This window comes from uncultured Ruegeria sp. (genome assembly GCF_947504215.1).
GTDB lineage: Bacteria > Pseudomonadota > Alphaproteobacteria > Rhodobacterales > Rhodobacteraceae > Ruegeria.
Window position 1 is genome coordinate 222638 of sequence record NZ_CANNGO010000004.1, and the last position, 113626, is coordinate 336263.

Below are 113626 nucleotides of genomic sequence, written 5' to 3' on the forward strand. Positions count from 1 at the left end.
TCAATGGTCACCACACCTTGCCCGCCCGTACCGGTTCGGAACCGCGCCCGTTGCACGCCAATAATGGCCAGCGCTAGTGAAACGGCGACCAATACCCAGCCAATCCAACCCAGCAATCCTCCGGGGCCACTGACCCAGCTGAGGCCGAGGATCAGAACAAAAACCGCAACGAGAACCTCGCGCCACCGCCAAAGGGCAAGCTTGGCTTCGGGTCGAATGAAGCTCATGCTGTGACCTCCTTTTTTGCCTGGAACAGGATCAGGGCGAACTTGCCAGCAGGGGCAAACCCAATAGCCATATAGGCACGCGCCGCTGATTCTGAAGCAGCAAACAGAATGGCATGCGTTACACCAGATTCTCGCGCTTCGTTAAGATGCAACGCGACCGCCATCGCTGCCTTATCTTGCCAACCAGCCAATCGAACGATCGGACGTGCCTGCGCGGCCTCGCCAATCACATCTGCAACAAGACCATCGCCAATCAAAGCCAGCGCAGACAGCAATTCGTGATCCGTGCAATCGGGACATTGCGGCAGGATCATTCCTTCGTTTGTGATGGTAAACACTGCTCGTGGATCGTCGCCAATCACCCACATTCGGACAGCGCGCGGATCGCTTCCGTTCAGGCCAAAATTACGCAGGTTGGCCAGTGGGAACATCGAACTTTGCACATGCCGGTACAAAAAACTTTCAATTTTTCCGAGGTCTTCTTGACGCGCGGCGCGCCACATCAGACCCAGTCCCCCAATGCTTGCTGCCACATGGTCAATGCTGCAACGGCCGCTGTGTCGGCCCTCAGGATACGCGGGCCAAGGCTGACAACATGCGCATATGGCAACGCGGTCAGGCGCGCGCGCTCCTGATCCGAAAACCCGCCTTCAGGCCCGATGAGGATGGCCCAAGGACACCCCTTTTCGCTGGCCGCCAAATGCAGGGCAGAACCTACTTCTGCTTCGTTGCAGAACATCAGTTGGCGTCCATCTGGCCAGCTATCCAGAGCTTTGTCCAGACGCTGCAAGTCCGCAACTTCAGGCACAAATGTCCCGCCGCATTGCTCGGCTGCCTCGACCGCATGCGCCTGCAGGCGATCCTGACGGATGCGCTCGGAATTGGTGAACTGGGTTTGCACGGGCATGATCCGCGCCGCGCCCATTTCGGTCGCTTTTTCGACGATGAAATCGGTGCGCGCCTTTTTGATCGGCGCAAACATGAACCACAGATCAGGCGGCAACTGCAGCGGCTTCGTTTGCTGGGCACATGTCAGGACACCGCCGCGTTTGCCAGCCTCGGACACCTCGGCAAGCCACTCGCCATCCTGACCGTTGAACAGGGCAACTTGGCCGCCCACGCCCAATCGCATCACACCAAACATGTAATGCGCCTGCTCTCGCGTCAATTCTACCGATTGCCCCTGACCCAAGGGCTGCTCTACATACAGTCTGATCTTCGCACTCATGAGACCTACATATGCAAGGCAATGCCCCAACACCAGACGGTCAGGTCGCTGATGCCGTAGCCGGCAATTGGGTAGACACCCGCGCACCCGCCTTCACCCGTCCCTATCTGCGGTTGAGCCGTGCCGACCGGCCAATCGGAACCTGGCTTTTGTTGATTCCGTGCTGGTGGGGCCTGGCACTGGCGATCCTAAGCGATGGCCAACCGCGCTTGGGCGATTTGTGGATCGCCGTTGGTTGCGCGTTGGGCGCGTTTTTGATGCGTGGTGCCGGATGCACCTGGAACGACATCACTGACCGGGAGTTTGACGCTCAGGTCGAGCGCACGCGGTCACGCCCGATTCCTGCTGGTCATGTCACCGTCCGACAAGCTGCGGCTTGGATGGTTTTGCAGTGCTTGTTGGCACTTGCCATTCTGCTCAGCTTCAATCAGGCAGCTATTGCCATGGGGGTTCTGTCTTTGCTTCCGGTGGCGGTCTACCCGTTCGCCAAGCGCTTCACCTGGTGGCCCCAAGTGTTCTTGGGCTTGGCATTCAATTGGGGCGCATTGCTGGCCTGGACTGCCCATAGCGGTACGCTGGGTTGGCCTGCTGTCATCCTCTATCTGTCCGGCATCGCGTGGACGCTGTTCTATGACACGATTTATGCCCACCAGGATGCCGAAGATGATGAGCTTGTGGGTATCAAATCCACGGCGCGCCTGTTTGGAACTGATACTGCGAAATGGCTCAAGTACTTTCTGGCTGTGACAGTTGGATTGATGGGGCTGGCGATCATTGACGCGGGCGTTCCAAACGCGTCGATCTTTGCCCTTGCCGTCGCCCTTGGCGGACCTTGGGCCATGGGGTGGCACATGATGTGGCAACTGCGTGGCCTGGATATCGAGGACAATACCAAGCTGCTGCAACTGTTTCATTCCAACAGAGACACCGGCCTGATTCCGCTGATCTTCCTCTGCGTCGCCCTGTTGCTCTGATTGCACCTCTGCTTCGGGGTCTGTTAAGAGTTCTGCCAATCGCCTGAGGAGTCTAAAACCCGCATATGCGTCTGCCCTATATAATAGTCGTCTCCCTGATCTTCCTGGTGTCGGCCGTTGTGTCGCTGCTGGCGGCCAGCTACGCCGTGACCAAGATCGAAGAGACATCGGAATTCGCAGTTCGGCGTGCATTGGACCTTAAAGGCCATGACTGGGCAGAAGTTGAATCCGATGGGCTGCGTGTTGTTCTGACGGGGATGGCACCGGATGAAGCAATGCGTTTTAACGCGCTGACAGCTGCAGGGGCCGAGGTCGACACCTCGCGGGTCATTGACGAGATGGATGTGACCGCAACCTCTGCACTGGCTGCGCCGCGATTTTCCGTAGAAATCCTGCGCAATGACAGCGGTATCTCGATCATTGGCTTGGTTCCGGCCAGCGAGGATCGCGAAGCGCTGATGGACAGGCTGCGCGGTCTAGACCGCTCGGTTCCGGTATCGGATCTGATGGAGACCGCAGACTACCCCAAACCAAAAGGGTGGGATGATGCGGTTTCTTACGCGATTGACGCCTTGTCTCGACTGCCACGCGCAAAAATCTCTGCCAACTCTGGGCTGGTCAAGATCACCGCCATTTCCGACAGCCAGCAGGAAAAGGAGCAACTCGAACAAGATCTGACTCGCGCCGCGCCAGCCAGCTTGCGAATTGGCTTGTCGATCTCGGCACCGCGACCGGTGATCACGCCGTTCACATTGCGGTATCTGATCGGCGAGGCAGGCGGCCAGTTTGACGCGTGCTCGGCCCAAGACGAAAAAGCCCGGGATCGGATTGTTGCTGCGGCTCAGAACGCGGGCTTATCTGGACCCTATTCTTGCACCATTGGTCTGGGTGTCCCTTCGCCGCGTTGGCCTGAAGCCGCCGAGTTGGGCATCCGCGCATTGGCAGAAATTGGACGAGGGTCGATAACAATCTCGGATGCTGACATCACCCTGATTGCAGCACAGGGTACGCTGCCAGCGCTGTTTGACCGGGTTGTGGGTGAACTAGAAACGGCGCTGCCAGACGTTTTTGCCCTGCACGCCGTATTGCCTGAACCGGAAACAGAAGAACAGTCCGGTCCCATCGAGTTCTCTGCAACCCGCAGCCCGGAAGGCCTGGTTCAACTGCGTGGACGCCTGGGTGACGAAACCCTGCGGGATATGGTCGACAGCTTCGCCCGCGCGGCTTTTGGATCGGAACAGGTTTACACCGCAACACGCATCGTTCCGGATCTGCCTGCGGACTGGCCCGTGCGTGTTCTGGCCGGGCTTGAGGCATTGAACCAGCTCAAAAACGGGGCGCTGACCGTCACCCCGGACTCGGTTGAACTGATCGGTCTCAGCCACGATGAGGGCGCTAAAGCCCGAATAGCCGGGCAACTTTCGGAAAAGTTAGGAGAGGCGCAGGATTTCACCCTGTCGATCACCTATCAACCACCGCCCGCTCCGGCAGACGCCCTGCCCGACCCCGAGCTTTGTGAAACGCAAATTGCCGACATTCAAGCTGTCAGCAAGATTGCGTTTGAACCCGGATCATCAACGATTGCCGCAGATTCGCGCGACACCGTCAACCAGATCGCCGATATCCTGCGTGAATGCGGCCCAATCCGCATGGAGATTCAGGGGCATACCGATAGCCAGGGCCGTGAAGAGATGAACCAGCAGCTCAGCCAATCCCGCGCGCAATCGATCCTGAACGAATTGCGCGGGCGGCGCATCCCGACCGCAAGCTACACAGCGGTGGGCTATGGCGAAACGCAACCCATTGGCGACAATGACAGTGAAGAAGGGCGCGAAGAAAATCGACGGATCGAATTCCGCCTGATCCGGCCCGAACCTGTCACCAATGAAGAAACCGGGCTAGAAGCCTTGGAAGCTGACGTAACAGACTCCGAGCAAACGGAAAGTGACGCATCTGAATCAGATGCAGAGGACCAGTGACTTGAACAGATTTGAATTCATCATCGCCACCGCCATCATCCTGTTCGCCGCCTTTTGCATGGGCTGGTTCGCGAATTGGCTTGCCCACCGACTGTCACGCGTGCGCCAAAGTGATGTTGCCGATCTGGACCGCATGAGCCAGGAACTGCACGAGGCTGAGGAAACCCGCGATCAGGCGATTACTTATCTTCAGCAGCGCGAGGCGGAACTGACCAATCAGCTGACCCAGACCGAGGCCGAGCTTGCGGCTGCAATGGATGGTCTGCGTGCCGCCCGTCAGGAAGCAGAAGAATTGCGCGGACGTATCAACAACGCTGATTGAACCGTTCACCAGCGGGTCAGCGCGTCTTCATCCTCATCCTTGGCGGCGACCCAATCTGCCCCCGCTCCGGTAATTTCTTTTTTCCAGAACGGGGCGCGAGACTTTAGGTAGTCCATCAGAAACTCGGCTGCTTCGAATGCGTCTTTGCGATGTGGTGCAGCAGTGGCAACCATCATGATCCGGTCGCCGGGCACCAGGCGCCCGTGCCGGTGGATGACAAGAACATCGCCCAGAGACCAGCGCACCATGGCCTCTTCGGCGATTTTTGTAAGCGCACGCTCGGTCATGCCTGGATAGTGTTCGATCTCCATCACATCCAGATTGCCCGTGGCCAGGTCGCGTACCACGCCGGTGAATGTCACGATCGCTCCGTTTGTGTCGTCTGCAGCCGCAAAGGCGTTGGCCTCGGCACCCAGATCAAACGCGTCTTCCTGTACGACAACCCGCATTGCTTTAGCCGCCGGTCATTGGGGGAAAGAACGCCACCTCGCGCACACCCGTCAAAGAGGCATCAAAATCCGAAAGCTCCTGATCCAATGCGACACGCAGCGCCGAAACATCTGCAAAAGCCGCGGCATAGCGGTCTTCCCGCGCGCTGAGTTCGGCTACCAAATCCGAGACCGTGGCAGCATTGGTCTCGACCCGCTCTTTGGGAAGACCGATCCGTTCGCGCACCCAGGCGAAATACAGCACGTCCATTGCTCAGCTCTCCTTCAGATGGGGCATGGCTTTACGTAGGTAATCATAGCCTGTGATCAATGTCAGCGCCGCTGCAAGCCACAGCAACCACAACCCGATCCGTCCCGACCAGAACATGGCTTCAAGGTTCCAACGCACACCAGTCAGATCTTCGATCTGTCCGGTCAGAACCTGATCGATCATAGTGGGGTCCATCCCGAAGGTGCCCATCACGAAGTAGTGCTCAAAAATGCCCTGAGAAAACAGCACAGCAATGGCGATCATCTGCGCAGTGGTCTTCCACTTTGCCAGCTTGGTGACCTTCAGCGTTCCGGCCACATCACCAAGATATTCTCGCAGACCCGAGACAAACACCTCGCGAAACAGGATTACGGTGGCTGGCAGCACCAACCAAGGCGTCCAGTGTTCGGTCGAATACCCCACCAATATCATCAAAGCGATCACCACCATGGCCTTATCGGCAATCGGATCCAGCATGGCCCCTATCCTAGTTTCCTGCTTCCAGGCACGGGCCAGATAACCATCAAACCAGTCAGTGATTGCCGCTGACAAAAACAGGATCAGCGCAAACCAATCCGCATAGGGTCGGGTGAAATACAGAAACATAATGGCCAGACCGGGCGCAGCCAGCAGGCGAAGAACGGTCAGGGTGTTCGGCAAGTTCCACTTCATGAAGTGGACAGTACATCGGCGGTTCCGGACAGAAAAGGCGGGACGGCAAAAAACTGCGTCAATCACAGTCGCTTGAAGAGTTTTGGGTCAAACCGTCGCAAGCAGGTCCTCGCTGCAGGATACAACTTGGCGCGGGGCAGGTTTGCGGTCAGATTGCCGGGCGGGCCAACCAAGGGACGCGTGCGGAAAAGATGACGACTCATATTCGAACCGATCCCCGTTCAAACCTGATTGGCAGCGTCTGGATGATCGCTGCGATGGCCGGGTTCGCGTTCGAGGATGCGTTGTTGAAATCCGCATCCATCGCCCTGCCGATCTGGCAGGTTTTGGTTCTATTCGGCGCCGGTGGAACCGCCATATTTGCCTGTGTGGCCGGGCTGCGCAGCACGCGTTTGCTGCAACCCGATGTGCTGTCGGCCCCGATGAAGATACGCGTATTCTTCGAAATCTTCGGGCGCTTGTTCTACGTGCTGGCCATCGCGCTGACACCGCTGTCTTCCGCCACGGTGATCCTGCAAGCCACACCACTGGTTGTGGTTGCCTGTGCCGCGCTGTTCTTCGGTGAAACCGTCGGCTGGCGACGATGGAGCGCGATCTTTGTGGGCATGATCGGCGTCATGATTATCATTCGACCCACCGGAGACAGCTTTTCCATTTTGTCGATTCTGGCGGTACTGGGAATGCTGGGCTTTGCCGGTCGCGACTTGGCCAGTCGCGCTGCGCCCGCAAGTTTGGGAACCGAAGTTCTTGGGTTCTATGGTTTCCTCTGCGTCATCGTCGCCGGGTTTGTCTATCGGTTCTGGGAGGGTGCTCCGATTGCCGCCCTTTCCTTTCATACAAGCCTGCATTTGGCAGGCGCTGCGGTGCTGGGCACAATTGCTTACGCCTCACTGATGAAGGCCATGCGCACAGGGGAAGTTTCAGCCGTAACCCCGTTTCGCTATTCCCGTCTGTTGTTTGGAATCGGCCTGGGTGTCTTCCTGTTCGGAGAGCATCTGGACAGGACTATGTGGATCGGCAGCGCGCTAATTGTCGCCTCGGGCCTTTACATTCTTTGGCGGGGTCGGCGGGCTTAACCCTTGTCGTGGAAAAAGTCATACACTTTCTGCGCCAACCCTGCTGAGATCCCATCGACCGCCTTCAGATCCGCCAGATTGGCCCGACTGACCGCCTTGGCACTGCCAAAATGGGCCAGCAAGGCACGCTTGCGAGCCGCACCTACGCCGGGGACTTCATCCAGTGGTGTTGCCCCCACCGCCTTGGCGCGTTTTGCCCGGTGCGTGCCGATCGCGAACCGGTGGGCTTCGTCCCTTAAGCGCTGAATGAAGTACAGCACCGGGTCGTTGCGTTTCAGGGCAAAGGGGCGTTGGCCGGTCCGGTGGAATTCTTCCTTGCCATGATCACGGTCGACCCCTTTGGCGACACCGACCATAGGGATATCTTCGACCCCGTATTGCGCCATGATCTCTTGCACAGCGCTCACCTGCCCGGCACCGCCATCAATCAGCAGCAGATCGGGCCACAGACCTTTGTCGCGGTCAGGGTCTTCTTTTTGAAGACGCGTGAAACGACGAGTCAGAACCTCTTTCATCATCCCGAAATCGTCACCGGGGGTCAGGTCGTCGCCCCGGATGTTGAACTTGCGATATGCGTTTTTCATGTACCCTTCGGGGCCAGCCACGATCATGCCGCCCACCGCGTTGGTACCTTGAATATGCGAGTTGTCGTAAACTTCGATCCGGTTCGGAGGGCTATCCAATTCAAATGCCTCGGCCACACCGCGCAGCAGCTTGGCCTGCGTCGCGCTTTCGGACATGCGGCGGGCCAGCGACTCACGCGCATTGCGTAGTGCACCGGCCACCAATTCCTGCTTTTCACCGCGCTGGGGCACGAGAATCTCAACCTTGCGCCCGGCTTTCACAGTCAGCGCCTCTTGCATTAGATCGGCGTTTTCAGTTGCGTCTGACAGGATTAACTGCCGGGGCGGTTCCTTGTTGTCGTAGAACTGACCCAGAAAGGCCTCCATCGTCTCAGCAGCTGAGACATCCGGCCCCACGCGCGGATAGAAGTCGCGGTTTCCCCAATTTTGGTTGGCGCGAATGAAGAACACCTGAACACAGGCCTGTCCACTGTCCATATAAAGGCCGATTACATCCGCCTCGGTCACACCACGCGGGTTAATGCCTTGCGAGGTTTGCACCTGTGTCAGTGCCCGGATCCGGTCGCGCAGACCGGCGGCACGTTCGAACTCCATCGCCTCGGACGCGGCCATCATCTGCTCAGCCAGGTCCTCTTGCACCTTGGTTGATCGACCCGACAGGAACCGTTCAGCGTCACTGACACTTTCGCGATACTCGGTTTCAGAGATCAGCCCAACGCATGGCCCGGAACACCGCTTGATCTGGTACAGCAAACAAGGCCGCGACCGACCGTCGAACATGGAATCCGAGCAGTTGCGCAGCAGGAATGCCTTTTGCAGCTGATTGAGCGTCCGATTCACCGCACCAGCACTGGCGAAGGGGCCAAAATACGCCCCTTTCTCTTTCTTCGCCCCGCGATGCTTTTTGATCTGCGGAAAAGCATGGTCCTTAGCGACCAGAATGTTTGGAAAACTTTTGTCGTCACGCAGCAGCACATTGTATTTCGGCTTGAGCTGCTTGATCAGGTTCTGCTCAAGCAGAAGCGCCTCGGTCTCGGTCCTTGTCGTAAGGAACATCATCGAAGCCGTCGCGGCGATCATCCTTTCGATCCGCCCCGAATGGCCGGGTCGCGCATAGTTCGAAACCCGCGCCTTTAGGTTCCGCGCCTTGCCCACGTACAAAACCCGGCTGTCACCATCCAGCATGCGATAGACGCCCGGAGAGCTATCCAGCGTCTTTACGTAGCGCTGAATACAGGCATATCCGGTGGTCTGAGTATCCGCGTTCGTATCGTTGTGAGAGCTCATGGCCTTGAAATATGATTCTTTGTCATTGGCTGCAATCTTGAGCGTCCCAGATCAAGAGAAAACAAATCCACGGTTTCTGTGGATAACTGTGCAGATAAGTTTTGGGCCACAGTGATTTTTCCTTGTTTTCTTGCCATTTCCCTACGCTGCACAAAAAATAGGCGCTTTTTTAAGTTACTGTTTTTAAATGAAACTTTTTTGATAACTTAGCAAGTATATGAAAAAAAAGACATTTTTGTAACGTCGATGTAACAGAACTGCGAGCAGTGCAAAACTTGCAGCATATTTAGCTATTCTACACCCAGAACGTCTGGCGTCCGCCATCCCAGATGCTGACCGCCATCAACGCATAAAAGCTGCCCGGTTACGGCAGGGGCGTCCAGAAAATACCCCAGCGCAGCGGTGATATCTGAAGGGTTCGCACCACGTTCCAGAACCGTATTGGATCGTTGCGCCTGAAAGTGCTCATCGCTTTGACGATGGCCCTTCACTGTTGGACCCGGCCCAATCGCATTCACCCGGATTGCGGGGGTCAACGCCTGCGCTGAAGTGCGTGTCAGTGCCCATAACCCCATCTTGGCGATTGTGTATGACATGAATTCCGGCGTCAGTTTTTGGACACGCATGTCGACCATATTGATGATCGCACCCGTCGCAACGGGTTCGCCACTTGCATCGATCGCGGGTTCCAGCCCTTGTTCGGCCATTGCCTGGGTCAACACAAACGGTGCGCGCAAGTTGCTGGCGAGATGGCGGTCCCAGCTTTGGCGGGTCGCTGTATAGATACTATCATGTTCAAAGATCGAGGCATTGTTTACCAAACAGGTGATCGGTCCGCCCAATGCCTCTGCTGCCCGAGGCAACAAGGACAAAACCTGCGCCTCATCCAGCAGGTCAGCTTGCAGCGCAACGGACTGTTGGCCCAGGGCTTTAACGTCGGCCACAGTTTCCTGTGCAGGTTGCTGTGACGTTGCATAATGCACCGCCACATCATAGCCGCGGCCCGCCAGGTACAGCGCCATCGCCCGACCCAGACGAATTCCGGCGCCGGTTACTAAAGCTCGGGTCATGGATCACCTCTTTCCGTCAGATCACACCAGCAATGTGGTGACATACAGCACATAAAGGAAAGTCAATGCCACACCCCAGTTACGTGAGATGTCCTTTTTGAAGAAAACAAACGGGATCAGCAGCAGGGATGCCGCCAGCATGACCCACAGATCATAACGCAAGAATTCGGGTTCGACAGGAATCTTTCCGAACCAGGTGGCGATACCAACAATGGCCAACAGGTTGAACATGTTGGACCCAATGACATTGCCCAGCGCAACATCTGCCTGACGGCGAAGCGCCGCCATAACGGTGGTCGCCAATTCCGGCAACGAGGTTCCCACGGCGATCAGGGTCAAACCGATCACTGTCTCGCTGACGCCGTATTCCCGCGCAATGATAGTGGCGTTGTCCACCAGCAAATGGGCACCCATCGGCAGGCCGATCAACCCAAGGATCAGGTAAATCGAGACCTTCCAATACGGCATATCCGGATCGGCCTCTTCCAGACCTTCCAACTCTTCCTCTTCTGCGCAGGCGTCACCAATTGCTTTGCGATGGGCGTTCGCCTCGCGAAACGCATTCCCCAACACCAAAGCCAGCGCAGTCAGCAGAATGGCCCCGCTGAACAGGTTGAACACGCCGCAAAATGCCAACCCAATGAACAAAACTGTTGCTAACAGCATAAAGACGTAGTTTTTGCGGCTGTCGCATTCGCTGGTGTGCAAGGTTGCGAGTAAGGCCGGTACACCCAGAACAAGAAGGATGTTGGCCGTGTTCGAACCAACAACGTTACCCAGCGCGATCCCGGGCGCGTTTTCCTTCAAGGCGCTGATTGCAATCAACAGCTCTGGCGCAGATGTGCCAAAAGCCACAATGGTCAGGCTGACGATCAACGCAGGCACGCCCAACCGCAGGCTCAGGTTCACGGCACCGCGCACCAGCGCATCACCGGCCAGCAAAAGGATTACCAATCCAAGGCCAGATAGCAGCCATGCCGTCATGCCCGGCCTCCCTTTTCGCAGGCGCAGGGGCCTTTTCCAATTTTGAAACGTCCGCAGCGCGGACATTTGGCCGATTTCAAACGCTTCTGACCGGGAAAGCGCAGCTTCCCGAACATCGCCAATACGCCCATGGCGATCAGGAACAGAGTGACAATCTTGACGATCACGTCACAAGCCGAAACGTGCGTAGGCTGCTCGCTCCTCTAGTCCGGCCACGGCATCCTGCGCCAGCGCCGCACCGAACCGCGACCAGATCGGCTTCTTTACGCCATAGCGGCGAAACTTCACCTTTTCGCCAAACCGTTCCTGTAGTTTTGGTTTGAGATGGGCAACGCCATCAATCAGACCCAACTCATGCGCACGGCGGGCCAACCAGACCTCTCCCGTGAACAGATCAGCGCTTTGGTCCAGCTTGTCCCCGCGCCTTGCTTTGACATGCACAATGAAGTTTTCGTGGATGTCGTGTAACAAGCGTTCAAGCCGTGCGACATCTTCTTTCTTTTCAGGGGCGAATGGATCCAGCATCGACTTGGACTGACCCGCGGTGTGCACCCGGCGTTCAAAGCCCTGTCGCGCCAGAAAGACGTGGGCTCCGAACCCTGACGAGATCACGCCGATCGAGCCCAGGACCGAACTGTCGTCAGCCCATATCTCATCTGCCGCCGCTGCCAGCCAATAACCGCCCGAGGCTGCTACATCCTCGACAAATGCTATGACCGGTATCTCGAGCTCTTGCGACAGCCGACGAATTCGCGCCCCGATCAATGAGCTTTGGACCGGAGAACCGCCAGGCGAGTTTATCTCAAGCGCGACTGCAACCGGCTTGCCTTTGCGAAACGCTTTTTCAATGACGGGGGCCAAGGTGGTGTCATTCAACGACCCGCGTCCGGCCATACCTATGGCACCAGACAGACGGATGACGGCCACGCTGGGCTGCTTTTTTACAAACGGCAGGCTGAACTTCATGGGTGCCGATGTAGAGTGCAGCCAAGATGTAAACAAGGGACTCGCTGGGCGTAAAACGCGACGTGAACCAATTTCATTAAGGCTGCGGGCAAAAATGCAACGCACCAGGGTGGGTCAACTTCGGATGCGCCAGCCTGTTTTGAAGATCCAGCCGATGATGCCCAGACAAATGCCCGTAAAGGCTAGAATGGCCAAAAGGCTGAATGTGATCGGCACATCCGCCAGCCCATAAAACGACCAGCGGAAGCCCGAGATCAGATAGACCACCGGGTTGAATAAAGTGATTGTCTGCCACAACGGAGGCAGCATCGAGATCGAATAAAACGTCCCGCCCAAAAAGATCAGCGGCGTCACAACAAGCTGCGGGACAAGGGAAATCTGTTCGAAATTGCTGGCCCAGATGCCGATGATAAACCCCAACAAAGAAAAGCTGAGACAGGTCAGGACCAGGAATGCGGCCATGGCCAAGGGGTGCTCGATACGTATGTCCACAAAGAAATTCGCCGTAACCAGGATTACCAGCCCGACAAACAGTGATTTCGTGGCCGCGGCCCCGACATATCCGATCACAATCTCGATGAAATTCACGGGTGCGGAGAGCAATTCATAAATTGTTCCCAGAAACTTGGGAAAATAGATTCCAAATGAGGCGTTTGTGATCGCCAGCATGACAACTGACAGCATGATCAGCCCGGGGACGATGAAGGCCCCGTAAGATACACCTTCGACCTCTTGAATACGGCTGCCAATGGCTGTGCCAAAGACCACAAAGTAAAGTGAGGTCGACAGAACCGGCGACAGAAAACTCTGTGCCAGCGTGCGGAAAAACCGGGCCATTTCGAACCGATATATTGCGGCGATTGCGGACCAGTTCATACGGCCTCTCCCGATACAAGGTTAACGAAGATCTCTTCCAGACTTGACTGACGTGTTTGCACATCGCTCAGCACAAGCCCCGCCTGCGCCACGTCGTTCAGCAACGTTGTGATGCCGGTACGATCTGCATTGGTGTCATAGGTATAAACCAGTGCCCGCCCATTTCCGTTCAAGGTCAGGTTATGCGCTGAAAGGCTGTCGGGGATATCTGTTATCGGATCGGTCAGCATGACCTCGATTTGTTTCTTACCCATCTGCGCCATCAGAGTGTCTTTGTCCTGTACCAGCAGCAATTCACCCTTGTCGATGACTCCGACGCGATCAGCGATGGCTTCGGCCTCTTCGATGTAGTGGGTGGTCAGGATGATTGTGACGCCAGCTTGCTTCAACTCGGCCACGATCTCCCACATGTCCTTGCGCAACTCGACATCTACCCCGGCGGTCGGTTCGTCCAGAAACAGGATACGTGGCTCATGTGCCAGCGCCTTGGCGATCAGCACCCGACGCTTCATACCCCCGGACAATTCCTTGATGGAGTTCTTACGCTTGTCCCACAAAGAAAGCTTGCGCAGGATTTCTTCAATCCGCGCGTTGTCGCTGCCATATCCGAACAAACCGCGCGAAAACCTGACCGTGTTCCAGACCGTTTCAAAAGGCTCCAATGCGATTTCCTGTGGCACAAGACCAATCATTTTTCGGGCAGCGCGAAATTCTGTCTGGATGTCGTGACCGCCCGCTGTGACGGAACCGGAAGTCGGCGTCGTGATTCCGCAAACTGTCGAGATCAGAGTCGTTTTTCCCGCCCCGTTGGGGCCTAGCAGAGCAAGAATCTCGCCTTCTTCTATGTCCAGCGATACGCCTTTGAGCGCCTCAAAACCATCAGCATAGGATTTGCGCAGATCCTTGATGGATAAAATGGTCGTCATGTCTGCTCCCCGTTCTGCCGGACACCCTATCGCGCAGAAAGAACGCGGAACAGGTCAATTCTGCACATAGCCCTGCGCGTCAGTTCACGTCAGATGCCGATAGATCTTAACGGTTGCGCTTGGGCAGCTCTTGATTGGTTGTCCAGTCCCACGTGCCCTGATCCCGTTCAGCAACAGTCTGTTTCCAACCAACTTCCTCGGTTCGGGTTTTAAAGTTGATGCCTTCCGGCGAATGGCGGGTAATCCCGTCAAAAATCGTGGCCAGCCGCTGCGTTTGCATCATACCCATCTGTTCGATGGCCTGATTGATCACCATTTTCTGCATCGCCAGTTGATTGACAGGAACTGATGCCATACGCGAAGCCATGGCTTCGACCGCATCGTCCAGCTGGTCGGAGGGAACTGCGTCCAGGATCAGGCCCATATCAGCCGCCTCGCGCCCGGTGATCTTGTCGCCGGTAAACAGCATGCGCTTGGCCTTTTCTGCTCCCAAACGATAAACCCACATCGCCGTGGTCGGACAGCCCCAGACGCGGGCGGGCATGTACCCGATCTGCGCGTCTTCGGCCATGATCGTCAGATCGGCACACAAGGCGATATCCGAACCGCCCGCCACAGCAAACCCATGGACTTTGCAGATCACCGGCTTCATTGCTCGCCACAGCGACATGAAATGCTGCGTGTTGCGCCACATGAAACTGTAGTCCTTGATCGGATCCCACGGCATGCTTTGCGTCACTTCGCCCGCGCCGTTGCCTTCGGCATAGTAAGCCAGATCGTAGCCAGCGCAGAACCCTGACCCGTTGCCCGCAAGAACCATGACATGAATATCAGGGTCCTCATCAGCTTGAGCCACCGCATCGGACAATTGCACAGGAAGCTCATCATTGATGGCGTTCATCACCTCGGGGCGGTTCAGGGTAATCCGCGCTATCCGTCCGTCTTTCTCGTATAGGACCACCGGCATTTGTTCCTCCTTTTATCGGGTCGAACAAAACACCCGAACTTGCGATCACCTAGCCCTTCCGGTCAAGACGCCACGTCGCAGAACCTCCCTCTTGCATTCCGGTCACAGTACCGAAACCTTTGCGCAGGGAGAGTTACCGCATGCTGGATGGAATACGTGTCATAGAGATCGAAGGCCTGGGACCGGCCCCGTTTGCAGCCATGTTGCTCGCGGATCTTGGGGCCGATGTCATCACCATCCACCGCAAGGGCGGAAGCATAACTCCCGGGATGCCCGAACGTTCGATCCTGGATCGCGGAAAACGATCGATAGCGCTCGACCTCAAAGACGACGCCGACCTGGACACCGCCAAACGCCTGATCGACACAGCCGATGCTTTGATCGAAGGGTTTCGCCCTGGCGTGATGGAGCGTCTGGGCCTTGGACCCGAACACTGCCTGAAACGAAACCCCAAACTGGTCTATGGTCGCATGACCGGCTGGGGGCAGGACAGCCCGCTTTCTCAGAACGCCGGTCATGACCTTAACTATATCGCCCTGTCCGGTGCGCTTTGGTACGCGTCGGCGCCCGAGACCCCTCCGCAGACACCCGCCACACTGGTCGGCGATATCGGCGGCGGTGCCATGTATCTGGTCACAGGTCTTCTGGCTGGTTTGATCAACGCTGAAAAGACCGGGCAAGGCACCATTGTGGATGCAGCCATATACGATGGCTCAGCCCATATGCTGAACCTGCTCATGAGCATGCGCCAAACCGGCAACCTGTCCGAGGCGCGCGGCCAAAGCTTACTGGATGGCCCGCATTGGAGCCGAACGTACATCTGCTTAGATGGCGGCTTCATCACGGTACAATGCCTTGAGCCGAAGTTTTACGCGCAATTTCTGCAGATCATGGGCCTCTCAGACGATGATGCGTTCCAACAGCAATTCGACCGGTCACTCTGGCCAGATCAGTCCCGGCGTCTCGCTGCGCTATTTTTGACGCGAAGCCGTGATCACTGGGCTGAACTGTTTCGCGGCACGGATGCCTGCGTCGCTCCGGTGCTCAGCCCCGAACAGGCGCAGGCGCATGATATGAACGCCGCGCGCCTAACATGGCGCGACATCGACGGGACCTTGCAAGCCGCGCCCGCGCCGAGGTTCGCGAACACAGCTTGGCACCCAAAATCCAGCCCGATTCGAGGCGAACATACGAAGGAAATTCTGGCAAGCTTGGCCAACCTGACCCAGTCTGATCCTTCATCTGGCTAAAAATATCCCGGGGGATGAATTGGCCGCAGGCCAAGAAGGGGGCTGGCCCCCTTCGCTTTCACCGGCTGCGCACGGTATCGATCATCAACTGAACGTTTTCCGGATCCGCATCCGGTGTGATCCCGTGTCCAAGATTGAAAATATGTGGGCCTTTTGAAAACGCCTCAACGATCTGATGCGTCTCATCCACCAGCGCCTGCCCGCCTGTCACCATATGAGACGACGCCAGATTTCCCTGAACGCACCCATCGACCTGCACATGTTCCACCGCCCAATCCAGAGAAACAGAATTGTCCAGCGCAACGCAATCCACACCGGTCGCCCCTGCAAACCCGACATAACCCTCACCTGCTTCCCTTGGGAAACCGATCACGGGGATGCCGGGATGCCGCGTTTTGATGGCTTGCGTGATCACCCGGCAGGGTTCGACGGCATATTTCTGGAATGCCTCGCCTTTCAAAGATCCGGCCCAACTGTCAAAGATCTTGACCACCTCGGCCCCGGCTTCAATCTGGGCTGACAGATACTCAATCGTTGCCGCAGTGATCCGATCCAGCAAAGCCTCGAACAAGGCGGTATCGCCTTCACGCAATGCGTGGGCAGGCCCCTGATCAGGTGTGCCACGTCCGGCGATCATATATGTCGCGACAGTCCAGGGCGCACCAGCAAAGCCGATCAAGGTTGTCTCGGCTGGCAATTCCCGTGACAAGATACGGACGGTTTCATAGACTGGCGACAGCGTTTCATGAATATCGCTGACCGGCTTCAATGCCGCGAACTCCGACGGCTGCGTGATCGTCGACAAACGTGGACCTTCACCCGTGACAAACCACAAATCCGCACCCAACGCTTGCGGCACCAGCAAGATGTCGGCAAACAGGATTGCCGCGTCGAACCCGTAGCGGCGGATCGGCTGCAAAGTGACCTCTGCTGCCAGTTCGGGGTTATAGCACAGCGATAAAAAATCACCCGCCTGCGCACGCGCCGCTCGGTATTCTGGCAGGTACCGTCCGGCCTGACGCATCATCCAGATCGGCGGCACCTCCTGCACCTCACCCGCCAGTGCCCGCAGCAGTTTTTTTGTCTCGGCCATCTTCGCCCCCAGTCGTCAAGATTGCGCAACGGGTCGGCTTTCGGCGGCAATTTGTCAAGCGCGGCCCCATTGTCAGGGCAATGTGACGCGACTAAAGCTGGGCGCATGACATTGACCCTGCCCACCCCCGCATCGCCCCTCCGGATTGGCACCCGTGGTTCTCCGCTGGCTCTGGCTCAGGCCTATGAGACGCGCCAAAGGCTGAGCAAGGCGTTTGATCTTCCCGAAGAAGCGTTCGCGATTAAGGTCATCAAGACCACCGGTGACAACCGCGCCATGATCGACGCGGACAGACCGCTCAAGGAAATCGGCAACAAGGGTCTTTTCACCAAGGAAATCGAAGAGGCGATGCTGCGGGGCGACATTGATATCGCCGTGCATTCGACCAAAGACATGCCCGTCGCCCAACCCGAGGGTCTGGTGCTGGATACCTTCCTGCCCCGAGAAGACGTACGGGACGCTTTCATCTCGGAACACCTGGCATCGATCCATGATCTACCTGAGGGTGCTGTGGTGGGCACTTCGTCCCTTCGGCGCCGGGCACAGTTGCTGCACCGCCGCCCGGATTTGAACGTGGTAGAATTCCGCGGCAATGTCCAAACCCGCCTGAAAAAACTGTCTGAAGGCGTCGCCGATTGTACGTTTCTGGCTATGGCGGGCCTGCGGCGCCTGGCCATGAGCGACGTTCCGGCCATCGCAATCTCACCCGATGAGATGCTGCCTGCAATTGCACAAGGCACGATCTGCATTGAACGGCGCAGCACCGACCATCGCACTGCCCAAATGCTCGAAGCCATCCATCATGGCGAAACCAATCAGCGGCTGCAGGCCGAACGGGCATTGCTTGGCGCGTTGGACGGGTCCTGCGAAACCCCGATCGCTGGTCTGGCTGAAATCCTGAGCGGTCAATTGCGCCTGCGCGGCGAAGTTCTGCGCCCTGACGGATCAGAATCAATCACCGCGGAATTGACCGGACCTGTCGCCGACGGGGCTGAAATGGGTCGCGATATGGCCGCCAATTTGTTGAAACAGGCAGGTCCCGGGTTCTTTGATTGGAAAAATTAATAAAAAATTTAAACAATGTGAACTACTTCACTGTCGCCCGCCCTGCCATCGGGCATTAAGGTGTCATACCGATTGGAAAGTCGGATCAGTCTCGAAAGTATCGAAAAGTTTTAGATTGTTGGTGTTGTAGTAAGTATTCGAGGGGGCGAGACTGAACCCCGAAATCCAATCAGTTAGGGCCGCTGTCAATTTCGACAGCGGCCCAATTGATTCATCGGTGAGATTCTGATCACTGATCGCAGATCGCTTCAACGGCCTTGGCGACTGCCTCTCTCGTTTGCCCCAGATCAACCTCGTTTAGCGCCAGCGAAGGGTAAAGCTTGCCCGGTGACTTGAAAATCCCGTGCTCGCGTAAAACTGCATTGTAAGTGGCATTGCGTTTGGGGTCGTCGTGTTTGGCGCTGCGGTAGTCTCTGCAGGTGCTGTCGGTAAAATAGATATCGAACAACGTTTCATCCCCACAAATCTGATGAGCAATCCCTGCCGCCCTCAACGCGTCAGATTGCATTTTTTGCAATGCACGGCCAATTGTGCGGAGCCGATCATAGGCCCCGTCTCGACGCAAAATCTCCATCGTCTTCAATCCTGCCACCGACGCCACCGGATTGCCGGAGAGAGTTCCCAATTGCATCAGCCAGCCGTCTTCGCCAACGCGCGACTTGTCGAAATGCTGCATGATCTCAGAACTGGCACCAACGGCCGCCAGCGGAAAGCCGCCACCCGTAATCTTGCCCAGCGTACAAATATCCGGCGTTACGCCATATCGCTCCTGGGCCCCACCATAGGCCAGACGGAAGCCGGTCACGATCTCATCAAAGATCAGAAGCACATTGTGTTTGTCACACAAATCACGCAACCCCTGCAGATACCCGGGCATCGCGGGAATAATGCGTTGCAAAGGCTCGACCATGATTGCCGCGATATCGTCATGTTCGTTCAGCAGATTGGAAACCGCCTCCAGGTCATTGAATGGCGCGATCAGCATCTGCTCAACCACGCCCGCGGGGATACCTGCACTGTCCGGCACAGCCTGCGGGAAATTGACCTCGCGGCTGGGGGCAAGGCTCATTTGTGCTTCTGCGCTCATCCCGTGATAGCCGCCTTCGAATTTCAGGATCTTATCGCGTCCGGTAAAGGCGCGCGCCAGGCGGATGGCGTACATGTCTGCCTCGCCACCCGAGGCGACAAACCGCACCTGCTCGCAACAAGGTACTGCATCTACAATGGCCTCGGCCAGTTCGATCCCTTTGCTGTTATTGGCAAAGAAGGTCATGCCCTTGGGCAATTGCTCCAGCACGGCCTCCATCACTTCGGGGTGACCATGGCCCAACAGCATTGGCCCCGAGCCGATTAGGTAGTCGATGTATTCGGTGCCGTCCTCATCCCAGACCCGGCTGCCTTCACCTCGGGCAATAATGATGCCGGGATCAAAATTGCCAAACCCACCCACAGGCAAGACCGTCTGCGCGCGGGCGATCCATTCGGATTGAGTGTTAATCTTAAGCATCTCAAACAACCTCCAAAATCGGGGAACCCAGAACATCCATATCGGGCACAACGCCCAGGCCCGGGCCCTCGGGCGGGGCAATGCGACCATTGGTTCGAACAGGCGCGTCCGGGCAGATCCGCGGCGCCACGTAAGACGACAGATCACAGGTGTTCAGCAATGCCCCGTGCGGCGTGGACGCCGCAAAATGCAGCGAGGCGGCAGTAACGATATCCGAGCCCCATGTGCATTCGGCGCAGGTTTCGGTGCCCAGTTGCAAGCAAAGATCCCGCGCCCGGCGCATAGCTGACAAACCACCGAATTTGGACAGTTTCAGCGCCACCGCATCCATGCAGCCTAACGCATGCGCCCGCAATAGTGAGGCCAGATCATAGGCGTTTTCGTCAATTTTCATCGGCAAACCGGTGGCCTGTCGAACAGCGGCACAGTCTTCGAGCGTTTTGCAGGGCTGTTCCAACATGACATCAAGATGCGCCACCGCGCGGCCTGTGCGTGTCGCATGCAATCGCGAGGCCCCACAGTTCCAATCGCCATAGACAATCGGACCCGGTCCCACCGCTTCGCGCACTTTGAGCAAACGTTCCGCATCGGCCTCCCAGTCCCCATCGGCACCCAGTTTCACCTGAAACTGACGTATACCGCTTTGATACGCGGTGGCTGCGATCCGAGCCATTTCGTCTGGTGCGATGCAAGTGATTGAGTGGTAAAGCGGCATATCCTTGCGCGTCCGCCCGCCCAAAAGTGCATAAAGCGGTAAACCCGTAGCCTGTCCGAACAGGTCCCAAAGCGCAATATCAACAATGGATTTGGCATATGCATGGCCCGGCAGAAACCCATCCAGCTTGCGCATCGGCGCATCAACCCCAAAAGGTGAAATACCCAGAATTTCAGGACCCATCTCAGCCACTGCAGCCGGGACACCATCGGCATAGGCAGGTAGGTAATGTGGGATCGGACAAACCTCGCCCCAACCCTTCAACCCGGTATCCGTTTCGAAGCAAAGGACATGCGTTTTCACTGTCGCGCAGGTCTTACTTTCGGCCATGTGATAGGTCTCATGACTGGTCAGATCGACAGACCAGAGCGTTATCTTGGTGACCTTCATCGGTAGACCGCCACCGGATCGCCCAGCACGTCTTCGTCCGGATACACGCCAAGTCCCGGCGTTTCGGGCAGGTGCAGGTGGCCATTGCGATTGCGCGGGCCACGGCCTCCAGCGATATCAACGGTGATCATGTCCTGACAAGCCCAGACCGCGTGACAATTGTCGTCCGGAACGGTTGCGGCCAGATGCAGCGCCTCGGTATCGGCCAGAACCGAGCCGCCTGTGGCCATCACAAACATGTCGATGCAATGGACCAGCGCGATGTCCCGTATCCGCGCGGCCTTGGTCAGCCCACCTACGCGGTTCAGCTTGATCCCAAACACCTCGGCCAACCCGTCACGGGCAATCCGGGTGGCGTCCTGCAAGGTGACAAGACTTTCGTCCACAGAAACGGGTGAGGCGTGACGACCCGAGATCGCCGCAATATCGTCTAATGTTTCACAGGGCTGTTCGAACATCACATTCATGTCTTCGCAAGCCGTCATGACCTTCAATGCTTGCTGCCGCGTCCAACCCCGGTTCACATCGTAAAGAACGATCTCACCGGGTTTCCGGATGCTTTCTACATCGCGGACACGGGCAATGTCGCGCTCGACAGCGCCACCAATCTTGACCGAGTGTGCTACGTAACCACGGTCGCGATACCGCTCCATCACTTCGCGGGTTTCTTCAGCCGTCTTGGCGCCGACCGAGGACGCAATCGGGCGCGGCGTGCGCGACCCACCGCCCATCAGATCCGCAATCGGTAAACCCGCTGCTTGTCCGGCAATATCCCAGCACGCCATATCAATCGGGCTTTTGGCATAGAGATGTCCGGGCAAGGCCGTGTCCATCGCCCGCTCGACCTCAAGGACGCGACGCGGGTCAAGACCCATGACAAAGGGCGCTATCGTCTCGATTCCCGCCCGGATACCCGGCCCGTGGGCAGGGACGTAGGTGTGACCCCAAGGCGTTCCTTCGCCCCAACCGATCAAGCCACTTTCCGTCTCGATTTTCACCAGAGTTGCGTCCAGAATTTCGAACTTCAGCCGACCACCAGACAACCAATAGGGATGCTCGAGCGGCAGATCGACGTGATAGACCGAGATCCGGGTGATTTTCATTTTAGCTCCACCTCGATAAACGACATCGGGGCATCCCCCGCATTGATCACGTTGTGCTGAACGCCTTTATCCCGACGATACGCTGCACCAGCAGGAACGGTGACTTCATTGATCGTGCCATCCGGCAGCTCCAGACGCATATGGCATTCGGTGACAGCTGTAATGACATAGTCCATTGCGTGGCGATGCCATCCTGTTTGCGCACCGCGTTCGAAATCGAAACGGGTTACCCGGACACGCGCGTCGTCGATCATCTGGGTTGCAACGGCCTGTGGTCTCATTTCAGATATTCCTTTTCTGGTTGTCCTGTTCGCCCAATCTGCACACCAGATCTGGCGCCAGCACTTCAACGGCCCGAACTGTCAGTTGGTCAGGTCACATCATGCGGCATCCATCTGCGGCAAATCCTCAATACCCTCGCCCCGCCATAGGACGAACGTCAGGATCGATTTGTCGTAGGTATCCATCGCATGGCTTTGCCAGCTGCCGTGCAGACGCGTCTGTCCCGGTCCAACCTGGGCTTCATCCCCTGCGACTTTGAACAGGGCATCTCCGGCGAGGTTCAGATACAACTCCTCGGCCTGATGACTGTGCCAGTCGTATTCCAGACCAGTACCCCAAAAGGCGATGTATCCGCGTAGCTGGGTCGAGTAAAAATGACCACTCGGCCCGAACAACTCAAAATACCCGTACCTGTTAAGAAAATCGACACCAACCTCTTCCTCGGAATAGGCAAGCTGCCAGTTGACCAAATGCGCCGTTGCGCGAACCGCGTCGACCATATGCGTGGTCAAATCTGTTCCAGCCTCATCAAAGCTTTTGACCAAATCCAACGCGGGGATGGGCGTCGGCTGCAGGCCCGATGGTGTCAGATCGGTCGGCCAGGCTCCGAACTTCGAAAGATCGGGATGTGATTGGTGCAGCTGCCGGGCCGCTTCAAGGAGGTCGTCGAGTGTCACGGGATCACCACAATGTTGCCGGTATGCGCTTTGTCGATAAAGGCCTTCTGGGCCTCACGCAGATCAGCTAACGGATAGGTTGCGGCCAATGCTGGCTTGATCTTGCCATCCTCTATGTATTTCACGACATCGGTGAAGTTTTCCGGCCGGTTCACGGTCGACCCGGTAAAGGTCAGATCGCGCAGGTAGAATGTGCGCAGGTCAAGTTCGACCAGCGGACCCGCAATCGCACCAGAACACGTATAGCGGCCACCCCGCTCCAGCACATCAATTAGACTGGCCCACATCGGCCCACCAACAACGTCGGCAACAACCGTCACCTTCTCGCCGTTCAGCGCAGCTTTCAGGTTTTCGGGGCTGCGCGGCAGAAGGCGGTCGGGCCCAAGCCTGGCGACATCTTCATGTTTCGCTTCGGACGCCATTGCAATCACCCGCGCACCGCGCAGCTTGGACAGTTGGATCAACGCGCCACCAACCCCGCCAGAAGCGCCAGGGATCAGAACGGTATCGCCTGCTCCAACATTGGCGCGATCCACCATGCCTTCGGCGGTGACATAGCCACAGATGAACGTGGCCAATTCTGCGTCACTCAGGTCACTCTCGATTGGCGCAATGCCGCGTACATCAGCCTTGGTGTATTCTGCAAAGCCGCCGTCGCATTCCGACCCGAAATACCCGGCCTTGTCGCGGTTCATCGGATCGTCCCAGTCGCGCAACCACCCGGCCACCATGACGCGTTTGCCGATCAGCGAGGGGTCTGCACCCTCACCAACGGCCACAACGGTCCCCACTGCATCCGCACCCTGGATGCGCGGGAAGGTTAGTGGCGCGCCGCCCCAAGTGCTGTCCTCGTCATCGACCTGCGAATAGGCACCGCCGGTCGTGGCCTCATCCACGGCCTTGGAATACCAGCCCGTTCGCGTATTCACATCCGTATTGTTCAGACCGCAGGCGCCAACCTTGATCACGACCTCCATCGGCCCTGCTTGCGGCGTTGGCCAGCTGTCGTGCCATTCGTATTTGTCCATATCACCATGACCCGTGAGGACCATGGCCTTCATTGTTTGAGGCAGCGTCATCAGATTGTCTCCAGAATTGCGTCCGTTCGCGGCAGCAAGCTTTGAGGGTCATAGGCGGGTTCACTCAACACGCGAGCTGCGCGGGGGTGGCCATGGATCACCACGGTGAGCTTTGTCCCTGGCTTCGCGGCGTCTGGCTCGATGTATGCAAAGGCCAGAATCTTGCCGATCGTGTGGCCATAGACAACCGATGCCGTGGACCCGACTACGCGGCTGTCCAGTAGAACCGCCTCACCTCCGTGCCCGTCGATTTCACCATCCGGTTCGATTTCCAGATAGGCGCAGATCCAAGGCAGGTCTGTGTTCTGAGTCTTGTCTTTGCCCAGATAGTCTTTGTCCGTACGTGCAAAGCGCAGCACGTCGGCCTCGGCCAAAGTGACTTCGTTGGTCAGTTCGCTCGCGCCTTTGAAGCCCTTCTCCATCCGCATCACGTTCATGGCAAAGCTGCCATAGTCGGTGATGCCGTGCGGCTCACCCGCTGCCCAAAGCGCATTGTAGACATCGAGGCAGGCGGCATTGGGCATGTGCAGCTCCCACCCCAGTTCCCCGGCATAGGACATTCGGAAGGCCCAGACGGGGTGACCGGCGATTATGATCTGTTGCGCTGACAGCCAACGGAATCCTGCATTGCTCAGGTCAGCATCGGTACAGCGGGAGAGCACGTCGCGCGACCGGGGACCGTTCAAGGAGAGAGCGGACCATTTGGCGGACAAGGCAGTGATCTGTACATCTTCATCCCGGCGCTGCTGCGCCAGATGGTCCAGCAGGCGCTGTTCAAAGAAGGCGGCGCAGACCAGATAGAACCGATCCTTGTCCATACGGATTATGGCCGTCTCCAAGTCGATCCGTCCACGCCGGTTCAGCATATGGGTCAGGGTGATCGAGCCGATTTTTTGCGGCATCCGGTTTGCGGTCAGGCGGTCCAGCAAGGCATAGGCGTCCGGCCCCACCACCTCGACCTTGGTGAAGGCGGTGACATCCATGATGCCGACGCGTTCGCGCACCGCTTTGACCTCAGCCGCGACCAAGTCGTCGACAGGTGTACGGCGGAAGGAATAGTGATCGCGTTGCTCGACTCCGTCCCGCGCAAACCAGCGGGGGCGTTCGAAGCCGTAGACCTCTTCATGCACCGCGCCTTTGGATTTTAGCAGCTCATGCAGCGGCGATGGCTTGATCGGACGTCCCGCCAGACGGTTGAAATGCGGAAAGGGAATCTCGTGGCGCAGGCAGTAATCTTCCTCAGCTTTGGTCACCTGCCACGCCTTTGTCGCGTAGCTGCCGAACCGGCGCGGATCGTACTCGCGCATCGAGATGTCGGCCGCGCCATGCACCATCCAGCGCGCCAGTTCACGGGTCAGGCCCGGGCCCCAACCAATGCCGATCTGTGTACCACAGCAGCACCAATAGTTCCGAACACCGGGCGCTGGTCCAATCAACGGGTTGCCGTCCGGTGGGTGCGAAATCGCCCCATGTACGTCGCGCTGAATGCCAAGCTCAGCAAAGATCGGCATCCGGTTCAGGCTTTCTTCAAGCCTCGGCATGACCCGATCGTAGTCTGCATCAAACAGCCAATTCTCGTATTCCCAGGGGCAATGATCATGCCAGACCGAATTCGGATTCTCTTTCTCGTAGATCCCGATCAACCCGCGGTTCTGTTCCATCCGGATGTAACCCGAAACTTTGCGGTCGTCGCGGATCACCGGCAGTTCGTTGTCCAGCCCCTGAAACTCCGGAACCGGCTCGGTCACGAAGTAATGGTGCGTCATCGAGGTCATTGGCAGTTGAAGGCCTGACCACTCGCCCATTTGCCGCGCATAGGTACCGCCAGCGTTCACCACATGCTCACAAGTGATAGCGCCCTGCTCGGTCTCGACCACCCACTCGCCGGTCCGTGTCTGTGTGATGTTAGTCGCACGGCAGTTGCGGAAGATGCGCACACCCTTTTGACGGGCGCCATTGGCCATCGCCATGGTCACGTTGGTTGGATCGACATGGCCATCATCCGGCGTATAGAGCGCACCCAACACGCCCTCGATATTGTAGAACGGGTGCAACTCGGCCACTTTCTCCGGTCCGACCAGCTCGATATTGAAGCCAAGTGCGCGGCCCACGGACAGGGTATGGCGCAGCCAGTCCATCTCATCCTCGGTATAGGCCAGACGGAAGGAGCCGCAGCCGTGCCATGTGACGGATTGGCCGGTTTCAGCCTCCAACACACCGGAATACAGCCTAATATTGTAGTCAACGCACTTGCCCAGTCCAAAGCTTGAGGTCGAATGCGTGATCTGCCCGGCCGCGTGCCAGGTGCTGCCGCTGGTCAGCTCGGCCTTTTCCAGGAGCACGGTATCACTGCCCCATCCTTCATGCGCCAGATGATAGGCCAAACCGACCCCCATGACGCCTCCGCCAACGATTACCACACGGGCATTTGATGGCAGTTCGTTCCCGGACATGATTTTTCCTCTTCCCGAGTCGTGTTTCTACTCGACAGGCTAATTCCACAAATGTACCATCGTCAATCATGAATGACACAAATGTATCATCAGCTGTTCTGGACCGCCTGTCCGAGGAATGGAACGCGCTGACGCCCGAGGCCCAAAAGGCCGCGCGTTACGTGCTGGAAAATCCAACGGATGTAGGGGTTTCGACCGTGCGCGAGATTGCAGAAGCGGCCAAAGTGAAACCCAACACCTTTGTCCGGATGGCACGGCAGGTGGGGTTCGAAGGATATGAAGACTTCCGCGCCCCTTTCCGTGACGCGATTCGTCAGGGCATCGTGTCCTTTCCCGACCGAGCACGTTGGCTGCAGACAATCGGCAAGACAGGCGAACTGGGCGGGCTTTACGCCGATATGATCGGCGCCGCGATCCGCAATATCGAAGACACCTTTGCCGGGATAGATGCCGAGGGCCTGAAAGCCGCGGCCGAAGACATCTGGAATTGCCGTCAGATTTTCACGCTGGGGGTGGGCGTCAACAACTCAAATGCTCGCAATTTTACCTATCTTGCCTCAACCGGTATGAAGCAGTTTCACGCCATACCTCGACCCGGCTCGACCCCAGTCGACGATCTGGCTTGGGCGGATGAGCAAGACGTACTGATCGCGATCACCTGCCATCCCTACCGCACCGAAGTCATCGACGCGATCAAGCTGGCGCGGCAACAGGGAATGACAGTCATCGGCATTTCCGACAGCCCGGCCAGCCCGGTCATCCTGAACGCACAGCACGGTTTTGTCGTTGCTGCCGACACGCCGCAATTCTTCCCGTCCTCCGTTTCGACCATCGCGCTGCTGGAAACGCTTCTGTCCTTTGTGATCGCCGTCTCCAGCGACGAGATTGTCGAACGGGTCGAACGGTTTCATCAACGCCGCCACCAGCTTGGCCTCTATGCAGAGGAGCCGGAATGAATGCCCCCCTGATCCGGTCTTTGGACGCGCGATACTACACTGATCCCGCGATTTTCGCGCAGGAGACGCAGGGCCTTCTGGCAAGGACATGGCAATTCGCAGGCCACGTCGCACAGGTGCGTGAAACTGGGGACTATTTTGCTTTTGAAATCGCCGGGCAAAACCTGTTCTGCATTCGCGGCCGCGACAAGGAAATCCGCACCTTTTACAATGTTTGTCAGCACCGAGCACATGAAATGGTCACAGGCGCGGGCAATACCCGCGTCGTTGTTTGCCCTTATCACGCATGGACATATGAATTGTCCGGCCAGTTGCGTGCAGGACCCAACATCAAATCCGTCCTCGGTTTCGATCGCAGTGCCATCTGCCTGACTTCGGTGCGCACGGAAATCTTCAATGGATTCATCTTCGTAAATCTGGATGATGACGCGGCCCCGATGGACGATTGGTACCCCGGCGTGCGCGAGGAAATCCGTGCCTTTGTCCCGCATATCGACGATCTGGAACCGTTGGAATGGGTAGAAATCCCCGAGAACTGCAATTGGAAGGTTAGTATCGAGAATTACTCGGAATGCTATCACTGCCCCCTCAATCACCAGACCTTTGCCGAGGGCGTCGTCAAGCCCGAGACCTATGACATCCAGCCCGACGCCGGCGGCGGCTACGTCCTTCGCCACACGACCGAATGCCAAAGCCTCGACAAGATGACTTACCCCATAGACCTAGCGGTGCCGCACGCGGGCGATTATCAGTCATGGTTCCTTTGGCCGATGTTCTCGTTCCAGTGCTACCCTGGCAACGTGCTGAACACCTATCACTGGCGCGCGGGTGATACCGATCACTGCACGGTCTGGCGCGGGTGGTATACCGAGGGCGGATCGGAGAGCGCCGTGATCCGCCAATTGGCGGTACAGGACCGCGAAACCACTGTCGAGGAAGATATCCACCTTGTCGAAAGCGTCCATCGCGGGCTTAAATCCCGCGGCTATCGCCCCGGCCCGCTGGTGTTGGACCCTGCGTTCGGGGTGATGTCGGAACACTCGATTGCCCGGTTGCAGCAGTGGATGCGTGAAGCGGTCGACCCTTGATCAAGGCGCCAGAGGCCCTGAGACAGGCATTCGAGAACCACGTCTTACGCTTGATAAACCCCCAAGCGGCGGTATCTATTTGCCTCGCCTGACAGACAAAAACCCGGAGATCTAAAATGCCCGACCTTTTTGACGAAGACCTTTTTCTGAAAGGGTTGGAACAACGTAAATCCACGCTTGGCGCGGAGTATGTGGAAAAGAACCTTATCGCTGCGGACGACTTCACCCGCCCGTTTCAAGAGGCGATGACCGCCTGGTGTTGGGGCTTTGGTTGGGGCGATGACGTGATCGATGCCAAGACGCGGTCGATGATGAACCTGTCCATGATCGGGGCATTGGGCAAGATGCACGAATGGGAAATTCATTGCAAAGGTGCGATCAACAACGGTGTCACCCCGGAAGAAATCCGCGCCATCATTCACGTCGTCGGGATCTATTGCGGCGTCCCGCAGGCTTTGGAGTGTTTCCGCGTCGCCCGCAAAGTGCTTGCAGAAGTCTAACTCCAATCCATTACAATCCGGCTGCGGACAAGAGCTGCACGACATCAGTGTAGTGGTTTTGGTTTTTGAAACAGCCGGGCCAAGCCCAGCGCTTAGCGGTAAAGCCCGGCTGCAATTCAAGAATCCGGCGCGCGTGTCGGCGCGCCAATGACTCGTTTCCCGCCTGGGCGGACAACATACATAGCACTACGCGCGGTCGCACTCGTCCAGGATCGATTCGCAGCACGTTATGTGCGTGCTGCCAGGCCGCCTTGTCGCCCGCAAGTGCCAACGCCATCGCAAGGTTGGCCTCAATCCAGATGGGGGGGTGTGGTGTCAACGCAAGCGCCTGCCTGTAGACAGTAATCCCAGCCTCAAGCTGATCATCATAAAGCAAAAGAACACCGTAGTACCCCAAAAGCTCAGGACTGCTGTGAAATCGGTTCACCACGTTGCGCATGAGATCACACGCCTCATTTGTCTTACCTGCCACATTGCGCGTGAAGGCCTCAAGCGCGGCGCAGTATGGGTCTGTTGGATATTTGGCGCGCAAACCGATGCATTCTACATCCACGAGCGCCAAAGTTTCCTCAGGCGCGCTGTCCATACCCAATCGGATCTGGTCCAATCTGCAAAACCCGATTGCAATACTGGCTGGCAGGTAGTTCGGGTCTTGCTCGAGACACGTTTGATACTGCCGGATTGCTTGAAACAGACCGGCCTCGGTTGCTTGGTTTTCCAAGATGCGCCCCTTCTGGAACGCGGCCCACGCCTGGGTAGAAGTGGCGCGGGCCGACCAAATCTCGGACCAATAGCCATCACGCAAACGCAAGTGCAGCGCTTCGACGACCTTCATCGCAATCTCTTCAACCGCGTCGAATGTGTCTTGCTTGCGAAACCGGAACCGCTCGGTCCACAAGCAGACTTGGTCAGATGTCGAGGTCAACTGCGCGGCAACCCGCAAACCTTCGGCGCCAACAACGCTGCCGCTCAGGACATAGCCATCAATCGGCCCCTCTTGCCTGCGGGCATCCCGCAGTTCGATCACGTCGGATAGCGTGCCCAGCAGAAACAACAGTTCGTCGCGTATAGATACTGCGGCCACCGCAATGTCCGGGGTGTCGCCAACCACCTCCATCGGTTCGACCACGACCGCGGGTCGCTGACGTCCCCAATGCGATGGAGCTCGACCGGTGATCGGGCCGAGACCGTCTTCTCCGGTGTCAATGTCCCAGTAGGCCTGACGTTCGACGGCAAGCCACTCTTCGAATTCTGGGTCCGCAACATCGAGCCCTTCCAGCAACTCCGCCCGATCCGGGTTCAGCTGTGCGTCAAACAGGTCGACTTCGATCGAGTTAAGATCGATCGAGACATTTTCGCGTCCGATATCCAGAAATGTCAGGTCGAACTTGCCGAAGTGCTTTGTCAGAACGCTGAGTTCCTTGCGCAAGGATGCAGCACCCTGTGTAGGAGAGCTTTGGCTCCACAACCGGTCCTGCAACCAAGTCCGACTGCGGATCTTGTTCTTTGACAGCAATACTAAGGCAACAAGCGCCTTGGCCTTGGTGCCACGAGGAGTTGCATCCCGACCATCGTCACAGATGACCTGAAACGGACCAGTCAGGAATATCTTTGTCTGTGCCTCCGTCACAAATGGTCCTCAGGCAAGTCGAAACATCGTGTTCAGGAACTGCAACCGTAAACGACGATGCCCCCCATCGCCTCGTATGCGAGGTCACAGCACCAGGACTCATAGTCCGGCTTATCCTCAGTGACCTTGTCGCTCAGATCAGGAATAATGATGTTGATACGGTCTTTCGAGTCGTAAACAAAAGTGACTTCTTTCTGCTCGCGCTCCACGATCATTTCTCGGATTTTTTCTTCTGATTTTTCTTCATCGCCGCGCTCACCCAGCGCCCGGGCGCGTGCAGCTCGAAGAACCTCGCAACCTATGTCTTTTAATGAAAAATCCGGATTGAGTGTCAATCGAGCCATTTCGAAATCCCTTCCCTTAGAACCACAATCATCTGTATATCTCCTTGTGTTGGTATCTGGAAATGAAAATGACTGACTCGCTGATTGAACGGGCCGAGACGGCAAGGCTCATTTCCAAACCATCCTTTGCCGAATTTCCTGACGGCGCGCCGATCCATACGGCTTTCCGTCTGATTAAGCTGCGACCGGGAACTCTGCCGCCGGAAGGCGCGATGGAGCATCGCGTGTCTTTCGGCACAGCACGCACCGCCAGGGACGCGGCGCGGCTGGCAGGATTTGAGGCCATTGAACGCTATGCGTTGCAATTCAGTTCCGACGCGCCTGACGCTGGCGAAAGCCTGATTGCATCGGACGGGGAAACCTACACCGTGCCAACTCAGTCGTTGGCGCTGGGCGCACCGGGCACCAATGGGACGATCACATCCAAGGGGGCGGCGGCTGGTCCGACGCACGAAGCGGCGGCCCTGCGCGCAGTTCTTGAATGCCTGGAACACGCACTTGATCCGCTGGGCTACACCTTCGCTTTGCCCAGTTTGTCCTTGCCCCAGGACCTGATTGAATGGCTGGGCACCTACCTGCGTGAGCTGCACATCCATCTGGCAGAGGTCCCGGGCATTGGCATGTTGTTTCGCGCGGTCTGCGCTGATCCGGATGGCGGCCGACCCACTTATGGGACCGCATTCGCCGCCGATTTGGAAAGCGGTATTTGGCGTGCCACGTCTGAGGCCGTTGTGTCGTGGCGCAACATGGTCACTCTGGACCACACGGGCGTCACGCAACAGGGGATGGATGCTGAACAAAAACGGCTGTTTCAACTGTACCGCGGCGCGCGCGCAGATCGGCCCATTGCCCCACAAGCGGAATTTGATCCAAACGAGTGGGCGACGCCGGACCCTACTTTGGGCGAAGCTCTGACTGCGGCGGCGAAGGCTTTGGGGCGCCCCGTTGCTGTGTTTGATATGACCGCGCCAGAGGTTCCATTGCCGGTGGTCAAAGCTGTACCGGTCTAGGCACATTCTAGTTGTTTCGCTGCTTTAAGGCTTTCTCGTTTCTACGAGACGCGTTTTCGCACTGATCCGCGAATTCTGAGATTTGCCTGCATCGCTGGGTTCCAGGCAATCCACAAACAATCCCATCCGGTTCAGCGGCAGGTATCTCGGACAGTTCTACTTTGGTGATCGGGCGCGACGTAGCAGCGGTTTTCACCAGCGGCCCGACCTCGATCAAGCTTGCAAGACTGTATCCTGAAACCGGGTGCGTCGTAACGCCAGTACCCAAATAAACCTCGTCCAGGAACCTTGGGTCGTCGTCGGATGGTCCAAATTCCAGACGCATTGGCATCCCCTCGACTCCACGCGAAAACCGAACCCATTCGTTGGGGGCATTTTTTTCATCATGCAAAAGATCGGATGACTGGAAGGATCGGATGTACATTCCCAGTGGATCGGCAAAAGCCATCGCCCGGCCTTTTGGGGGTACTGATCCTTCGACCAAAGCCAAATCATATGCGCCTTTTGCGACGTTTGACAGTGCGCTGCGACAGAACAGATCCTGCCTGTTTGCGTGGGTAAATATCTCGTCAAGTCTTGCCCGACGACTTTGACCCTCTTGCAATACCAGATACGGGAAAGACCCAAAATGCATCACTGAGGTCAGATCGCTCAAACTGTTCGTGCCCGAGGACATAAACAAAACACTTTCAACATTAATTGGATGCTCAGGCGGCTGAGCGCGCCCGGCACCAACCAACCGTCGATGAAAACAGGCCATACGTGCAGATATGTCCAGCGCCTTCCAGTCTTCGCCCGTTACGCCAAACAGCTCTTGCGCGCTATAGGCGCACCGCGTGATCGAAGCGACGACATGCAGGAAATGCTCCAGATCATGCACCGCCATGGTCATCCACCACTCCATCAGCTCGGTGGTGGCAACAAAACGTTTCGGGCGCATTCTGCCGGTGAGATCCGGGCGCATAACCAGTGCATATTCGAGGTATTCATTGTGCAACTCGACCCGACTGGACCAACCCAAATCCGATACGCGTTCTGCCAATTCGGCGCCCAAACAATCCAATGGCTCGCGTGGGCTGCCCGACCACTTGAACTCATCAGAAGTCTGTGTGTCTTCGATATCGCGCGGGTCCAACACCAAAAACGGGCTAACGTCATGATCATTAAACAGGGTCTGGACCCGCGCATTCCAGGCCGCCAGGGCAGCTTCATTTACACCCTGATCAGCTAGGCCTGGAGATTGAAAGACAGGCATCTCGATATTCCGTTTGATTTCAGAAAGGCACGACCGCAGGTTCGCGGACGTGGTCCAAACGCGCCCAGGAGCCCTCGGCGCGGAAATGGCGCGGGGTAAATTCACGACACCCATCCGAACCTACTTGAGAAGGTGATGACCTCTGGCATTGATCACCACCCTGCCTGCTCGGGCAGATGGCGAGTCCACCACAATTCGGGCGTGCTATTCTGGACATGGATTTCGCTGTCGTGTTCGTCACTACCTATGATGCTGAGCCGATCACCATCAAAAGTCTCGATCGAGACTTTTGAATTTTCGCTTTGCATGGCCAAGTGCTCTGCCAGCATACCGACTGCAATCCGTTCACCCATGCGAACGCTTTCGAAATAGTCGCTGTAGTAATGCACACCCGCCATACTGCGCCCGATCGCAATATTGGCGGCCAGCTTGTTCAGCTCACCATTCAGTGTGAGGTTGTCTAAGGCATCTTCAGGTCGCTTTGTCGGCACAAGCGACTTGCCGCCAGATTCGGGCACATAGACAGCATATGCACCTGCATCGGCCAACGTCAGACGGGTTCCATCCGAGCTATGCGTTCGGAAAAAGGCCTTGAGCACCGTTACGCAAGCCCCGGCAACTGTTGCGTGGGCTGCACCATAAGACGGATGCATGGGCGATCCCTCGGGATAAGCAATAGGCAACAGAAGATTGCGATCGTTCGGAGGAAGTCCGTTTTGCGAATTCACGTTGTGTGAAAAACGCGGTTCAGACGGCGCTTTGGCGATGGCGTTCATCAAGTTGAACCCCCGACTAGCTGCACCCTCAAGCTTGCTCAGATGTGCTTTAGCCAGCGGCTGGGATCGTCCAAGGGCCGCACCATGACCATTCGCCACAAGACTTGCGATGCTGCCAAGCTTTTCCGGGCGCGCCCTGTTGTGCACCTGGAATGTCTGGTTTTTGACGGCCCGCAGGGCCCGGGTCGCTGTCTCGGCTAGCAGTGTCAGGGTACGCGGCCCCGCCCAGGTCACGGCATCACGACGACAATCAGTTCCCGAGGTAGACAAACCCTCATCTACGGTTGCACCCCAGCTGAGCAAAAGCAGACATGCGTTCAGGTAGGCCTGGCAGGTGGTCTCGGAATGAACATAGCACGCGAGGTCTCGAGGCGTTTCGATAAGCTTTAGACCCTCGGCATCAATAGCTTGCTCGGCTGTTGTGTCTGCACCGTTCTGCACATCCAACCATTCCGCCCAGTCGCGCATGTAGTCCACGCCGGCCGTTTGTGGATCGATCCGCTGATCGATCCGAAGCGCACCAAACGGAGACAGACCGCTTCGTGGCAGAACTGGCGACATATCGGGCTGATCAGATAGCTGCTGTGCGGATGTCACTTTACAGTCAGCCAACCGCTCCTGACCTTGCAGCAAAAACTGTGAGACGTACGGCCCTTGGGCACAACCCTGGCTTGATCCACGGAACAGACTTTGCGTCGTCAGAGCGCCACCATCCCGAACACGCCGTGCCTCAGACACTTTGCTGAGACGTTCACCGTCGGCATCCTTTGGGCTGGCGTCACTCTGGAACCAAGCCATTTGCCCAAGCGCCGACACCACTTTATCCGCACCCTGAGCGCCTTCGCGGATCGCCTCAAAAGGGACGTCCCGCAAATACGCCATCGCATAAAGCTCGGCCATTTCAGCGGCCAGTTCATCCGAGCCGAGACGAGGCGCTGGCGCGATACCCAATGCACCAGCGTCAGGCCCTGTGAACCCAAACGGATGGCCCGAAATCGGGCTTTCCCACGCGCGCCACCGGAAGTCAGCGCACCCTGTGGTCGGCTTGGTGCGAAAAGGCCCGGAATAAGCTGGCATGTCAAATAGAGCCACCCGGTTTCCAGCGTTGTCCGTATAGGTCGGATCAGCGACTTCCTCGAGAAACTCGGAATAGGCCTGCGCATCAACGACACCGTACGCATCATGGGGCAAGCCCTTCGAGAAACTCGTGGGCCAGGAGCCTGCAAATGTATTAGCCTCGCCGTTATGCGCGGCCACGGCCGCCGAGGCATTGTTCAGCAAAGGCGCCACGCGGCGCTGACTGCTATTTGCCGCGGGATTGAATTCGTCCGGCTTAGGCCATGGCTGAGTAGGGGCGGTGGGTCGCGGCATGATGTCCTCCTGATCGACGTCGAACAGGTGCCATCGTTGCGTTACCAGAACGTGACTGCAGGTTGTGATGGCATCTAACATACTAATTTTGTTAAATTTAATTTAACCTTGAGACCAGCGGCTGAGTTTTAGGTCACAGAATCAGCTAGGCACGTTCAGGCATGGCAGTGGTTCGATCAGTCAGCCGTCAAAAAGTCGCCACAAGTAGTTGAAAAGATGTCCGTGAAAAGAGCTGCACAGTGGGCTTCAGACAATCACTGAGTAACCCAAACTGAGGTTGTTGCGTGCAAAACGAGAGTGGACTATCGATACGACGATGAAGTTTCTTTGGGTCCCGATTGTCTCCTGTTTCGTGTGCGTCTTGTCACCTGCCAACGCACAGGAAGCTGCGCTTTCGGGGGTCGATATCAGTGGATCTGGGCAAGAGTACCTAAAGGCCGTCCGTTACCGCGGAATTGACACGGAGGTCGTCTATTTCGATCCCGCGCGCCCTGCCCCACCACTGGACACACGGTTTACGCCGGAAACCGAACGACGCCAGTCAGTGACATTGGACAACCGTTGGGTGGTGGGTGGTGTTTCGGCAATCGTTCTGATTTTTCTGGTTCTGTTTGTCTATTTCGGCGCCGGTGGAACCACTGTGGCTTTCGGGTCATCCTCGGAAAACGCGCGGCGCAAAGGCGGGCACAAGCCCACCGGCGAACAGCTGGGTAGTGAGGAAACACCTGATTTGGAGGCGATCCTGCGCATAGAAAAACGCGATCACGCAGTTGCCGCGCTGGCGCAGCTTGCGCTTGGTAAATGTCTGACCGCCAATGAGGTGTTGTTCAAACGCAGCTGGACGCATCGTGAGGCGCTGCGCAGCCTGCCACAAAACCTTTGGTACATTGCAGACCTGCGCGCGCTTGTTCTTGAGAGCGAACGGGTGAATTTCGGCCACCGTTCGATCAGCGAAGTCGATTTCCGCAGCCTGCTGGATCGCATTCGACCGATCCTGCGCGAGGTCCGCGCGTGACAGAAGCCACCGGATTTGAACCCACAGGCCGGGTCAGAATGGATTGGATTATCGTCGGCGTGGTGGTCGCGCTCTGCGTTGGAATCTTCCTGTATTTCACGGCGGGACGGCAATACGCCTTGCGCGACTCGGCAAGCGGGTTCGACGGGTTGGAATACTGGCTCAAGGATCAAAACCACGCGGCACAGAGCTTTGCCGGAGGGTGGCCACTGAATCGCAATACGGTCGGGTTGTTGATCCAGCCGGTGTATGATGCCCATCCAGACACGGAACGCAGCGCAGCCAAGACTAAAGATGAGCTGTTGCTGCAATCGGATGAGTTCGACCAACAGGTCGATGTCATCCGTGAAAAGGCACTGTCTGTTCCCAGCCTTGTGATCCTGCCGAAATGGCGCAGCGGAATGCGGCTGACCGGACTTGCGCACCCCTTTCTGGTCGTGCGCGGCGCAAATACCCAAGAAGTGCTCCATCAAATCGTCGGGTCCGAGGTCGGACCGCTGTCCTTTGCCCGAACTCCGTTTTCAGAGTTTTCGCTTGCTTCAGATCGGAGCCTCGTCGCGCGCATCTATGCCGCTCAGACGTTCGAGGGGCGTGGCTGCGAACCTGTGTTAGGCCGTGAGGGAGCTATGCTGCTTGGGGCCTGCCCTCTGTCGGGCACCGGAGAAAAAGTACACGTTCTGTCCGACCCCGATTTACTGAACAATCACGGGCTGGTCCTTGGGGACAACGCCAGGATCGCTGCGCAGCTTTTGCCTGAGATCGCACGTGAACATCGGATCATCATCGACTACAGCGACAAGAACTGGCTGACGGAACCCGAGCAGGTGATCGAGCGTGAGCGCACCTGGGAGGACTTGAAACGCCTGTTTGAGCCCCCTTTTGTGGTTCTGTGGTTTGGCGCAGGTCTCCTTGTGGCGCTGGCAATTTGGCGCGGCGGCATTCGCAGTGGGCCAATTGCCGATCCTCAATCCGGGTTGGGCACGGGAAAGCGAACGGCCAACAGGGTGCGTGCACGGCTGATGCGGTTGACCGATCAGGACGGCGCCTTGTTGTCCGATTTTATTGACACCAGACTACGCGCCCGGGCAGCGAAGGTGTTTGGCACAACGCACAACACAAGGGGTTCACCGGAACAGGCCTATCTGAAATTCGTTCACGCCAGACGGCCTGAACTGGCCTCTCGTCTGGATGACCTGATCCAGGCAATCCGGGCATTGCCGCCACATATCAGTGCCTATGACGCCATAGAATATGTAGACCAATTTGAATTGATACTGGAGCAACTTGCCGATGACGCTTGATGAATTGTTTGCCCATGCCGAGGCCCTGAGGGCGGAGATCGGCAAAGTTGTCCAAGGCCAGCAAGAGGCGGTTGACCTGCTGCTGACGGCACTTTTCGCCCGTGGTCACGTCCTGCTCGAAGGTCCGCCGGGCACCGCCAAAACCCTGCTCGCCCGCAGCTTTGCCGGCGCGCTGAACCTCGAATTCGGGCGCATCCAGTTCACGCCGGATCTGATGCCCGGGGATGTTCTGGGCACATCTATCTACAACTTTCAGACCAGCGAATTTGTACTGACCAAAGGACCTGTCTTCAGCCAGATCCTTCTGGCGGATGAAATCAACCGGGCGCCGCCAAAAACGCAGGCAGCGCTGCTGCAAGCGATGAACGAACGTATGGTGACAATCGACGGAACCGATCACTCGCTGGGTGCAGAATTCATCGTCGTTGCCACCCAGAACCCGATCGAGCAGCAAGGCACTTACCCACTGCCTGAGGCCCAACTTGACCGGTTTCTGTTCAAGGTGAACCTGACCTTCCCACCGGAAGACGTCGAATTTTCGATCCTGCGCCAGCACGCGGCCGAGCCGTTGGATTTCCTAAGCGCGACCCAAACCGTGAACCCCCTGCTGGACGGAGAAATGATGGCAGAGGCACGAAAGCTGATTGATGGTATCGTCTTGGATGACGATATTCTGGCCTATATCCTGCGCTTAGTACGGGCGACCCGGGAAAGCGCGGACATTGCCTTTGGCGCCTCTACACGTGCTGCGGATGCCATTGCGGGTGCAGCGCGCGCCACCGCCGCCCTCAACGGGCGCGATTTCGCAATCCCGGATGACGTCAAGAACCTGATCATCCATGCCCTGCAGCATCGTATTGTACTTAGCCCCTCGGCCGAAATCGAGGGGCGCGGGGCGCGTCAGGTGCTGGAAAACATCCTCAACCAGATCGAGGCGCCCCGCTGATCCGCCCCTCACGCATATTGCTGATTGCGGCCTGTGTGGCGCTTGGCCTTAGCCTGCTTGCGGTCGTAATGGGGGATGCAACGCGCACCATTGCAGGATTGCCGTGGGTCGTTCTTTGCTTGCTGGCGATTTGCGATCTTTTGTTGTCCTGGCCGCGCCGCCGGTCGGTCACCGTTGAGCCTTTGGGGGATGTCTTTGTCGGGGAAGACAGTCAGATCGAGATAAACATAACCCCCATGGCCCCCGGTATGCGCGGGCAACTGGACTGGCCCGAAGGGTTGCAAGGCCCAGAGAATATCGATCTGTCCGTTCAGCGCTCGCAAATCCGCTTTCGCGCGATACGGCGTGGGACATGGAGGCTTTCCAATCTGTGGCTGACATGGGCGTCGCGGCTTAGGTTGTTCGAATTTGTTCCAAAAATCGCCTTTGGTCTTGAAGTCACGGTCGTTCCCAACATTCGCCAAATCCAATCGGGCGGGATTTCCACGACGGTTCAGTCCAGATTGTTCGGCGTAAAGGAAAACCGCGCCATCGGTGAGGGTACAGAGTTTCACCAGTTGCGCGATTTTGTTCCCGGCATGGATGCCGGTTCGATCGATTGGAAGCGGTCCGCCCGGCATCGCTCGCTGGTCGCAAAAGAGGTTCGGGCCGAGCGCAATCACCACGTGATCATCGCGCTGGACAACGGATATCAGATGCGTGAGGAAATCGCGGGGCTGCCCAAGATTGACCATGCCATCACCGCCGCCCTGGCAACCGCATGGGCCGCGACCATCGGCGGAGATCTGGTTGGCCTTTATGCCTACGATGCCAAGCCCCGTCTGTTTCTTCCTCCCGAACCCGGACGCACAGCCTTTACCCGCCTGCGCAGTCGAACCGCCGAACTGAGCTATGAAAGCGTCGAGACCAATCACACCCTGGCCATGACCGAATTGAACGGACGCACCCCCAAACGCAGCCTGATCATCGTATTTTCCGATTTCGTCGACACCACATCGGCCGAGTTGATGGTGGAAAATGTCCGCGTTCTGGCAAAACGGCACCTGATCGTTTTCGTCACACTACGCGACCCCATCCTTGAAACGCAGGTTAACGCAGCACCTCAGGACATGAACGACGTGGCTGAAACCGTGTCCACCGGGCAGCTGCTGCAGGAACGCCGACTTGTGCTGGAACGGCTACACCAGATCGGGGTTACCGTTATTGACGCGGAACCGGATAATGTCTCCGCCCGGCTGATTTCAACCTATCTGGAAATCAAAGCGCGAGAAATGATCTGATGTCCGACACCGATCTGATCCGCTCTGCCCGGTTTCGTCAGGAACGTGAAGACGACTGGCGAAAGCTGTCGGATCTGGTTGACAAGGCCGAAAGTCAGGGCCTGCATCGCATGAGCTTTCAGGAAGCACGCGATCTTGCGGATCTATACCGGCAGGCGACCACTTCTCTCTCGATCGCGCGTGAGATTTCGCTGGACCGGGGATTGCTCGAATATCTCGAGGCGCTGACCAGCCGCGCCTATCTGAGTGTCTATGCCCCGCAGCAGCGACTTGGCGGGATCATCCGAAAGTTTCTGACGGCGGGCGGACCGCAGGCGATGCGCGCATCCTGGCGCGTTGTCGCGTTGGGCTTTCTTTGCATGGCAGCCGGGGCAATCGCCGGGTATTTTTTCTACTTTGACAACCCCGAATGGTTCTACGTTTTCATGCCGACTGAACTGTCCGGCGGGCGCGGTCCGGATGCAAGCACCGAATACTTACGGGCACAAATCTACGGTGAAGACGCAAGCACAGGTCTTGGTGCCTTTGCCACCTATTTGTTTTCGCATAACACGCGCATTGCGATCTTTGTATTTGGCCTGGGCGCATTCTTATGCGCGCCGACGATATTTCTGACCTTTTACAACGGTCTGATCTTGGGGGTGTTTTACGCTCTGCACATTGATCGCGGGTTGGGCTGGGATATGTTTGGCTGGCTCTCCATACACGGCGTAACCGAGCTGTCAGCGATTTGCATCGCCAGTGCCGGAGGTTTGCAGCTTGGACTTGCTGTGCTCTTTCCCGGACAACGGACACGTCGCGCCGCGTTGCGTGCGGCGGGCCACACTGCGGTCAAGCTGGCATTGATCGCCGCCTTGATGCTGGTGGTCGCGGCCCTGCTGGAAGGGTTCGGGCGCCAGTTTGTGCAGGATCGCTCGACGCGCATTGCCATCGGCTGGGGCATCGGTGGGCTGTGGTCGATTTGGTTTGTTCTGGGCGGGAGAAAGCGATCATGAGCCAGGCAGCCCTGGATCGTCTTTTACCACCTGAAGGTGTGCCCCTGTATTTCCGGATCGGCGGCATCGGCGTTCGGCTTGCAGCCCAGTTCACGGATTTGCTGATCACAGGCGCAGGCGCCGTTGCCATCTTTCTTCTCGTTTTGGCATTGAATCTTGCCACGCCAACAACAGCGATCGCCGTCGCAAGCATGTTGTTTTTCTTCATCCGCATCCCCTACTACGCGGCGTCAGAATTGCTTTGGAACGGCCAGACAGTGGGAAAGCGGCTGATGAAGATCAAAGTCGTTTCTGCCGATGGCCAAACCCTGACCACTCAGTCTTTGGTCGTGCGCAATCTGATGAAAGAGGCCGAGATCTTTCTGCCCGGCACCCTGGTGCTGACCCTGAGTACCGAAGCACTTGTGCCTTCGATCCTGTCTCTGATCTGGGTGCTGGGCGTTCTGGCCGTGCCGTTGTTCAACCGGCGTCGGCAGCGTCTGGGCGACATTATTGCGGGAACCTATGTGATTCACCTGCCGAAACCGTTTCTGCTGCCGGACATGTCCAAGACCATGCGCCCGCCATCAGTTGCACAACCTTCGTTTCAATTCCTCACGCATCAGTTGGAGCATTACGGCGCGTTCGAGCTGCAAACTTTGGAAGGAGTCCTGCGCAGTTCAAATCGCGCCAAGGGACCAGACGCCTACAAGCGCCACAAAGAAACGTTGGCCGCAATCGTCGTGCAGGTGCGACGCAAGATCGACTACGCCGAGCCGGTCCGCCCCGAGGATCAACAAGCCTTTCTCGAAGCTTTCTACAAGGCCCAGCGCGCGTTCCTGGAACAACGCCAACTGTTCGGAGACAAACGTCAGGATAAACATCACGCTGCATCGCCTGATCAGGAATAAGACGCCATGTTGCAATTTTACCTAAGGAAGAAGTCGGCCGTACTTTTTCTGCTTGCAGGTGATACCTCCAAGGCGGCTTTATCGGTCTCAGAAAAGCAATTGTTAGTTTAGGGTGTTAAAATGACAGATACTGTTAACCCCGGAACGCATGTTCCATTTGGCGTCGGCACTGTTGTCAGCGATACGTTTTCGATCTTCTTCAAAAAAATCCATATCGTCATTTTGTTGGGATTCATCCCGGCACTTATCGATGTCATACTGAATACCTATTCGCTGGATACGTCATTCGAGACCGTACCAGGCAGCAGTTTTGACTGGGGCGGATTCGCTGTGACAATAATCGCGGTCGGATTGATCTCGTTGGTCGCTGCCGCCGTGACGACGGCAATGGTCATCCAGTTGGCTTACGACACGAAGCTGGCACGATCGGCGCGCATCGGACAGTACTTTTCGGCCGCGCTCAGCAACTTGCCTGCAATCGCCATCCTTTCGATCGTCACGGCTTTCATTATTTTGGGGGGAACGCTCTTTGTTATCATTCCCGGGCTTTGGTTGTACGCTGTTTTTTCGGTTGTCGTCCCCGCTATTGTGATTGAGGGCGCCGGATTTGGCGCATTGCGGCGCAGCGCAAGTCTGACCAAAGACTACAGGTGGCCTATTGCCGGAACACTGGTTCTCGTTTTCCTGTGCGTCATGCTGGTGTCTTTTGTTCTTGGATTTCTGCTTGCATTGGTGGGCGGAAATCCCGTTCAGGGTGCCTTGTCACCAACGCCTGGTCCTTGGTTGTTCTTCGAAGCCGCGCTCAACGCGATTGCTTATGGTTGGACGAGTGTCGCGATTGCGCTGATCTTTGCTCGCCTAAAAGAGATCAAGGAAGGCGTCAGCGTTTCCGATCTTGCGGACGTTTTTAAGTAGCTTCTTTTGAAATACAAACCCACGGCAGGTGATCCTGCCGTGGGTTTTCGTATATTTGCGCTTACCAAATCAAAACCAAACTTGACCTTTTAGCCCTTTGGGTTGGAAGGTGACGTGTTTTCATAATCGTAGCCGGACAGGCTACCTGACATTCAACGGCCATGGGAGAGATGATATGACATTGGAATTGGTTGAGCTGTGTAGCGGTTTAGGATTCCCCGAAGGCCCGGTGGCCATGAACGACGGATCAGTTTTGTTCGTGGACATCAAAGAAGAAACGCTTGCGCGCCTGGGAACAGACGGGAAGGTCAGCGTCATTGCCGAAATTCCGGGTGGCCCAAATGGGGTCGCCATCGGACCGGATGGCGCCGCCTATGTCTGCAACAATGGTGGCGTTTACAGCTTTGTACCTTTTGGCCCTGATCAGATCACCGTCCCAGCGCCGATACGCCCGAACTATAAGGGCGGTTCTGTGCATAGGGTTGATCTTGGCACAGGAGAGGTCAAGCAACTGTTCGACTCGTATGAAGGCAAGCGCCTGATCGCTCCGGATGATATTGTTTTCGACAGCGCCGGTGGGTTCTGGTTCACCGATACAGGGATCGAGGATGAGGAATCGACGCGATATGGCGGGCTGTACTACGCAACAATCGACGGAAAGACCCTGATCAAAGCGGCAACGATACCAATGCCGAACGGTGTCGGGCTGTCACCTGATGGCAAGACTGTCTATGTCTCAGACACTGTCTACGGCAGGCTCTGGGCCATGAAGATCACTGGTCCCGGTCAGGTAGAGCCGGGTCCGATCCACGGCATGCCCGGAAATGTGGTGCAAACACTGCCCGGATATCAATGGCTGGACAGTCTCAAGGTCGAAGAATGCGGTCGCGTCTGCGTCGGAACGATCTTCAACGGCGGCATCACAGTCTTTAGCCCAGATGGCACAACCGAACATGTCGCGATCCCGGATCTGTTCACGACAAACTTGTGTTTTGGCGGCGATGATATGCGCGACCTGTGGATCACCGCCTCGAGCACTGGAAAAATCTATAAAACCAGATGGCAACGCCCCGGTTTGAAACTTGAGTATACAGCCTGACCCGTTTTCGGCCGCGCATTTTGGGTGTGGCACCAAAATGCGTGACAAAATAGATGGCATTTGACTTAACCTTTGCGTCAATATGACAGCTAGCGCTAGCGAGGAACGGCGCAGTGTTGTAAACCATTGGCCGATATGGGGGACATTTCGGGGATATCAGCTAAGGCAACTGCAGACTTGGGGCAAAAGCGCCAGGTCTCTGTGCTGTTTGCCGATATGGTCGGGTACACGGCAATCATAGCTGAACTGGGCGAAGAGCAGTCTCTGGAATTTGTTCGTCTCACCTACGAGAAACTTGTCGGCGCGGTCGAAGAACATGGCGGCACGGTCCGTGACTTTGCCGGAGACAGCATCATGGCGCTGTTCGGTATTCCTGATGCATTGGAAGACCCCGCTTTACGTGCCTGCCGTGCGGCAGTGTCGATCAACGCCTCATTTGCAGCCGCCGCTGATGATATTGAGGCCCGCTTTGGCGTCCGACCCGTAATGCGCGTGGGCATCAGTTCAGGCAATGTGCTTATGGCTGCGGTCCAAGGAGATGGCAGCCCGGCCACGGCCGTCGGTAGCACAGTCAATCTTGCCTCCAGGATCGAAAACCTTGCAACTCCGGGCCATCCCCTGATTTGCGACACAACGCGCAGTTTGGTCGAATGGGTGACAGATCTGAGTTTTTTTGGCGAGCATCAGGTCAAGGGCCTGACCAAGCCCCAAAAGCTCTGGCAGCTGCAATCTATCCATCAGGATGCGACACGGTTTGACGCATCTGTCGCGAAAGGTCTGAGCGGTTATGTGGGGCGAGAGCCCGAGCTAAATGGCATGTCTCATGCGCTGGCCCGGGCACGCCGCGCCCTTTCTGTCATAGATCTGGTCGCGGAACCAGGGTTGGGGAAAACGCGCCTTGTTTTTGAGTTTCTGCAGCAACTACGACGCGAAGACGCGCTGATCTTGACCGGATATTGTTTTGCCGATGGTCAGCAAACTCCGTATCTTCCCATCCTCGAAATCCTTCGAAACACATTTAAGATCCGGGATCGCGACGACCCCATCAGAGTTGCGCAAAAGGTTGAATCCGGCCTGAAAACCTGGGGCGTTTACTCTCACGAGAACCAGGCCTTGGTGCTCAATCTCTTTGGGCTTACTCCGCCGCCAGGGGTGCTGGATGGGCTTGACGGCGTTCTAATCGGCTTGCGCACGCGAGAACTGCTGCCGGTTCTGCTCAAGGCCAGATGTGCCAAGCAAAAAGTCATCCTGCTGTTCGAAGACAGTCACTGGATCGACAGCGCATCAGAAGAGGTGCTGCGCAATCTGATCGAAGTTGAGACGCTGTCAAACCTGCTCATCATTCAGACCCGACGCCCCGAGTACACGCCAGATTGGGTGGGCTGGCCCGGTGTCACAACCGTCGAATTGAAGCCGCTGGGCGTTGAGGACTTTGCCCAGCTAGCGCGGGCGCGGCTGGGTGTCGACACGTTGCCGGACGGTTTGGCCCTGCAGCTGACCGAACGCGCTGGGGGAAACCCCCTGTTTGGCGAAGAAATCCTGAGTTTCTTGCTGGATCAGGGCGCATTGCAGGTTGAAAACAATGAGGCTGTTCTAGACACACAATTGATGGAAACCGGTCTGCCAGACAGTATGCGCAGCCTGCTGACCGCCAGAATGGAACGCCTGCAACCAGAAGACCATGACCTGTTGCAAGCTGCCGCCGTTATCGGGCGCAGATTTGATCCCGGATTGTTGTCTCAACTGGTCGAGAACACCGAGGAAACCGGGACAACCCTGCAGCGGTTACAGTCCGAGGATGTGATTTACCGCGAGGCGAATTCATCAGACTACGTTTTCAAACACGTGTTGTTGCGGGATTCCGTGTATCAAAGCCTTGTGTCTTCACGCCGGTCCGAATTGCATCTGGCGATCGCCGATGCGCTGGCATCGCGCAACGCAAATCGTCTTCACGAAACAGCGGAAACTCTGGCCTATCACTACGGGCAAACAGATCGAACGGATCAGGCGTTTCGATACAGCGCCATGGCCGGTGACAAGAGCTTGGGTGTCTATTCGCTGGACGAAGCGAACAGGTACTTTGTGTCAGCGCTCAACTTGTTCCAAAATGACCCAAGCTGCGCGTCGAAAGAACAGTTTACCGAGTTTCTGGCCAGTTTCGCGCTGTGTGCGAATATTTCCCTGCGCGTGAAATCGATCATCGATCTCGCCGAAACAGTTCGACCGATCCTTGCGCAAGTCGGAGATACACCGCATCACGCATTGTTCCTGCACCACTACGTGTCCTGCCTAGTCTGCAACGGCAAATACCGCGAGGCGCACTTTATCCAGCAGGAACTGACGGGCATGGCCGAACGTCTGGGCGATCCGGCTTCCCGAGCATATGCGATGGTGAACGAGCTGTCGGTTTCGATCTATTTCTCACCCATTGAAAACGAGCTTTTTGATGCCAAAAAACGCATCATTGAACGCGAGCTTCAAAGAATAGACGACGCCTATATTCAGAACTTCTTCCTTGCGACCGTCGGCTGGAACGAGCTGACCCGCGGACGTGTTGCACGTGCGCATGCGACCTCGGACCGGATGATCGAGCTGGGCAAAGCCAAAAACGATCCGCGATCCTTGGGTTACGGGACCGCAATGAAAGCCTTGATTGCCATGGTCACGGATGACTATGAACTGGCACTGGCCATGGCAGAGGAGGCACGCGCGGCGTCGCAGGTCGAATTCGAACTGGCAATTGCCGAAGCTGCCAGAATTGGCGCCATGGTGCCACTTGAGAAACCGGACGCAATTGAAGCTGTGCAACGCCACATTCGCAGTTGCGATGCAAAAGGTTGGAGCCTGTTCACTGTGGGCCCCGCAACGATGTTGGGTGTTGCCTATGCCCTGAATGGTCAAGTCGCTGACGGCCTGCGTCAGATTGAAAACGCCATCCAGAAACGCACTGATGAAGGGACTAAGGTTGCTGCCGATTGGGCTCGCCTTTTCCTGTGTGAGATGTACTTAGCAATTCTTACAGGTGAAGGCGGCGGCTCACCTGGCGTTCTCCTTAGGAACTTCAGATCCATCATGCGTGTCATGTTGTTCGGCAAAAAAGAACTGATCGCGATGATTGATGAGGTACGGCGCAATCCGCAATTTGACGACCAGGGGCATTATGTTGCCCGCTGCGATATGATTATGGGATTGCTCTACAAGGCAAACAAAAAGAGATTGCCGGCCATCGAACACCTGACCAAAGCCCGCGTCGTCGTGGAAACAGCGGGTCAGACACCGATGCTGACCCGGATCGACAAGGCGCTGGCCGAACTAAAGTGACGTTTTGGCTCAGTCCGTCAGTTCCGACAAATATTTGATCGCAGCTATGCTCGGCAGGAAGGTGTAGGCTCCTCCGCGCGCGTAGATTAGACGCGGGAACCCGTAGATGCGGATCGTATCTCCGTCGGGTAAAGTCATATCGAACCAGCTGGTTTCAGGTGTATTTGCCCCCAATAAAGGATCATTCGCGCCGGTGATATTCGGATCCTGAAGGCCCAAATTGATCCAGTCACACATCACTGCTTCGAACTGCGCCGCGATATTGGCCCCGATGAAACTACCCAGCAGACCGCGTTCTGCATTGTCAGGGTTTTTGGGGTCGAAATCGGGCCCGTAAGACATACCACGTCGGATCAACCGACGCGTATAATTTGCAATACGTTGCACGATTGGACCGCCACGTGGATTGGCACGGCGCAGATGTGCCCCGGCCGGACAACGTGACGCGTGCGTATAGTCAAAATTGGTCGGCGAGACTTCGGTTTCGGGGAATTGTGCATCCGGCGACAGCTCGTACGGAACACCGTTGCGCCATCGCCCGCACATCTGTGCGGCGACCACTTCGCGCAAGGCACCAAACATGTCTAGGCCTTCCCCAATGCGGCCCAGATTGTCCGGGTCCGCCAGCAGATGTTTCTTGGGATGGTCCATTAGGGTTGTGGCCCCCTGATCCAGATAGTTTTCGAAGGCCACCACATCCTGTTCCAGCACCCGAAACGCGTTGAATGAGCCGTTAAAGCCCAGCTCGTGCGGTGTAGGCACACGGTACAAAACGCCTTCCTGCCGGGTTGGATACCCCAACAGCGCTGTACCCAGAGGGTCCATGGGCTCATCCACATCAGCCATTTCCGGATCAATGACGCGCTTGAAACGAGGCTGTGAAATTCCGTCGACATACCCAAAGAAAACCCGGCCTTCGGGAAGGTTTCGACCATTACGTACACCAAGGACGGTAAAGGCTTTCGCCACCTCTGCTTCGACTTGATCAAGATGCTCGGAAACGTCCGAGTGAATGGATGCAATCAGATGCACGCGGTCTGGTTGGTCAAAAGGCGCGGGCCAATTCTCGGGGGCGCTGTCGCCGAAATCTCCGATCTTGATCGCACGCTTGGTCATGCCATGCTTGAATTCGGTCGGGAACGTGTTCAGGTGCCGGGAAGATGTTCCCAGAGCGCGCAGGCCTTCATACGTGATGCCAATGTTGAAACAGTAAGGCGGCCTTACCTCCCAAGTTACATCACGTGTGATCTTGGGTGAGTCTGCGGTGCCATCATCAACAGCCGCCGCCAGAAAACGGCGCGCCGCGCCTTTGTCTTTTACTTCAAGGATCAGATGGCGCACCAGATTACGACGATAACCGCGCAGGATGTTGCCCTGAATATCAGAGAGTTTAAAATGCGTATTCACCAGCCCTGTCCAAATTTCTGGCGCACTTGCGCGGCCGAGACCCCGGGATAAGCGCGATAGCCGCCGCCCAACGAAAGGTTACGATTTGCATGCAATTGCAAAACGAACTCGCGCGGCAATGACGCCAACATATGCGGCGGTTCGTTCGGCGTTTGACCTTTGGCCGCATCCTGCAGACCAAACAAATCGGTCGGAAAATCAGGCGCCTGAAAGAGGTCGTGTTCCTGCACCCAGTCAATGAACTCCTCGACATTGTGTTCGGTGGGGATCAGATGCTCAGCACCATCCACCAGTGAAATTACATCGTTGAACACGCTTCCAATCGTGGTGATGAAATCCCGGATGTAATTGCTGAAATCGCCGTCATAAACGGATATCATGCAGATATTGTTGTCGATTAGAAGAAACCGCGCAAAGTGGACGGTGCCAACATTGTCCAGCCCGGCAAAAATCTCATCAACGTTCTCGGCAATGGCCAGAGTCGCATGGGCACGCCCGGCAGGCGACGGATCTTTTAGCGGCATTATCAGGTTCATCATGCGCTGTACGTTCTGGCTTGGCTGCGGAGAGGGTCTTGGACCGCCTGGTAGTTTCGGCTTGGGATCCCGCCAGGCCCAATAGGGCACAACCACATAGCGCGACAGGAACTTGAACCATCCCCTTTCCGGCAAGCTGTTGACGTAGCGATTGAACCAAGTGTTCTGGCGTGTCATCGGTTTACCTCTGCGAGAATGGGCAAGGTGTTCCGCTGCGCCAGGCGCTGGAGACCTTGTAGGCGTCAACGCGCACTTTCAACACTGGATCGTCCGACATCTCGATCCCGTCGGTCAGCAATCCCGGATTAAAACTGAGCTTTTCCGAGTGTTCGATCTGATCCTCTGGCACTGCGTTCAGCGTCAATGTTCCCATCATGATCCGTTTGCGATGTGGTGGCCATGGCCGGGCGGAATTGTTGAAATCGTCACCCACCTCCCCGATGGTCATCATCAGCGAAAAGCGCGCCGTTTCCGCGCTCAGCCGGTCTTTGAGTTCTTGCTGAAGGAAGTCATCCACTGGTGGTAAATTGGGGTTTGTCTCGAGAACACCCGCTATCGGCTGCCAGGCAAACCGCACCCAGCGACGGGTTTTGTTCGGGTCTGTAATAATGAATGTATGTACTGCGTGATACGCTGCACGCACGTAACTGACCGGAGCCCCGATCGCAGCGGCCTGAACCACACCCAACTGCGCATGCGCGTTTTGATCAGCGAACTCAATGGCCCCTTCATCTGGGCTGATCGTTTCACCCGGATAGGGATCACGTTTTGGCAATATCAGGTGCAAGTAGTTGAAGATCTTCTGCCACGGGGTCTCACCTTTGTACGGCTTGGGCTTAGCTCTTTTGGCAAAAGCTAGAAAATCCTCAGGCGTTGGCGAAAAGAACTCGGGCAAAGTCATTGCGATCAGATCTGTATCGCTTTTGTCCGACAGATGAAAACGAACGGCCATGCCACGCACATCGGACCAGCCGTCACGTACCGTCGCCGCGCCTGATCCATTCGAAAAGCGCACAATGACATCTGTTTTCTTTTCGCGAAAATGTTCGGCAATACAAAAGTTTTGCGCGATCGGAGATGGCTTGAAATACCCCGTGGCGCTTATTCCAATCGTGTGAACCGGTCGCAGTGCTGTATCGCCATCAGGACGATGCAGCACTTCCACCAATTTTTCGGCAATGCCGGAATCCCCCATGCCCCAACTCTCAATCTGATAATTCTTTAATATCTATCAACTAATTCTTAACGACTGCTCTCAAAAACGCAACAGAGAGGTTGTTTTGGGGAAACTCGGATAGTTACCATCTGTTCAGCAGCTTGACTGCTTTGTCCCAATGATGGGTCTGCTTGCTGGCCTGAAAAGCTATATCCATCATGTCATACGAGGCAGGTTTGTGTGTGGCCAGGCCGACAACTTTGGGCAATGGTGGGTTCAGACGTACCAGCCGGTCTTTCAGTACAAGATTTGCCATCCAGTACTGGTTCTCTGCGGATGTCGTCAGTAGCAATTCAATCAACGCACCCTTGGTCGCACCCGACGTAATACCGAACCATTTGAGCAACCCCCAATCATTTGGGTCCTTGATCATTTCTTCCGAAATATCTGTCGGTTGCTGACCGGTCCCGATGGACAAAGCCTCAATGTCTTCCAGCCCGTCTGCGTGATTTGCTGCAATCGCCACATTGATGCCATTCATCACCGGATTATTGGCAAATGTGCCCCCGTCCGCGAAGTAACCATAGTCGACACCATCCGCAGTGATCAGATGAGGCGGAAAGTAGGTTGGCGCGGCTGAACTCGCCATCGCCACATCCAACAGTTTGACGGCGCTCATATCGAGCCAGTGCTCGTGACTCAGATCCTGATTGGTCACTGTGAATGGCGACCAGCCAACCTTGTCATCCCGATGCAGGCACACAGTATTGACCGCCAGAACGATCTCGGGATCCAGTGTCTCCAGCGTTCGGTGCCCGACAAGGCTCTCTCCGATTTCTGCAAGACCTGTCGAGTTGTACTGTGCCGCCGTGATCCCTGGGCCTCCGCCCAATTTGAATTTTCTCAGAACGTCGTCGAATGCCTTGTCCAGAAAGGTCCGTTCGTTTTCACGGAAAAGCTTGTCGGCATCATCGCGGTAGTGCGCCGCCAGTTTGCCGACCAGTGCAGACATGTCCTTGCCCTGTGACCGACCATCCGCCAGAGCAACCGCAATCATGCCACCCGTAGACGTCCCGGCGAACCCATCCGCCTTATCCAGAAAACGCGTTTCTTCATGCAGGCTCTGCAGAATCAAACACGTCAAGTACCCTCTAATCCCGCCCCCATCGCAGGAAACCAGCCTGAATGCCATCCGACATGCCCCATATCACGTCCACCAATTTGACCCTGCCCCAACCCACCCTTCAGGTGAAAGCGAGTGATGGACCAAACTGACTGCTACGACTCATTTACTGGCAACTATCATGAAGAAAACGAAACGCCACGCAAGAATACTTGAACTCGACCGTTGCCTGAACGACACCGCTAAAGCATCGCAGAAAAATGCACGCGCCGGAAAAATCGACCTTGTATCTCGGTTACATGCACGGATATACCCTTCGGCGGAGACGTGGCCGAGTGGTCGAAGGCGCTCCCCTGCTAAGGGAGTAGGCCCGGAAGGGTCTCGAGGGTTCGAATCCCTTCGTCTCCGCCACTAAACTAACCCTATTGCGGGCATTCTTCCAGAAAATATGTACATATTTCAGGTGCGTAAGGTTCCTTTACCAGCACGTGCCTGCGTTTCTAATATGGATGCGGAGTTACAAAGAGAGTATTGAAATGTGCCCGATGTCACATCGTAGCCCATTCATTGAGAAAAACGTGCGGATCAGAATTGAAATTCCGTCTTACCGAGTCATGAGCACAGAGAGTGTTCCGTTTGAATCCACGACCATGGGCTGACGCCTGTCTTCTAGTTGTTCGTCTTTCGGATTGACAACCGACCCGTTCATCTTCGGGACCTGTCGCAGCGCTTCGGTTTGATTGGGCACCCTGATGCCAGGAACCCATGATGGGATGGTACCCTCTTGGAGAGCGCCCGCGAGAACAAATCCGATTTCGATTCCCGCACTGAGAATTGGCCAAGGCCCTTTGCATGTGTGATCCAAAGGCGCAGCTCTCCAACCAAAGAGGTCGCTGTAGAATTCTGTGGGAAACTCATCTTTCAGCGCCAAATAGAATTCAGCACCGAACTGCATTGCTGGCGCAGGGTATTGGTGGCTGGACCGGGTAATGCCGATATATGCGCCATTTGGATCGCGTAGCAAACAGTTACGACCGACTCCGTTGACTTCAAACGGTGCCTTGGTGACGGTGCCGTCCAACTCCAGCGCCCTTTCAGCTGTCGCGTCGACGTCATCAACCTCAACATACGGCATCCATCCGAAATGCTCCGAGTCATTCAACTCGACAAATCCAGCACCTGCCTCGCCCTCCGAATGGGCCAGAATGTAATCCCCCTGCCCGCCACCCCACGCGAACTCCATGGCGTGCTCTGTCACGTAGCTCCAGCCCGCAATCCTTTCATAGAAAGATTTTGACTGAGCGGCATTCCTGGTGAACAGGTCATGCCAAACAAATCGGCCTATCTTATCTGAAACCATCTTTTCGACTCCGAGGTGTACGCACTGCCTAGCGTGTAGAGACGGCGCCTGCGTTGACTTGGGTCAATGAGCAAGACGGGCGGGTTGGTCATCAGACAAACATCTCCAGCACGGCCCCGGAGAATGCCGCAATGACAGCTTTCACCCTGCGTTTTGGAAGTGCGCACAAGGCCGTAGATAGGCCATCGGCTAAGGCCGCATTGGTCGCAGAGACGGACACGGTATGCATCGCAACTTCGTCGCCTTTTGGATTGAGGATATGACCTTGCTGATCCGCAAGCATCATGCTGTTGGGATCCGAGGTTGCGACGGCTCTGTCCTGAAGTGAGATGGTCTTTTGAACTTTGCCTTCGGGCCCAGCCAAACCGACGCGCCAGTCTTGCCCGTCTGCGCGCCACCCATGGGCCGCGATCTCTCCCATGTTCACCAGAACATCACGTAAGCCATACGACGCCAGCAGCACGCTGATACGATCGGTTATGGCGCCTTGCGCTATACCGTTCAAAGTCAGTGCCGACTGACCAGGTTGTGGCAGACGGATCTGATCTGTCTGAACAGACACGCGGTTCCAGCCAACTGTATCTCGGGCCGCAGTCACTTGGTCCGAGTGTGCTCTGGTTGCCAATGCGACCCAGAGGGGTTGAATTGTGGGATCAAAAACGCCGCCTGTGGCCTCGAACAAGGCTGTGCACAGACCAAGTACATCTAACAGTTCCGGCGCTGGGGCGATCAAATGCCCATACCGGTTCAAACGGCACAGTTCCGAGTCGGGCCGATACAGGCTGAAGATGTTTTCCAGACGGATCACTTCGGCCTCGACCGCCGCAAAGATTGGCGCGGCTTGGGTCTCCGTCAACCCAACCAACCGTAGACTGGCCGGTGCGCCCAAGGCAGTGCCTCGCCAACGGGCGATTGATGCCGGCATGGCGCTTGTGGGAACGGCAGCGCAAGCCGCAGACATGAACAGGAAACGGCGGCGGGACAAATAGGTCATGCTGGTGTCTCCAACTGCAGATCCAGATCCACCGGTCCCAGAACTTCGGTACTGGGAATGCCAGACAGAGGCAGCGCGGAGCCGCCAAACCGTTCGATGAACGCTGAAGCATCTGCCGGATCGGCAAACGGCACAACCTCACGGGCGCCCATGCCACCCGCAACGTCGGCTCCAACGACAAATGTCGCTCCATCGGCCATGATCCAATTTGAAATCCCCGGTTGCCGCCAGCTGGGCGCGATACCCATGTCACTGACATAAACGGCGGTGATCTCGGCGTCCCGTTCGGGGCTTTTGAGATACGCCACCATGTCACGCACCTGCGCAAAAAACAGCGGGGTCGGGTATCCCTTCAGGTGGATCTGGCCCTTAGGTCCGCCATGTTCGGCGATATTCATCTGGCAGAAATAACTTAGTGCATCCGGGGTCAGGTCGACAGCGTTCGGGGCCTCGGCGACCTCTTCCTTGCAGGCAGCCAATGCGACGAGCGCTATCAGGGCAAGGTATCTCATGGCTCAACCCTCCGAAATGCGAAGCGGGCAAGGGCAAAGCCGATCACTGGCCAGATCAGCAGCGAGGTGGGCGCCGCCCAGACCGGCAGCGCCTGTGCGGCACCGGTCATACCCGAAGCCATCGCGACGCCTTCGGTTGCGGCGATGTTCCATAGTCGGAAAGCGTCGGCCGGGTTGGCCACCATCACCCATGGAAAGACGGATTGGGTGAAGGTGCCGCCCTCATCCATGACGACGGCTCCCAACAGCCCAAGATCATAGAGGACGACAAAAACCAGCCAGAGCCCGGCCGACAAGCCTGCTGCCGCAGTGGCCCCCTTTGCCAGGGCGGACAACAGGTATCCCAACGCCAGGAACACGGCGCCCAACAGGATTGATGTGAGGATCAGGCGGACCAGCGCCATCAGGCTTTCCGGCCCAGCGCCTCCGAACCAAGCCGCGACGGCTCCTGCGGCGCCAAAGCCGATGAACATGGCAAAGGCCAACGCCGCAAGATGCGCGGTGAACTTACCCAGCAGAATCTCTCCGCGCCCTGCCGGATATGACAGCAGCAGCGACAGGCTGCCGCGATCGACATCCCCGGCGATGGCATCAAAGGCGATCATCAGCGCCAGCAACGGTGCAAGATAAACCGACAGCGTGGTCATCGACGCGACCGAAACGGTCAACATGTCGACGCCCAACGTGCCGGTTGGCGCGCTGCCTGCAAAGGTCAGCGCCAGCGCGAACAGCACCATGATAAGCGTAGCGACCAGCAGCCAGCGATTGCGCCGCAGGATCAGCATTTCAGTACGGGTGATGGCAAGGAAACGGGTCATTGCATCTCCTCCTGTGCATAGTGGCGATAAAGGTCCTCCAGCTTGGGCGGAGTCATTTCCACATCCGCAACCGCATCGCCCATCCCAGCGATACGGCGCAGAGCCTCCATCTTGTCATCTGGGGAACACAGCAGCTCGACCGAGACACCGTTGATCCGTTTGCCGCCCAGTTCGGCGGCAAGCGCATCTGGGTTGGTGCTGGCACGCACTTGCAGGCGGATTGGCAATCCGGCCAGTGCTGACAGGTTGCTCAAAGTGTCGTCGGCGACCATCCGGCCCTTGCGCATGATGGCGATGCGATCAGTTCGAGCCTCGACCTCTGTCAGGGCATGAGAGGCGATCAGGACCGCGGTCCCGTGCGCTGCCAACTCGTCGATGATAGCGTAGAGGTCCTGCCGTGAGATCGGGTCCAGCCCGCTCGTCGGCTCATCCAAAAGTGCTACCTTTGGCTTGCCCAAAAGGACCTGCGCCAGACCCAGACGCTGCCGCATTCCTTTGGAATAGGTGCCGATGCGGCGATCCAGCGCGTCGCTAAGACCTACCCGGTCCAGCAGGGCCGGAACATCGGCCTTTTCACCGGACAGCTTCGCAAACAGGGTCAACTGCTCCCGCCCGGTCAGGGCGGGATGGAACGAGACTGCCTCGGGCAGATAGGCCGTTTCCCGGCGCGCTTGCGCGCTGCCGGGGGTGGCGTCCCCGATCCGAATGGCTCCGCCATGGATCGGCGTCAGTCCAAGGATGGATTTGATCAGCGTCGACTTGCCCGCGCCGTTATGGCCCAGCAGCGCAACGCGCTGGCCAGGGGCAAGAGACAGGGTGATATCGTCCAGAACGCGGGTCTTTCCGCGGTCCTTGAAAACCTGGTCGATTGACAGGGCCTTATCCGTCATGAGGCACCTTTTTCATAGCTGGGGGTTCAGGGGCTTGCATCAGTGGGTTGCTGTCCATCACGCCCCCCGGCAACAACGCCGGGAAGGCCGATTGCGACCAGCGCACCAGCTGCACGGCAGGCGAGCCGAGCAACAGTTTGGCTGCGGGTTGGGTCCACAACACATGGTCCATCGAGTCATTGGGGCGATAGGGGGCATCGGCGATGCCGTTGCCATCCACGTCGTATGCGGCGAAATCGGACCAGTAGTTGCCGCGCCCGTCTTCGGACCATTCGACCCATTTGGTCGAGACGTATTTTACCTGTGTCCGGTTGCCGATGAACGCATTGCCGACAATGCGGTTGCGTTCGCTGCCAGCGGTAAAGTGGATGCCGATGCCACATCCCTGGAACCAATTGCCGGTAAATTCGTTCTTGTTGGAGTTATAGAGGAAAGTGCATTTCTCCTTGGCTCCTTTCACCACGTTGCCGGTTATGACGCTCTTGTTGGCGTAGTTCAGCATCACGCCATGTTCGCGGTCACCGATTGAGACATTGTCGACCACTTTCACATTGGTCGAAAACATCACCGCATAGCCCAGATCGTTGCCGATTGAGACATTGTCGCTGACCACAGAATTGTCGGCATACATGTAATGCACGGCAAATCGCAGATCGCGGAACAGATTGCCGGTAAAGGTGTTTTTCTCGGACGAGTTCACAAAGATCCCGTCGCGCCCGTACCGGATGTCATTGCCTTCGACTACTGCGCCCGGTGCATTCCAGACATAAACGCCGTTGCCGCGGTCATTCATCCGCCGGTCTTGGCGACCTTCGATCCGATTGCCACGCACGATGCTGTCCTTGGCCCCGTGAATATCGATGCCATAGAGGTTGCCCAGCAGCACGTTATCCTCGATCACCGGCGCAGTGGCCGTCTTGGTCAATTGGATGCCGCTGTCGATCCCGTCATGGCTTGAGCCTGAGCCGATCACGGTCAGCCCGCGCACGGTCACGCCCGGCCCGGTCACTGTTATGACGCTGCCGTTTCCTTGTCCGTCAATGGTGGCCTGTCCCAGCCCGTCGATGGTGACGGGCCGGTCCAGAACCAGTGTTTCGGTGTAGACACCGGGGCTCAGGCGGAGGGTGTCCCCATCCGCCGCCTGAGCCAGTATTTCATTGATGGCCCCTGCCCGGTTGGGCACATCCCAATCCGCCGCCCAAAGGGGCGAGCCGAGCAGGAGCGGTATAAGCAGGGACCAACGCATGGGTTATGCTCCCTGCGGCTCGACCAGCATCCGGCCGCGCATTTCCATGTGCAGCGCGTGGCAGAACCACTGGCAATAGAACCAGTGCACACCCGGACGGTCAGCGGTGAAGGTGACCGAGGCGGTTGCCAGCGGGGCAACTTCCATCGCAACGCCGTAATTGCCCAGGCAGAAGCCGTGGGTCACGTCATCCACGTCATCCAGGTTGGTGATGTAGACCGTCACCTCGTCACCCTGTTTGACGGTGAACTTCTCAAGGCTGAAGGTCGGGGCCTGCGATGTCATATAGACACGCACCTTATTGCCATCCCGGATCGGCTCTTCAGCGCCGTCTTCCAGATCGACACCATCTGCCTCAGCCTGGATACGAGCGTCCTCCCAGGTGACGTCGTTGCGATCCCAGACGTTGACCGGGTTCACGATATCACTGCGCACAATGATCGAGTCATGCGGCTCGGCAAAGGTCGGGCCGTCGTGAACCACCTTCATCTCATCCGACGAGATGTCGATCAGCTGCTCGTTTTCAGGCTTCAGCGGACCGACGTTCAGGAAGCGGTCTTTTGAGAACTTATTCATCGAAATCAGCCACTTGCCGTCGGCATCCTTGGTTTCGCCCATAGAAGTCGAGTTGTGACCTGGCTGATAATGCACATCGACCTTCGAGATGATCGGATCGACATCGGCGCCGCCGTAAGCCTCGATTGCCTTGTCGATGTTCCACTTCACGATCTGGCTGTCGAGGAACAGCGTGGTGAACGCGTTGCCCTGACCGTCATACGCGGTGTGGAGCGGGCCAAGACCCAGCTGCGGCTCACCGACGATGCAGGACCGCGGATCGGCATCGCTTTCGAACAACGCGTCCAGCTTGGTCACATCCATGATCGATACGGTCGGAGACAGCTTACCGTTGATGCAGACATGCTTGCCATCAGGCGCAGTGTTGATGCCATGTGGCGAGTTCGGGATCGGGATGTAGCGGGTGTACTTCTTGTTCTGACCCTTACGTCCATCCAGAACCTTGACGCCTTTCAGCTCCTGATAGTCGCCAGCCTCAATACCCTTTTCGATTTCCGCAAGGTTGAAAACAACAACGTGGTCCAGCTCGTTCTCGGTCATCTCGGCCAGGTTCATACCCATTTCCGAGTTGTACGAGGTCGAATAGGCGTATTTGCCCTGATAGTCGCAGTCGGTGTTGTCGAGGTTACCCGACACGATCACCTGCCACGCAACTTCCATGGTGTCGCCGTCCAGCGCGGTGAAGATGTTCACGTATTGCGACGGATCGTCCAGCACGCTGCCGTCATTGACCAGCGGGGTCTCATCTTCACCATTGGCAAAGACATATCCGGTGCGCGGGAATTTCTGCGGACGCAGACCGTGGATCGCCTTGGCGTTCGGGATCTCGGTGATCTTGTCGCATTTCATCACATCGCAGCGCACACGGGCGACACGGGTGTTGGCCTTGTCGTTCATGAACAGATAACGGCCGTCATAGGTGCCGTCGGTGAACGACATATGCGGGTGGTGCAGGTCGCCATTGTCATAGGTTTTCAGGCCACGCTTGGCGAGAAACTCTTTGGTTTCCGGCAGCAGGCCATCGCTCATGATCTTCAGCGACTCGTTGGTCTGACCCCAGCCTGTGGCCGAGCAGCGGTTGAACACCGGCACCCGCATCAGCTCGCGCATGGACGGAAAGCCCAGAATGCGCAGCTCACCCGTCTGACCCGAGGACCAGAAGCCGTAATATTCGTCCAGCTCACCGGGTTCGAGATTTGCACCAGCAGCAGCGCTGGCCTGTTTCGCGGTCATCAGGGTCGAGCCCAGTCCGGTCCCTGCCAGCACGGCGCCGGTGGCGGTTGCCCCCAGCATCCCGCGGCGTGTGATGTTCAGTTTATTATCATGTTCCGACATAATTTGCTCCTCCTTTTAGGAAGCGGTTAACGGTTTGGCGTTCGGATGGTTCGCCGGTGGTTGTCCGAGTGGGGTCTTCATCTGGACCGACCCTGTCTTGGCCCGCCGTTTGAGCTGGCGGATAACGACGGGACATTTGTCCTCGGACTGGTAGAGCACCTGACAATGCAGGCAGGTGACGCACTCGTTCGGATTGATCTCACCGGTGGGGTGGATCGCCTGAACGGGGCATTCGTTGGCGCAGGTCTGACAGGGTGTGCCGCAATCCTTGTAGCGGCGCAGCCAGTCGAACATGCGAATACGGGCCGGGATCGCCAGCGCTCCACCCAGCGGGCAGAGATAGCGGCAGTAGAACCGTTCGATGAACAGCCCAATCCCCAGCAGGGTCAGCGCAAAGACCACAAAGGGCCATTCGCGCATGAATTTCAGGATGATCGCGGTCTTGAACGGCTCGACCTCGGCATATTTCTCGGCCAGCGGGATCGAGACAAAGCTGATACCAAAGAGCACGAGGAAGATCATATATTTTGCAGGCCAGAGGCGTTCGTTCAGACCCCAGGGCAGAGTCCATTGCGGCACCTTCAGCGCGCGCGCGATCTTGTTTGTCAGCTCTTGCAACGCGCCAAACGGGCACAGCCAACCGCAATAGGCACCCCGTCCCCAGAACAGCAGGGCAGCAGCCACAGCAAACCACTGGATAAACACCAGCGGATCCAGCAGGAACGCATCCCACGAGAACCCGGTCCGCAAGCTGCCTGCCAGCGCCATCAGGTTCACCACGCTTAGCTGCGCATTGGCGTACCAGCCGATGAAGAACAGGGTCATGGTCAGAAAACCGATGCGGAACCAATAGAAGACACGGGCATTCATCGTGGCGTGGAACTGGAAGAAGAAGGTCGCGGTCAGCACCAGCAGCATGATGCCCAGAACGGCAATCTCGACAGTGCGGTCCTTCCAGATGCGCTGCCACAGGGCGGCCTTGGCGGCGGCCTCGCTGGTGGCGTCATCAACGATCTTGGGGGCCGCTACGGGCAGCAAGTATTGCTCTGGCAGTATGTAGCCCAGATCGAAGGTCAGGAACGTCTTCTCAACCGCACCCACCGCGCGCTGCACCAGCAGTTGTAGCCGGAATGGCTCGGCCGGATCAAACTCGGCCTCAGCCGGGATTTTGAAGATATCCAGCTCAGTGAAACTGGGCGCATCGGGGGCGGCAACTCTGCCAAGACGCTCTTGCTGCTTGTCAAAAAAGCGTACCGAGTTGTCGCCCTGAATGAGCTGAATGCGGTCAAAAATCCCACCGCGCACATAGCCCGAGCCCTTAAAGCTGTATGCTCCGCGTCCCAGCACCAGAATGGCCTGTTCGCCTTCGTCCAGCCATTCAACCAGGTTCTGATATTCGGCTTCGCCCAACAGGGATTTGCCGATAGATGGAACCGAGACCAGCGCGATGTGCATGTCGATGAACGTGTCATCCAGCTCGCCAGGTTCAGGGCGTTTGATGGCGCGCTGATCGCCTGTGGCCTCAAAGGCGGCATTGACTTGTCCAACATCCAGCGTCAGCCGCCGGATCGAGCCATCGCCCGACAGGGTCGACCAGTCATAGATGGCGTTCTTAGCCATGTCGATTTCGCGCTTCGGACCATCGGCCTGCAACGGTGACAGGCCGCCCAGACCCAGTGCCCGCGCCACCTTGATGCCGCCGCGCACGAGGCTGTCATCGATCACCATGATCGTGACGGTTGCGCCGGATATGATGTCGAGATCGTGCCCTTCTCCCCCGGTCTCAGCCTCGCGTTTGAGGTCAAGCCCTGCATAGCCTTCGGTCAGTTCGGCCATGCGCGAATTGGGGATGCCAATCAGAACAATGGGTTCCGAGTGTTTGACCAGTTGCACGCCGGTCAGCACCGCCTGATCATCAATCGCAGCCACTACATGGATTGGTTTGCCGGAATACCCCGTTGTGCCGACAAAGTCAGAGGTCAGGAAAGCCCATGCAACCGTTTCGCCACCCTTCAAAACGGGGGCAACAGGAACATTCGCGCGCACCGGACCAAAGCCATCAGCACCGGGCGCCAGATCAGTGGGTTCAATTTCGGGCAAGAAGCTGGCGAGGCTGTCGGCCTGTGCGCTCAGCGCCATCAGACAGGACAAGATAAAGGCCAGCAGAAAGTGGATTGCGCGACTTACTACCACGGCGCACCTCCGGATATTTGGATTGCCGCCATGGTCACGCGCGGGGCGCGTTCGGTTATGATTTGGGGCCCACGCGGGGGTCCGCGGGTTGCAGGCCACAGCCAGGCCATATTGTTTGAGTTGTACACGTCCTCACGCCGGAATTGCGCGTGTTGTAAAAACTCAATGCGCGTCAAATCAGGAACGTCCAGGACAGGAACGACCCCTGCTATCGCGCATAAAGTACAGTCAGCGCATTTCGGGCAGGGCATGTTCGGGTCTTGGCCTTCTTCATCAAGATCAACCTCAACCCAGACCGCGCCCGCCTCCGAGCAGATCTCTATCCACATGCTTTCCCCGGGACTCGCCAGCGCCGGGCCAAACGTTTGCACAAGCAGAAGGAAGACGCCCGCCAAACCACATGCCGTGCGAAACGCACGGACAGGGAGGTAGTGTGTTGTGGCATTGACAGGCATTGAGAATCCAACTCGGTAACCATTCCCGAGTCCTAAGGGATTCTTGCTTTCGGTAACTTGACTTAGGTCAGGTGTTCTCAAATCGGCGGCTTTTTATGCAACCGCGTTTTGCGGGATGTCGCATCTCAGGAGATCATGAACAAAAGCTTACCTGTCAGCCTCATCCATCAACCCACGCACCCAGCGTCCGGCCAACCAGGATGCGGGCGCACCCAAGGGCAAACACCACCACAGTGCGGTGATCGGAGATATTACGCTGAACCCCAAACCGTGCAGGACTAGCCCCGCCAGAAACAGGTTGATGGCAACCGCCAATGCGGTCGCGGGATAAAGCAATATGGACAGTTTCCACACCGGCCATCTGCCATCAGTGGCTGGTGCCTTCCGAGAAGGTGATCTTGTTCCAGACATTGTATTTTCCCGAAGGTTTGCGCATCGGCAGACGGCGGATTTCCTCAAGCGTCTGCGCGTCGTAGACGATTACCGCGCCGTCATCTTCCCAGATCGAAACCAGCGCGTGGCTGCCATCCTTGGTGAATTCCACATGGGCCACAGTCTTGCCCGGCGCAGGGCGCAGCGTTTTCACGATCTCAAGGCTTTGCTTGTCGATCACATGCATCGCGTCCTTGTTGGCGCCAAAGAACACATCAGCCCAAACGTAGGGCGAATTCTCATGGCTGCGCATGAAAAACCCCGGCCCTTCTGTCTTGATCCGCTTGACGGTCTCCCATGTCTGCATGTCGATCACGGAAACGGTGCTATCGGTCAGATGCGGCGTCGCCATCACCGTTGTATCGCCATACTGCCACGTGGTTCCCGATCCCAGATGCGGCATCCCCGGCAGGTCCAGATCCGCCACTTTCTGGCCGATGACCAGATCGATGACCTGACCGCCCTTGCCATCGCGGGACGCCCCCATGACGTATTCATAGCTCTGATCGAAAAAGAAATCGTCCAGATAGTCGGGCGTGCTGATCTTACGCACCGGGAATGGATCAGGGTTCTTGAATTGCCCTTCGATGCGAAAATCATGGCCCAATCCAGATTGCGGAGGATTGCCGCCATAGAAAACCTCCCAGATCTCCGGCACATCCTTAAGCGCCAACACAAAGCTTTCACGTGGTGGAGCCTGATAGACGGCCGAAACCCGACTTGAGTTACCCTTTTTGCTCTTAACATCGATAACTTTCGCCACCGATAGATCATCGGTCGACAGCAGTGTCAGAGAGTTCGGCAGATAATTCGCCACCGCCACCCATTTGCCATCACCGGACATAGCGATGTTGCGGCTGTTCAACCCCGCACGCACGCGGCCCACCTGTTGCAACGCCCAGATGTCATACTTTTGCACCCAGCCATCGCGAGACATGATGAACACGTAACGCCCATCGGGGCTGAATTTCGGGCCGCCATGGACGGCAAAGGGGGTTTCGAACCGGTCCAGAACATCGAACGTATCGCCATCTAAAACGCTAACGTGATGATCGCCGGTTTCAACGGCCAAGGTGATGTTCATCGGGTCACTGTCCCAGACAGGGGCATCAACTGAGTCATAAGCCTCATCCAGAATGCGGCTTGCGATGATCTCGGCCTCACCCCACTCAGGATTGCTTTCCAACGGTGATTTCAACCATCCGGCCAGTTCTTCAATTTGCAGCGCGTCCAACTCATACGAAAACGCGGGCATCTGGGTGGCCGGCCGCCCTTCGGCAATCACGGCCGCGACGCGGGGGCCGCGCATGCGTTTCAAAGTCTCAGGGATCAATGCAGGACCAATGCCGCCCAGACGGGTTTCGCCATGACATGAGGCGCAATGTTCGGCGTAGTCTGATGGCGCGTCTGCCCAAGCAGCCCCGACGCCGAGGATTGAGCACAACACTCCGATCTTCACCCTTTCAAAAATACTCCCGCCGGAGGCTCCGATACAACTCAACAGCTCTGCGGCTGGGCGCACAGAGCCAACAGCGTCAAAAGAACTGATGTGCCGGATCATAACGTTTCCCTCGGAACGGCGTGACCTGTAGACGCTCACCTGCATCATCCACGCCGATTTCATCATTTGACAGGTAGCAGGCCGGGTCTTCGGCCCAGGGATCACCGGTCAGTTGCAAGGCCCGGATGCGGGTATTCCCGCCACAGACATCCTTGAGCTGGCAGGCTCCACATCGCCCTTTCAGCGGACGCGGGCGGGTGCGCAGCATGGCCAGCATTTGGTCGTCGCCGGCCCAGAGCTCGGAAAACGATGTCGTTTTAACGTTGCCGACCGTGTAATCCGACCAATAAGTGTCCGGGTGAACCCGGCCCAGATTATCGATATTCGCCACACCCAGACCGCTGGAGTTTCCGCCCCAACGGACCAGATGGTCGCGCACATGCACCTCTTTCTCGGCATCGAAATTCGCGCGGACCCAATTCAGGAAATAGCCTGCGTCGGCGTCATTGTTGCCGGTCACGATATCGAGCGGTCGCCCGCCCGAGGCGGCCTCCCACGCGCGTTCCAGCAACAGGTCCAGACCTTTGCGGGTGCGCACGTGTTCGGCATCCTCGCCCCGGTTCTTGTCGCCGCGCCCGGCATAGACCAGATGGGACAAGTAGAACTTATCGACGCCCTCATCATCGCAGAGCTGCAGCAGATCGGGTAAATGATGTTGCGTACCTTCGGTCATGCAGAAGCGCAGGCCAACTTTGATGCCGCGCTTCTTGCATTCGCGCACGCCCCGCAAGGCGTCGACAAAGGCGCCCTCAACGCCCCGGAACCAATCGTTTGTGGCGCCGATCCCATCCAACGAGATGCCGACATAATTAAATCCCACATCAGCGATCCTATCGGCGGTTTCGCCGTGAATGCGGGTGCCATTGGTCGACAGTGCCAGCATTGGCACCAGATCGCGGGCCCGATTGGCGATGTCGGAGAAATCGAACCGGTCCAGAGGTTCCCCACCCGAGAGGATCAAGGCCGGGACGCGAAACTGGCCAAGATCCTCAAGGGTTTCCATGGCTTGCTCATGACTGAGCTCGCCCGGGAACGCCACATCCGCCGAGACGGTGTAACAGTGACGACATTTCAAGTTGCAGCGCCGAGTCAGGTTCCAGATCACCACCGGCTTCACCGGGCCGGGGCGGCGCTTGCGCACCGGGGTCGGGGTGACCAGTTGGTGCATGTATTCGGTCAGGCGGAACATGGTCTCAGCCTTTCACTTGTTCTTTTGTTTTCAGACGCAGGCCGGTCTTTTTCAGGATGCGCGTGGAGTAAAGGATGTCCCTGGCGCGACAGGTGACGCCCAAAATGGCGTTGATCTGGTCACGTTTCTCCTCGACCTCGGCGCGGTCGGTGCCGTGTACCATGGCAAACAGGTTGTAGGGCCAGTCTGGCAACGCGCGCGGGCGTTCGTAGCAATGGGTAACAAAGGGCAACGCACCAATATGCGTGCCCAATTCGTTGATCTGGTCGTCATCCACATCCCAAACGGTCATTCCATTCGAAGTCATGCCCAGCTTGTAGTGATTGGGTGCGGCAGCGATCCGACGGATCACGCCACGCGCCTTAAGTTCTGCCAGACGACTGAGCAGCGCGCTCTCGGCCAACCCAAGTGTTTCGGCCACATGCGCGAAAGGCGCGGGTACAAGGGGCAGCCCACCTTGCAGAGCCTCGATAATCTGTCTGTCTTTCGCGTCGATCATGCTGCTACCCTGAAGCCGATAAAGAATTCCTGAAGTTTGGGGAATTGCAGGACCTCGATCCCTGTTTCCCGTTGGATTGCTTCGGCTGTATCTCCGATCCCGTTGGCGGTTTCGGTAGCCAACACGAACCACATATTCAGCCGATGTGTGCGTTCATAGTTATGCGCCACCTCGGGATGCGCATTGACTTTGGTCAGGACGGTTTCGAAATCTTCTGAAGGAACCGCCATGGCACACAGGCAGAACGCGCCGCCCATCGCAGCGGCGTCAAAGAACGGGCCAAACCGGGTGATCACACGATCTTCACGCAAGCGGGTCAAACGGCTGAGCAGCTCGCTTTCAGAGATACCCAGCTCCTGTGCAATCGCGCCATACAGGTTAGATACCAGCGGCAAGTCATCTTGCATGCGGTTCAGGATCGCGCGGTCGGTTCTGTCTAACGTCATGCTGCGGCCTCATCGTGTTTGATCAATGCGCCTGTCTGTTTGAAACAGCGGATTGAGAACAGCACCTTGTGCTGCGCCCCGAACATCTCTGGCAGGGCGGCGGCCCCTGCCAACACTTGCCGCGCCTCACGGCGCGAACGGGCGTGGATCATGGAATACAGTCGATAAGGCCAGACGTCTTCGATGGGACGTCGCTCGTAACACAGCGTGACTCCGGGGTGTGCCGCTAGGGCGGGTCCTGCGACCGAGACCTGTTCGGCCGGCATGTCCCAGACCACCATTGCATTGGCCGACCAGCCCAAAGCGCGGTGTCGTACGATCACGCCTAGGCGCGAGACGATGCCCGCCTCATGCAGCGCTTTGATCCGTACCATCACGTCATCTGCGTTCCGTTCCAATGACCGGGCCAAAGCAGCATAGGGATCGGCGACCAAAGGCAGACCGGAACTGAGCGCCTGCAACAACGAACGGTCGCCGTCCTGCATGACAGTGCGATCCACCTTGCGCGGCCGCGGCACATCATGGGAAGTGCCAGACATGCGAAAGCCCAGATCCACATTGAATGGGCGTACCAGCCGCAGATCCAGAACATGCAGTCCGGTCCTCTCCTCAATCCGCGCCAGAGTCTCATCGACATGCGCCCGGCCCGGGCCCGTGGCGACAAACCAAAGGTTCCAGTCATCTTCGCGTTGGTAATTGTGGTTCACGCCCGGTTCAGCGTCGATAAGAGCGGCGACCTCTTCCAGCCGCTCATCCGGCGCGGCGACAGCAGCCAAAGTGCTGGCGGAAACCGCGCCCGGTGCGATTGTCGCACCCACTCGCGTGATCCGCCCTGTCGCCCGCATGCGGGCAAGACGATCAAGAACACCCGCCTCATCCAAGCCCAGGGCATCAGCCAACGGCTGAAAGGGGCGGTCAACAACGGGAAAATCGCGCTGGAATTCATCCAGCAGGCGGCGGTCGATCGGGTCGGTAATATGATGCATAGATTACAGCCCCGTTCTGTGCGCGCGGGCAGTGAAAAATATGCCGGACGGGCCGTCCGCATCAATTTCACGCAGTTTTTCAAAGCTTTGCGTGTCGTAGATCATGACCTTGTTGGCGTCCCGCACGCTGATCCAAACCTCATGACCGCGCGCTGTGAACTCCATATGCAACACAGCGGGACCGGGTTTGAATTCATGGATCACCTTCTTGCTTACGGAATCGATCACCTGGATCGTGTCGTTCAGAGGATGGGCAAAATTGACCCAAACCTGCCGCCCATCGGGGCGAGCCATGGCAAAGACCGGCTGTCCATGAGTTTGGGTACGACCGGTTTCAACCAGCGTGTCGGCGTCGATCCAGAGGATTTCATGATGGCCCACAGCGGGCAGAACGAATTCCCGACCGGTCAGCGCCCAACCTTCCAGATGAGGCATCTTGTAGACGGGCATTTCCTCTTGCCCGCGTCCGTAGCCGGGAAGCACGCGGATCGGTTCTGGGCTGTCCGCCCATAGATCCAGTGCGGTCAACCCGTCTTCGCCGAACAGACCAGTGATATAGGTGCGTCCGTTGGCAGTGATCAGCGCGTCATACGGGTTTTTACCCATATCGGTGATCTTGGTGATCTCGGGTTTGCCCGCGGTAAAATCGGCAATCCAAGTTTCACCAGAGTCCCACATAGTGAAGACAAAGCGGCGGCCCGGGGCGTCAACCAAGCCAATGGTTTTGCTGCCAGTCGGGATGTCAGCCACCAAGTCGAGCGTATCGGTATCAAAAACGCGGACACCGCCGGGTTCATAATTTGATACCGCGACAAGGGTGCCGTCATCCGAAATGGCGCCTCCGATGGCATTGCCGGATTGCACGACACGGTTGGCGATTTGCCGCGTGACGATATCGACCTTAGTCAGCCCGCCATCGCGCCCAAACACATAGGCAAAGCGTTGATCCGGTGAATAGACCAATGAGGCATGGGACAGATCGCCTAGACCTTCGATGCGCGCCAATGCTGCGCGATCGGACTGATCAACCAGCAGAACCGAGCCCTTGGCGCGTTCAATCACCAGCCCCAGATCCCCGGTCGCGGTGGGTTCCGCATGGGCGGCGGTCATCATCAAGGTTGCGACAAGGCCAAGGACGAGATGTTTCATTGTGCCTCCGGTTCCAGAAGGTAACGGGCGATCCACTCAGCCTCTTCCGGGCTGATCAGAGGTCGCCATGGGGGCATCGCAGTGTCCGGGATGCCGTCCAGAATCACTCCGGTCAGCACCTCGGCGTCGTAGTGATCCAGTGTTTCGGCTCGAAGATCAGGGCCAAGCCCGCCTTTCAAGGACAGGCCGTGGCATGACCCACAATCCTGGTGAACAAGTCGCTTCAGGGCGTTGGGATCCAAAGCGTCAGCGGCAAAAGCCGAGGTTGCGACAAGCACTGCAGTTGTCAGAAAGGCGCGCCCGGCCCAGCCCGAACCGCCGGCGGGCGCGGCAGAGCGCAACCCCAACTGGATATGAGCAAGGCTAGCCATGGGCCTGTTCCAAAACACGGGCGACCGGCTGTTGCGCATACAGCGAAACAACACTCCCGATGATGAACAGCGTTGGCGCCCTGAGCGCGGCCGTGCGTGCATCCGTGGCGATCCGGTCAAGGCGCGACAGCAGGCGGCATTCATCCGGGGTGGTTGCATTGCTGACGGCCAGAACCGGGGTAGACCCGGACAGGTTTTCAGTCATCAGACCCATGGCAATCTGGCCGATATTGGCGACGCCCATATAGATCACAACCGTCGAGTCGGGATCAGCCAACCGCTTCCAGTCGAGATCAAGAACCTTGTCAGCCTGTCGATGCCCGGTGACAAACTGAACCGATGTTGCCAGACCACGATGTGTCAAAGGCACTCCGGTCGAGCTGGAGGCTCCCTGCGCGGCCGTAATGCCAGGGGCATATTCGACTGCGACACCGCGCGCGATCAGATACGCGGCCTCTTCCGAACCACGACCAAAAACCATCGGATCGCCGCCTTTCAGACGGGCCACATTGTGCCCAGCGCGGGCCTGTTCCAGCAAAATCTCGTTGATGCGACCCTGCGGGACGGTGTGGCATTTCGGGGCTTTCCCAACGGGGATCAGCTGCGCCGCGTCCGCATGCAGGGCAAGGATGTCGTCCGAGACCAGACGATCATAGACCACCACATCGGCCTGTTGCAGCATCCGCAGCGCGCGCAGGGTCAAAAGCTCGGGGTCACCTGGACCGGCACCGATCAGAAAAACCTTACCACTCATGTGTAAACTCGCTTGTTCTGAATGTCTTCTGAACCCGAGATGTCCGGCAGATCCCATCTGCGGATCCGATGCGAAACTGGGACGTTGCTGGGTGAACCGGGCGTGTCATGGTGTGAAGGTGGCGCAGTATCTGCGCAGCTTCCTTGACTAAAGTTAAGGAGCGCGGGATTTGCGACCGCGCCCCTTTGATCTTGCCAGTAGTTCGCCATTGGTCAGGGCTCGACCGTGATCATCCCGATCATGTTCTGTGTCTCCCAATGCGGCCCGCACAGGTAGTTCTGCGGACCGGGGGTAAGGAAGGTCATTTCCACAGATTCTTCCGGGAATAGCCGATCGCTTTCGGGTGCGCTTCCATCTTTCAACAGCACGCTGTGGCTGGTGCGTTTGTCCACGTTGACCCAGCGCACCGTGGCCCCTGCCTGCACCGTTAGGTCGGCGGGGCAAAAGTTGTACTTGTACATCAATACCAGCTCAGCCTCGTCAACCGATGACGAGGGCTGAGCGAACATCTCCAAATAGCGTTCTTCAGCCTCGGCGCAGACGGCAGCTGCGTCTTCATCCGCAGCAAATGCGGGGGTTGCGAACAACAGCAGAGAAGGAAGAAGCCGGTGGGGTTTCATGGTCCATGTCTCCGTTCCGAAAATGGGTTGAGGCCGCATAGTCCGACCTCAATCCTTTATTGCTTGATCACGTTAACAAAGGCGCTGTCGTCATCCAGCGCCAGGCTGGTATCCAGCGTCACGTGGTGGAATCGCGCGGCGGCAAAGTCATCGTGAATGGCAAAGCCAATGGTGTAGGTCTGGCCAGGTTCCAGTGGCACGTCACCGGGCGCGCCAGAGTTCAAAGGACGGGAAAACACCACGGTCCACGCACCTCCAGACAGCTCGGCCGACGCTGCAATCTCGCCTTCGTTGACCACACGCTGTTCCAACAGATAACCATTTGAGGCGCTGCCATCTGCATAGACGCGCATCAGGTCGAGGAATGTGCCATCCGTCAGGTACTGCTCGATCTGTGCTTCGGCTTGCAGCTTGTCCCAACCACCCAGCGCTTTGCCACGGCGGCCTTTGACTTCAACCTCGGTACGGCTTTCGCTGATGTATTTGGTCACCGTGTCCTGAGCCGTCATGCGACCCGCGACATCGCCATTGGCAGCAATTGCATCAGCCTCGGGCGCAAAGGGCATATAGGTGTTGTCAGCATGGCACGAGGCCCAGCAACCTACCTGGTCGCCCATCTCGATCCCGGTGCCGGTGATCATCATTGCAACCTTGATCTGGTTGTCCGGATCCATCTTGCCGCCATCGACGAACGGCACCGGGTTATGGCCCGCATCCGGCCACTGCAGACGGATATACAGATTTTCGTCGTCATGGGCTGCTTGTACAGTCGCATCGATCACGCCGCGCTTGCCAGGGATCGGGGTCGGTTCCAATTCACCGCCAGCCACAATCTTGTTGCCGATCATATCCAGCTCTTTGGCGTGACAGGTGGTGCACTGGTCGCCCCCTTTGGTCAATGGGCGCGCGCCGCCGTGGAACTTGCCGTTCTGCACCCATTCAAACGAGGCCTGGCCGGGGTAGAATAGTTTCAGATCCGCGCTGGCCACAGCCGTCCAGTCGATATCCGCACCGACGTCACTGCCACCACCGCTTGCGGGTGCTGCGGCCCCTTCACCAGTAGCGTTGGCGCGTTCTTCGGCCACTGCCGCGTCAACGGCAGCTGCGATCTGAGCCTGCACAGCCTCTTGTTGTGCTTGTTTCGCGGCTTTTTCGGCCTCGGCCGCAGCAACCTCTTTGGCTTCGATCCTCTCGAGGCTGGCCAGATACTCGGCAGGGATTTCGCGAATGAAGGCCGGGTTCGGGGCCTCAAGCTGCTCCAGATATTCTTCATCGGCCCGTTCACGGGCATCCGAATGTGCAATCCCCTTGTGACAGTCGATACAGGTCTGACCGACCTGCATGGCGTTCAGATGCTGCTGACGGGCGCGGGGCTTCTGAAACTCGGGCATCATAGATTCAAAGTCATGGCAGTTGCGGCATTCGCGTGAGTCGGTGGCTTTCATCCGCTCCCATTCGTTCATCGCCAGATGCACGCGCTTGGCTTCGAATTTTTCGCGGGTGTTGATGGTGCCAACCATCTTTCCATAAAGCTCTTTCGAGGCCTTGATCTTGCGGATCATCTTATGGGTCCAGTCCTTGGGCACGTGGCAGTCGGAACAGACCGCGCCCACACCAGACCGGTTCACGTCATGGATCGTGCCTGTGTATTCCTCGTAGACGAAATCGCGCATCTCGTGGCACGAGACACAGAATTCCTTGGTGTTGGTGGCTTCCATGGCAGTGTTGAACCCGCCCCAGAAGATGATGCCAGCGGCAAAGGCCGCGGCGACCCCGGCTACGGGCATTCCCCAGAGGAAGTACCGTCGCCAGATCGGTTTTTTCTTTTCCGGTTCGGGCTGGGTCATGTCCGGGCTCCGTTATGGCTGTTTTGGCCGCTGTGAACGGCAAGCTGATGAATTAGGCTGTTGGTTCGCCGGGACAGGACCCGGAAATCAAAGAAAGGGCGGGCGATGGGCCCGCCCTTTCCGGTGTTAGGTTTCGAACCCGTCAGGTGACGTGATTCGACCGGTTGTAGACATTGAACTTGCCGGTCGGGGCATAGAGCCCGTCGATGCGGCCTATCTCTTCCAATGTCTTGGCGTCGAAGATCACGATCTGACCGTTGGGTTCTTTCGAATCCGACAGGTTCCACTTGGAGACCCAGACCTCGGTGCCATCCGCGTTGAATTCGAAGTGAACAGCAGCGCTGCCTTCGTCTTCGGTGATCTGGATGGTTTTCACGATCTCGCCAGTCTCTTTCGAGATGACCTGCACCGATTGCTGAACTTCGGGCTCGGGGTGCTTGGTCTGGTCCGCCCAGATGTAATCCGAGTTCGGGTGAGTCCGAACAAACAGGCCGGGTCCGTCGGTTTCGACCTCATAGCAAACCTTCCACGCGTCATCGGGACGGTTTTCGGGGTCATTACCCCAGACTGTCACGGTGCCAACGCCCAGATGGGTCGTGCCTGCAACCGGACCGCAATTGGGATCTATCCAGTTCGCCCCCGGACCGGGGTGCGGCAGCGCGGCCGTGTCAATCATCGCCTCCAGCTTGTGGGTTTCGGTATCGACAACCACCATCTTGTTCGACGCGTTTGCGGCGATCTGGAAATAGCGGCCAGTCGGATCGAAAAACCCGTCATGCAGGAATTTGGCGCTGTCGATCTTGTCGATGCGCAGGTTGTCCAGATCGGTGTAATCGACCTGCCACAACTGCCCCAGCTCCTTCACTGCGACGATCCAAGTGGGTTCGTTCGGCGTAGTGTAGATCGCTGCCACACGGGCCTCTTCCACATAGTCCCCGTCGACGTTCACGCCACGGGTCGATACGACCTTGACCGGCTCCATTGTCTGGGCGTCAACGATAGCGAAATGCGGTGGCCAGTAACCCCCACCGATGACGTATTTTCCATCGCCGGAAACAGCAACGTCACGTGCGTCGTAGGCAATCTTGACCTCGGAAACCAACATGTTTTCCGGCGTCTGCCAGAGATCGATCTTGGTCATCTTACCGTCGCGGCCCATCGTGTACCAGAATCGACCGGGATGCTCGGGCTCTGTGATCGAGTGATGCTCGGACGCTTTGAGAACGTGCACCGCATATCCGGTCGGGATGTGCGTCAGCACCTCTTTGGTGTCACCGTCGATCACGGCCACCTTGCCCACGTCCCGTTCGATAACAACAAAGAAGTTTTCCCAGTTGCGGCCATGCAGCGGCTCGGTCGGATAGTCGGCTTCTTCGACATAGACCTTCCGGGTTGCCTTCATCTGCTCAAGCGACATCTCTGGTGGCTTGGGGGCGTCCATCATAATGTATGTCGCCATGTCCTTGATTTCCTGCTCGGACATGATGTCCGAGAAGTTGTTCATGCCGCCCTCGGTTCCCCAGGCAATGATCTTTTCAAGGCGTTCCTGCCCCAACTGAAGCGTCCCGCCTTCGGTCACGGTGCCGTCGGCTGCGGTCTTTTTCCAATGGGGTTCCAGGTTTTTACCTGTGGCGCCTTTGCGCAAAACACCATGACAGCCTGCGCATTGTTCAAAGTAAAGCTGCTTGGACGAGTCAAACGCTTCGTCGCTTAATGCTGGCTCTTCGGCTAAGGCTGGCGCAGCGACGCTGCCCAGCAACATTGCCAAACCGACCCCGAAGGCGCGGCCCGTTTTATTGTAGCTGATTCCAAGTGACATGATCACTCTCCATTTGCGTGGTGAGGCATGCCAGAACGTGCGGCAGGCGCGGCGTCCGCTCCTTGACCAAAGTCAACGAGAGGGGCGGAATCCCGCGAAGAAATCCCCTCATTTGTGCAAAAAAGACTGCAAAAAACCTGTGTTTTAAACACATATTTTCACCCTTTTGATTTTGGTTAAGTCAGGGGCAAAACCGCACTGCTAGGTCTGGACCACACAGATTCCGGACCAAGGACAGCAGCCATGCCAGCGGCAATCACACGTATTTTTGCAGAGGGCTTTCGCATTTTTTTCCTGTTCGCCGGGCTCTACGGTTTGTTTGCTGGCGGCGCTTGGGGTTTGTGGTTGGTAATGCAGACCGGCGCTGCGCCCTTCGAGGCGGCGCCATATGCGATGACCCCACCGACGTGGCACGCTCACGAGATGATTTTTGGATATGCCGCCGCTGCGTTGGGCGGGTTCTTTTTAACCGCCGTCCCAAACTGGACCGGCAGCCCTGAGGCACGCGCAGGTTTTATCACTTTGGCCGCTACGCTTTGGCTCGCAGGGCGGCTTGCGATGTGGTTTTCGGCGTCTTTATCGCCGGGTGTGGTGGCTGTGATCGATCTGGCATTTGTGCCGGTTCTTGCTGCCAAGATCGCCAGCCAACTGATCCGTCGGCCAAAACCGCAGAACATGGTATTTCTGGCTCTGCTTACATTCATATGGCTCGCCAATCTGATGACCCACCTGGAATGGGTCGGTGCAACAGATGAGACGTTGCAGACCGGCTTGCGCGCCGGTCTGCTGACGCTTTGCGCCATGATCGCAATACTGGGTGGTCGGATCACACCGGCGTTTACCCGCAACGCGATGAAGCGGGCCGGTGAACCCGAGGCGGCCTGGCCGGTATCTGCCGCGCGTCTGGACAAGCCGGCACTGGGGCTGGCCTTGGCCCTACCGCTGAGCGCTTTGGCAGTTGGCGCAACCGGTCTTACCGGCGTTCTGGCTCTGACGCTGGGAATAGTGCAAGCCACGCGAATGGCACGTTGGCGGGCGGGTTGGGCCCTGCGCCAGCCGATTCTGATTGCTCTGCATCTGGGTCTTGGCATGCTGTCACTGGGTCTGGTGCTATGGGGATCAGCAGTATTGGGCTATGGCAATGAAGTCGCCGCATTACACGTTCTTGGCATTGGCTGCGTTGGCGGCATGACCCTGGCCATGATGAGCCGCGCCGCGCTGGGTCATACGGGTCGAGCTTTGGTCGCGCCGCCGTCGATGGCCGCAGCTTATGGGTTGATGGCTGTTGCGGCTTTGCTCAGGTGGTTTGGATCAGGGTTAGATGCCGGTTACTTGACCGCAATGCTGGTGGCGGATGGGCTCTGGATTGCGGCCATCGCGCTGTACCTCATTGCCATGTGGCCCGCACTTACCGGATCGCGCTTGGCCTCGCAGCCCTGACAGGACGATTGGTTTCCTGCGGCCCGTCTTGACTTTCGTTAAGGCAGTCGCGTCACCCCGTCTTCATTGTGCTTCTACTAGCTAATCGGCGCAAAGGAGAGCGCGATGCGAGAAGTCATGACAAAGAGCATGGCTCGCAATATTTTCTATGGCGGGTCACTGTTCTTCATTCTTATCTTTGTGGCCCTGTCGGCCCATTCCCATCTGTACATCGTCAATTCCGAGAACGCGGCGAAACTGGATGAGAGCGTCGTCCGGGGCAAACATATCTGGGAAAAACACGCCTGCATCAACTGCCACACGATTCTGGGTGAAGGAGCTTACTTTGCACCCGAAGTTGGCAACGTGATGACACGTTGGGGCGTTCTGGACGACCCGGAATCGGCCTTTGAAGCCCTCAAAGGCTGGATGGAAGCGCAACCGACCGAAATTCCCGGTCGCCGACAGATGCCGCAATTCAACCTCAGCGACGAAGAAATCCGCGATCTGACCAACTTCCTGATCTGGACAGACAATATCGACGCTCAGGGCTGGCCCCCGAATGAAGCGGGCTGAGAAGGGAACGGAGAAATGAAATACGAATCCCAAAAAATCGCCTATGCCTACTTTGCCGTAGCGATGGGCCTTTTCGTGATCCAAGTGCTGGGCGGCCTGCTGGCAGGTTGGATCTATGTATCCCCCAATTTCCTGAGCGAGCTGCTGCCGTTCAACATCGTGCGGATGCTGCACACCAACGCGCTGATCGTCTGGTTGATCCTGGGCTTCTTTGGCGCGGCCTACTTCCTGATCCCGGAAGAAGCCGAGCGTGAGATACACTCGACCAAGCTGGCCTATCTGCAGCTGCTGATCCTTGTAGTCGGCACGCTGGGCGTGGTGCTGACCTATACGTTCAACTTGTTTGAAGGGAACTGGTTGCTGGGCAAAGAGGGGCGCGAGTTCCTTGAGCAACCCAAATGGGTCAAGGCCGGTATCGTCGTGGCGGCGCTGATCTTCCTTTACAACGTGTCGATGACCGTTCTGAAGGGCAAGAAGACCGCGATCACCAACATCCTGTTGCTGGGTCTCTGGGGTCTGGCGCTGCTGTTCCTGTTTGCCTTCTACAATCCGGGCAACCTGTCCTTGGACAAGCAATACTGGTGGTATGTTGTTCACCTGTGGGTCGAAGGTGTCTGGGAACTGATCATGGCCTCGATTCTGGCCTACCTGATGCTGAAGCTGACAGGTGTGGACCGCGAAATAGTCGAGAAATGGCTCTATGTCATTGTCGCCGCCGCGCTGTTCTCAGGCATCTTGGGAACCGGCCACCACTACTACTGGATCGGTACCCCCGGTTACTGGCAGTGGATTGGATCGATCTTTTCAAGCCTCGAAGTGATCCCGTTCTTTGCGATGATGGCCTTTGCCTTCGTCATGGTTTGGAAGGGTCGTCGGGACCACCCCAACAAGGCTGCGCTGCTGTGGTCGCTGGGCTGTGCCACGCTGGCTTTCTTCGGTGCCGGTGTCTGGGGATTCCTGCACACGCTGCACGGGGTTAATTACTATACCCACGGCACACAGATCACCGCGGCCCACGGTCACCTGGCCTTCTACGGTGCCTATGTCTGCCTCAACCTGGCGATCTTCAGCTATGCAATGCCGATCCTGAAAAACCGGGATCCGTATAATCAGGTGCTGAACATGGGATCCTTCTGGCTGATGACCAGCGGCATGGTCTTTATGACGTTCGTGCTGACCTTTGGTGGAACCGTTCAAACGCATATGCAGCGGGTGATCGGTGATTACTTCATGGACGTGCAGGATCAGATCGCGATCTTTTACTGGATGCGCTTTGGATCTGGTCTGGTCGTGGTCCTTGGCGCGCTGTTGTTCATGTACGCCATCTGGGTGCCCCGGAAAGAGATCATCGAACCTGGTGCCGCTGAAACCCCTGCGGAGTGATGGATATGGATGGCTCCTTACAAATGGAACCGGGGGCGGTTGACGCCCCCTTCTACCTCGCCCAAGGCGACGAATGCGACTTGTTCACCGCCGCTTACAACAACGACCTGCCAGTCCTGCTGAAAGGTCCGACGGGCTGCGGGAAGACCCGCTTTGTCGCGCATATGGCCGCCCGTCTCGGCCGCCCGCTTTACACCGTGGCCTGCCACGATGACCTTGCTGCCGCCGACCTGATCGGGCGTTATCTGCTGAAAGGCGGGGAAACCGTCTGGGTCGATGGTCCGCTGACCCGCGCGGTGCGCGAGGGAGCTATTTGCTATCTGGACGAAGTGGTCGAGGCCCGCAAGGACGTCACTGTCGTTCTGCACCCGCTGACGGATGACCGGCGCATCCTGCCGATCGACCGCACCGGAGAGGAGCTTGAGGCCACCCGCGGCTTCATGCTGGTGGCATCCTACAACCCCGGATATCAGAACATCCTTAAAACCCTGAAACCCTCGACCCGGCAGCGGTTCATCTCGCTGGAATTCGACTTTCCGTCGCCTGAGATGGAAGCACAGGTTGTCGCTAAGGAAAGCGGCTTAACGCTCGAACGCTGCAAGCCACTCATCAGGTTGGCGGGCAAGCTGCGTGGGCTCAAGGGGCAGGATCTTGAGGAAGGTGTCTCTACCCGTTTGGTCGTTTATGCCGCGACACTGATCGCGCAAGGCATGTCAACAGACCGCGCCATCCTTGCCGCTATGATCGAGCCTCTGACCGATGACGAGGATGTCAAACGCGGGCTCCTCGATCTTGTCACGGCTGTTTTTGGGTGAGGCCAACTGATGGTTAAGATCGATTTTGAGCCATGGGAACCCGAAGAAACAATCGGGAAACTGTGGCACACCCTTGCCAGCCGCCTTGATGCACCCCAGGTGCACGATGGAGCCGCGGTCGACCTTTCCGAGGTCGCGGGGCGGCTGGCCGTCCTCTTCCGAGGATTGGGGGGTAGCCCGGGCGTCGAATTGCGCCCGGTCTCGCCCGAGGTCTCGCACCACCGCCTAAGCTGGCGACGCAGGTTGGGGACCGAAGTGGAATTGATGCCGCGCGCCTCGTTTGATGGCGAGGTGTTGCGATTGCCAGATCGGCTGGCCGTATTTCCAGCACGCGAAGCCAATGGCGCACTGTATGTCTGGCTTGCCGCTGTCGCTGCCCACGCCGAAACCCGAATTGAAGAAGAAGACCCCCTGCGCGCCGATCTCAGCGCTCTAACAGCTGCGCAAGCGACGGTCTCGGCCACGCTGGACGATGCCCCCGGCCTGCGCCCGCTTTACACAGAGCTTTGCAAAGGCGTGCTGCACCAGCGCGATATCCCGAACCTGCCACCTGCAGAAGCAGCAGTCGAAGACCTGATCCGCCACATGCTGGGAGATCCTCAGCCCATGCCTGCGAAAGGCGAGCAGCTGTTGATGCTGGACAACGAACTAACCGCGCCGCGCGGGTACCAGAATTTCCGCCCGGTCCCTTTGTGGCCCGACCTGCGTGCTGTTGGGTTTTCCGAACACACCGAAGTTGAAAACCCCGGTACCGAAGGCCCGCCTGAAGAATCTGGCGAAAAAACCCACCGCGCCCGCCGCCGCAAATCCGATCAAGCCCGGCGCAGTGATAGTTTCATCCTGCACAAGTTCGAAGCGATCCTCAGCTGGGCCGAGTTCCTCAATATCAACCGACGCATTGATGACGACGATCCCGACAATGCCAAAAAGGCAGCTGACGATCAGGAAGAGATCGGCCTTGGGCAAATCTCCAAAGCGCCGCCCACCAAGCTGAAACTGCATCTGGATCTCGCGCCCGAGGATGTGAACCGCGAGCGTTTGTCGGGCCGAATTCTCTATCCCGAATGGGACGTACGCACCGGGCGGTATCTGCCTGATCACGTCAACGTTCTGCTGTCGGATGCCGATATCCGCGAGGATGCCGCCGAATTCGGCAAAGACCCCGCCACCGCCCGCCGCATCCGCGCCGTCAAACGCCAGTTCGAAGCTCTTCGCCCAGGCCGTGTGATGACGCGCGGCCATCTGGATGGAGATCAGCTGGATGTCGAGGCCGCCGTGCGCAGTGCCGTGGACCGAAAAGCCAGCGGTGAAGGAAACGAGCGCATTTGGATGCAATCCCGCCCAGAGGACCGCGATCTGGCGGTATCGATCTTGCTGGATGTCAGCCGGTCCACTGAAAGCGCTGTCACAGGTCGCGCGGTGATCGACATCGAACGCGAAGCACTGGCGGCCCTGGCATGGGGTCTGAACGCCTGCGGCGATGATTTTGCCATCCATGCCTTCAGTTCGCTGAAACGCCAGCGTGTCTATGTCCAGCGCTGCAAGCGTTTTGATGAAGCGATGGGCACAGCGGTTGAGCAACGCATCGCGTCGCTGCGGCCGGGCCACTACACCCGCCTTGGTGCAGCGATTCGCCATTGTTCGTCTGATCTGGCAGACCAGTCCTGCAAGCGTCGTTTGCTGCTGGTGATCACCGATGGCAAGCCCAACGATCTGGACCACTATGAGGGTCGTCACGGCATCGAAGACACGCGGCAGGCGGTCCGCGAGGCCCGTCGGGTTGGCCAATCGGTCTTTGGCGTCACCATCGACAAAACCGGAAAAAGCTGGTTCCCACGCATGTTTGGGCAAGGGGGGTTTGCTGTCATCCCCGACCCACAACGCCTGACCATGGCCCTGCCGCAGATCTACCGCCAACTGGTCGGTGCATGAGCGACGCATCCCTCATCGACGAGTTACCGGGCGAGTTACTGATGTGGATACTCATTGTCTCGGAATTGCTTGTGTTTGGCGCGGGACTGGTCGCTTTCATGAGCGTCCGCCTGACCGACCCGGTTGGCTTTGCCGAGGCGCAGTCTCATCTGTATCGCACCGGTGCGGCCCTGAACACGGCGGTTCTGGTCACATCCGGATACTTGGCGGCACAGGCGTTGCATTGGCGCCGCGCCGCCCAGCGCGTCGCGGCACGAATAGCCCTGATTGGCGCGTCCGCACTGGGTGTCGTTTTCCTGTTCATCAAGGGCACGGAATACGCAGGCAAAGCAGCGCAGGGCATCACGTTCGAGACCCACCCGTTCTTCATGTTCTACTATCTGCTGACGGGGTTTCACGCCGCCCATGTGCTGGCAGGTACTGCTATCCTGCTGCTGGTTGCCTGGCGGGATGACCCCCGCAACGTCGAGGCTGGCGCGCAATTCTGGCACATGGTCGATCTGGTGTGGATCATGTTGTTTCCAGTGATCTACCTGTTGGGATAAGAGCGGTGCCCAAAGCTTCATCTTTTCGCAAATACTCCCGCCGGAGGCACCCTAACTCTCTCTCATGCGCATGGCTCACTCTGTTGACGCTGAGTTCTGTCACAGCGCTACTGACGAAGCTGCCCGGCATGCCAGAGATTGCCGCAGCGGGTATTCTGTTGCTTGCTTTGATCAAAACACGCGTAATTCTCGCCCGCTACCTCGACCTTGCCCAAAGTCCGGCCTGGTTGCGCGGGTTCACATTGGTTCTGACGGCTTTCGCGGTCGTGATCTTTGTTCTCTATTTGATTTGAGTGCGGAAAAAAGCCGCCCGACGGGCGGCAATTCTCCAAACAAGTGACGCTTTGACTATTGTGCCGCCATCGGCATCCTTGCGATCTGACACCGCTGCCACAGAACCGACAATGCGCCGACCAGATGGGCGATATCTTCGTCCGTATGAACCGGAGATGGCGTGATCCGCAGACGCTCGGTGCCCTTGGGAACGGTTGGGTAGTTGATCGGCTGGATGTAAATACCGAATTCCTCCAACAGTGTGTCCGAGATGAATTTGCATTTGACCGGATCACCAACCATCACCGGGATGATGTGGCTTGGATTGTGCAGGTATGGAATACCTTCAGCATCTAACCGGGCTCGAACCTGTGCGACGCGGACCTTTTGCAAATCACGTTCACAATTTGACCGTTTCAGATGTCGGATCGAAGCCGCTGCGCCTGCCGCAATAGACGGTGGCAAAGCCGTTGTGAAGATAAACCCACTGGCAAAGCTGCGCACAAAATCACACAGCGCCGCCGATGCCGCGATATAGCCGCCGACCACGCCGAATGCTTTGCCCAGCGTGCCTTCGATCACTGTCAGGCGATGCATCAGACCCTCGCGTTCGGCAATACCGCCGCCACGTGGACCGTAAAGCCCAACGGCGTGGACCTCATCCAGATATGTCATGGCGCCGTATTTGTCGGCCAGATCGCAGATCTCTTTGATGGGGGCGATATCGCCATCCATGGAATAGACCGATTCAAAGGCAATCATCTTGGGGGCGTCACGATCTGCGGCAGCCAGCTTGGCCTCAAGATCTGCCAGATCGTTATGCCCCCAAATCACCTTCTGCGCGCGCGAATGACGAATACCTTCGATCATCGACGCGTGGTTCAATGCATCCGAGAACACGATCAAGCCTGGGATTTTAGCAGCGAGCGTTCCCAGGGCAGCCCAGTTCGACACATACCCCGAGGTAAACAACAGCGCGGCTTCTTTATCGTGCAGATCAGCAAGCTCTGCCTCCAACAGGACGTGATCATGCGTTGTTCCGGAGATGTTACGCGTGCCGCCTGCGCCCGCGCCACAACGGTTCAACGCGTCATGCATAGCGCCAATTACCGCAGGATGTTGCCCCATGCCCAGATAGTCGTTTGAACACCAGATCCGCACGTCGCGCTGGGTGGTGCCATCAGTCTGCCGCGCGTTTGGGAAAGACCCGCAGCGCCGTTGCAGGTCGATGAAAACGCGGTAGTTTCCTTCGTCCCTCAGATCATCGAGGCTGCTGCTAAAAAATCGCTCGTAGTCCATCTCGCTTGCTCCCGGGAATACTGGCTTTGGCCGAGCGTAGGCGCGCGGCGCCCCCCGTGACATGACAATTGTCAAGTTCGGGCAACGGAAAAAGACGGGTGCGCCAGATACCGGTTTCGGATAGCCTATGGATGAGGGATGTACCGGTCAGACCACCGACCAGGGAAAAGGGGGACCCTTCGTGGCGTATGAAGCACAAAAAGCGATCGCTCGACAGTCGCTTTTGCTTAAAAGCTTACCGGAACACCACATCGACACATTGCTCAGCCATGCGATCTGGCGGGAATATGACCGGGGCGAGACGATCTTTCTTCAAGAGGAAGAAGCCAAGGCCATTCATGTGGTGCTGGCGGGATGGGTCAAATTGTTCCGCATGTCACCATCCGGCGCCGAGGCTGTGGTAAGTGTCTTTACCCGTGGCGAAAGCTTTGGTGAGGCTGTTGCCTTGCGCAATGTCCCCTACCCTGTTTCCGCTGAAGCAGTATCTCCTTGCCAAGTCATGCATCTGCCCAGCCCGGTTCTGCTGTCCCTGATGCGCGAAGACGCGGAAATCGGCGTTTCGATTCTGGCGGCTACGTTTACCCATTTGCATTCTCTGGTGTCCCAGCTTGAACAACTGAAGGCGCAGACTGGCGCGCAAAGGGTGGCCGAGTTTTTGTTGAACCTGTGCGACAGTGACACCGGGGATTGTGATGTTGAACTGCCATATGACAAATTGCTGATTGCCGGACGTTTGGGCATGAAACCCGAGAGCCTGAGCCGCGCGTTCTCACGGTTGAAATCCGTTGGCGTTAAGATCAACCGAAACCACGCAGAGATTGCCAATATTGAAGCATTACGGGATTACGCTGACAGCGACCATCAGAGAGGCCGCCTGGCGGGCATCGCTGCGGTTCCCCGCAGCGGGAACCAATCTTAACGGATTTTCTTACCTCGTTCCGCGTTCACCGCGCTCGGGCCGCTGGGAATCACTAATGTCTCAAAGCTGTAGGTCTTTACCCAAACCGGCCTTCGCGTCTTTCAGGAAACCTTGCGCGGCAGTTGCTGCGGCAGTGATGTGCGTCTCAACAGCCTGAAGGGCGGCATTCGGGTCACGGCTGAGGATCGCATCGTGGATTGCCGTCAACTGTTTGAGCCCCTTGCCGTCGCGACTGCGGGTCGAAAGCGTCAAGGCGCGTAGGCGACTGATCCGACCGTTAAGGCGCTGAACAATCTCCCAAGCTACGATATGTCCCGCCTCCTTGAAGATAAGCTCGTAAAAGCGCGTCGTGGCCTGCAAGAGATTGGCCCATTCAGTGTCACCCATTGCCGTCTTTATATAGTTCAGTGCTCGGTCGAGTTCGGGGGCAAAATTCTGCCCATGCCGTTGAGCACAGGTCGCAGCTGCTGCGCCTTCAAGTAACAGGCGTACATCATAAATCTGCTTGGCTTGAGCCCAGTCCAGGGTCGAGACAACGGGGCCACGGTTGGGAAGGATTTCCACCAGACCCTCCGCTTCCAGAAAACGAATTGTCTCGCGGATCACCGTCCGACTGACGCCAAGCTGATCACAAAGCGGTCGCTCGACAAGTCGCTGACCCGGGGCAAAACGTCCATCAATGATCGCTTCGCGCAACCTGTCTTGCACAATATCGCGCAGGGTCTGTGGCGCTTTGTCGATTTTTTGCAAAGGGGGTTCTGAGGATTTCATCAGGGATTTCGTATCCGCGTTGGGTTCTGGGGACAAGTAAGATTGACCTATCATAGTATGGTATACCATATTACCAATCGAATCACATCATCAAAGGAACACCCAATGCCCGCTGAGGTTCGCAAAACGCTTCTGTATGAAGAAAATACGCTGATCGAAGGCGGCAAGGTGGCTGAAAACCCGCTAAAGCTGATTGCTGCGATGGCTGTAATCCGCAACCCATGGGCCGGTGCGGGCTTTGTCGACGACCTGTCCCCCGAGATCCGCGATTGCGCCCCGGGACTGGGGCAGATGCTGACTGAAATGATTTTGAACGCCGCCGGGAGCGGCGATCATGTAGAAGCCTATGGAAAATCTGCAATCGTTGGATTGAACGGTGAAGTCGAACATGCCTCGGCCCTGATTCACACCTTGCACTTTGGCAACCACTATCGGAATGCGGTCGGGGCAAAATCCTATCTGTCGTTCTGCAATACGCGGGGTCCGGCCAATGCGCCGTTGATGATCCCATTGATGGACAAGAACGACGGGGGCAGGCGGTCGCACTATCTGACGATCCAGACGTCGGTCGCGGATGCGCCAGCTGCGGATGAGATTCTGATCGCGCTCGGGGCCTCGATCGGTGGTCGCCCGCATCACAGGATCGGCGATCGATATCAGGACCTCAAGGAATTGGGCCATGACGTTGACAACCCGGCAGCTGTCTGAGTCTGCAAGCCACGTGACGTTCAGAGATCACGGCGCGGGTACGCCTGTGGTTCTGCTGCATGGCGTTGGAATGCAATCAGCCGCCTGGGAACCGCAGATCGCCTCGCTGTGCCAAACCGGTCGGGTGATCGCAGTTGATATGCCGGGACATGGGGGCAGCGCGCCCTTGCCAATGGACAGCCAATTGCCCGATTTCGTGGCGTGGTTGAATGATGTTGTGCGAACCTTGGACCTTGGCCCAGTGGCCGTTGCAGGGCATTCCATGGGCGCGTTAGTCGCTTTGGGATTTGCTATTGAATACCCGGATTTGACGTCCCGTGTCGCCTTGCTGAATGGCGTCTACCGCAGGGATGCCGCCGCCACCGAGGCGGTGATCGCGCGCGCAGCAGAAATCACTGCAGGCCGCTTTGATCTTGAAACCCCACTTACGCGATGGTTCGGCAACAACCCCATAGAAAAAACCGCACGAGCCAAGGTCGCGGAATGGCTCAGCTCGGTCGATCAAGATGGATACGCCACAGCCTATGCCGCCTTTGCACGTGGTGACGCAACATATGCCGACAGAATGGCATCGCTAGAATGCCCATTGCTGGCAATCACAGGTGACGGTGACCCAAACTCGACCCCTGAAATGGCAAGCGCCATGGCGGCAGCCGTGGAAAATGGTCGCGCTGTGATCATCAAAGGGCATCGCCATATGGTAAACCTAACCGCACCTGACACTGTGACGGCGCATCTTTTGGACTGGCTAGACCAGGGCCAGCCCATCCTGCAACGGAAGCTGCAATGACCCCGAATGATACGCGCGCTTTGCGCAATGCTTTTGGAACTTTCATGACCGGCGTCACAGTTGTGACCTCGCAGGATAAATCCGGTCACCCGCTTGGATTTACCGCCAACTCGTTCACTTCGGTGTCGCTGGATCCGCCCTTGGTACTGGTCTGCCTCGCCAATAGCTCGCGCAACTATGACGCCTTGGTGCAGGCCGAGGGGTTTGCCGTAAATGTCCTGTCCGAAACCCAGATCGACATTTCGAATACTTTTGCGCAACCCGTCGAAGATCGGTTTGCAGACATTGACTGGCGCCACGGGCCGCAAGGTTCACCGATCCTGGACGGCGTGTCGGCTTGGTTTGATTGCACCTTGCATCAGACCGTGGACGCGGGTGATCACGTGATCCTGATCGGTGCCGTCAAAGCCTTTGACAGCACATCGGCACCGGGGCTTGGATATGCGCATGGGGCGTATGTGGCGCCTTCAACCGCGGCAGAGGCGCTTTCGCAAAACACCAATCTGGTCGTGTCTGCCCTGATCGAGCGGAACGGAGAGATATTGCTGGTCGATGATGGAACCGGAGGGCTTGGGTTGCCCGAAATGGTCGCAACCAAGCTGGGGGCGACGGCGGCACTGAAACAGCTGATCGAAAACACCGGCCTGACGGCACAGCCAGGATTTGTCTATTCCGTGTTTGAAGATATCGGTCGCAGAATTCAGCACATCTCATTTCTGTGTCAGGCTGAACAGGGTACCCCGCAAACCGGTGCTTTTGTGCCACTGGAGGCGTCGTCTTTTCACGATGTCACGGATCCCGCCATCCTGACCATGCTGGAACGTCTGGCCGAGGAAGCCGAGCTTGGTAATTTCGGCATCTACTATGGCAATCAGAATTCAGGCGAAGTTCGCCCGGTCGCGACAAAGGGTCTTTAAAATGCACTTTTCCTTGTTTGTTCATATGGAGCGCACCTCGCCAGATCAGGATCAACGCCAGCTGTATGATGACTTTCTAGCGCTTGCCAAAATGGCGGATGAAGGCGGGATGCATGCTGTCTGGACCGGTGAGCATCACGGGATGGATTTCACCATTTCACCGAACCCGTTCCTTAATCTGGTCGATCTGGCACGGCAAACCAAAAACGTGCGGCTGGGCACAGGTACCATCGTGGCACCGTTCTGGCACCCGATACGGTTGGCGGGTGAGGCCGCAATGGCGGATATGATCGTCGAAGGTCGTCTGGATCTGGGCATTGCGCGCGGCGCCTATAACTATGAATACCAGCGCATGATGCCCGGCATGGACGCATGGGAGGCTGGCCAGCGCATGCGCGAAATTATTCCCGCGCTACAGGGATTATGGCAAGGCGACTATGCGCAGGATGGCGAATTTCACGCGTTCCCGACCGCGACGTCTTCGCCCAAACCTGTGCAGGATGGCGGGCCGCCAATATGGGTTGCCGCGCGCGATCCCAACACACATGAGTTTGCGGTCGAACACGGGTGCCATGTACAGGTCACGCCCCTTTGGCAGGGCGATGAAGAGATCATCCGGCTTATGGAGACGTTCAATGCGGCCTGTGCGAAATTCCCAGATGTGCCGCGCCCTAGGATCATGTTGCTGAACCACACCTATATCGCCTCGGACGCGGAAGATGTCAGGTTGGCGGCTGAAGAGATCAATCGCTTTTATTGTTATTTCGGCGCGTGGTTCAAAAACGAACGGCCCGTGTCTCAGGGGTTGATCGAGACCCTAACGGACGAAGAAATCTCGGCGCATCCGTTCTATTCACCCGAGGCAATGATACGCGACAGTGTTATTGCAACGCCCGAGGACGCGATCAAGCGCATCAAGGCCTACGAGGATCTGGGCTATGATGAGTATTCGTTCTGGATCGACAGCGGTATGAGTTTCGAGCGCAAAAAGGCATCGCTGGAACGGTTCATCAAAGACGTTATGCCAGCCTTCGCCTGAGGAGAAGAAATGCAGCAGTTTCAGCAGTACATCGGCGGCAGGTTCTCGGACGGGTCCGCGCGATTTGAAAGCCGCGATCCGGCAACCGGGTCGGTTTGGGCGATGATGCCCGAAGCGAAAACCGCAGATGTGAACGCAGCGGTGGACGCGGCCGAAACGGCGTTCTTCGCATCGGAATGGGCGGGGATGACGGCCACTACCCGTGGTAAGCTTTTGTACCGTCTTGCCGATCTGGTCGCTGAAAACGCGCAAACGTTGGCTCAACTGGAAACCCGAGACACGGGCAAGATCATCCGCGAGACATCGGCTCAGATTGCCTATGTCGCCGAGTATTACCGGTACTATGCCGGGCTTGCCGACAAAATCGAAGGGGCGCATCTGCCCATCGACAAACCGGATATGGAGGTCTGGCTGCGGCGCGAGCCCATGGGCGTCGTGGCCGCAGTGGTGCCTTGGAATTCGCAATTGTTCCTGTCGGCTGTGAAAATCGGGCCTGCTCTGGCTGCGGGGTGCACGGTGGTTTTGAAAGCGTCCGAGGACGGCCCTGCCCCGATGCTTGAATTTGCTCGCATCTTTGATCAGGCCGGGTTTCCTGCCGGTGTTTTGAATGTGATCACCGGTTTTGGACCCGAATGCGGCGCGGTGCTGACCAGCCATCCCAAGGTCGATCATGTTGCCTTCACCGGTGGGCCGGAAACTGCGCGCCAAGTGGTGCGAAATTCTGCTGAAAACCTTGCATCGACGTCATTGGAACTGGGCGGGAAATCACCGTTCATCGTGTTCGAAGACGCCGATATCGAAAGTGCGGTCAACGCGCAGATCTCGGGTATTTTTGCAGCCAGCGGCCAAAGCTGCGTCGCAGGATCGCGATTGATCATATCCGGCAAAATCAAAGACGCGTTCCTGACCCGTCTGACGGAAAAAACGGCAAGCGTCGTGATTGGCAGTCCCGATGACATGGCAACCGAGGTCGGCCCGCTTTGTACTGAAGGTCAGATTCGAACAGCCGTTGACTTGATTGCAGCGTCTCAGGCCGCAGGAGCCAAAGTGATCACTGGTGGAGCACCTCTGGATTGCGACGGAAACTACTTTCCCCCCACAGTCATTGATTGCTCGGACGCGCCAAACGCGCCGTGTCTGACGAATGAGTTCTTTGGGCCAGTGCTGTCTGTTTTGAGCTTCGACTCCGAGGATGAAGCACTGCAATTGGCAAATGACACCAATTTCGGGCTGGCATCCGGTGTGTTCACCAAAGACCTGACCCGCGCACACCGTATGATGCGCAGCCTTCGTGCCGGGATCGTTTGGGTCAACACCTACCGGGCGGTCAGCCCGATTGCGCCGTTTGGTGGGCACGGTTTGTCCGGGTTTGGGCGCGAAGGCGGCCTTCAATCCGCGTTGGATTATACCAAGCTCAAAGCGATCTGGTTGCGCACCAGCGATGATCCGATCCCAGATCCGTTTGTTATGCGCTAGCCGGATGGGCTGAAGCGCCTCAGGTATTCGTCAGATGGGCACCCAGTTTTATCAACATGCGGCAACACAGCTCTAGCTGTTCCAGTTCAAGATACTCATCTGGTTTATGGGCCTGATTTATGGAACCGGGACCGCACACAACCGCATGTGTGCCTAGTTGTTGGAACAAACCGGCCTCGGTTCCAAATGCAACAAGGTCGGTTCCGTTCGCACCCGTCAGTTTGGTCACCAAATCCCGCGCAGCGTTCTGCGCCATAGGCTCAAGCCCGGCAACCTCGGCTATGGTTTCAAGCTCAATATCGGCCAGCGGATGAACAGCTTTCATCCCGGGTTTCAATACCCCGTCGACGTAGTCGGCCACCTTGCCTTTGACAAAATCCGCGTCGGTCAATTGAACCGGGCGCATTTCCCAATCGACCTCGGCCTTTCCAACAATCACGTTATGAGCCACGCCGCCCGAGATGCGCCCGATGTTGATGGTACTCCACGGCGGGTCAAACTTGCTGCTTTCGGGTGCCCTTGCTTTCAACGCTTCGCGCAGTTCCAGCAATTTTGCCACATAGCGCGCGGCGTATTCAGCCGCATTCACCCCGACATCCGGCGCCGATCCGTGCCCTTCAAGACCAGTGAACCGCGTGGTGTATTCGTAACACCCTTTGTGGCCTTCAATAACCCGCATCTCGGTGGGTTCACCGATGATCGCAATATCAGGAACAATTCCTTTGTTTGACAGGTCCGCGACCAGGTTTTGTGCGCCCAGACACCCTGTCTCTTCATCACAGGTGAACGTAAAATGCAGTGGCTGGCTTAGGGACGCGGCATCAATCTGTTCAGCCAGCGCTATGGACGCCGCGATGAAACCCTTCATGTCGCACGTTCCGCGGCCGTAGAGCTTGCCGTCCCGTTCCGTCATGTCGAAGGGGTTGCTGGTCCAGTCCTGATCGGTGACAGGCACGACATCGGTATGGCCCGACAGCATGATACCGCCGGGCAGATCCGGCCCCACCGAGGCAAACAGATTGGCTTTGGCGCCACTGTCATCATGGGTAACGGTACACCGGGCGCCCAGCGCATTCAGCTGTTCCGAAAGATAGTCAATGAGCTGCAGGTTCGAATCCGTCGAAACCGTTGGAAAAGCGATCAAATCCCGTAAAATCTCGACAGAACGGTTCAGCATTCCAAGATCACAAACAAGGTGTGCAAAAACGAGGGAAAGCGGGCGTTCTCCGATTGAATAAACGCGGGGCCAGTGTGGGACATCGACAATTCCGTTGCGGGACAAATCCATTTGACACAACCGCACCAATCGGCTCACGTCAATAGGTCGAGTATTTGGAGAGGACATGCGGCTCATCAACAACCCACATCGGGGGGGACAGAAGCTGATCCCATCCGCGCCTTACCCTTCAACAAATGCGGCGCTTGTCGCAGATTTGCTGTCACGATGCCCAGCAGCAAAAGAGACAACGCTTGTCGAGGCTGAAGGCCTGGCACCTGTCGCGCGTCTGTGGGTCAAGGACGAACGACACCGCATGAATCTGGGTTCTTTCAAGGCCCTCGGGGCGGCTTACGTGATCGCGCGGCTCGCAGCAGACAAAACGGACGCGCCTGACGCGACGACTTTGAACGGCACTACTTACGTGACGGCCAGCGCTGGCAATCACGGGATGAGCGTTGCAGCCGGCGCAAAGATTTTTGGCGCCAATGCCGTCGTCTATATTGCCGAAACGGTTCCTGAAAGCTTTGCCGAACGCCTGCGCGCGCAAGACGCGCATGTGGTTCGCAGTGGCCACGACTATGCCGCGAGCATGGATGCGGCCAGCGCCGCCGCCCGCGACAATGGGTGGGTTTTGCTATCTGATAGTTCCTGGGAGGGATACGTTGAACTGCCTCACACCCTGATGGAAGGCTATCTTCAGATGGCGTCCGAGGCGGTTGATCAATGTTCCGAAACCCCGACACATATTCTGTTGCAAGCAGGCGTTGGTGGCCTTGCAGGCGCCGTCGCGGCCTATGCCCGAACAGCCTGGGGCGACGCGCCGGACATCATCGTTGTCGAACCCGAAGTCGCACCCGCCCTGCAAGCCAGCATTGAGGCCGGGGAATGCGTTTTCGCTGATGGGCCAGACAGCATCATGGGGCGTCTCGACTGCAAGGAACCGTCGTTGATCGCATTGAACGGCTTAGCGAGAGACGCGGATCGTTTCCTGACCTTGACCGATAGTGAAGTGACCGATCAGTTGGGTGCAATGGCCAAAGCCGGGCTTGAAACCACAGCTTCGGGCGGAGCCGGAATTGCCGCTGCGCTGAACAGCGACATCAGGGCCGCTTTGGGCATTGATGCCGGATCACGCGTCTTGTGTTTTCTGTCCGAGATCGCCGAATGAGAGGTTTTGATCAGGTCGAATTTGAAGGGCGCACACAGCGCGCCCAAGATCTGATGAACGCATCGGGTCTTTCGGCTCTTCTGCTGACCACCGAAACGGAAGTGCGATATTTTACCGGGTTTCTGACCCGCTTTTGGGAAAGCCCAACCCGCCCCTGGTTTCTGATCATTCCGGCCAACGGTACGCCCGTAGCGGTAATCCCGTCCATCGGAGCGGCGCTGATGGGCCAAACATGGATTAATGACATCCGAACCTGGAGCGCACCTGACCTGCACGATGACGGTGTATCATTGCTGGCTGACGCGCTGAATGAACTCACCCCCGGCGACGGCACAATCGGGATGCCCGACGGACACGAGACGCATGCACGCATTCCGCTGGCCGATCTCAACCGTTTGTACGGCGAGATAGGTGGGCGCAATATAGCAGGGGACAACGGGATCCTGCGTCAGCTACGAATGGTCAAATCTGCCGCCGAGATTGCCAAAATCGAGACCGCATGTGACGTTGCAGGTCGCGCCTTTGCGCGCGTGCCCGACATTGCCCGGGCCGGGGTGGCACTGGACGAGGTGTTTCGCAGGTTTCAAATGCTGTGCCTTGAGGAAGGCGCTGATTGGGTGCCCTATCTGGCCGGTGGTGCGGAACCCGGCGGTTACACAGATGTAATCTCACCCGCGCGCGCTACGCCCTTGGTCGATGGCGATGTCTTGATGCTGGACACCGGTCTCGTCTGGGATGGATACTTCTGCGACTATGACCGCAACTGGTCCATCGGCTGTGCCCAACCAGAAGTGAAATCGGCTTATGCACGGCTTATCGAAGCCTCGGACGCCGCCTTTGACTTGGCAAGGCCCGGGACCACAGCGGCGGACCTGTTTCACGCCATGGACGCGGTACTTACAGCAGATGCCGAAAGCACGGATGCCGGGCGTCTGGGGCACGGTTTGGGAATGTCTTTGACCGAGTGGCCCTCGCTTATTCCGACGGATCATACCGTGTTGCAACCGGGCATGGTGTTGACACTTGAACCGGGCATTGCGGTCAACAACAAGATCCTGGTTCACGAAGAAAACATCGTTATCACGGAGGGTGATCCGCGCTTTATCAGCCCGCGTATCGGGCCGGAGATGATCGAACTATGACTCTGATTCCCTACACACTGGACGCGGATGATCCCACAGCCACACCGATGGGGCTGATTGTTCTGCAGACCGACGAAACACTGGAACCGGAGTTCAGCGCCTATTTCTCGGACCGGGCGTACCCGATCCATGTCAGCCGTATTCCAAGCGGCATTGAAGTGACCACAGACAGTTTGGCTGAAATGGAAACCGCCCTGCCTGCAGCAGCCGGATTGTTGCCCAGTGCCCGGCCCTACCGCGTTGTCGGTTATGGGTGCACATCTGCCAGTTCCGTCATCGGATCTGATCGCGTGGCGCAGCTGGTCAAGCAAACCTGCGATACGGTCGAGGTCACAAACCCGCTGCGGGCCGCTGCAGCTTGCGCCGAAGACCTCGGCGTTTCAAAATTTGCCCTTTTGTCGCCCTATATTGAAGAGGTCAACGTCCCGCTGCGTCGTGCATTTGCCCAAAATGGCATAAGCACGGATGTCTTCGGCACGTTTGGCGAAGCAGAGGAAGCAAAGGTTGTTCGTATCTCAGGTCAGTCCGTTATCGACGCTGCGACGCAGTTGGGCTTGGACCCATCAGTGGATGCCGTTTTTCTGAGTTGCACCAATCTCAGGACCCTGTCGGCCATCCCAGAGATTCGCGCCAGAATCGGAAAGCCGGTGCTTTCCAGCAATCAAAGCCTGGCATGGCATATGAAGACGCTAAATAACGCGAATTGAGTTATCAATTCGATATCTCAATTGGCAAAAACAGCATTCATTGTTGCATTACATGTTCGGCTTGGTCTTAACTGATTCCACTGATCAATGAAATCCGATGCCTTCGGATAATCATTTGACGAAACAGGGGGTCTTGTGACCGAAACATCAAACGACGCCGCGTTTGTCGAATTTCAACGCGTTCAAAAGTCTTATGATGGCGAAATTCTCGTCGTTAAGGACCTCAATCTGGCTTTGCCAAAAGGTGAGTTTCTGACAATGCTTGGGCCGTCAGGGTCGGGCAAGACAACTTGCCTGATGATGTTGGCCGGGTTCGAAACCGCCACCCATGGTGAAATCCTTCTTGATGGGCGCCCCATCAACAATATCCCGCCGCATAAGCGCGGAATTGGCATGGTTTTTCAGAACTACGCCTTGTTCCCGCATATGACAGTGGCCGAAAACCTCTCTTTCCCGTTGGAAGTCCGTAAAATGGGCAAGTCCGACCGTGAGGCAAAGGTCAAACGCGCGCTGGATATGGTACAGATGGGCGAGTTTGGCAGTCGTCGGCCCGCGCAATTGTCGGGGGGGCAGCAGCAAAGGATCGCTCTGTCACGCGCTCTGGTGTTCGAGCCCGAGCTTGTTCTGATGGACGAGCCTTTGGGCGCATTGGATAAGCAATTGCGCGAGCACATGCAGTTCGAGATTACCCGGCTGGCGCACGAGTTGGGGATCACCACCGTGTATGTCACCCATGACCAGACCGAGGCGTTGACAATGTCCGACCGCGTGGCCGTGTTTGACGATGGGCGCATTCAGCAACTGGCACCGCCCGATCAGCTGTATGAGGAACCAGAAAACAGCTTCGTGGCGCAGTTCATCGGTGAGAACAACACTCTGGAAGGTGTCGTGAAATCGATCGATGGCGACACCTGCGTGGTTCAGTTGGATGACGGGTCCGAAATTGATGCTGTTCCGATCAACGTCCACAAGGCGGGCGAGCGGACCAAGGTGTCGATCCGGCCGGAACGGGTCGAATTCAACAAAGACCGCCTGCACGCCGATGCACATACGCTAAAAGCTACGGTCAAAGAGTTCATCTATATGGGCGATGTTTTCCGGTTCCGCATGTCGGTAGCCGGCAATGACGAATTCATTGTCAAAACACGCAACGCGCCGGACGCCGTCCGGCTGGCCCCCGGTCAGGAGATCGAGATTGGCTGGCTGGCTCAAGATTGTCGTGCGTTGGACGCATAGACCAAGCTGCGCGAAACAAGCGGAGCTAAGCTGAGGGACCGGCTGGTGAAAACCCGTGCATTGGCCGAACAAATACAAGACGGGATAAACTGGGAGTAACACATGAAACCAACAAAAACCTTACTGACGGCTGCTGCTCTGGCGACGGCGGCGGGCAGCCTGTCTGCCGAAGAGATGACCATCGTGTCCTGGGGCGGCGCTTATTCCAATTCACAGCTGAAGGCCTATCACGAGCCCTATTCGGAAAAGACAGGTGTCACCATCCTGAATGACGACAGTTCGGCAGAAGCGGTGGCAAAGCTGCGCGCCATGAACGAAGCGGGCAACATCACGTGGGATGTGGTTGACGTCGTGGCTGCTGATGCGATTCGTCTGTGCGACGAAGGTCTGGCGATGGAAATCGACCCGGACACCATGCTGGCGGCAGCACCTGATGGCACATCCGCCGCAGATGATTTTGGTGACCTGCTCGTCAGCGACTGCTTTATTCCGCAGATCGTTTACTCGACCACTTTCGGGTATCGCACCGATATGGTGGGTGACACCCCGCCAACCGATATCTGCGCCGTTTTCGATCTGGAAACCTATCCGGGCAAGCGTTCGCTGGAAAAGCGCCCGATCAATAACATGGAATGGGCGCTACTGTGTGACGGCGTAGCCAAGGACGACGTTTATAGCGTTCTGGAAACCCCTGAAGGTCAGGATCAGGCGTTGGCCAAGCTTGGCACTATCAAAGACAGTGTCGTTTGGTGGTCTGCCGGTGCGGACACACCGCAACTTCTGGCGGATGGCGAGGTAGTCATGGGCTCGACCTACAACGGTCGTCTATTCAGCGTGATCGAAGAGCAGAAGCAACCTGTAGCCATGCTGTGGGACGCACAGGTGTTCGATCTGGATGGTTGGATCATCCCGGCAGGCCTGAGCGAAGAGCGTCAGAAACGCGCGCTGGACTACATCATGTTCGCAACCGACACCCAGCGTCTGGCAGATCAGGCCAAGTACATCTCGTACGGTCCGGCCCGCGCATCTTCGGCTCCGCTGGTTGGTCAGCACGCCGACCTGGGCATCGAAATGTCGCCGCATATGCCGACCGATCCGGAAAACGCCAAGAACACGTTCCTGTATAACTACGAGTTCTGGGCAGATTACCGTGACGACATCGACGCCAAATTCCAGGCGTGGCTGGCGCAGTAAGCGCCGCTTGCATTGATAAATCTGTCGAGGGCGGTGCGCCGCCCTCTGACCCAAGAAAAACCAAGGGGCAACGATGACTGACGCAAGCCAAAACGCGGGACCTATGCTGGCAGCGGACGGTACACCGCTAAAGCAGTCGCTGGCGCGTTCTCTACGACGGCAAAAGCTGCGTGCATTGCTACTTGTGGCCCCTCTGCTTCTGTTCGTGATGTTTTCCTTTATCGTCCCGATCGCCTCGATGCTATTCCGCTCGGTTGAAAACGGCATTGTAGAAAACACGCTTCCGTTGACCGTCCAAGCGCTGAGCAAATGGGACGAACAAAGCGGCGAATTGCCGGAAGAAGACGTCTACGATGCGTTTGTCCGCGATATGGTCGTTGCCATCGACAACAAACAGCACACCCGATTGGGATCGCGTCTGAACTACGAAGAAACCGGTATGTCTTCGATGTTCCGCAGGTCCGGTCGTCAGCTGAATAAGCTGGACCCCGAAACCGACGGCCCGTTCAAGGACCAACTGATCGAGATTCACGACGGCTGGGGCGATCCAAAGACCTGGGCCGTGATCAAAACCCACTCACCGGCGGTCACCAACGGCTATTTCCTGAACGCTGTGGACATGCGCCGCACACCCGAAGGCGCGCAATCACAGCCCGAAGACAAGCAGATCCTGATTAAGTTGTTTGGCCGAACGTTGTTCATGTCACTGGTGATTACCGCGTCCTGTATCCTGTTGGCCTACCCGGTGAGCTACCTTTTGGCGACCTTGCCGATGCGTGTGTCGAACCTGCTGATGATCCTGGTGCTATTACCGTTCTGGACATCCTTGCTGGTGCGAACGTCAGCTTGGAAGGTTATGCTGCAACAACAAGGTGTGATCAACGATACGCTGGTCTGGCTTGGGCTTGTCGCCGATGATGCCAGGCTGATCATCATCAACAACCAGATCGGCACGATCATCGCCATGACACACATCCTGCTGCCGTTCATGATCCTGCCGATGTATTCCGTAATGCAGACGATACCGCCATCTTATACACGCGCGGCAAAGTCCATGGGCGCAACCAACTGGACGACGTTCTGGCGTATCTACTTCCCGCAATCCATTCCTGGGATTGGCGCGGGCTCGATCCTCGTCTTTATTCTGGCGATCGGCTATTACATCACGCCCGAGATCGTTGGCGGCACCAAAGGTGTCTTCATTTCGAACCGGATCGCCTATCACATCTCGTCCTCGCTGAACTGGGGGTTGGCTGCCGCCCTGGGCACGATCCTGTTGGCGGTCGTACTGCTGCTCTACTGGGTCTACGACAAGATCGTGGGCATCGATAACGTGAAGTTGGGATAATCAAGATGGCAGCACTTACACCGATATCCCGCAAACCCATGTCCGTGGTCCTGCCGACCGTGGCGCTGGCTGGTGCTTTTGCCGGCATGTTTGTCGGAGCCGGCAACGGATCGATCCCCTTGGGCATTCTGGGCGGCGCTGTTCTGATGACAGGCTTGGCTTGGGTCTTTATCAACGTTCTCAAGAACGAACAGATGGCGCGCTGGATCACTATTCTGGCCTTTGGGATCGCCGGTATTCTACTGTCAGGTCCGATGGGCGGCGTTCTGGGTCTGCTGGGCGGCTGGTTCTTTGCTTGGTTTATCTATTGGTTGTACGAAGGGCGGTACCGCCAAAAGCTGCTGCCCTACCTGACGGCGAAACAGGTTTTTTATCACTATCTGTTCCGGGTGATCTGTGGCGCGATCTTTGTCTTTCTGATCACGCCCATCCTTGTGGTCCTGCCTCTGTCGTTCAACGCGCAGGACTTCTTCACCTTCACGCCCGAGATGCTGCGGCTGGACCCCGAAGGGTACTCACTCAAGCATTACCGTGACTTCTTCACCAACAATGAATGGCAGCGCAGCTTCAAAAACTCGCTGATCATTGCGCCCATCGCCACCGTCATTTCGGTGTCGCTTGGCACATTGGCGGCGATCGGGCTCAGCCAATCCCATGTGCCGGGTCGGCGCGCAATTATGGGCATTTTGATATCCCCCATGATTGTACCCCTGATCATCTCGGCCACGGGCATGTTCTTCTTCTACAGCGACATCGGGCGGTTCCTGGAGGGTACACTGGGTATGAACAAGAACTTTGTGGGCTATCTGAAGGTCATCCTTGCTCATGCCGTTTTAGGCATTCCCTTTGTGATCATCACTGTGACTGCCACACTGGTCGGCTTTGACAGGTCCCTGACACGCGCTGCCGCCAATATGGGGGCTGGTCCGGTGCGCACGTTCTTTTCGATCCAGATGCCGCTGATCCTGCCAGGTGTGATCTCGGGCGGGTTGTTCGCCTTCATCACCTCGTTCGATGAGGTTGTCGTGGTGTTGTTTGTGGGATCGGCCAGCCAGAAAACGCTGCCATGGCAGATGTTCACTGGCCTGCGTGAACAGATCAGCCCGACCATTCTGGCCGTGGCAACGATCCTTGTGGTGCTGTCCATCGGGCTGCTGGCAACGGTCGAGTTGCTGCGGCGGCGGTCGGAACGCTTGCGGGGTCTCTCACCTGCTTGACGGGGCATCCTGTCTGATCTAACGATTCACCCGCTCACCCCAGTCGCGATGGCGTCGCGGCATCATCGGGGGTGAGCGGCTCTCGGACCCCGAGACCGCCTGTCCTGAACGCCGGGACATGTGGCCGGGTATTGCCGCCCGGCATAGATGAGAGACCAAAAGATGAGTGATACATCAAACCGCCCCGAATTCTTCACCTGTCACAACGGCGAAAAAGCCGCCATGCCGTTCAGCAAAGACGAATACGCACGCCGATTGGCTGCGCTGCGATCGATCATGGCAGCCCGTGATATTCCCGCAGTGCTGCTGACCTCGATGCAGAACATCGCCTATTACTCGGGCTTTCTGTACTGCTCGTTCGGGCGTCCGTATGGCTGCGTGGTCACGCAAGATGCCTGCACGACTGTCTCGGCCAATATCGATGCTGGTCAACCGTGGCGACGTTCGGTCGATGACAACGTCATCTACACCGACTGGAAACGCGACAATTACTGGCGCGCGGTCGCCGACCTGATCGAAGGTGCCAAGCGCATTGGGATTGAAGGCGACCACATGACGCTTGCCGCCCGCGACACCGCGTTGGCAATGCTGGGAGCGCCGGAGTTGGTCGATATCGCGCCGGACACGATGGCGGCGCGCATGATCAAGTCAGCCGAAGAGATCGCGTTGATCAAAGGCGGTGCTCATACCGCTGACGTCGGCGGCGCCGCCATCCATGCGGCAATCCGCGAAGGCGTAACTGAGATCGAGATTGCGATCGCAGGCCGCGATGCGATGGAGGCGGAAATCGCCCGTGCCTACCCCGATGCCGAATATCGCGACACCTGGGTGTGGTTCCAATCCGGTCTGAACACCGACGGCGCCCATAACCCGGTGACAAAACGCGCACTGCAAAAGGGCGATATTCTGTCGCTGAACACGTTCCCAATGATCTCGGGCTACTACACCGCGTTGGAGCGCACACTGTTTCTGGGTGAACCGGACGCCGACAGCCTGCGCCTGTGGAAAGCCAACGTGGCAGCGCATGAGCTGGGCCTGAGCCTGATCAAGCCCGGTGCCACCTGTTCCGACATTACTGCTGAAATCAACCGCTTCTTCGCGGATGAAGGCCTGCTGCAATACCGATCCTTCGGGTACGGTCATTCATTCGGCATCCTCAGCCACTATTACGGGCGCGAAGCCGGGCTGGAATTGCGCGAAGACATCGACACCGTGCTTGAGCCGGGCATGGTTGTCTCGATCGAGCCAATGTTGTGGATCCCCGAAGGCCAACCCGGCGCAGGCGGCTACCGCGAACACGATATTCTGGTTGTTGAGGAAGGCGGGGCCGAAAACATCACCGGCTTCCCGTATGGACCGGGCCACAATATCATCGGAGCGTAAGTTTCGGGTGGGGCCGTCTGGCCCCACCAATTACCGCCGAGCGCGTTCGTGGAAGATGAAGCCCAGAAAGTTCAGTAACAGCTGCGCCGCCAGAATCTGCGTGCTTTCCGTCGGATCATAGGCCGGAGCGACTTCGACCAGGTCGATGCCAACGACATCCCCGCGTTTGGCAAGCCCCTGTAGAATCTCCAACACGTCGTAATAGAGAAACCCACCATGGCTGGGCGTCCCGGTGCCCGCAGCGATAGACGGGCAAAACGCGTCGATATCTATCGTCACGTAGTACCGCGCACCTGCAGGAATGCGGTCCAGCACTGCCTCAGGCCCCAATTGCCGGACCTGACGGACGGAAAGGATATCCGATCCGCGGGCGCGGGCATCCTCGTAGCCTTCTTTTGCCGTTGACGACACGTTGCGAATGCCCAACTGGGTCATCCCCGAAACATACTCCTTTTCGATGGCCCGCCGCATCGGGTTTCCGTGCCCGTTGGTGACACCATGGCGTTCATCAACAAAATCAAGGTGCGCATCGATTTGCACTACGTGGATGGGACCATGTTTGGCGCAGTCATCCGCAAAGGCCGAAATGCAAGGAATGTTGACGGAATGGTCGCCACCGATAACCAGCGGCAACGCGCCGGCATTCAATATCTTACGGACGCCAAATTCGATGTTCTGGTGGCTCTCATCCGTTTTGGTGTGGATGATATCCGCATCCCCCAGATCGACCATCCGCACCGAGCCATCAAGGTAGGTCGCATCGTCTTCGTGATCATAAGCCCCAGCATGCCCAAAGCTGAACAGGGTCGAGGCGTCACGGACCGCTCGTGGGCCAAACCGCGCACCCGCGCGCCATTGCGTCCCGAAATCAAAAGGCGCGCCCAGAATGCACACATCGGCGTCAATGCTGTCCCAATCTTCCACATAGGGAGATTTTCCAAATGTCGCGATCCCCGTGAACGGTAGGTTCAACCTGCCAGACATATATCCATGATTTTGCACTCTCTGTCCCTTCGACGGTTTTCTCAGGCACTCTAGGAGAATTTCGAGGGCCGAGCGCTAAGATTTTGCAAGCGGCGCGCATTTTTGAACAGGCCGGTCGACACCTAGGTCCGATCGGGTTCCCGTCTTGACGCGATCATCTCCAGCAACTGATCTTTCGTGCGCTGGATGTGACGCACCAAAAGCTGGCAAGCCTCATCTGTCTGGCCTGATTTTGCCAGTTCCAAAAGCTCCTGATGCTCTTTCTTGGCCGGGGCACGCTGCTTCATCACGCTCAGGTGCATTCGGACATAACGGTCCGACTGCAGGCTGATGCGATCCAGCACTTCACAAGTCAGGTGCCGACCTGAGGCCGCGTATAGTGCAGAATGATACCGGTGGTTCAGGGCGCCCCATGTTCCAACGTCGTTGCCATCATATGACGTCTCCATCTCGACCAGAACCCGTTCGCAATTCGCGATGTGTTGCGGTGTCATATTCGGAATCGATCGGCGAAACAGATCCTCTTCGATCAGGCATCTCAGATCAAAAATTTCGCCAATTTCTTCCAGAGAATGCTTGGTTACAGATCCGCCCCGGTTATTGGCCCATTGGACCAACCCTTCAGCGCTAAGACGCTTCAGCGCTTCCCGGATTGGCATGCGCGATACGTCATATTCCTCAGCCAGGGCTTCCTGACGGATGGTTTCCCCTTCTGCAATCTCGCCGCTCAGAATCCGTTCGCGCAGGTCGTTTGCAATAACGTCCGGAAGGCTTTGCTTGGCAATCACGCGTTTCCCGGACATCTCAGCCTCCTGTCGTGGTGTGGTTTTGCCGACCACAGCAATGCAAGTTGAGTACAGGGATCGCAGTCATTTCACTGAAATCAAATTTCACCACTGTTACACCCCCCAGGTATCCGACAACCGATAACCGCCGGGCCAGGGGTCTTCCGGATCAAGCATGTGTTGGTGAATTCCAGTGATCCAGCCACGGCCGCTGATCTCGGGAATAACTGCAGGTCGGTTGCCCACTTCCGACGTGTCTACGATTTGTCCCACAAATCGCGAGCCGATAATTGAAACGGCCTCAAAACTCTGCCCACGTACAATCTCACCTTTGGCATGCATCAGCGCCAGCCTTGCTGATACGGCTGTCCCGGTGGGTGAGCGATCAACCTTCCCCGGCTGGATCGCGACAGCAGATTTACCGGTCAAACCGGTGTCTGATTGGGTCAGTGGCCCGCAGAAAGCACAGAACGAGATATGATCCCAATCGGGGTTTTCGGGATGCGTGAACCCAAGCTGTTCGTTGGCAGCATTGGTAATTGCCACACCCAACCGGGCGATGTCACGTGCTTCGCACTCAACGATTTCAAAGCCAAGGGACTTGGCATCAACGACCACGAAACTGTCGCCGCCATAGGCTGTGTCGACAGTTATGGATCCCAGACCCGGAACGTCCAAGGACACCGAAATCTTGTCGACAAAGCTGGGTAGGTTTTGCACGAAGATGCGTTCGGCCTTGCCTTTTTTGCATTCCGCCCGAACGCGGACCAGACCACCCGGCGCTTCAAGCACCAGATGGGTTTCCGGTTCCCGCATCGGAATGATCCCACCGTCAAGCAACACAGTCGCAACACAAATCGAGTTCGACCCGGACATAGGTGGCGTGTCTTCGGGCTCCATAATGATCCACGCCGCATCCGCGTCGGGATGTTTGGGCGGAACCAGTAGGTTCACATGGCGGAACACACCACCGCGAGGTTCGTTCAGCACCAAGTTCCTGAGCGTCTCATCCTGCGCGATAAAGGTTCTTTGATCCCAAAGCGTATCCCCCGGCGGAGGAGTGACGCCGCCGACAATGACGTCACCAACTTCGCCCTCGGCATGCGCGGAAATGACATGAATGGTCTTACAACTGCGCATGTGAATCCTCCGTATCAGAAGCGGGACGCCGCAAAAGGCGACAGATCAATGGTCGGTGTGGCGTTCGTCACCAAATCTGCCACAAGCTCTGCTGTTCCTGCGGATTGAGTCAGCCCCAAATGGCCGTGTCCAAAGGCGTATACTACTGCTGGAGTGTTTGCCGATCTGTCGATCACCGGAAGACTGTCCGGCAATGATGGGCGGAACCCCATCCATTGAGTGCCACCACCAATGTCGAGATCAGGCAGAAACTGTCCCGCTTTTGCCAAAAGCGCGTCGGCGCGTTTGTAGTTCGGCGCCAGTTCAAGGCCGCCCAGCTCGACCGCGCCTCCGACCCGAACACCGTCATTGATCCGTGAAACGACAAACCCGTGCCCGCCAAAAGTCAGATGGGTGCGCAGGTCAAACGCCCCTTGTGGCAGGGTCGTATTGTAACCACGCTCGGTTTCCAGCGGGATGTGGTCGCCAAGATGCTTCGCCAACCTATGAGACCAAGCGCCAGCGGCAACGACGACCTGACGTGCCCGGACATCGCCACTTGGTGTACTTAGAACCACACCATCTTCCACCGGCGTCAACGCGGTGATCTGAGTGACATCAATCGGACCCCCACGGGTTTGGAATTGTAACGCGAGATGCTGGGTCCATTTTTGCGGATCAACAGTGTTCAACCAGGTCGGCGTAAAGCCTGCATGGGTGAAGCGGCGATTTAGCCCGGGCTGAATCTCGGCGATTGCGTCCGGGCTGTGCAGAAGTTCAAACGGGATGCCGCGTGTCTTGCGCAAGTCCCAATCCTTTTCACTTGCGCGAAACTCAACCTCTCCTTCGAATAGCTGCAACTGGCCATCGCGCTGTATCAGAGCTTCGCCATCCACATCGGCGATTTGCCGTTCAAGCGCTGCGCGAGAATGATCCATAAGGGCAGATTGCGCATTGATCGAAACCTCATAACGATCACGCCAGCTTGCGCGCCAGAACCTGAGCATCCAGGGGGTTATGTTCAAAGCATAGGCCGGTGGAACGGACAGGGGGCCCAGCGGATCCAGCAGCCATTTCGGCGCCTTGCGCATGATGCCGGGTTTGGCCAATGGTTCGATTTCAGCAAAGGCAAAGGCTCCGGCATTGCCACGCGACGCGCCAGCGGCAATTCCTTCGCGGTCCAGCACAAGTACATTGCGACCCCGTTTTTGTAGCTCGAGCGCTGTGCTGATGCCGATGATACCGGCACCGATCACCACAATATCGTTCTCTGTTTCAAGCCGCATAGTGTTGTTCCGCCGAAGAGGAGGGATCGCAGGAGCCGCTGACAGATCGGCACCCGGCGGGCGTCAGCTGTAGATACCCGCCCGAAACGGATCGTCGTCGTCAAAGATCAGTTTACCTTCAGCCATCACATAGGCCTGCCCGGTTAGCGAGGGGGTCACACCACCGTTCGGCCCAGGTTGGTAAGACAGCCTATAAGGGCTGCCGATCACGCTTTCCTGTAGGATTTCGTCCCTCGGTGCCAAACGTCCCGCCGCGGCGAGACATGCCAATCGCGCAGAGCTGCCTGTGCCGCAAGGCGATCGGTCGTACTGATCATCCGGACACAGCACGAAATTGCGACTATGAACACCTGCATTCGGAGAGGTACCCTGAAAGATGACGTGATCGACGGGCTCGTGGTTCTCGCCACCAACCCCCTGCGCCACGCAAGCCTGGCGGATTTCAATCGCCATATCCGTCATGTGACGAATGTTACCCGACACCACCGGGATTGGGCTTGGCTCGACTATAAAGAACCAGTTGCCACCATAGGCGACATCGCCGGTTACCGCGCCGTAGTTTTTTGTTTCGACCGTGACAGCCGTCTGCACGAGGCGGCTTTCGACATTGGTGACTCGCACGGTATTCGGATCCAGCACGTCTATCGTTACCACGCCAGCCGGGGTTTCGATCTTATGAGACCCCGTCCCAATCCGACCAAGATGTGCAAGCGTCACGCCTAAACCAATAGTACCATGTCCACACATCCCCAGCACCGCGTCGGCGTCAAAGAAGATCACTCCGGTCTCGCAGCTGGGATCCACCGGGTCGACGAGCAGCGCTGCAACCATGCCGGGCTGCCCGCGTGGCTCCAGCAGAATGGATTTGTAGAATGCTTCATGCTCCGTAGCGAGTCTTTGGGCACGGAGTTCCTGCGGCCCGGACCCCAAATCCGGACCGCCCTCCAGAATTACCCGCGTGGGCATTCCACCTGTATGGCTGTCGATTACATGCATTCAGCGATAATCCCACCCTGACGGGACCAGTCGGCAAACCAGGCGCGGAACAAAGCATATTGCTGTTCGCAATAATTGCGCTGCGCATCCGTCAATTCATCGGTTTCGTTAAAGTGGAGGCGATATTCCTCCTCACCATTCAGCACCAACAAGTGTTTATAATAGAGAACTAGGTCTGTGCCCTCATCAAAACTCGCGAGAACGCCAAAGGCCTCCTCCAGTTCAAGCGCACGTTTCCGGGCTTCGGCATGGCCTGCGGCGGCTTTCTGAGAGAGCGCCGCCAAAAGCAGCGCCTCTTTCGGAAGGGCTGTTCCGATCCCGGTAATCGATCCGGTGGCCCCGCAATTCACAAACCCATGGTAGACCTCGGTATCTACACCCACCATCAGGGTGACTTCGTCATCTTTGGATGTGATATGCTCTGCCGCATAGCGCAGGTCGTCCTTGCCACCGAATTCCTTGAACCCAACAAGGTTTGGATGTGCGGATCGCAACGCGAAGAACAGGTCAGCCTTGGTGGCAAAACCATAGACCGGGCTGTTGTAGATGATCGCTGGCACATCAGGTGCCGCCGTCAGAATTGCTTTGAAATGATGTTCCTGCGCCGCCATGGATGACCCACGCGACAAAACCCGCGGGATCACCATCAAGCCGACGGCGCCCACCTTCTGGGCATGAGCCGCATGCGCCACCGCTGATTTCGAGTTGATCGCGCCGGTTCCAACTACAACCGGAAGACCCGCAGCCGCCAGGCGTTCGACCCCCTCCATCCGTTCAGCGTCGGTCAAAAGGGGCCAGTCCCCCATCGAGCCACAATAGACCACTGCAGACATCCCGGCCTGGATCATCTCTTTGCCCTTTTTGACAAGGGCATCGTAATCCGGGGTCCGATCCGCTTTGCAGGGTGTCATCAAGGCCGGCATGGTGCCAGAGAAGATCGTCTTGGGCATTTCGCGTCTACTTTCCTGAACGTTTCAAAAGCTGCCAGAGCAACGACTTGCCGGACCAGTTCACACTGAAAGGCCTGCCAAAGACGTCTTATGGGATATTGGATACAAAATCCACAGATAATTTCACCTTAGGCCCATAACCCGTTCGCCAAAATATCTGGCACTTCCAGGTGACCTGTTTCCCGACCAAAGAAACAGAACGCCGCTAAGCGCCCTGCTCAGTAGATTAAGTTCAACATCAAGAGAGAGACCACCAAGAATAGAACTGTCATGACCCCGCCGGAGCGCACAAAATCCATAACTTTATAGCCCGCAGGGCCCATGATCAGAGCGTTCACCTGATGCGTCGGAATGATAAAGCTGTTGGAGGTCGAAATAGCCACTGTCAGCGCAAAGACGGCAGGATTGCCGCCAGCCGCGACCGCGATCGATACAGCGAGTGGAACAAGTAAAACTGTGGCTCCGACATTTGACATCACCAGCGAAAAGGCCGTGGCCAATATCGCAACGCCGGCCTGAAGTGCCCAAATCGGCCAGCCGTTGAGAATGATCATGATCTGCTGGGCAATCCACGCGGCAGTTCCGGTATTCTGCACGGCTTGCCCCAGCGGTATGAGGCAGGCGAGCAGGAATACAGTGTTCCATCCGACGGCGCGATAGGCCTCGTCGACGCTAAGCACTCGGGTGAGCATCATTCCGGCCGCTCCGGTCAGCAAGCAAAGAGACAATCGAACGTCAGTGAACAAAATCAGTGACAGTGAAATTGCGAAAAACGCCAAGGCCCACCCGACCTTTTGCGGGCGCAGTTCATCTTGCGGAAAGTCCGTTGTAACGACAACAAAGTCCGGATCCCGCTTGATCCGCATCAGGTTGTCCCACCTAGTGTGGGCAACCAGCATGTCCCCAGCATGAAAGTTTTCAAGCCCGATCTGGGTAGAGTCATGTGTTTCTGACTCGACGTGGCTGAGGGTTTCCTCGCCTCGGTGGATGGCAAGCAAGGACATGCCATAGGTCTTGCGAAACAAAAGCTCACGAGGGCATTTTCCGATCAGCTTGCTGTCGGGTGTCACAACCACTTCGGCAATTCCGGCATTGGTAGGCGCAAACTCTTCGACAAAGATATCCAGTTCCGGAAGAACGGTCAGCCCAAATTTCTGCGCGAATTCCTCCACGACCCAGCGTCGTCCAATGATGGCAAGTCGACAAGGCGCGGCAATCTCGGCCGTTAAAACTTGCACCATTGAGGTCTTACCACGGTAGAATGTCGAGATAATGTACAGGTGGTTTTCATGGTTGATATCAGCCAGAACCTGCCCCACCAAAGGGCTTTCGGCTGGCACAATCACCTCAAAAACATCCGCTTTGAGCCCGTAGACACGTTGCAGATACTCCTGCGTACCCTGCCCCGTCCCGGTGTTTTCAGACCCGGTGCCACCAGGCAGCACCCACCGCCCCAGCAGTAGGAAATACGCGATCCCAGTCAGAATTAGGGCCGCCCCTATAGGCGTTACCGAGAAAAGGCCAAACGGTGCTATTTTTTGACCGTCCGGCAGGCCTTCGTTTGCCGTCAGGATTAGATCGTTCAGCAATATCAGTGGCGACGAACCAACCATCGTCATTGTGCCACCCAAGATGGCGCAAAATCCCATGGGCATCAGCAGCCGCGACAGGGGAATTCCGGACCTTGACGATATTCGGCTGACGACCGGCAGAAACAATGCTGCCGCCCCGACATTCTGCATAAAGGACGAAATAACACCGACGGTACCCGATATGATCGGCAAAACCCGACCCTCGGATGTGCCGCCGTATTTCAGAATAACCGCCGCAACCTTGTTCATGATACCCGTTTTGTCCAAACCCGCGCCGACGATCATGACCGCGATGATGGAAATCACGGCGTTTGAGGCAAACCCATCAAAAAGATGCGTAACATCTGCGAGGTTCTGAAGCCCTGGCGCGTAGCTCAGCAGACCAACAATCACGAGGACCAATATGGCGGAAAGATCAATTCTGACAATTTCGGATACAAACAGAAAGACGGTAAAGGCCAACAGAGCGCAAACCACTCCCATTTCAAACGTAAAGGCCACTTGTTCCACAGAATTCACCGAGACGTTGTCTTCTTTTGTCTAAAGAGAACAGTTAAACCATCACGCCCACGCTGTCATGAAATTTCGGTTTTCACGACATAAACGAAATAAAATTTCAAGCCTCGACGATAGCTGCGTGCCCTTCACCTGTTCACACAAGAGAATGAAACTGCTCCTCTAGTAAATCGCAGCGTATTTTCCGACACTGGTTTGATTACGGAAGAATAGGGCTTCGCAGTGTGGGGCCTGCTTGCGTTGTGAGCTACTCAGAACGCAAAAATCCGCCTTTCGGAGTCTTGTTTGTTTGTTTTAGTGGTTGCGGGAGGGCACAACCACCTTTGCCGAACGCTGCTAGGGTGTCTGGTTTGAAGTTCAGGAAGCCGACACCAGCAAACCTCTGTCGACGCTACTGCCACGCGCTACTTACTTGTCGTTCACTGAAGCAGGGATAGGGTAGCGATCTGGATAAGGTCAAGCTTGCGAGTCTCTATAGTTTTGCAGGTTGGAGAGTTTCGGAATACTGGCGGTTCTTACCATCAAGTAAGTTTGCCAAAAACCTTAGAAAACAGCGTTGACCACCTTCCAGCTACTCTTCGTCAAGCAATTTGGGATCACTCGAAGCCTTATTCGGCGAAATCGACGTATTTGGCATTTTGATACCAGTTGGAGATCTCCATTCGTAGGGACAAAAGCACAAGACCCTATCAAAGGTTAGATCGCCAAATACTCTTCCCTAAGCTGGCTATTCTCCAATACATCGTTTGCTGTACCGTCAAAAACGATGCTTCCAGTATCCAAAATGATCGCTCGATCAGCCAGTTCGAGGGCGCGGACCGCGTTTTGCTCGACGATTATTGTGGTCATACCTTGTTGCTTAACGTGGACAAGTGTCTTCTCGATCTCGTCGACAATTACCGGGGCCAAACCTTCATAAGGTTCATCCAACAACAGAACTTTGATGTCTCTGGCCAGCGCTCTCGCAATCGAAAGCATTTGCTGTTCGCCGCCGGACAAGGTGATCCCTTCTTGTTTGCGGCGTTCGCCAAGTCTCGGAAACAATTCGTAGAGCCGTTCCAACGACCAGCCAACCGGAGGTGCGATCTGGGCCAGCTGCAAGTTTTCTTCCACGGTCAGCCCTGGAATGATCCGCCTGTCTTCGGGCACAAGTCCGAGACCTTCTGTTGCGGCCTCATAGCTGGCCATCTTGTGAAGAGGTTGATGATCGAGCCAAATTTCCCCGCGCCTGACTTCTGGATCCCCTAAACGAGCTATCGAGCGCAACGTCGACGTCTTTCCAGCACCGTTTCGGCCCAATAAGGCCAAAATTTCACCTTCGTGCACGTTAAAGCTAACACCCTGAACGATGTAGCTTTCGCCATAGTATGAATGCATATCCCACACGGACAGAAACGCCGGGGCCGTGCTGGCTATGTTTGCGTTCTTCGAAAAGTCAGGTTTCTCGTTCATAGCATTGACCTCACGCTGCTTCGCCTAGGTAGGCTTCTCGAACCTTAGGGTGGCCGCGGATTTTTTCCGGGACATCTTCCACCAACGGGGTACCTTGCGCCAGGACAGTAATCCTTTCGGCAAGGCTGAACACGACATGCATGTCGTGTTCGATGATCGCGATGGTAATGTCCCGTTCATCTTTGATCTGCTTCAGCAAATCGATTGTGTTATTGGTGTCCGCTCGCGCCATACCGGCGGTGGGTTCATCAAGCAGCAAAAGTCGAGGGTTTTGGCTGAGGCACATGCCAATTTCCAGCCGCCTCTTGTCGCCACGCGAAAGCGACGCTGAGTGCATATGACGTTTATCCGCCATATTCATTTCCTCAAGCATCGCTTCGGCCTGCTCAACAATCGCTGTTTCGTTGGCAATCGTCTCATAGGCGTGCATTCGGAAGGCACCATCCCGCATCGCGAAAATTGGGATCAGCATGTTTTCCATAACCGTCAACTCACCGAAAATCTCCGGAGTTTGGAATACTCGGCTTATACCCATCTGGTTGATCTGATAGGGCTCAAGACCAAGAACCGAAGCATTGTCAAACAACACGGCACCGGTATCAGGCATCAACTTACCCACAAGGCAATTGAGCAAAGTTGACTTTCCTGCACCGTTTGGGCCGATAATGGCGTGAACCGAGTTTTCTTCGACACTCAGGTTTACATCGGTAAGGGCTTTGAGGCCACCAAACCTCTTGCTTACGTCTTTGACTTTCAGGATTGCCATCGTCGCTTACCCCTATTCTGCCGGCTCGGATTCGCCCGACTTGGTTTCATCGGTTTGTGGCTTCTTTCGTTTTAAGCGGTTCAAGATGCGCTGACCTCCTTCAACAAGACCGCCTGGAAGGTAAATCACGACAAGCATGAACAAGATGCCAAGTGTCAGATGCCATCCTTTGCCGATGAACGGGTGTATGACGAATACAACTGCGTCCTCGAGCCCGTCTGGTAGGAATGCAAACCAACTGTGAAGCACGTTGTCGTTGATCTTTGAGAAGATGTTCTCAAAGTACTTGATGAAACCTGCTCCCAGGACCGGTCCAATCAGGGTGCCAGACCCACCGAGAATGGTCATTAGAACAACTTCACCCGAAGCGGTCCACTGCATACGCTCTGCACCTGCCAACGGGTCCATGGCCGCCATCAGCCCACCAGCCAGACCTGCATACATGCCCGAAATGACAAACGCCGCCAATGTATAGGGCTTGGAATTCAGGCCAGTGTAGTTCATCCGTTGCTGGTTTGATTTTACGGCGCGAAGCATCATACCGAATGGCGAACGGAAAATGCGGATCGCCAGATAAAACACCACCATCATGATCACGGCGCACATATAGTATCCGGCGTTGAAGTCGAAACTCCAGGCCCCGACGTCCAGAGTATAGGTCGCACGCATCGGGACACCGAACAGATGTGGCAGGTCCGGGGCGTTCGCACTCTGCAAAATCTGCGGGTCGTCTGAGTAAACTTGCAGCCCGGTTTCGCCGTTAGTGAGGTTAAACTTTGGGTTGGACAAAACCGAATAGGCCAAGGCAAAACTCATCTGTGCAAAGGCCAGAGTCAGGATTGAAAAGTAGATTCCCGAACGACGCAGACTGACAAAGCCGATGAGTAGTGAAAACAAACCTGCCACGACAACACTCAGCGCGATAGCGGGGATAACGCTGTAACTGAGCAGTTTGAACATCCAGACGGCAGAGTAAGAACCCACCCCAAGAAACGCCGCATGGCCAAAGGACAGATAACCCGTCAGGCCGAACAGAATGTTAAATCCGATCGCGAATATCCCGAAAATCACGAAGCGCTGCATCAGGTCCGGGTATCCCGCGTTGAACTGCGCCATTGCACTGTCGGTTGGGAACGGGTTCAGAATGAACGGTGCCAACAACGTGAGGATGGCAACAACGATGAGTAAGCTGGTGTCTTTTTTATTCAGTCCCAACATTGTTTATTCCTCCATCACGCCTTTGCGGCCCATCAACCCTCGCGGGCGCGTCAGCAGCACGACGATGGCAACAAGGTATATGATGATCTGGTTGATGCCGGGTATCGTAGTGGTGGCCCAGGTCGTTGAGGCAAAGCTTTCCAAGATACCCAAAAGGAACCCTGCCAATACTGCCCCAGGCAATGAACCCATGCCGCCGACAACAACCACGACGAAGCTGAGAACCAGAAAGTCCATACCCATGTGATAATTTGGAGGGTTCAGCGGCCCGTACATCACTCCGGCAAGCCCAGCTACAGCAGCGGCGATGCCGAACATGATAGTGAATCTTCGGTCAATGTTGATACCCAAAAGCCCAACGGTTTCGCGATCCGCCATCCCGGCCCTGACAACCATCCCAAAGGTTGTGAATTGCAGGAATGAGAAGACCGCACCGATGATTGCGACAGCAAAGCCAAAGTAAACCAACCGCCAGATTGGATAGATTATTGCGTTCGTATCAAAGCCGACCATGATGCCTAAATCAATCGAGCCGCTTAGCGCATCTGGCGCAGGTGTCTGGATAGGGTTCGCACCAAAGAAATACTTGACGATTTCCTGCAGAACGATTGCCAAGCCGAAGGTCACAAGAATCTGGTCTGCGTGCGGGCGCTTGTAGAAATGCTTGATTAAACCTCGTTCCATCACATACCCGACCAGCAACATGATCGGGATCGCAAAAAGAATGGCCAGCGGGACGGACCAGTCAATGATTGTGGCGCCAACCTCTGGACCGAACCACGCTTCGACGTAAGGGGTTTCAACCTTTAAAGGGTTTCCCAGAAAATCCTTCTGGGTTTCGTCAAGAGTTTCGAAACTCAGGCCCATGAGCTTTTGCACGGTCACGGCACAGAACGCACCGATCATGAACAGGGCCCCGTGAGCAAAATTCACGACACCGAGCGTGCCGAAGATCAAAGTCAGGCCCAACGCGATGAGCGCATAAGCCGAACCTTTGTCCAGCCCGTTGAGTATCTGCAATAGGATGGCGTCCATCGGCCCACCTCAAGGTTGGTCAGAATGTGTTGAGCGGTATCGGTCGGGCTGATTTACCCGGCCACAAGTGTCTGGCCGCCGAGTGGCGGCCAGATCTCAGCCAGAATTTTTTTAAGCGCCGGGATTACACTTGCCGAGTTCGCCGCCAGCAAACATCGGATGCTCAGGATCGTACTCGACCTGCGCACGCGGCGTGATCTCCACGATTTCCAACGTGTCATACTCGTTGGTCGGGTTTTCCTTGCCCCGCACAACCAGTACGTCTTTGAAGCACTGGTGATCCGCTCCGCGATACCAGGTCGGGCCGTTGCCCAGCCCGTCAAACTCAAAGTCCTCCAGCGCCTCTGCAACACCACATGGGTTGAAGGTGCCTGCGCGCTCGCACGCGTCCGCATACAGCAACGTCTGTGCATAGCAGGTTTGGGCGGAATTTGACGGTGGCTTGCCATACTTTTCACCGAAGGATTTTACGAAGGCTTTGGTGCCCTCATCCTGCAGCTGCCAGTTCCAGTTCATCGAACCCAGCACGCCTTTGATGTTCTCGCCCGCGCCAGCGGCCATCAACTCCGAGTACAATGGCACAACGATCTTGAAGTCCTTGCCATTCGCGACTTTGTCGAGCAGCCCGAACTGAATGGCGTTGGTCAGTGAGTTCACCATATTCCCGCCGTAATGGTTCAGAACCAGAACATCCGCACCTGAGTTCAAAACCGGGGTGATGTAGGACGAGAAGTCCGTCGATGCGAGCGGTGTTTTGACCGTGTTAACCGTTTCCCATCCCATGGCTTCCGTGGATGCAACAATCGACTCTTCCTGGGTCCAGCCCCAATTGTAGTCGGCCGTCAGATGATACGCACGGCGTTCTTTACCCATCTCAGCTGCAAGTACTGGCGCCAGCGCGGCACCCGACATGTAGGCGTTGAAGAAATGGCGGAAACCATTGGCTTTCTTGTCTTTGCCCGTGGTGTCATTCGCGTGGGTCAGACCGGCCATGAAGATTACGCCAGCTTCTTGGCAAAGGCCTTGAACAGCAACAGCCACACCCGAGGACGATCCTCCGTTGATCATGATCGCCCCGTCTTTTTCGATCATGGATTTGGCCGACGCACGAGCAGCGTCCGACTTGGTCTGGGTATCGCCAGTAACGAATTCGACTTTCTTGCCAAGGATACCATTGCCCTTGAGAACCTTCGAAGAGAAGGTATTCATGCAACCGCCATCGCCTTCACCGTTCAGGTGTTCGACGGCTAATTGCTGAGCGAGCAACTCATCATTGCCTTCTTCAGCGTAAGGTCCGGTTTGAGGTACGTTAAAACCCAAAACAACCGAAGAGCCTGTCGGCTCATTCGTGTAAGCTGCGGCAGATGAAGCTGTAAAGATAGTAGGTAGGGCTAATCCGGTACTTGCGACGGCACCAGACTTCAACACGCCGCGGCGTGTGACGTTTTTGTTAGTCATAGATTCCTCCCATTTTCACTTTCCAACGCCTGGCTCCTCTTCCAGATGATGGAAAAGCACATTCGTGCAAATTGAGTATGGAGACACCCAGAAAAATTCCACAATAACTATCTAATTTTAAAATATAATTTTGTAAACTTCTCAACAGATTATTCGAATTTCTGTCTAAAAAAATACCATTTTTATATTTAGAATATTATATTTACACGATAATTTTGTAAAATTTTCGACATAATCCACCAGAGTTGGCTCTATATTCGATAGGGAACACTTTAGAAATGTGTCGGGCAGAAAACTGAGTTCCCCATACAGTTGCATACTCGTGAAAGCATACAAACTTGGAGGTGTCTGTTGGCAAGGTGCCAAGGAAGCAGCCTAGAAGCCGGGATAAGGCGGTTGTTGGCGCGATGCGTAGCATATGTAAAAATGGGCTCGAAGCGGTCATCTGATGCTTTCGGTGGGTCATCGATCCAGCTTTGGCGGTTTCAAGGTCTCGAAGGCGGACAAAGCTGTCGGCATCTAAGTCGCAATCAGCGAAGGTTTTGGGCCAAATACTCAACTTCATCACTTGAGCGA

The 113626-nt window shown here is 56.9% G+C and carries 106 protein-coding genes and 1 tRNA gene (1 of these 107 only partly in view); 41 read left to right on the forward strand and 66 right to left on the reverse strand.

Annotation, left to right across the window (positions count from 1 at the left end; translation table 11 throughout):
* The 3 genes from Q1B21_RS10095 to Q1B21_RS10105 all read right to left on the reverse strand — a co-directional run.
* A protein-coding gene (locus Q1B21_RS10095; protein WP_298937720.1) for a hypothetical protein crosses the window boundary here: on the reverse strand, positions 1-227 show its 5' end (the start). It extends 301 nt beyond the left edge of the window; the window shows 227 of its 528 coding nt (coding positions 1-227); it begins with the start codon at positions 225-227; its stop codon lies off the left edge, out of view.
* On the reverse strand, positions 224-658 hold the full coding sequence (locus tag Q1B21_RS10100; RefSeq protein ID WP_299889007.1) for a hypothetical protein: 435 nt from the start codon (positions 656-658) through the stop codon (positions 224-226). Before Q1B21_RS10100 ends, Q1B21_RS10095 begins: the two co-directional genes overlap by 4 nt.
* Before the next feature lie 71 nt (positions 659-729).
* Complete coding sequence (locus Q1B21_RS10105; protein WP_299889009.1) at positions 730-1455, reverse strand: 16S rRNA (uracil(1498)-N(3))-methyltransferase; 726 nt, start codon at positions 1453-1455, stop codon at positions 730-732.
* An 11-nt stretch (positions 1456-1466) separates the two neighbouring features.
* On the opposite strand from Q1B21_RS10105, the gene ubiA reads away from it, so the two are divergent.
* The 3 genes from ubiA to Q1B21_RS10120 all read left to right on the forward strand — a co-directional run bounded on the left by ubiA (position 1467) and on the right by Q1B21_RS10120 (position 4730).
* Positions 1467-2429 carry a 4-hydroxybenzoate octaprenyltransferase gene (ubiA, locus tag Q1B21_RS10110; RefSeq protein WP_299889011.1) on the forward strand — a complete coding sequence of 321 codons (963 nt, stop codon included), beginning with the start codon at positions 1467-1469 and terminating at the stop codon, positions 2427-2429.
* A 65-nt stretch (positions 2430-2494) separates the two neighbouring features.
* A complete protein-coding gene (locus Q1B21_RS10115) occupies positions 2495-4408 on the forward strand; it encodes an OmpA family protein (protein ID WP_299889014.1) in 1914 nt (637 codons plus the stop codon).
* Between the two features lies 1 nt (position 4409).
* Positions 4410-4730, forward strand: a complete 321-nt coding sequence (locus tag Q1B21_RS10120) for a hypothetical protein (RefSeq protein WP_120632498.1) — start codon at positions 4410-4412, stop codon at positions 4728-4730.
* Positions 4731-4735: 5 nt separating this feature from the next.
* Here Q1B21_RS10120 and Q1B21_RS10125 read toward each other — a convergent pair whose 3' ends face one another.
* The 3 genes from Q1B21_RS10125 to pgsA are packed head-to-tail and all read right to left on the reverse strand — an operon-like array spanning position 4736 to position 6101.
* Positions 4736-5179: a molybdenum cofactor biosynthesis protein MoaE gene (locus Q1B21_RS10125; protein WP_299889016.1), complete on the reverse strand. Its 444-nt coding sequence runs from the start codon at positions 5177-5179 to the stop codon at positions 4736-4738.
* Positions 5180-5183: 4 nt separating this feature from the next.
* Complete coding sequence (moaD, locus tag Q1B21_RS10130; protein ID WP_299889018.1) at positions 5184-5429, reverse strand: molybdopterin converting factor subunit 1; 246 nt, start codon at positions 5427-5429, stop codon at positions 5184-5186.
* A gap of 3 nt (positions 5430-5432) precedes the next feature.
* Positions 5433-6101 (reverse strand): CDP-diacylglycerol--glycerol-3-phosphate 3-phosphatidyltransferase, encoded by a 669-nt coding sequence (pgsA, locus tag Q1B21_RS10135; RefSeq protein WP_298937726.1) that lies wholly within the window; start codon positions 6099-6101, stop codon positions 5433-5435.
* Positions 6102-6292: 191 nt separating this feature from the next.
* Here pgsA and Q1B21_RS10140 point away from each other — a divergent pair, with 191 nt between their 5' ends.
* On the forward strand, positions 6293-7177 hold the full coding sequence (locus tag Q1B21_RS10140) for a DMT family transporter (RefSeq protein WP_299889021.1): 885 nt from the start codon (positions 6293-6295) through the stop codon (positions 7175-7177).
* On the opposite strand, the gene uvrC is transcribed toward Q1B21_RS10140, so the two are convergent.
* The 7 genes from uvrC to Q1B21_RS10175 all read right to left on the reverse strand — a co-directional run bounded on the left by uvrC (position 7174) and on the right by Q1B21_RS10175 (position 14837).
* Complete coding sequence (uvrC, locus tag Q1B21_RS10145; RefSeq protein WP_299889023.1) at positions 7174-9048, reverse strand: excinuclease ABC subunit UvrC; 1875 nt, start codon at positions 9046-9048, stop codon at positions 7174-7176. The two genes, Q1B21_RS10140 and uvrC, sit on opposite strands and share 4 nt — an antisense overlap.
* A 290-nt stretch (positions 9049-9338) precedes the next feature.
* A complete protein-coding gene (locus tag Q1B21_RS10150; RefSeq protein WP_299889025.1) occupies positions 9339-10118 on the reverse strand; it encodes an SDR family oxidoreductase in 780 nt (259 codons plus the stop codon).
* 21 nt (positions 10119-10139) lie between these two features.
* A complete protein-coding gene (locus Q1B21_RS10155) occupies positions 10140-11102 on the reverse strand; it encodes a calcium/sodium antiporter (RefSeq protein WP_298937730.1) in 963 nt (320 codons plus the stop codon).
* Between the two features lie 168 nt (positions 11103-11270).
* A complete protein-coding gene (locus tag Q1B21_RS10160) occupies positions 11271-12068 on the reverse strand; it encodes a S49 family peptidase (RefSeq protein WP_299889028.1) in 798 nt (265 codons plus the stop codon).
* A gap of 114 nt (positions 12069-12182) precedes the next feature.
* Positions 12183-12944: an ABC transporter permease gene (locus Q1B21_RS10165; protein ID WP_299084276.1), complete on the reverse strand. Its 762-nt coding sequence runs from the start codon at positions 12942-12944 to the stop codon at positions 12183-12185.
* On the reverse strand, positions 12941-13870 hold the full coding sequence (locus tag Q1B21_RS10170) for an ABC transporter ATP-binding protein (protein WP_299889030.1): 930 nt from the start codon (positions 13868-13870) through the stop codon (positions 12941-12943). The genes Q1B21_RS10165 and Q1B21_RS10170 overlap by 4 nt, the downstream gene beginning before the upstream one ends.
* Before the next feature lie 106 nt (positions 13871-13976).
* Positions 13977-14837 carry a crotonase/enoyl-CoA hydratase family protein gene (locus tag Q1B21_RS10175; protein ID WP_299889033.1) on the reverse strand — a complete coding sequence of 287 codons (861 nt, stop codon included), beginning with the start codon at positions 14835-14837 and terminating at the stop codon, positions 13977-13979.
* 140 nt (positions 14838-14977) lie between these two features.
* On the opposite strand from Q1B21_RS10175, the gene Q1B21_RS10180 reads away from it, so the two are divergent.
* Positions 14978-16087, forward strand: a complete 1110-nt coding sequence (locus tag Q1B21_RS10180) for a CaiB/BaiF CoA-transferase family protein (protein ID WP_299889035.1) — start codon at positions 14978-14980, stop codon at positions 16085-16087.
* Positions 16088-16145: 58 nt separating this feature from the next.
* Here the strand turns inward: Q1B21_RS10180 and hemE are convergent, their stop codons facing one another.
* Positions 16146-17180 (reverse strand): uroporphyrinogen decarboxylase, encoded by a 1035-nt coding sequence (gene hemE, locus Q1B21_RS10185; protein ID WP_299889037.1) that lies wholly within the window; start codon positions 17178-17180, stop codon positions 16146-16148.
* Between the two features lie 105 nt (positions 17181-17285).
* Between hemE and hemC the strand changes: the two genes are divergently transcribed.
* The gene (gene hemC, locus Q1B21_RS10190) at positions 17286-18245 is read left to right on the forward strand and encodes a hydroxymethylbilane synthase (protein WP_299889039.1); all 960 of its coding nucleotides are present in this window, start codon (positions 17286-17288) and stop codon (positions 18243-18245) included.
* A gap of 229 nt (positions 18246-18474) precedes the next feature.
* On the opposite strand, the gene Q1B21_RS10195 is transcribed toward hemC, so the two are convergent.
* From Q1B21_RS10195 to Q1B21_RS10225, 7 genes are all read right to left on the reverse strand, one after another.
* Entirely contained in the window at positions 18475-19752 is a 1278-nt protein-coding gene (locus tag Q1B21_RS10195) for an aminotransferase class III-fold pyridoxal phosphate-dependent enzyme (RefSeq protein ID WP_299889041.1), read from the reverse strand.
* A 1-nt stretch (position 19753) separates the two neighbouring features.
* Positions 19754-20857 (reverse strand): mandelate racemase/muconate lactonizing enzyme family protein, encoded by a 1104-nt coding sequence (locus tag Q1B21_RS10200; RefSeq protein WP_299889043.1) that lies wholly within the window; start codon positions 20855-20857, stop codon positions 19754-19756.
* On the reverse strand, positions 20854-21960 hold the full coding sequence (locus Q1B21_RS10205) for a mandelate racemase/muconate lactonizing enzyme family protein (RefSeq protein ID WP_299889045.1): 1107 nt from the start codon (positions 21958-21960) through the stop codon (positions 20854-20856). The genes Q1B21_RS10200 and Q1B21_RS10205 overlap by 4 nt, the downstream gene beginning before the upstream one ends.
* On the reverse strand, positions 21957-22241 hold the full coding sequence (locus tag Q1B21_RS10210; protein WP_299889047.1) for a cupin domain-containing protein: 285 nt from the start codon (positions 22239-22241) through the stop codon (positions 21957-21959). The genes Q1B21_RS10205 and Q1B21_RS10210 overlap by 4 nt, the downstream gene beginning before the upstream one ends.
* Positions 22242-22340: 99 nt before the next feature.
* Positions 22341-22919 (reverse strand): dimethylsulfonioproprionate lyase family protein, encoded by a 579-nt coding sequence (locus Q1B21_RS10215; RefSeq protein ID WP_299889049.1) that lies wholly within the window; start codon positions 22917-22919, stop codon positions 22341-22343.
* The gene (locus Q1B21_RS10220; protein WP_299889051.1) at positions 22916-23998 is read right to left on the reverse strand and encodes an alcohol dehydrogenase family protein; all 1083 of its coding nucleotides are present in this window, start codon (positions 23996-23998) and stop codon (positions 22916-22918) included. The genes Q1B21_RS10215 and Q1B21_RS10220 overlap by 4 nt, the downstream gene beginning before the upstream one ends.
* The gene (locus Q1B21_RS10225; RefSeq protein ID WP_299889053.1) at positions 23998-26451 is read right to left on the reverse strand and encodes an FAD-dependent oxidoreductase; all 2454 of its coding nucleotides are present in this window, start codon (positions 26449-26451) and stop codon (positions 23998-24000) included. The genes Q1B21_RS10220 and Q1B21_RS10225 overlap by 1 nt, the downstream gene beginning before the upstream one ends.
* A 68-nt stretch (positions 26452-26519) precedes the next feature.
* Here Q1B21_RS10225 and Q1B21_RS10230 point away from each other — a divergent pair, with 68 nt between their 5' ends.
* The 3 genes from Q1B21_RS10230 (at position 26520) to Q1B21_RS10240 (ending at position 28995) form a co-directional block, all read left to right on the forward strand.
* Positions 26520-27407 (forward strand): MurR/RpiR family transcriptional regulator, encoded by an 888-nt coding sequence (locus tag Q1B21_RS10230; protein ID WP_299889055.1) that lies wholly within the window; start codon positions 26520-26522, stop codon positions 27405-27407.
* Positions 27404-28495, forward strand: coding sequence for an aromatic ring-hydroxylating dioxygenase subunit alpha (locus Q1B21_RS10235; RefSeq protein ID WP_299889057.1), 1092 nt, complete (start codon positions 27404-27406; stop codon positions 28493-28495). The genes Q1B21_RS10230 and Q1B21_RS10235 overlap by 4 nt, the downstream gene beginning before the upstream one ends.
* 116 nt (positions 28496-28611) lie before the next feature.
* Positions 28612-28995: a carboxymuconolactone decarboxylase family protein gene (locus tag Q1B21_RS10240; RefSeq protein ID WP_299889059.1), complete on the forward strand. Its 384-nt coding sequence runs from the start codon at positions 28612-28614 to the stop codon at positions 28993-28995.
* A 10-nt stretch (positions 28996-29005) separates the two neighbouring features.
* On the opposite strand, the gene Q1B21_RS10245 is transcribed toward Q1B21_RS10240, so the two are convergent.
* Together Q1B21_RS10245 and Q1B21_RS10250 are read right to left on the reverse strand one after the other, a co-directional pair.
* Positions 29006-30625, reverse strand: coding sequence for a hypothetical protein (locus Q1B21_RS10245; protein ID WP_299889061.1), 1620 nt, complete (start codon positions 30623-30625; stop codon positions 29006-29008).
* 32 nt (positions 30626-30657) lie between these two features.
* Entirely contained in the window at positions 30658-30969 is a 312-nt protein-coding gene (locus Q1B21_RS10250; protein ID WP_299889063.1) for a hypothetical protein, read from the reverse strand.
* 68 nt (positions 30970-31037) lie between these two features.
* On the opposite strand from Q1B21_RS10250, the gene Q1B21_RS10255 reads away from it, so the two are divergent.
* A complete protein-coding gene (locus tag Q1B21_RS10255; RefSeq protein WP_299889065.1) occupies positions 31038-31979 on the forward strand; it encodes a YcaO-like family protein in 942 nt (313 codons plus the stop codon).
* A gap of 7 nt (positions 31980-31986) precedes the next feature.
* Here Q1B21_RS10255 and Q1B21_RS10260 read toward each other — a convergent pair whose 3' ends face one another.
* The gene (locus tag Q1B21_RS10260; RefSeq protein WP_299889067.1) at positions 31987-33234 is read right to left on the reverse strand and encodes a hypothetical protein; all 1248 of its coding nucleotides are present in this window, start codon (positions 33232-33234) and stop codon (positions 31987-31989) included.
* 152 nt (positions 33235-33386) lie between these two features.
* The gene (locus tag Q1B21_RS10265) at positions 33387-35381 is read right to left on the reverse strand and encodes a hypothetical protein (protein ID WP_299889068.1); all 1995 of its coding nucleotides are present in this window, start codon (positions 35379-35381) and stop codon (positions 33387-33389) included.
* A gap of 316 nt (positions 35382-35697) precedes the next feature.
* Here Q1B21_RS10265 and Q1B21_RS10270 point away from each other — a divergent pair, with 316 nt between their 5' ends.
* The 9 genes from Q1B21_RS10270 to Q1B21_RS10310 all read left to right on the forward strand — a co-directional run bounded on the left by Q1B21_RS10270 (position 35698) and on the right by Q1B21_RS10310 (position 47143).
* Positions 35698-36396 (forward strand): hypothetical protein, encoded by a 699-nt coding sequence (locus Q1B21_RS10270; protein ID WP_299889070.1) that lies wholly within the window; start codon positions 35698-35700, stop codon positions 36394-36396.
* Positions 36393-37697, forward strand: coding sequence for a hypothetical protein (locus Q1B21_RS10275; protein ID WP_299889072.1), 1305 nt, complete (start codon positions 36393-36395; stop codon positions 37695-37697). The genes Q1B21_RS10270 and Q1B21_RS10275 overlap by 4 nt, the downstream gene beginning before the upstream one ends.
* Complete coding sequence (locus Q1B21_RS10280; protein WP_299889074.1) at positions 37687-38643, forward strand: MoxR family ATPase; 957 nt, start codon at positions 37687-37689, stop codon at positions 38641-38643. The genes Q1B21_RS10275 and Q1B21_RS10280 overlap by 11 nt, the downstream gene beginning before the upstream one ends.
* A 68-nt stretch (positions 38644-38711) precedes the next feature.
* Positions 38712-39923 (forward strand): DUF58 domain-containing protein, encoded by a 1212-nt coding sequence (locus Q1B21_RS10285; RefSeq protein ID WP_299889076.1) that lies wholly within the window; start codon positions 38712-38714, stop codon positions 39921-39923.
* Positions 39923-40918 carry a stage II sporulation protein M gene (locus Q1B21_RS10290; RefSeq protein WP_299889078.1) on the forward strand — a complete coding sequence of 332 codons (996 nt, stop codon included), beginning with the start codon at positions 39923-39925 and terminating at the stop codon, positions 40916-40918. Before Q1B21_RS10285 ends, Q1B21_RS10290 begins: the two co-directional genes overlap by 1 nt.
* Positions 40915-41808 carry an RDD family protein gene (locus Q1B21_RS10295; RefSeq protein WP_299889081.1) on the forward strand — a complete coding sequence of 298 codons (894 nt, stop codon included), beginning with the start codon at positions 40915-40917 and terminating at the stop codon, positions 41806-41808. The genes Q1B21_RS10290 and Q1B21_RS10295 overlap by 4 nt, the downstream gene beginning before the upstream one ends.
* Positions 41809-41928: 120 nt before the next feature.
* Entirely contained in the window at positions 41929-42723 is a 795-nt protein-coding gene (locus Q1B21_RS10300) for a hypothetical protein (protein WP_299889083.1), read from the forward strand.
* A 175-nt stretch (positions 42724-42898) separates the two neighbouring features.
* Positions 42899-43822: an SMP-30/gluconolactonase/LRE family protein gene (locus tag Q1B21_RS10305; protein WP_299889085.1), complete on the forward strand. Its 924-nt coding sequence runs from the start codon at positions 42899-42901 to the stop codon at positions 43820-43822.
* A 135-nt stretch (positions 43823-43957) separates the two neighbouring features.
* Entirely contained in the window at positions 43958-47143 is a 3186-nt protein-coding gene (locus Q1B21_RS10310) for an AAA family ATPase (protein WP_299889087.1), read from the forward strand.
* Between the two features lie 9 nt (positions 47144-47152).
* On the opposite strand, the gene Q1B21_RS10315 is transcribed toward Q1B21_RS10310, so the two are convergent.
* The 4 genes from Q1B21_RS10315 to Q1B21_RS10330 all read right to left on the reverse strand — a co-directional run bounded on the left by Q1B21_RS10315 (position 47153) and on the right by Q1B21_RS10330 (position 51434).
* Positions 47153-48550, reverse strand: coding sequence for a hypothetical protein (locus Q1B21_RS10315; RefSeq protein ID WP_299889089.1), 1398 nt, complete (start codon positions 48548-48550; stop codon positions 47153-47155).
* Positions 48547-49263, reverse strand: a complete 717-nt coding sequence (locus Q1B21_RS10320) for a hypothetical protein (RefSeq protein WP_298937763.1) — start codon at positions 49261-49263, stop codon at positions 48547-48549. The genes Q1B21_RS10315 and Q1B21_RS10320 overlap by 4 nt, the downstream gene beginning before the upstream one ends.
* A 4-nt stretch (positions 49264-49267) precedes the next feature.
* A complete protein-coding gene (locus tag Q1B21_RS10325; RefSeq protein ID WP_299889091.1) occupies positions 49268-50281 on the reverse strand; it encodes a catalase in 1014 nt (337 codons plus the stop codon).
* Between the two features lie 103 nt (positions 50282-50384).
* On the reverse strand, positions 50385-51434 hold the full coding sequence (locus tag Q1B21_RS10330) for a patatin-like phospholipase family protein (protein ID WP_298937765.1): 1050 nt from the start codon (positions 51432-51434) through the stop codon (positions 50385-50387).
* Positions 51435-51686: 252 nt separating this feature from the next.
* Here Q1B21_RS10330 and Q1B21_RS10335 point away from each other — a divergent pair.
* Positions 51687-51776, forward strand: a tRNA-Ser gene (locus tag Q1B21_RS10335).
* A gap of 193 nt (positions 51777-51969) precedes the next feature.
* Here Q1B21_RS10335 and Q1B21_RS10340 read toward each other — a convergent pair.
* The 21 genes from Q1B21_RS10340 to Q1B21_RS10435 all read right to left on the reverse strand — a co-directional run bounded on the left by Q1B21_RS10340 (position 51970) and on the right by Q1B21_RS10435 (position 73417).
* Positions 51970-52725 carry a VOC family protein gene (locus Q1B21_RS10340; protein WP_299889092.1) on the reverse strand — a complete coding sequence of 252 codons (756 nt, stop codon included), beginning with the start codon at positions 52723-52725 and terminating at the stop codon, positions 51970-51972.
* Positions 52726-52816: 91 nt separating this feature from the next.
* Complete coding sequence (locus Q1B21_RS10345; protein ID WP_299889094.1) at positions 52817-53719, reverse strand: FAD:protein FMN transferase; 903 nt, start codon at positions 53717-53719, stop codon at positions 52817-52819.
* Entirely contained in the window at positions 53716-54231 is a 516-nt protein-coding gene (locus Q1B21_RS10350) for a nitrous oxide reductase accessory protein NosL (RefSeq protein WP_299889096.1), read from the reverse strand. Before Q1B21_RS10350 ends, Q1B21_RS10345 begins: the two co-directional genes overlap by 4 nt.
* Positions 54228-55049 carry an ABC transporter permease subunit gene (locus Q1B21_RS10355; RefSeq protein ID WP_299889098.1) on the reverse strand — a complete coding sequence of 274 codons (822 nt, stop codon included), beginning with the start codon at positions 55047-55049 and terminating at the stop codon, positions 54228-54230. Before Q1B21_RS10355 ends, Q1B21_RS10350 begins: the two co-directional genes overlap by 4 nt.
* The gene (locus Q1B21_RS10360; RefSeq protein WP_299889100.1) at positions 55046-55939 is read right to left on the reverse strand and encodes an ABC transporter ATP-binding protein; all 894 of its coding nucleotides are present in this window, start codon (positions 55937-55939) and stop codon (positions 55046-55048) included. Before Q1B21_RS10360 ends, Q1B21_RS10355 begins: the two co-directional genes overlap by 4 nt.
* Positions 55929-57185 carry a nitrous oxide reductase family maturation protein NosD gene (locus Q1B21_RS10365; RefSeq protein WP_299889102.1) on the reverse strand — a complete coding sequence of 419 codons (1257 nt, stop codon included), beginning with the start codon at positions 57183-57185 and terminating at the stop codon, positions 55929-55931. Before Q1B21_RS10365 ends, Q1B21_RS10360 begins: the two co-directional genes overlap by 11 nt.
* A gap of 3 nt (positions 57186-57188) precedes the next feature.
* Complete coding sequence (nosZ, locus tag Q1B21_RS10370; protein WP_299889104.1) at positions 57189-59096, reverse strand: TAT-dependent nitrous-oxide reductase; 1908 nt, start codon at positions 59094-59096, stop codon at positions 57189-57191.
* Between the two features lie 15 nt (positions 59097-59111).
* On the reverse strand, positions 59112-61235 hold the full coding sequence (locus Q1B21_RS10375) for a NosR/NirI family protein (protein ID WP_299889193.1): 2124 nt from the start codon (positions 61233-61235) through the stop codon (positions 59112-59114).
* A gap of 47 nt (positions 61236-61282) precedes the next feature.
* Entirely contained in the window at positions 61283-61744 is a 462-nt protein-coding gene (locus Q1B21_RS22365) for a DUF2946 family protein (protein ID WP_366525401.1), read from the reverse strand.
* A 147-nt stretch (positions 61745-61891) separates the two neighbouring features.
* Entirely contained in the window at positions 61892-62098 is a 207-nt protein-coding gene (locus Q1B21_RS10380) for a hypothetical protein (protein WP_366525400.1), read from the reverse strand.
* Positions 62099-62111: 13 nt separating this feature from the next.
* Positions 62112-63737, reverse strand: a complete 1626-nt coding sequence (locus Q1B21_RS10385) for a nitrite reductase (protein WP_299889108.1) — start codon at positions 63735-63737, stop codon at positions 62112-62114.
* On the reverse strand, positions 63712-64926 hold the full coding sequence (gene nirJ, locus Q1B21_RS10390; protein WP_299889110.1) for a heme d1 biosynthesis radical SAM protein NirJ: 1215 nt from the start codon (positions 64924-64926) through the stop codon (positions 63712-63714). Before nirJ ends, Q1B21_RS10385 begins: the two co-directional genes overlap by 26 nt.
* 4 nt (positions 64927-64930) lie before the next feature.
* A complete protein-coding gene (locus Q1B21_RS10395; RefSeq protein WP_299889112.1) occupies positions 64931-65425 on the reverse strand; it encodes an AsnC family transcriptional regulator in 495 nt (164 codons plus the stop codon).
* Positions 65422-65871 carry an Lrp/AsnC family transcriptional regulator gene (locus tag Q1B21_RS10400; protein WP_299889114.1) on the reverse strand — a complete coding sequence of 150 codons (450 nt, stop codon included), beginning with the start codon at positions 65869-65871 and terminating at the stop codon, positions 65422-65424. The genes Q1B21_RS10395 and Q1B21_RS10400 overlap by 4 nt, the downstream gene beginning before the upstream one ends.
* Positions 65868-66857: an AsnC family transcriptional regulator gene (locus Q1B21_RS10405; protein WP_299889116.1), complete on the reverse strand. Its 990-nt coding sequence runs from the start codon at positions 66855-66857 to the stop codon at positions 65868-65870. The genes Q1B21_RS10400 and Q1B21_RS10405 overlap by 4 nt, the downstream gene beginning before the upstream one ends.
* Before the next feature lie 3 nt (positions 66858-66860).
* A complete protein-coding gene (locus Q1B21_RS10410) occupies positions 66861-68006 on the reverse strand; it encodes a cytochrome D1 domain-containing protein (protein ID WP_299889118.1) in 1146 nt (381 codons plus the stop codon).
* On the reverse strand, positions 68003-68377 hold the full coding sequence (locus tag Q1B21_RS10415; protein WP_366525399.1) for a cytochrome c: 375 nt from the start codon (positions 68375-68377) through the stop codon (positions 68003-68005). The genes Q1B21_RS10410 and Q1B21_RS10415 overlap by 4 nt, the downstream gene beginning before the upstream one ends.
* Positions 68370-69131: a uroporphyrinogen-III C-methyltransferase gene (cobA, locus tag Q1B21_RS10420; RefSeq protein ID WP_299889120.1), complete on the reverse strand. Its 762-nt coding sequence runs from the start codon at positions 69129-69131 to the stop codon at positions 68370-68372. The genes Q1B21_RS10415 and cobA overlap by 8 nt, the downstream gene beginning before the upstream one ends.
* A gap of 212 nt (positions 69132-69343) precedes the next feature.
* Positions 69344-69751 (reverse strand): plastocyanin/azurin family copper-binding protein, encoded by a 408-nt coding sequence (locus Q1B21_RS10425; RefSeq protein WP_299889122.1) that lies wholly within the window; start codon positions 69749-69751, stop codon positions 69344-69346.
* Positions 69752-69807: 56 nt separating this feature from the next.
* Positions 69808-71598: a NapC/NirT family cytochrome c gene (locus Q1B21_RS10430; RefSeq protein ID WP_299889124.1), complete on the reverse strand. Its 1791-nt coding sequence runs from the start codon at positions 71596-71598 to the stop codon at positions 69808-69810.
* 142 nt (positions 71599-71740) lie between these two features.
* Positions 71741-73417: a cytochrome D1 domain-containing protein gene (locus Q1B21_RS10435; RefSeq protein ID WP_298937595.1), complete on the reverse strand. Its 1677-nt coding sequence runs from the start codon at positions 73415-73417 to the stop codon at positions 71741-71743.
* Positions 73418-73660: 243 nt separating this feature from the next.
* On the opposite strand from Q1B21_RS10435, the gene Q1B21_RS10440 reads away from it, so the two are divergent.
* The 7 genes from Q1B21_RS10440 to Q1B21_RS10470 all read left to right on the forward strand — a co-directional run bounded on the left by Q1B21_RS10440 (position 73661) and on the right by Q1B21_RS10470 (position 80380).
* Complete coding sequence (locus Q1B21_RS10440; RefSeq protein WP_299889127.1) at positions 73661-74857, forward strand: NnrS family protein; 1197 nt, start codon at positions 73661-73663, stop codon at positions 74855-74857.
* A 105-nt stretch (positions 74858-74962) separates the two neighbouring features.
* Positions 74963-75412, forward strand: coding sequence for a cytochrome c (locus tag Q1B21_RS10445; RefSeq protein ID WP_298937597.1), 450 nt, complete (start codon positions 74963-74965; stop codon positions 75410-75412).
* A gap of 15 nt (positions 75413-75427) precedes the next feature.
* Positions 75428-76795 carry a cbb3-type cytochrome c oxidase subunit I gene (locus Q1B21_RS10450; RefSeq protein WP_299084429.1) on the forward strand — a complete coding sequence of 456 codons (1368 nt, stop codon included), beginning with the start codon at positions 75428-75430 and terminating at the stop codon, positions 76793-76795.
* Positions 76795-77610: a CbbQ/NirQ/NorQ/GpvN family protein gene (locus Q1B21_RS10455; protein ID WP_299889130.1), complete on the forward strand. Its 816-nt coding sequence runs from the start codon at positions 76795-76797 to the stop codon at positions 77608-77610. Before Q1B21_RS10450 ends, Q1B21_RS10455 begins: the two co-directional genes overlap by 1 nt.
* A 9-nt stretch (positions 77611-77619) precedes the next feature.
* Positions 77620-79542, forward strand: coding sequence for a VWA domain-containing protein (locus tag Q1B21_RS10460; RefSeq protein ID WP_299889132.1), 1923 nt, complete (start codon positions 77620-77622; stop codon positions 79540-79542).
* A complete protein-coding gene (locus tag Q1B21_RS10465) occupies positions 79539-80087 on the forward strand; it encodes a cytochrome c oxidase subunit 3 (RefSeq protein ID WP_299889134.1) in 549 nt (182 codons plus the stop codon). The genes Q1B21_RS10460 and Q1B21_RS10465 overlap by 4 nt, the downstream gene beginning before the upstream one ends.
* Positions 80088-80092: 5 nt before the next feature.
* Positions 80093-80380 (forward strand): cytochrome C oxidase subunit IV family protein, encoded by a 288-nt coding sequence (locus Q1B21_RS10470; RefSeq protein WP_299889136.1) that lies wholly within the window; start codon positions 80093-80095, stop codon positions 80378-80380.
* A gap of 55 nt (positions 80381-80435) precedes the next feature.
* Here the strand turns inward: Q1B21_RS10470 and hemA are convergent, their stop codons facing one another.
* A complete protein-coding gene (gene hemA, locus Q1B21_RS10475; protein WP_299889138.1) occupies positions 80436-81659 on the reverse strand; it encodes a 5-aminolevulinate synthase in 1224 nt (407 codons plus the stop codon).
* A gap of 181 nt (positions 81660-81840) precedes the next feature.
* Between hemA and Q1B21_RS10480 the strand changes: the two genes are divergently transcribed.
* Positions 81841-82578, forward strand: a complete 738-nt coding sequence (locus Q1B21_RS10480; RefSeq protein WP_298937632.1) for a Crp/Fnr family transcriptional regulator — start codon at positions 81841-81843, stop codon at positions 82576-82578.
* Between the two features lie 60 nt (positions 82579-82638).
* Here Q1B21_RS10480 and Q1B21_RS10485 read toward each other — a convergent pair whose 3' ends face one another.
* Positions 82639-83349, reverse strand: coding sequence for a GntR family transcriptional regulator (locus Q1B21_RS10485; protein WP_299889141.1), 711 nt, complete (start codon positions 83347-83349; stop codon positions 82639-82641).
* 105 nt (positions 83350-83454) lie between these two features.
* On the opposite strand from Q1B21_RS10485, the gene Q1B21_RS10490 reads away from it, so the two are divergent.
* From Q1B21_RS10490 to Q1B21_RS10510, 5 genes are read left to right on the forward strand one after another with little or no spacing between them, the layout of a single operon-like run.
* A complete protein-coding gene (locus Q1B21_RS10490) occupies positions 83455-84057 on the forward strand; it encodes an amino acid synthesis family protein (RefSeq protein ID WP_299084442.1) in 603 nt (200 codons plus the stop codon).
* Positions 84029-84847, forward strand: coding sequence for an alpha/beta hydrolase (locus Q1B21_RS10495; protein WP_299889143.1), 819 nt, complete (start codon positions 84029-84031; stop codon positions 84845-84847). Before Q1B21_RS10490 ends, Q1B21_RS10495 begins: the two co-directional genes overlap by 29 nt.
* Positions 84844-85764: a flavin reductase gene (locus Q1B21_RS10500; protein ID WP_299889145.1), complete on the forward strand. Its 921-nt coding sequence runs from the start codon at positions 84844-84846 to the stop codon at positions 85762-85764. The genes Q1B21_RS10495 and Q1B21_RS10500 overlap by 4 nt, the downstream gene beginning before the upstream one ends.
* 1 nt (position 85765) lies before the next feature.
* Positions 85766-86803: an LLM class flavin-dependent oxidoreductase gene (locus Q1B21_RS10505; RefSeq protein ID WP_299889147.1), complete on the forward strand. Its 1038-nt coding sequence runs from the start codon at positions 85766-85768 to the stop codon at positions 86801-86803.
* Between the two features lie 9 nt (positions 86804-86812).
* Positions 86813-88279 carry an aldehyde dehydrogenase gene (locus Q1B21_RS10510; protein ID WP_299889149.1) on the forward strand — a complete coding sequence of 489 codons (1467 nt, stop codon included), beginning with the start codon at positions 86813-86815 and terminating at the stop codon, positions 88277-88279.
* Positions 88280-88298: 19 nt separating this feature from the next.
* On the opposite strand, the gene argE is transcribed toward Q1B21_RS10510, so the two are convergent.
* The gene (gene argE, locus Q1B21_RS10515) at positions 88299-89456 is read right to left on the reverse strand and encodes an acetylornithine deacetylase (protein ID WP_299889151.1); all 1158 of its coding nucleotides are present in this window, start codon (positions 89454-89456) and stop codon (positions 88299-88301) included.
* A 166-nt stretch (positions 89457-89622) separates the two neighbouring features.
* Between argE and Q1B21_RS10520 the strand changes: the two genes are divergently transcribed.
* The 8 genes from Q1B21_RS10520 (at position 89623) to Q1B21_RS10555 (ending at position 98893) form a co-directional block, all read left to right on the forward strand.
* A complete protein-coding gene (locus Q1B21_RS10520; protein ID WP_299889153.1) occupies positions 89623-90666 on the forward strand; it encodes a pyridoxal-phosphate dependent enzyme in 1044 nt (347 codons plus the stop codon).
* Positions 90663-91808, forward strand: coding sequence for a Xaa-Pro peptidase family protein (locus Q1B21_RS10525; protein ID WP_299889155.1), 1146 nt, complete (start codon positions 90663-90665; stop codon positions 91806-91808). Before Q1B21_RS10520 ends, Q1B21_RS10525 begins: the two co-directional genes overlap by 4 nt.
* A complete protein-coding gene (locus Q1B21_RS10530) occupies positions 91805-92515 on the forward strand; it encodes an aspartate/glutamate racemase family protein (RefSeq protein ID WP_299889157.1) in 711 nt (236 codons plus the stop codon). Before Q1B21_RS10525 ends, Q1B21_RS10530 begins: the two co-directional genes overlap by 4 nt.
* 135 nt (positions 92516-92650) lie before the next feature.
* Positions 92651-93751, forward strand: coding sequence for an ABC transporter ATP-binding protein (locus Q1B21_RS10535; protein WP_298937615.1), 1101 nt, complete (start codon positions 92651-92653; stop codon positions 93749-93751).
* 102 nt (positions 93752-93853) lie between these two features.
* Positions 93854-94945: an extracellular solute-binding protein gene (locus Q1B21_RS10540; RefSeq protein ID WP_299889159.1), complete on the forward strand. Its 1092-nt coding sequence runs from the start codon at positions 93854-93856 to the stop codon at positions 94943-94945.
* 73 nt (positions 94946-95018) lie between these two features.
* A complete protein-coding gene (locus tag Q1B21_RS10545) occupies positions 95019-96293 on the forward strand; it encodes an ABC transporter permease (protein WP_299889161.1) in 1275 nt (424 codons plus the stop codon).
* A 5-nt stretch (positions 96294-96298) separates the two neighbouring features.
* A complete protein-coding gene (locus Q1B21_RS10550; RefSeq protein WP_299889163.1) occupies positions 96299-97510 on the forward strand; it encodes an ABC transporter permease in 1212 nt (403 codons plus the stop codon).
* 162 nt (positions 97511-97672) lie between these two features.
* Positions 97673-98893, forward strand: coding sequence for an aminopeptidase P family protein (locus Q1B21_RS10555; RefSeq protein ID WP_299889165.1), 1221 nt, complete (start codon positions 97673-97675; stop codon positions 98891-98893).
* Positions 98894-98923: 30 nt separating this feature from the next.
* On the opposite strand, the gene speB is transcribed toward Q1B21_RS10555, so the two are convergent.
* The 13 genes from speB to Q1B21_RS10620 all read right to left on the reverse strand — a co-directional run.
* On the reverse strand, positions 98924-99895 hold the full coding sequence (gene speB / locus Q1B21_RS10560; protein WP_299889167.1) for an agmatinase: 972 nt from the start codon (positions 99893-99895) through the stop codon (positions 98924-98926).
* 104 nt (positions 99896-99999) lie between these two features.
* Positions 100000-100680, reverse strand: coding sequence for a GntR family transcriptional regulator (locus tag Q1B21_RS10565; RefSeq protein ID WP_299889169.1), 681 nt, complete (start codon positions 100678-100680; stop codon positions 100000-100002).
* Positions 100681-100776: 96 nt separating this feature from the next.
* Positions 100777-101802 (reverse strand): proline racemase family protein, encoded by a 1026-nt coding sequence (locus Q1B21_RS10570; RefSeq protein WP_299889171.1) that lies wholly within the window; start codon positions 101800-101802, stop codon positions 100777-100779.
* A gap of 14 nt (positions 101803-101816) precedes the next feature.
* Positions 101817-103067, reverse strand: coding sequence for an FAD-binding oxidoreductase (locus tag Q1B21_RS10575; protein ID WP_299889173.1), 1251 nt, complete (start codon positions 103065-103067; stop codon positions 101817-101819).
* A 63-nt stretch (positions 103068-103130) separates the two neighbouring features.
* Entirely contained in the window at positions 103131-104063 is a 933-nt protein-coding gene (locus Q1B21_RS10580; RefSeq protein WP_299889174.1) for a proline racemase family protein, read from the reverse strand.
* On the reverse strand, positions 104054-105013 hold the full coding sequence (locus Q1B21_RS10585; protein WP_298937625.1) for a dihydrodipicolinate synthase family protein: 960 nt from the start codon (positions 105011-105013) through the stop codon (positions 104054-104056). Before Q1B21_RS10585 ends, Q1B21_RS10580 begins: the two co-directional genes overlap by 10 nt.
* A 218-nt stretch (positions 105014-105231) precedes the next feature.
* Positions 105232-107088 carry an SLC13 family permease gene (locus tag Q1B21_RS10590; RefSeq protein ID WP_298937633.1) on the reverse strand — a complete coding sequence of 619 codons (1857 nt, stop codon included), beginning with the start codon at positions 107086-107088 and terminating at the stop codon, positions 105232-105234.
* A 729-nt stretch (positions 107089-107817) separates the two neighbouring features.
* Entirely contained in the window at positions 107818-108573 is a 756-nt protein-coding gene (locus tag Q1B21_RS10595) for an ABC transporter ATP-binding protein (RefSeq protein ID WP_298937626.1), read from the reverse strand.
* Positions 108574-108583: 10 nt separating this feature from the next.
* Complete coding sequence (locus Q1B21_RS10600) at positions 108584-109339, reverse strand: ABC transporter ATP-binding protein (protein WP_298937627.1); 756 nt, start codon at positions 109337-109339, stop codon at positions 108584-108586.
* Between the two features lie 12 nt (positions 109340-109351).
* Positions 109352-110557, reverse strand: a complete 1206-nt coding sequence (locus Q1B21_RS10605; protein ID WP_299889177.1) for a branched-chain amino acid ABC transporter permease — start codon at positions 110555-110557, stop codon at positions 109352-109354.
* Positions 110558-110560: 3 nt separating this feature from the next.
* Entirely contained in the window at positions 110561-111592 is a 1032-nt protein-coding gene (locus Q1B21_RS10610) for a branched-chain amino acid ABC transporter permease (RefSeq protein WP_298937629.1), read from the reverse strand.
* Positions 111593-111703: 111 nt separating this feature from the next.
* Positions 111704-113050: a substrate-binding protein gene (locus tag Q1B21_RS10615; protein WP_298937630.1), complete on the reverse strand. Its 1347-nt coding sequence runs from the start codon at positions 113048-113050 to the stop codon at positions 111704-111706.
* Between the two features lie 202 nt (positions 113051-113252).
* Positions 113253-113626 (reverse strand): hypothetical protein (locus Q1B21_RS10620; protein ID WP_299889180.1); only part of this gene is annotated, 374 nt, incomplete at its 5' end.

Bases quoted from the DNA above. Each gene is read 5' to 3' on its own strand.
- Q1B21_RS10100 (WP_299889007.1), bottom strand. From the start codon at position 658: ATGTTCCCACTGGCCAACCTGCGTAATTTTGGCCTGAACGGAAGCGAT.
- Q1B21_RS10105 (WP_299889009.1), bottom strand. From the start codon at position 1,455: ATGAGTGCGAAGATCAGACTGTATGTAGAGCAGCCCTTGGGTCAGGGG.
- ubiA (WP_299889011.1), top strand. From the start codon at position 1,467: ATGCAAGGCAATGCCCCAACACCAGACGGTCAGGTCGCTGATGCCGTA.
- Q1B21_RS10115 (WP_299889014.1), top strand. From the start codon at position 2,495: ATGCGTCTGCCCTATATAATAGTCGTCTCCCTGATCTTCCTGGTGTCG.
- Q1B21_RS10125 (WP_299889016.1), bottom strand. From the start codon at position 5,179: ATGCGGGTTGTCGTACAGGAAGACGCGTTTGATCTGGGTGCCGAGGCC.
- moaD (WP_299889018.1), bottom strand. From the start codon at position 5,429: ATGGACGTGCTGTATTTCGCCTGGGTGCGCGAACGGATCGGTCTTCCC.
- pgsA (WP_298937726.1), bottom strand. From the start codon at position 6,101: ATGAAGTGGAACTTGCCGAACACCCTGACCGTTCTTCGCCTGCTGGCT.
- Q1B21_RS10140 (WP_299889021.1), top strand. From the start codon at position 6,293: ATGACGACTCATATTCGAACCGATCCCCGTTCAAACCTGATTGGCAGC.
- uvrC (WP_299889023.1), bottom strand. From the start codon at position 9,048: ATGAGCTCTCACAACGATACGAACGCGGATACTCAGACCACCGGATAT.
- Q1B21_RS10150 (WP_299889025.1), bottom strand. From the start codon at position 10,118: ATGACCCGAGCTTTAGTAACCGGCGCCGGAATTCGTCTGGGTCGGGCG.
- Q1B21_RS10155 (WP_298937730.1), bottom strand. From the start codon at position 11,102: ATGACGGCATGGCTGCTATCTGGCCTTGGATTGGTAATCCTTTTGCTG.
- Q1B21_RS10160 (WP_299889028.1), bottom strand. From the start codon at position 12,068: ATGAAGTTCAGCCTGCCGTTTGTAAAAAAGCAGCCCAGCGTGGCCGTC.
- Q1B21_RS10165 (WP_299084276.1), bottom strand. From the start codon at position 12,944: ATGAACTGGTCCGCAATCGCCGCAATATATCGGTTCGAAATGGCCCGG.
- Q1B21_RS10170 (WP_299889030.1), bottom strand. From the start codon at position 13,870: ATGACGACCATTTTATCCATCAAGGATCTGCGCAAATCCTATGCTGAT.
- Q1B21_RS10175 (WP_299889033.1), bottom strand. From the start codon at position 14,837: ATGCCGGTGGTCCTATACGAGAAAGACGGACGGATAGCGCGGATTACC.
- Q1B21_RS10180 (WP_299889035.1), top strand. From the start codon at position 14,978: ATGCTGGATGGAATACGTGTCATAGAGATCGAAGGCCTGGGACCGGCC.
- hemE (WP_299889037.1), bottom strand. From the start codon at position 17,180: ATGGCCGAGACAAAAAAACTGCTGCGGGCACTGGCGGGTGAGGTGCAG.
- hemC (WP_299889039.1), top strand. From the start codon at position 17,286: ATGACATTGACCCTGCCCACCCCCGCATCGCCCCTCCGGATTGGCACC.
- Q1B21_RS10195 (WP_299889041.1), bottom strand. From the start codon at position 19,752: ATGCTTAAGATTAACACTCAATCCGAATGGATCGCCCGCGCGCAGACG.
- Q1B21_RS10200 (WP_299889043.1), bottom strand. From the start codon at position 20,857: ATGAAGGTCACCAAGATAACGCTCTGGTCTGTCGATCTGACCAGTCAT.
- Q1B21_RS10205 (WP_299889045.1), bottom strand. From the start codon at position 21,960: ATGAAAATCACCCGGATCTCGGTCTATCACGTCGATCTGCCGCTCGAG.
- Q1B21_RS10210 (WP_299889047.1), bottom strand. From the start codon at position 22,241: ATGAGACCACAGGCCGTTGCAACCCAGATGATCGACGACGCGCGTGTC.
- Q1B21_RS10220 (WP_299889051.1), bottom strand. From the start codon at position 23,998: ATGACGCTGCCTCAAACAATGAAGGCCATGGTCCTCACGGGTCATGGT.
- Q1B21_RS10225 (WP_299889053.1), bottom strand. From the start codon at position 26,451: ATGTCCGGGAACGAACTGCCATCAAATGCCCGTGTGGTAATCGTTGGC.
- Q1B21_RS10230 (WP_299889055.1), top strand. From the start codon at position 26,520: ATGAATGACACAAATGTATCATCAGCTGTTCTGGACCGCCTGTCCGAG.
- Q1B21_RS10235 (WP_299889057.1), top strand. From the start codon at position 27,404: ATGAATGCCCCCCTGATCCGGTCTTTGGACGCGCGATACTACACTGAT.
- Q1B21_RS10240 (WP_299889059.1), top strand. From the start codon at position 28,612: ATGCCCGACCTTTTTGACGAAGACCTTTTTCTGAAAGGGTTGGAACAA.
- Q1B21_RS10250 (WP_299889063.1), bottom strand. From the start codon at position 30,969: ATGGCTCGATTGACACTCAATCCGGATTTTTCATTAAAAGACATAGGT.
- Q1B21_RS10255 (WP_299889065.1), top strand. From the start codon at position 31,038: ATGACTGACTCGCTGATTGAACGGGCCGAGACGGCAAGGCTCATTTCC.
- Q1B21_RS10260 (WP_299889067.1), bottom strand. From the start codon at position 33,234: ATGCCTGTCTTTCAATCTCCAGGCCTAGCTGATCAGGGTGTAAATGAA.
- Q1B21_RS10265 (WP_299889068.1), bottom strand. From the start codon at position 35,381: ATGCCGCGACCCACCGCCCCTACTCAGCCATGGCCTAAGCCGGACGAA.
- Q1B21_RS10270 (WP_299889070.1), top strand. From the start codon at position 35,698: ATGAAGTTTCTTTGGGTCCCGATTGTCTCCTGTTTCGTGTGCGTCTTG.
- Q1B21_RS10280 (WP_299889074.1), top strand. From the start codon at position 37,687: ATGACGCTTGATGAATTGTTTGCCCATGCCGAGGCCCTGAGGGCGGAG.
- Q1B21_RS10285 (WP_299889076.1), top strand. From the start codon at position 38,712: ATGGGGGATGCAACGCGCACCATTGCAGGATTGCCGTGGGTCGTTCTT.
- Q1B21_RS10290 (WP_299889078.1), top strand. From the start codon at position 39,923: ATGTCCGACACCGATCTGATCCGCTCTGCCCGGTTTCGTCAGGAACGT.
- Q1B21_RS10295 (WP_299889081.1), top strand. From the start codon at position 40,915: ATGAGCCAGGCAGCCCTGGATCGTCTTTTACCACCTGAAGGTGTGCCC.
- Q1B21_RS10300 (WP_299889083.1), top strand. From the start codon at position 41,929: ATGACAGATACTGTTAACCCCGGAACGCATGTTCCATTTGGCGTCGGC.
- Q1B21_RS10305 (WP_299889085.1), top strand. From the start codon at position 42,899: ATGACATTGGAATTGGTTGAGCTGTGTAGCGGTTTAGGATTCCCCGAA.
- Q1B21_RS10310 (WP_299889087.1), top strand. From the start codon at position 43,958: ATGGGGGACATTTCGGGGATATCAGCTAAGGCAACTGCAGACTTGGGG.
- Q1B21_RS10320 (WP_298937763.1), bottom strand. From the start codon at position 49,263: ATGACACGCCAGAACACTTGGTTCAATCGCTACGTCAACAGCTTGCCG.
- Q1B21_RS10325 (WP_299889091.1), bottom strand. From the start codon at position 50,281: ATGGGGGATTCCGGCATTGCCGAAAAATTGGTGGAAGTGCTGCATCGT.
- Q1B21_RS10330 (WP_298937765.1), bottom strand. From the start codon at position 51,434: ATGGCATTCAGGCTGGTTTCCTGCGATGGGGGCGGGATTAGAGGGTAC.
- Q1B21_RS10340 (WP_299889092.1), bottom strand. From the start codon at position 52,725: ATGGTTTCAGATAAGATAGGCCGATTTGTTTGGCATGACCTGTTCACC.
- Q1B21_RS10345 (WP_299889094.1), bottom strand. From the start codon at position 53,719: ATGACCTATTTGTCCCGCCGCCGTTTCCTGTTCATGTCTGCGGCTTGC.
- Q1B21_RS10350 (WP_299889096.1), bottom strand. From the start codon at position 54,231: ATGAGATACCTTGCCCTGATAGCGCTCGTCGCATTGGCTGCCTGCAAG.
- Q1B21_RS10355 (WP_299889098.1), bottom strand. From the start codon at position 55,049: ATGACCCGTTTCCTTGCCATCACCCGTACTGAAATGCTGATCCTGCGG.
- Q1B21_RS10360 (WP_299889100.1), bottom strand. From the start codon at position 55,939: ATGACGGATAAGGCCCTGTCAATCGACCAGGTTTTCAAGGACCGCGGA.
- Q1B21_RS10365 (WP_299889102.1), bottom strand. From the start codon at position 57,185: ATGCGTTGGTCCCTGCTTATACCGCTCCTGCTCGGCTCGCCCCTTTGG.
- nosZ (WP_299889104.1), bottom strand. From the start codon at position 59,096: ATGTCGGAACATGATAATAAACTGAACATCACACGCCGCGGGATGCTG.
- Q1B21_RS10375 (WP_299889193.1), bottom strand. From the start codon at position 61,235: ATGGCGCTGAGCGCACAGGCCGACAGCCTCGCCAGCTTCTTGCCCGAA.
- Q1B21_RS22365 (WP_366525401.1), bottom strand. From the start codon at position 61,744: ATGCCTGTCAATGCCACAACACACTACCTCCCTGTCCGTGCGTTTCGC.
- Q1B21_RS10385 (WP_299889108.1), bottom strand. From the start codon at position 63,737: ATGATCCGGCACATCAGTTCTTTTGACGCTGTTGGCTCTGTGCGCCCA.
- nirJ (WP_299889110.1), bottom strand. From the start codon at position 64,926: ATGTTCCGCCTGACCGAATACATGCACCAACTGGTCACCCCGACCCCG.
- Q1B21_RS10395 (WP_299889112.1), bottom strand. From the start codon at position 65,425: ATGATCGACGCGAAAGACAGACAGATTATCGAGGCTCTGCAAGGTGGG.
- Q1B21_RS10400 (WP_299889114.1), bottom strand. From the start codon at position 65,871: ATGACGTTAGACAGAACCGACCGCGCGATCCTGAACCGCATGCAAGAT.
- Q1B21_RS10405 (WP_299889116.1), bottom strand. From the start codon at position 66,857: ATGCATCATATTACCGACCCGATCGACCGCCGCCTGCTGGATGAATTC.
- Q1B21_RS10410 (WP_299889118.1), bottom strand. From the start codon at position 68,006: ATGAAACATCTCGTCCTTGGCCTTGTCGCAACCTTGATGATGACCGCC.
- Q1B21_RS10415 (WP_366525399.1), bottom strand. From the start codon at position 68,377: ATGGCTAGCCTTGCTCATATCCAGTTGGGGTTGCGCTCTGCCGCGCCC.
- cobA (WP_299889120.1), bottom strand. From the start codon at position 69,131: ATGAGTGGTAAGGTTTTTCTGATCGGTGCCGGTCCAGGTGACCCCGAG.
- Q1B21_RS10425 (WP_299889122.1), bottom strand. From the start codon at position 69,751: ATGAAACCCCACCGGCTTCTTCCTTCTCTGCTGTTGTTCGCAACCCCC.
- Q1B21_RS10430 (WP_299889124.1), bottom strand. From the start codon at position 71,598: ATGACCCAGCCCGAACCGGAAAAGAAAAAACCGATCTGGCGACGGTAC.
- Q1B21_RS10435 (WP_298937595.1), bottom strand. From the start codon at position 73,417: ATGTCACTTGGAATCAGCTACAATAAAACGGGCCGCGCCTTCGGGGTC.
- Q1B21_RS10440 (WP_299889127.1), top strand. From the start codon at position 73,661: ATGCCAGCGGCAATCACACGTATTTTTGCAGAGGGCTTTCGCATTTTT.
- Q1B21_RS10445 (WP_298937597.1), top strand. From the start codon at position 74,963: ATGCGAGAAGTCATGACAAAGAGCATGGCTCGCAATATTTTCTATGGC.
- Q1B21_RS10450 (WP_299084429.1), top strand. From the start codon at position 75,428: ATGAAATACGAATCCCAAAAAATCGCCTATGCCTACTTTGCCGTAGCG.
- Q1B21_RS10455 (WP_299889130.1), top strand. From the start codon at position 76,795: ATGGATATGGATGGCTCCTTACAAATGGAACCGGGGGCGGTTGACGCC.
- Q1B21_RS10460 (WP_299889132.1), top strand. From the start codon at position 77,620: ATGGTTAAGATCGATTTTGAGCCATGGGAACCCGAAGAAACAATCGGG.
- Q1B21_RS10465 (WP_299889134.1), top strand. From the start codon at position 79,539: ATGAGCGACGCATCCCTCATCGACGAGTTACCGGGCGAGTTACTGATG.
- hemA (WP_299889138.1), bottom strand. From the start codon at position 81,659: ATGGACTACGAGCGATTTTTTAGCAGCAGCCTCGATGATCTGAGGGAC.
- Q1B21_RS10485 (WP_299889141.1), bottom strand. From the start codon at position 83,349: ATGAAATCCTCAGAACCCCCTTTGCAAAAAATCGACAAAGCGCCACAG.
- Q1B21_RS10490 (WP_299084442.1), top strand. From the start codon at position 83,455: ATGCCCGCTGAGGTTCGCAAAACGCTTCTGTATGAAGAAAATACGCTG.
- Q1B21_RS10495 (WP_299889143.1), top strand. From the start codon at position 84,029: ATGACGTTGACAACCCGGCAGCTGTCTGAGTCTGCAAGCCACGTGACG.
- Q1B21_RS10500 (WP_299889145.1), top strand. From the start codon at position 84,844: ATGACCCCGAATGATACGCGCGCTTTGCGCAATGCTTTTGGAACTTTC.
- Q1B21_RS10505 (WP_299889147.1), top strand. From the start codon at position 85,766: ATGCACTTTTCCTTGTTTGTTCATATGGAGCGCACCTCGCCAGATCAG.
- Q1B21_RS10510 (WP_299889149.1), top strand. From the start codon at position 86,813: ATGCAGCAGTTTCAGCAGTACATCGGCGGCAGGTTCTCGGACGGGTCC.
- argE (WP_299889151.1), bottom strand. From the start codon at position 89,456: ATGCTGAACCGTTCTGTCGAGATTTTACGGGATTTGATCGCTTTTCCA.
- Q1B21_RS10520 (WP_299889153.1), top strand. From the start codon at position 89,623: ATGCGGCTCATCAACAACCCACATCGGGGGGGACAGAAGCTGATCCCA.
- Q1B21_RS10525 (WP_299889155.1), top strand. From the start codon at position 90,663: ATGAGAGGTTTTGATCAGGTCGAATTTGAAGGGCGCACACAGCGCGCC.
- Q1B21_RS10530 (WP_299889157.1), top strand. From the start codon at position 91,805: ATGACTCTGATTCCCTACACACTGGACGCGGATGATCCCACAGCCACA.
- Q1B21_RS10540 (WP_299889159.1), top strand. From the start codon at position 93,854: ATGAAACCAACAAAAACCTTACTGACGGCTGCTGCTCTGGCGACGGCG.
- Q1B21_RS10545 (WP_299889161.1), top strand. From the start codon at position 95,019: ATGACTGACGCAAGCCAAAACGCGGGACCTATGCTGGCAGCGGACGGT.
- Q1B21_RS10550 (WP_299889163.1), top strand. From the start codon at position 96,299: ATGGCAGCACTTACACCGATATCCCGCAAACCCATGTCCGTGGTCCTG.
- Q1B21_RS10555 (WP_299889165.1), top strand. From the start codon at position 97,673: ATGAGTGATACATCAAACCGCCCCGAATTCTTCACCTGTCACAACGGC.
- Q1B21_RS10565 (WP_299889169.1), bottom strand. From the start codon at position 100,680: ATGTCCGGGAAACGCGTGATTGCCAAGCAAAGCCTTCCGGACGTTATT.
- Q1B21_RS10570 (WP_299889171.1), bottom strand. From the start codon at position 101,802: ATGCGCAGTTGTAAGACCATTCATGTCATTTCCGCGCATGCCGAGGGC.
- Q1B21_RS10575 (WP_299889173.1), bottom strand. From the start codon at position 103,067: ATGCGGCTTGAAACAGAGAACGATATTGTGGTGATCGGTGCCGGTATC.
- Q1B21_RS10580 (WP_299889174.1), bottom strand. From the start codon at position 104,063: ATGCATGTAATCGACAGCCATACAGGTGGAATGCCCACGCGGGTAATT.
- Q1B21_RS10585 (WP_298937625.1), bottom strand. From the start codon at position 105,013: ATGCCCAAGACGATCTTCTCTGGCACCATGCCGGCCTTGATGACACCC.
- Q1B21_RS10590 (WP_298937633.1), bottom strand. From the start codon at position 107,088: ATGGGAGTGGTTTGCGCTCTGTTGGCCTTTACCGTCTTTCTGTTTGTA.
- Q1B21_RS10595 (WP_298937626.1), bottom strand. From the start codon at position 108,573: ATGAACGAGAAACCTGACTTTTCGAAGAACGCAAACATAGCCAGCACG.
- Q1B21_RS10600 (WP_298937627.1), bottom strand. From the start codon at position 109,339: ATGGCAATCCTGAAAGTCAAAGACGTAAGCAAGAGGTTTGGTGGCCTC.
- Q1B21_RS10605 (WP_299889177.1), bottom strand. From the start codon at position 110,557: ATGTTGGGACTGAATAAAAAAGACACCAGCTTACTCATCGTTGTTGCC.
- Q1B21_RS10610 (WP_298937629.1), bottom strand. From the start codon at position 111,592: ATGGACGCCATCCTATTGCAGATACTCAACGGGCTGGACAAAGGTTCG.
- Q1B21_RS10615 (WP_298937630.1), bottom strand. From the start codon at position 113,050: ATGACTAACAAAAACGTCACACGCCGCGGCGTGTTGAAGTCTGGTGCC.